Consider the following 115343-nt stretch of genomic DNA (forward strand, 5'->3'; position numbering starts at 1 on the left):
CGCCCCGTGGAACGCGTAGCCTTTTGCGGAAATCAACAGCGCCATTTAACATAGCCTTAGCTTAAAAACTTATTTTTAGTTTTCCGAGATAAAGGAACAATCCAATTAGCGATTTTTTTACAAGCTTATAACAACAATATTTAAGAAAAGAGTCTTCCTTAAATATTGCTGCTATAAGTTCTATCCAATCTAAGCCATAAACTGTGTTCGAGACTCATTACATCACTTTTTAAATCTCGATAATAATCGGGAGTATCATCGGCTTGCGTTTTGTTTTAGTGAAAAGATATTGACCTACAGATTTTTTGATGCTTTGTTTGAAAACACTCCATTGACGGACGTTTTCCTCCTGTAATTCTTGGACGGTGTTCTTGACGATGTTGTTAACTTCTCTAATCAAGTAATCGGAATCTTTAACAAAAACGAAACCTCGCGTAATGGTATCCGGTCCCGAAATAATTTTTTGTTCAGCTCTGCTGATTGTGATCACAATAACAAGCATCCCGTCTTCAGACAGCTGTTTTCGATCTCGTAGTACAACCGATCCAACATCTCCGACCCCCATTCCATCTACATAAATATTTCCTGATGGAATAGCTCTAGTTTGTCTCGCGACCGAGTTTTGGATATCCACAACTTCTCCGTTTTTAATAATAAAGCTGTTGCCAGGTTCAACACCTACTGATTCTGCGAGTAATCGATGATGGTGAAGCATTCGGTATTCTCCGTGAATCGGAATAAAGTAGGTGGGCTTCATCAGTGTTAGCATAAATTTTAAGTCTTCTTGATAACCATGTCCTGATACATGCATCCCTGTTGTACTTCCAGAACCATATATGACATGTGCACCGATTTGGTACAAGTTATCGATAATACGCGACACAGCTTTTTCGTTACCAGGGATGGGGGAAGCAGCAAAAATAACGGTATCCCCAGGATAGATGCTTACATTCCGAAAGTTTCCTGTAGAAAGCCGTGCAAGAGCGGCCATTACCTCTCCTTGACTACCTGTACAGAGAATCGCAACCTTTTCGGGTGGAAGCTGATCCACTTCATTCGCATCAATTAGCATACCATCAGGAATAGACAAATAACCCCGTTCCATTGCAATGGAAACGACATTCACCATACTTCGTCCAAGCAATGCTAACTTGCGGTTAGTCTTTATAGCCGAAGCAACTACCTGTTGTACACGACTGACATTTGAAGCAAAGGTAGAGACTAACACTTTACCATCAGCCTTCAAAAACGCTTCATCCATATGGTTGCCTACCATCTGTTCAGAAGGAGTTAATCCTTTTCGTTCAGCATTTGTGCTTTCTGAAATAAGTACGAGGACACCTTCTTCTCCTATTTTAGCCATTTTATGAATATCGGCAGTTTGGTTGTCCGCAGGAGTTAAATCAAATTTAAAATCTCCAGTATGAACTACATTCCCTTCCGGAGTATGGAAGACGATTCCGAGGCAATCTGGAATGCTGTGACTGACCTTAAAAAAAGAAACCTTCATCATTCCCAATTCGATGATAGATTTTGAATCAATGGTTATGATGTCTGTATCCCTTAAAAGCCGATGTTCCTCTAATTTTAATTCTACTAAACCAAGTGTAAAATGGGTGGCATAGATAGGGATATTTAATTTCTTCAGAAAATAAGGAATACCACCTATATGATCTTCGTGTCCATGTGTGAGGATAAGAGCTTTAATTTTATCCTTATTCTCTTCCAAGTAAGTTATATCAGGGATAATTAAGTCTATGCCCAATAAACTTTCATCTGGAAACTTTCCGCCACAGTCAATAACCACAATATCATCACCATATTGGACAACATACATGTTTTTCCCAATTTCATTTAAACCGCCTAACGCAAAAATGGATAAAGTATTATCAGTCACATTCACTTTATAATCCTCCTTAAATATGTTCAGGTTACTTTAGTGTGTCCTTCTGAAAAAAGGATTATTAAGTTTTCCTTAGAAGATATGGTCCTGACAGCAAGGAATAGTATGTGCAAAATACTGATTATTAATAATTTTAGAAAAACCAGTTTCTTTCACCTTGTTTTTTCGTTATACTGATAGTAACTTCATTCGATATACGAAATATATTGCAAGTAATTAAAAGGAGAGAGGGGAATACTTATGACAAAAGTTATGAAGAAAACAGTAAGTCGTTCGGAGGTTCCAGAAGAACAAACGTGGAATCTTAGTGATCTTTTCGAATCCGAAAAAGCTTGGGAGAAAGAGCTTGAAGCTATTCAACGGGATATTCCAACCGTGACACAGTATAAAGGGCGGCTAACAGAAAATGCAGAAACATTGCTTCAAGGTTTATTAGCAAAAGATGCGTTAAGTGAGAGAGTGGTCCGTGTGATGACATTTGCGAGCTTACGACAGTCAGAAGATGGCACAAATCCAGAAAATCAGGCTAATTCAGCGAGAGTAGCTTCCGTACTGGGAACTATTAGTGCAAGTTTATCTTTTATTCACTCGGAGATTCTTGAATTGGTTGAATCTACTGTTAAACAATACATACACAAAACACCGAAGCTTGAGTTGTTCAGTAAAACGCTCTATGACATCTTAGAAACAAAAGAATATAAGCTTTCCCCGGATGCAGAGGAAGTTTTAGCTGCATTTGGCGAAATCCATCAAGCACCCTATATGATCTACCAACGAAGCAAAACATCGGATATGCAATTCTCTTCTTTTAAAACAAAGGATGGAGAGGAATATCCATTAACCTTCAATTCTTTTCCTAAATATGAAGGATCCTCAGATACAGAACTACGCAGAAAAGCGTATGAGTCCTTTATTGACACCCTAAAACAATACAAAAACACCTATGCAGCAACTTATGCTACAGAAGTGAAAAAACAGGTTATTGAAGCGAAGTTACGCAATTATGACTCTGTTACTGATATGTTATTACACGAACAGCAAGTAACAAAGGAAATGTATCATAACCAATTAGATACGATCCAAACGGAGCTTGCACCACATATGCAGCGCTATGCGAAACTTAAAAAACGTGTGCTTGGCTTGGATTCTTTCCACTTTAGTGATTTAAAAGCACCTCTTGATCCAGACTATAACCCACAAATAAGCTACAAAGAGGCATCTAACCTAATGATGGAATCATTAAAAGTCATGGGTTCGGAATATATGGAGATTATGGAAGAAGGTTTGCAAAATCGTTGGGTGGATTTAGCGGATAATGTCGGTAAATCATCTGGTGCTTTTTGTTCAAGTCCGTATGGGGTACACCCGTATATCTTACTAACTTGGAATGATTCAATGAGAGATGCCTTTACACTAGCTCATGAACTGGGTCATGCGGGCCATTTTGCTTTGGCGGGTCGCTACCAGACCCTAAGTAATACCCGTCCATCGCGTTATTTTGTTGAAGCACCATCCACAATGAATGAGATGCTTTTGAGTCAGCATATTTTGGCAAAATCAAATGATGAGCGAATGCGTAGATGGGTAATTCTTCAGTCTCTTGGAACGTATTATCACAATTTCGTGACACATGTCCTAGAAGGAGAGCTGCAGCGTCGAGTTTACGAGCTTGCTGACAAAGGCACACCAGTAACTGCAAAACTTCTCTCTGAACAAAAAACAGGAGTTCTCTCTAACTTCTGGGGAGATGCAGTTGAAATGGATGAAGGAGCGGGTCTAACCTGGATGCGTCAGCCTCACTATTACATGGGTCTCTATTCTTATACGTACTCAGCTGGTTTAACAGCCTCCACTGCGGCGGCACAAATGATTCAAGAGGAAGGTCAGCCTGCAGTGGATCGCTGGTTATCCGCACTAAAAGCCGGTGGAACGCTCAAGCCGCTTGACTTGATGAAAACAGCGGGTGTTGATATGTCTACTCCAGAACAAATTCAAAAGGCAGTGGCTTATGTTGGCTATCTGGTGGATGAATTGGAGAAAAGCTTTGAATAACGAATAGTATCCTAGAAGACAAACAGTTCATGAGTTATTTTTGAACTGTTTGTTTTTTTATTAGATGCTATTCTCTTAAAAAACCTACCAGAGGATTTTTCAACTTGGTCTGATTTTTAATTAAGTTAACGAAACTCAAAAACACCGATATTGATGAAACAATTGTACGATTGCTTAAAAAATGTACCTGTAGATATTTTATATAAATCTTTTGAAGCAAATGTCAACTAACTTCTGTGCTAATATTTACCGCTACTCCCCTGGGACTCTCTCCATTAAAATGGGAGATAAGTATTTTACTAGGAGGACTTAATAGGGATATGCAACGCAGAGAAAAACATAACAACAAGAAAATATACAGTTTTGTCCTTTTTATCATAATATTTATCAGTATCTTAGCTATAAATCTCACAGGTAATAATAAGGAGGATATATCTACAGGGAAAAGCAGCAAAACTGTGAAAGAGTATGCATCCGTTGACCTGCCACCTGAGATTAGTAATCTATCCATCACACCATTTTCTGAAGATCGACAAACAGTATATGGGGAAGTGGTTTTGTCGGTAGAGGCAAAGGATGATAACAAGATCGCTAAAGTGGAATTTTACAGCAATAACGGAGACTATCTCATAAGCACTGTGACATCTGAACCCTATACGGTTAACTGGGCAACAGACCCATGGGTTCCAGATGGAGAGCAGCAGATAAAAGTTATTGCGTACGATGACTCGAATCAAACAGAAGAACTTTCCCAAAGAGTTATGATAGACAACTTGAGTAACAAGGCTCAACATAAATATAAGATGGTGGGCTATTATGCAGGTTGGGCTACCTATTCTGGGTATGAAGTAGCTGACATTGATGCCAGCAAGCTTACTCATCTCAATTATGCTTTTGCCAATATCTCGGAAACAGGAAAAATAGCGATAGGTGATGATTGGGCAGATCTGAATAAACCTTTTCCAGGAGATAAGGAAACTCAATCACATAAAGGAAATTTCAATAGATTAAATAAGCTGAAGGAACGACATCCCCATTTAAAAACCTTAATATCTGTAGGAGGGTGGACCTGGTCTGCCAGGTTTTCCGATGTGGCGTTGACTGAGGAATCGAGAACTATTTTTGCAGAGAGTGTATTACAGTTTATGTTAGAATATGGCTTTGATGGAGTCGACCTTGATTGGGAATATCCAGTCAGTGGTGGATTAGCCAGGAATAAGAACCGACTTGAAGATAAAAGGAATTATACACTACTATTAAAAAAGATAAGAGAAACCCTGGATTCACAAAGCGACAAGGATGGGAAGGAATATCTTTTGACAATAGCTACCGGAGCGAGTAAAAGTCATGCTGCCAACATGGAACTGGCGCTTTTGCACCCTTATGTAGACTACATCCAGCTTATGACCTATGATATCCATGGAGAATGGGATCCAATGACAGGGTTGAATGCTCCTTTGTATCAGGATAGTAAAAGCAGCTATGAGTGGGAGTGGAGTGTTCAGGACGGAGTGCAGACCTATTTAGACAGTGGTGTTCCTGCTGAAAAGCTAGTCATGGGTCTACCGTTTTATGGCCGGGTATTCGATGAAGTAAACAATGCAGGAAACGGCATGTACCAGCCCTTTGCAAACGGAAAATCGATCGGATATGCAAACATCGACGCAAATTATATAAATCAAAAAGGGTTTAAACGCATATGGATAGAGGACTCTAAAGTCCCTGTCCTATATAACGGATCCACATTAATCACCTATGATGACGTGGAATCCATTGGGTATAAGACCGAGTACATTCAGTCAATGGAACTAGGCGGTGCCATGATGTGGGAGCTTAGTCAAGATCCTGATGAAGTGTTATTGAGGAAGGTATATCGTGAGTTGAAGGAGTGGAAGAAAAATAGATAAGTTTGTACGCAATCCAATTTCTTGGATTGCGTTTTTATCTTTTTACTTTTCCTTATATAGGTAAGAAGGATTAAGGAAAATATCCCTAAAAATATTTAAAAATTTAAAATTAAAGGAAAATTCGAAAAAATGTCAAAATAATAAAAAGAAAGTATAAAAATGGGGAGTGTGTTATGTGAAGAGAAAAAAAGAAATGAAAAGACCGGTGTTTGCATCGCTATTATCCTTTTTACTGATCTTTAGTATGATGGTTGGAAATGTAGGTGCAAGAGAGAACACCGATGCTGAGATTTTCCTAAAGTCTAAGGATATTAATCAAGAAGTATCAGTAAGTGACGAAGTATACAAAGCGTTTAAAAAGGAGGAATATGTCGAATTATTGGTAGAGATGAGAGATCAAGTTGATACAACAGCAGTAGCACTTCAAGCAAGGGAACAGATAAACCCTTTACTACATGTTTCTCCCTTTCAGAAAAACCTCCAATCACGTTTTGCCGTTGTGGATGCATTAAAATCAACAGCAGAAAACACACAAAAAACACTACTCCAAATGTTAGAAAGCAGTAACCAAGTAAAAGATGTAAAAAGCTATTATATTATGAATGTCATTTATGTAAAAGCAAAAGAAGAGGTTGTAGAGCAAATAAAAAGTCACCCAGAAGTAGCGAATGTGCGGCTCGACGCTAAAATTGAAATGGATTGGCCAGAAATGTCTTCAAAACAAGTAGAAGTCAGCGTTCATAAGACTACGGAAGAAACTATCTTACAAGAGGGAGATAACAGTATTGAGTGGAATATTAATAAAATAGAAGCGCCAAGGGTTTGGAATGAATTTGGAATTGATGGCAGCGGGGTTGTTATAGGAATGATTGATACAGGCGCCCACTGGTCACACGAAGCATTAAAAGAAAAGTGGCGGGGGTTTAATCCGCTAGATCCTAATAATCCAAATCCCGTAGGAAACTGGTTTGATGCAGTCTCAGGAGAGAGTATGCCGTATGATCTTGCTAGCACTCCTCATGGAAGTCATGTTTTAGGAACCATCTTAGGACAGGATCCTGAGGGGAAAAATAAAATTGGAGTTGCACCAGGTTCCAAATGGATTGCTGCAAGAGCATTTACCGAGCAAGGTGGCCAAGACTCCTGGTTATTAGCTGCAGGACAGTTCATGTTGGCTCCTAATGGTGATCCAAACTTGGCACCCGATATTATAAATAATTCATGGGGTGGTGGTTCAGGAATTAATGAGTGGTTTCGCCCAATGGTGCAGGCATGGCGAGATGCAGGAATCCTTCCAGTATTTTCAGCAGGAAACGCCTACCCAAGTAAGGTAAGTGCCCCTGCAAACTATCCAGAAAGTTATGCAGTTGCAGCTACAGATAGTCAAAATATTAGAGGGAGCTTCTCGAGTGTCGGTGCTGGTCCATATGCTGATGACCTGAAGCCTGATATTGCTGCACCAGGTGTTAACATTAGGTCTTCTGTTCCCACAGGTTATGAAGGCGGATGGAATGGAACTTCCATGGCATCTCCTCATATAGCTGGTGTTGCCGCATTACTTCGTTCAGTTGATGCATCCTTAAGTCCAGATCAACTTGAGGAAATAATTAATGAAACAGCTTTACCATTAACAGACAGTCAATATTCTACCGCTCCAAACTATGGATATGGTAATGGATTGGTCAATGCTTATGATGCAGTGGCTTCTATTGCTTCCGGTATTGGTGGAATTTCAGGACAAGTATTAAAACAGGGAGTAGACGAAGAAGAACCAGTGATTAATCATCAGCCTTACCAATTTGGATATTCTGGTCTGGATTTCGTCCTTGATACACAAATTTCTGATAATGTCTCTGTGGTACAGGCTGATTTATATGTAAGACAAGATGAGCAATCAGATTGGGAGATTGTTAAACAGAAACGCTCGTCGGGAGACTTTCGGAACGGTAATTATCAAGTCGAGGTTCCATTAAAGTATGTAAAAGAACCAGGTTTTCAATATTTGATTAAAGCAATAGATTTTAGTGGCAATGAAGCGGTGACAGAAATATTCAATGTCGAAATAAGCTTCGGAATTAACCCGAGTGACTCCTTTGAATTTAATTTTGAAGACTATCTAGAAGGAATGCTGCTGTCAGGTGATTGGGAATGGGGGGTGCCGACAGTTGGAACTACACCAAGGAGCGGGGAGAAACTAGTAGCTACTAAATTGACAAGTAACTACTCAGATAACTCTAATAGTTTGCTACAGTTCCCACCCATAGATACAAGAAATGCAGATCATGCCTCTCTTTCATTCAAACATTGGTTTGATATTGAGTATACCCATGATCAAGCTAAGGTGCTCGTCACGAACGATATAGAGAGCAACGATTGGCACGAAGTAACTACGTTTACTGGAAGGGAAAGAGCGTGGGAAGAAATTACAGTGAATTTAGATCAATTTGCAGGCTCGGAAAATCAGGTGTTTGTTGCTCTATTATTTAATTCTGATGATAAAGTCAATCATGCAGGCTGGTATATAGACGACTTGACTATTAATAATACATCAGAAGCAACAACAGAGATTTCTGTTACAAAGTTATTGATAGAAAAGCCAGTATTCCATTCACATCCAAGGGAAGAAACGAAAAAACTGGTAGATTCTTATCAAAACGGCTTACCAGTTGAAGCTTTTGTAACAGTTATTGAGACAGGTAGAACGGTAAAAACAAGTCTGGAAGATGGATCCTATCATATTCTCCATAGACCTACTCCCGAAGGTGAAAATTATACCTTACGAGTAGAATCTTATGGTTATTACCCACAACAAGAAGAGTTCAATTTGCAAAATGAGGAAGTAATAGATAAGAATTTTCTTTTAGCAGAAATTCCTACAGGGGAAATCTCAATCAATGTCATTAATAAAAAGACCCAAGAGCCTATCCAAGGTGTAGCTTTGAGGGTTTTAGAGGATGGAAGAATTCCTCTGGCAGAAACCGATTCCCAAGGTTTTCATGCTTTTGCTGATGTTTTAGAAGGGACCTATACAGTAAGCTTATCTATTCCAAACTACCAGCATGAAAGAATTACAGTGGATGTCACAGGAGGGGAAAGCTCCAGTTTGATTGTCGAACTTACACCATTCCCAGGTTCAGTTATTACTTATGATGATGGCACGGCGGAAAACGCGAAAGCCTACTATGATAGTGGCTATGGTTTTGCTACCAAAATGAGCCCTGATAAACTAGCACAATTAGCTGGAGTAAGTGTGTATCTATGGGAGTCCAATTGGCCGGTGCCTGGAGGAAATCAGTTCTCCGTTGCAGTCCACGAAAGTAACGAGAATGGAGAACCGGGAAAAAGAATTATTGCACCAAAAGTTGTTGAAGGACAAAGGGGCCAATGGAATTTTGTGGACTTAAGTGAGTTTGATTATAAAACCGATAAGGACTATTTTGTGGTCGTTCTTCAGACAGGAGCTTTTCCGAATGTACCAGGTATAGGAATCGATGAAAGCTCTCCTTTTGCAGATCGGTCCTATCAAATGGATAGTAGTGGTGTCTTTTCAAAGCTAGGATCTTCCAATGGTAACTTCATGATCCGGTCTCACTTGTACTATTTACTGAAAGCTCCTACTATAAACGATGCAACTGATACCGTTTATGTGAAGGAAAACATTTTCTCCATTTCGGGTCATGTAGAAGAAAATGGGACAGTGAATATTTACAACGATGATGTTTTAGTAGCGACAACAGAAGCTGTTAATCAAGAATTTGAGATAGATGTGGATCTAAATGAAGGAGAAAATAAGTTTACCGCAACAGTAACAAGTGGAGAGGTAGAATCTTCGCCATCTAATTCGTTAATAGTAGTCAAAGACGTAACTAAACCAATCATCTCTATTGTTTCACCACAAAATGGTATATCAACCAATGAGCAGGTAGTTACAGTAACTGGCACACTAACAGATAACTATCTATCCACTGCGGATATTAATGGGGAAGAGGTAGCTATAAAAGAAGAGGGTGTATTTAGCCACGAGGTGACACTAAATGAAGGCCTAAATGAAATTTTCATTAATGCAAGAGATTTAGCTGGGAATGAAGAGAGGGTATTAATCGAGGTTACCTTAGATACCGTCTCACCAGTAATTAGTTCCGTTAATCCGGATGTGGAAATTTACAGAAATCCTGGAGATTCCATTGTAGTGACCATAACAAGTGACACAAGAGGTGGAACCGCTAACTTATTAATTAAAGATGAGTCTGAAAAAGTGATAGAGGAGTTAGTAATGGAGGAAGTGGAGCCATTTATTTATGAAGCTACTTGGTCGATACCAATGGACGCCACTTTCTCTAATGCAACATTCAACATAGAGCATTTTGATTCTGCAGGTAATCAGGTAAAGGTAAAAGCAGCAGGTTCGCTCAATCTTATATTTGAAAGAGTGGAAAGACTGTTTGGAAACACTAGATACGAAACAGCTGTAAAAATTAGTGAAGAAGGCTGGGATTCTGCCGATGTTGTTGTATTAGCAAGAGGCGATGTCTTTGCTGACGCACTAGCAGGAATCCCTTTGGCTCATAAACTCTCTGCCCCTATGCTATTAACAAGATCCAAAAACTTAGATTCAGCTGCAAAAGCAGAAATCGAGCGTTTAGGGGCAAAAGAAGTAATAATCTTAGGCGGAATAGAGGCAATTGAGGACGAGGTAGCGGAGGAATTAACTTTATTAGATGTTAAAGTGAGCAGAATTGCAGGTGCAAGCAGATATCATACGGCTGCTTTAATTGCAGGGCGCCTTGGATCTACAAATAAAAAAGCAGTGGTGGTAAGCGGTTCAAACTTCCCGGATGCTTTATCAGCGGCTTCATTTGCAGCGCAAGAAGGTACACCTATTTTGTTAACCCGAACGAATAGATTACCGGAGGAGACAAGAAGTATCCTTGAGAATAATAACATAATGGATACCTTAGTTATTGGTGGAACAGATGTTATAACAGCTGAAGTGGAAAAACTATTGCCGGAAGTGACTAGAGTAAGCGGCAGTAATCGCTTTGCAACCAATATTGAAGTGTTAAAGTATTTTAACTCTGAAAAAGACCATTTATATGTAGCTACAGGTAGACAATTTGCCGATGCACTGACAGGTTCAGCTTTAGCTGCTAAAAATGGAACAGGGTTACTGCTTATGGACTACGAAATACCTGAATTAACAAAAGAATTTATTAAAGCGAAAACCATAAGCAATTTAACAATATTCGGAGGAGAGGAAGCCGTTTCAAATGTAGTGGAAGAGGAGCTGGAGAGGCTAGTTAAATAATCGGTGAAAAACATCGTAAGGAGTGCTTCATCTTTGAAGCACTCTTTTACTATTTTTAAACAAATTTTTTGTTATTAACAGAAAAATTTAAAAATTCTAAAATGTTTAATAGGATTTTCTATCTTGTTGTCGAATTATCAAAAGTGAGGGTAGAGAAGAGATAGTTTTGCTTTAAGCATGCATCTTGGTAGAGATTTTTCATTTAATAGGACCAGACCAACAGATTATAGAAAGTCACCATTCCTCTTCAAACAACTAGAGCTTAAAAGGCGAAAAACTAGTAAGGAAAAGCTGAGTGTTTGAAAGGAGGAACTAGGTAGAAAGTCTTGCTTGATGAAAAAATCTGGGGGTGCGAAAGGCTTGAAATTAAATTATTCTAAGCAAAAAAAGAAATGTTTCTCTCTTTTTATGATTTTTCTCATGATCTCTAGTTTATTATTGCCAGGTTTAGCGGGAGCGCAAACACAGACGGACGAATCTTCAACTTTAACGGTTGAAGAAGAGCAGAAGCTAGAAAAGGAACGAGAACAAAATAATGAAAATCATTCAAGTGATTCTAATAGTGAGATATCTGAAAGTGGCATTCCGTCTTTATTAGATGGGATTGATTTAAAAGAAGAGCCCGAATATGGTGAAGGTGATTTTGTATTAGGTGGGAAAGTAGAAACAGAGATTATAAATGAGCTGGACACTAACGGAATAGCTAAAATAATCATTCGTCTAGAGGATGCTGTTGATATGGGTGAGCTTTCTGCTACTGTTTCTGCTCTCGAAAATAGAACCGCAAGAGTGGAAACTGTTGTAGATCACCTCAAAGATGTAGCAAATGCATCTCAAAGTAAATTGATGAAGCAATTACAAGATTTCGAGAGTGAAAAGATGGTTAGTAATATTCAAACTTTTTGGGTAATAAATGGTATTTCTGCAACGATTAATAAAGAGGCTTTAGAACAAATCGCCCAAAGAGAAGATGTAAAAAGAATTACATTAGATCGAGAGTTTCAAGTGCCTGAAATTCTTGAGGAAGAATCTCCGCCACGTCTTCCGGAATGGGGTCTAGAGAAAATTTTCGCTCCTAGAGTATGGGGGGAATATGAATTACAAGGTGAAGGCATTGTCGTAGGAATCATGGATACTGGTGTACAAGGAGACCATGAGGCATTGTCTCATAACTACCGTGGACGGGACGGAGGCCATCAGTATTCTTGGGTTGATTTATCAGGACATGAATACTCTACGCCAAATGATGGACATGGACATGGAACCCATGTTGCAGGTTCTGCAGTAGGGGGAGGAGCAGGGGAACCTATTGGGGTAGCACCAGGCGCAGAGTGGATTGCTGCCAAAATCTTTAATGATTCAGGTGGAACAACAGCTAGCGCAATTCATGCAGCATTTGAATGGTTTTTAGCTCCAGGCGGTGATCCAAGTAAAGCGCCGCATGTAGTGAATAATTCTTGGGGAAGCGCTGATACGTACCGAACTGAATTTTTAGAAGGAGTTCGTGCGTGGGTTGCAGCAGGTATTTTCCCATTATTTGCAGCAGGTAATGATGGTCCTGGAGCGCAAACGATCGGATCACCAGGGAGCTTTCCTGAAGCATTTGCAATTGGAGCATCCGATGTAAATGACCGGATTGCATCATTTTCTAGTAGAGGTCCCGTTTCTTGGCCCAACGAAAATGGAGAACAAATCCGCTATGTTAAGCCGGAGGTCTCTGCTCCAGGTCATCAAATTTATTCTGCTTGGCCAAGCGGGGGCTATAACACAATCAGTGGAACTTCCATGGCGACACCGCATGTCGCTGGTGCTATAGCACTTCTTTTACAAAGTCAGCCAGATTTAACAATCGATGAAGTAGCTGACCTTCTTCAAAGTACTGCGAGAACTGAAAGCCATATGGGAGCTCTTCCGAATGATAATTACGGTTATGGTATTGTAAATATATATCAAGCGGTAACAGAGGCTGCTTATGCTGGAGAAGTTACAGGGTCTTTGAAAGATAAAGAGGGCAATCCTATTTCTGGAGAGATATTTTTACCAAAGGAAGACCTTCGTATTGAAGTAAGAGAAGATGGCCTTTTCAGCTTTAAAGTACGAGAAGCTAAGCATGAAGTGGAAATAGATGCATTTGGGTTTCATGCCATAAAGGATACACTGGAAGTAAAAAAGGGTGAGGTAATAAGTAGAGAATGGATATTGGAAAAAGCAGAAAGATTTAATATCCAAGGTACTGTTACAAACTCCGACGGAGACCCTTTACCTTATGCTTATGTGCGGGTATTAGATACCCCGCTCAAAACAGTAAGAACGAATTCGGCTGGGCAGTTTTTAATTGAAAGTGTTCCAGAGAATGAATATACATTAGTTGTAAATGGAAAAGGAATTAAGCAAGAAACTGAAACAATAACTGTTGATAAAAATACGACAGTTAATTTTGAGGTATCATCCACCGGCATCACTGCCCTTGATGGTTGGGCAACCTCTAAAAATAACTTTTCAAGAAATGCTGTGACAACAGCAGAAGTAGATGCAGAAAACCTGGAATCTTCTTGGTTTTATGAATCAAATGGACAAATATTGTTTAGCTCGCCAGTAATAGCGGATGGCAAAGTAGTATTTACCACTGACCGCGGATATGTGCAGGTTGTTGACCAAATTACAGGGGAAGAAGAATGGTCGATAAGAACAGGTAGTACTAACCGCTCTACCCCGACTGTTGTAAATGGTATAGTTTACGTTGCTGGTGGATCGGATAGTCAAATATATGCAATTGAATTGGAAACAGGCAGAACTATTTGGACAGCTAGCTTAGATTTCCCTGCTATTTATGAAGCACCAATTTATCATGAAGGTGTATTATACATCACTTCGTATATGGACCAAGATGCTAAAGCAGTTGCACTTAATGCAGAAACTGGCGCTAAGGTTTGGGAAAAGTCAACAGGTAATGGTTCTTTCTTTGGAGGGGCTATTGGCGAAGGATTATTATACGTCGGGACATATGATTCAAAGCAATTAACCGCGCTATCTCTTTCTGATGGCACAGAGCAATGGCAAGTTACGTTGGAAAACGAAGGTTTTGCTGCTAGTCCAGTTTACGTAGATGGTGTCGTATATGCTGTTAGTTCTGATTTCACACGAGAAACTGGAACATTAAACGCTTATGAAGCAAGTACTGGTAATAAACTGTGGAGTGCAGCAAATATTGGTGACACCCAAGCAGGAACACCAATCTTGTTTGATGACCTTGTTATTATTGGGTCTGCAACACATCCAGACATTAAAGCGTTTAACAAAAATACTGGAAAGCTAGTATGGCAAACAGATAATGGCAGTTCGATGGTTAATAGTGGAGCCGTATCTGGCAATGGATATCTATTTGTTACGGACCTCTCCTCCAACCTGCAAGTATATGATGTTTTTACAGGGGAGAAGCTGCATACTTATGGCTTGAAAAACTTAAGTACTACAGGTGTGGCAATTACGGAAGGGCAGGTAATTGTAGGTGACCACTCCGGGGTTTCAAGCTTTAATGCACCAGGTAGGTTGTCAGGTTCCATTAGCGGTGAGGATGGACAACCAATACAAGCAAAATTGACTATAGCTGAAAATGGTGTATCTGCAGTTGCAGATGAAGAGGGTAATTATTCTCTAAATGCACCTCCTGGAACGTATACGGTTAAAGTTGCTTCTTACGGTTTCAAGCAAATTGAAGAAGAAGTTACATTTGTAACTGGTTATGAAGTTACAAAAAACTTTGAGCTTGTTCCAGGCTCAAATGGTTCTGTTTCTGGAAATGTAAAAGATAAAAGATCAGGACTTTCTTTAGCAGGTGTATCCGTATCAGTAGAGGATACCCCATTAGAATGGACAACAGGTACAGATGGAAATTTCAGTTTTCCAGATGTTCATGAAGGTACTTATGAAGTACTATTTTCTTTAGCAGGTTACGTTGATCAAGTTATATCTGTAACTGTTAAGGCAGGGGAAAATACAGAAGTGCCATTTGATATGACACCAGTTGATGTCGTTGTACTGGATGATTATGAAGGGGAAATTGTACGTTTCCTAAATAATAATAATATACCAGCCGAAGAACGTGGTTGGGATGTAATTGATGAAATTGGTAGCTATCAAGTTCTCTACATGAATGGAGCATACACTTCTTCTGGGTTAAGACCTACTGAAGAAAAATTTAATAATTTAGTTTCTGCAGCAGAAGAAAATGGAGTTAGTGTGGTTTTCGCTGACACTTGGGGAATTAGTTATGGTAGTTTAAGACATCTTTGGGAGTTTAGAAATGACCCTGCACAATATAACTCCGATTATTATGATGCAACTGTTCGATTACAAGTGGATGAAGAGCATCCTATACTAGAAGGGCTAGAGAAAGGTGGCAACTACGACCTTCATCATAACGGAGATTTTGTTTGGTTCAATCAATATTCCGGGCGTAACCTAGCAACTGTTGGAAGCACAAGAGTAGGGTATGTCGGTTCAGGAGTATCGTATAAAGGGGTTAATGAAGATAGCGCCCATTTACTACTTTCAACACACACTGCCTCTCCATGGATTTCGCCTTTCAATGGATGGTTGCCAACACAACAGCAGATTTTATTGAACGGAATTGATTTCTTATTGGATGCTGAATTTGGTGAAGTCTCCGGGTCAGTTGTTGACACAGATGGTAACCCTATGGAGGTTACAGTGGAGGTTGTCGAAACAGGAGTAACCACTAATTCAAGTGGTGGATCCTACGGTTTATTCCATGATGAAGGTACGTATAAGGTAGCTTTCCGTAAGGCAGGGTATGCTATGCAGGAAGCTACGGTGGAATTTGCAAAAGGTCAACCAGTTATAAAAGATGTAACAATGGAAGTTTCCAATAGCGGAACAATTTCCGGTCAAGTTACAAATAAAATAACTGGCCAAGCAGTTCCATACGTAGAGATTAAGTTATACGATGAAGAAGACAACCTGGTGACAGAAGAAGTGAGCTCCATAAACGGTGGATATGAAATAACAGGTTTAGATGAAGCCTTATATACTTTGAAAATAGTATTGAGAGATCATGTAACCTATACACAACAAATAAATGTTGCAGGGGATCCGATACAATTGGATATCGAGTTATATCCTTCTCCTAAAGTTGGGATTATAGGTGATACCTCATCTAATTCCTTAAGAGAATTGCTAGACGAAAACGGGATAGAAGCAACAAACTATTCAGCTATAAGTAATATTTTATCTGAGTTGTCCAACTTGGATGTCATATTTTTTAATGATCAATCTATAAATACCGTTACACTACCTGTATTGGAAGAATTTTTAGCAGAAGCAGACAAACATGAGGTTAGTGTGATTTTTGGTGACACCTATTGGACAGGTTCAGGGTTAAATCATCTTGTAAACCGATTCCAAGATCCTGAATCCCGTACTACTCATAGGGATTACAGCAGCTCTGCTGGCTATGAAGTGATAGTAGAAAATCCGATATTCGGTAACTTGAAATCCGGGGATTTTGTAGATATTCTTCTACCAAACCGTAGTGATGTTGCTTCCTTTGATGGATACTCCGGTTATCCGTTAGCTTATGTTAAGCACGAATCAAATGAAGATGTTCATGGATTGGGAATGGCATATAAACCTAGAACAGGTTCTAGTATGGAACTTCTAATGGGTGGACATGGAATGTCTTTTACTCATAACATGAGCCACTACACCGAGAGTGGAAAGGATATATTCTTAAATGCAATACTTTGGGCTGCTTATATTGAGTACAATGTTATTGAAGGATATGTCACAGATAAAGAAGGAAACCCTCTTTATGCAAATGTCAAAGTAAAAGATCAGGGATTAAGCACTTGGACAGACCCTGAAACAGGTTTCTTCAGTATTGCTGCGTTGGATGGTGAATATGAATTAGAAATAGATTCTTTCGCTTATCAAACTAATACTAGATCGGTGACAGTTGACGAAAATTCAGAACAGTTTACAGTGGAGCTGGAACTTCAAGAAAATATTGGAACATTAGAAGGTAAATTCTTTGATGAAAACACACTAGAAGGGATAGAGGGTGTACACATTGAGGTCGTAGATTTCCCTCGTGAAGGCAATACAGCTATAAGTGGGAACTTTACCATTGAGAACCTTGAACCAGGTAATTACTCTCTGGTGGTTTCAAAAGAAGGATATGTACTCCAAGAGCTTGATGTAATAATTAAAGCAAATGAAACAACTATATTAGAACGTAAAATGAAGCCGTCTCCGACCATTGGAGTAATTGTAGATGGTCAGTCATCTTCTGCGGTGAAACTAAAAGACTACTTAACACCTAGAGGATATAGTGTAGAGGACCTCTACTATTCTGACTTAGATAAAGTCGGTGATTATGATTTGATTTTTGCGAACTCGGATTATAACAACAGTCTTAATCCTGAAAAAGAAGTATTCCTTGATTTTGTAAAAGAATTGGATCGAACAGAGACACCTGTAATTTGGACTGGAAGTGGGGGACCAAGAGGTAGTATCCGATTCTTGGTTGATTATTTAGGAGATCCGTCAATTGAGCATATGGGCAGTACCCCGTCTTCGCAGAGAATGCTAACTGCAACTATTCTAGAAGAACACCCGCTTATTGAAGGTGTGAAAACAGACGAAAATGGCCAATTTACTTTTGATAGCCGTTACTATCACGGCTTTGAAGGGTACACTGGAACAACAATTGCAGAGGTTTCTCATGAAGGGCAAGGTGAACTTGGAAGCTTTGTTGCTTATGGTGGTCGTACATTAAACAGTGTGGAAGTATTATTATCAAACATGACATTTGGGTATGGTTTTACAGAAAGTGCATATTTTGATGAAAATCGTGAACGTATCGTAAATAACGCTCTTACATGGGCACTTGACAATACTGAACCGTTAGTCGGAGAAGTACATGGTCAAGTTAATAATAACTTTGACAGAGGTGTTTACTCTACCGTTACAGTAGAGGAAACAGGTTATACGTTCCAGACAGAACAGGATGGAACCTTCTTCCTGGCACTTGACACAGGTACCTATACTTTAAATATAGAAGCATTCGGTCATGAAGCCGAAAGCTTTGAAGTGCAAGTGGAACGTGGTCAAAGCAAAGATCAGACTTTCACTATGACATCTGAAAATTCTGGTCTTATAAAAGGGCAAATAAAAGCAGATGACACAAATAACGGCATTGAAGGCGCTAGAATTCAGTTAGAAGGTACACCGTTACAAACAATAACTGATGCCCAAGGAAACTATGAACTTCAAGCTCCGACTGGTAATTATCAGGTTCGCGTTACGGCAAATGGCTATTCCCCACAAGTTGAGTCTGTTGAAGTAAAACATAATGAAGAAGTTACGTTAAACTTTACTTTAGGAATATCTGAAAAGATTGCTGTAGTTGGAACAAGCCTTAATGTAAATAGACTTGTAAACGTGTTAGAACAACAAGGCTATGAAGCTATTCCTTGGATTAACTCCGATACTGATCAATTAATGGAAGAATTAAGTGAATATGCATTAGTCATTTTTAATGATCGAAATACGTCGGCAATGCCTGAGGCTAAGTTTAAAGAGTTTGTAGAGTTAGCTGACAGCTACGCGATAAGTATGATTTTTACAAGCCAATTCTCAGGTGGAACAATCCGTGATTTAAGTAGCTTCTATGGTGATCCAGTTTCAGTTACTCAAGGCTTTTCACCAGGACATGTAAATTACACGGTTGTTGAAGAACATCCGATCTTTGCAGGTTATAAGGTTGGTGATGTTATAAAGATTCTAGATAATGGTACATCGAATCAACAATGGTCTTATTTCGCCGATTACAGTGGAACAACCATCGCTGATTTAACAAATGATACAGATGGAAAGCTAGGCGAAGGCTTGGCATATAAATTCCGTACCGCGAACAACGTTCATATTTTGTTAGGAAGCTTACATTCCGGATCGTATGGAAATCCAGAGCAGAGATGGGCAGCTGACACAACACAAATCTTTACAAACACGGTCGACTGGGCTATATCAGCTAGCCTTGGTGAAATAACTGGTACAGTTAAAGATACGGAAGGGGAGCCTATTTCAGGCGCTACTGTATCGATAGAAAGCGAAGAGTTGACTACAAAGGCAAATAGCCAAGGGCAATATCGCCTCGGTGTAGGTGCTGGAAGTTATGAAGTCAAAGTTCAAGCTCCTGGTTACACAACGCAAACTGAAGAAGTAGAGGTTGAGGAACTTGGGCAAGCGGTGGAATTGAACTTTACGATGGTAAAAACAGACCGCATGACCGTTTCCGGTAATGTAACCGATTTAAATGATGAAGGTCTAGAAGGTGCGAAAATTACTTTAACAGAAAAAACTGGACTTTTTGAAGGAGTAGAAGAGACCAATGAAGCTGGAGCTTATCAATTTGATGAACTTCTTGCTGGGGAATATGAAATAAAAGTGGAGGTAAATGGGTATCAAACTATCACGCAAGATATCCTAATAGAGGAAGGGGAAAATGTTGAATTAAGCTTCAAATTGAGTGATTTCAACATTGCTGTTTTAGGTGATAGTTCAACTAGCTTAACTGATTTCTTTAATGAAAATGATTTTGCTGCACAAAAACGAGATTGGGATATTGTAGATGATGTTTACAATTATAAAGTAATCATTGTAAACACAGGTAAAGGTACTAAAGAGCAAATCACTAAGCTTATTGAAGAAAGTAATAAGTATGAAACAAGTTTAGTATTTGTAGATACATGGGGAGTGGATGGTTCCATTCAATTATTAGAAGAAGCAATTGGAAACCCAACCCGTGCAGAACACGGATATAACGAAGGGGCAGTGTATGTTGATGTAGTAAAAGCTAATGAAATTTTCTCAGATCTAGGTGATGAGAATATTAAGATTCATAGCGAAAAGAGCCCATATGCTACCTTCGAAAACTATGAAGGGATTACACTTGCGAATCTAGTTGTTGACGGAAAAGACAAAGGAGCAACTGTTGCTTACGACTTCCAAAGTAAGAATCATATGCACCTGTTACTTTCCACTTTTGCTGTAAACAATATGATTAGTCCAGATCAAGGATGGACAGATCAAGGGAAGCAGTTGTATTTACAAGCAATTGAATGGGCACGAGATGGAGTTCAAGAATTACCAGCAACACCAGAGGCAAATGAAGAAGAAATGATTTCAACTGATGGTAATGTCACAATTACAGGGACAGCGGAATATAGAAGTACTGTTACAATCCTTGATGGTGAAGAAGTTCTCGCAAGCATCTCACCAGAAAGAGATGGTTCCTTTACCGCAGACCTTAAAGATCTAGAGGATGGAGTGTATCAATTAATTCTTCAAGCAAGTAACTTTGCTGGAAATGTGACAAGTGATCATACAGTTAGGGTAATTGTTGACACTCAAGTACCACAATTGGAAGTCGCATCACCTGTTGATAATATGGTTACCGACAAAGAAGTAATTGATGTAAACGGAAATGCATCCGATGCCAATCTAGAGAAAGTTTTAGTAAATGGTGAGGAAGTTGTAACGGATGATAATGGAGTGTTTTCTACTAGAATCATACTGGCAGAAGGAACACATACTGTTGAAATAGAAGCAGTTGATTTAGTTGGAAATGTGATAAAAGTAGAACGAACAGTAACCGTTGATTTAAGTGCTCCTCAAATTACTGATTTAACACCAAAGGAAGATCTTTATGTAAAACCTGGTGATAGCATAGAAGTATCCTTTAGAAGTGAATCAGAAGGAGGAACGGCTAGCTTCTCTATTAAACTGCCTGCCCAACTTTCTGCTCAGTCTTCTTCGGATAACGAAATGAATGAAATAGAACCGGGAGTTTACAAAGGAACGTGGAATGTTCCAACGAATGTAAATCTGCAAGGTGCCATCATTGAAGTAGTATTCACTGATGATGCTGGAAATAGGGTAGTCCAAGAAACGCCTGGTAAGCTATTTATCAGTAAAGAACAAATTGAACGTATTTATGGTGAATCGAGATATCATACTGCAGTAGAAACTAGCAAAAATGGCTGGACTTCGTCGGATACGGTTATCCTAGCTCGTGGCGACAACTATGCAGATGCATTAGCTGGGGTGCCATTAGCATATAAACTAGGAGCACCAATTCTATTGACAAGAGTAGATCGATTGCCAGAAGAAACGATGCAAGAAATCCAGCGATTAGGGGCAAGCAAGTTGGTAATTCTAGGTGGTCCTGAGGCTATTAACGATACCATCGTTTCAAGGCTAGAGGCTGAAGGGTTAGAAATAACTCGTATTGCTGGAACTAACCGTTATCATACTGCAGCATTAATTGCTGAGCAATTAGCACCAGATGGAGTAGATAAAGTGGTTGTAGCAAGCGGTCAGAATTTCCCTGATGCCTTATCTGTTGCTACTTTTGCAGCAAGAGAAGGAATGCCGATCTTGTTGACACCTGCTAAAGGTTTACCAGAATACACCTCAGATGCAATCCATGCGCTTGGAGCAACTAAGAGTATTGTAGTGGGTGGTTCGGATGTGATACCTGAAGAGGTTGCAGAACAACTACCTGAATTTGAACGCTTAAGTGGAGCTAATCGTTTTGAAACAAATGTTGAAGTAGCGAGAGCATTTGGTGTAGATAATAAACATATGTATGTAGCCACTGGAAGAGAGTTTGCAGATGCATTAACTGGATCAGTTCTTGCTGCTAACAATAACAGTGCTATACTACTGGTTGATGAAGAAGAAGTAAGACAAATTGTTTCAGAATATTTAATAGAGCAAGGAGTTAAACAGCTAACTATATTTGGTGGAGAATATGCTGTTACTCCATCTGTAGTTGCAGCATTAGAGAAAATAATAGAATAAACTAGCTTGCCTAAATTAAGAACCCATCTTCTTTTAATGAAGATGGGTTCTTTTTTAATTTCAAATTCAATTATAGGACTAAAAGGTGTGCAACATTGAATATTACTCTATGACCTTATTTATTTGTAAGCTTCTAAAATTTAATAAACCTTGTCACCATTAAATATAGAATTTTTTACAACGACATAATCCACTGTACGAATTGCTTCAAGCTTTGTTCCGCCTGCGTAGGAAATGGAGGATTGTAGGTCTTGTTCCATTTCTATCAAGGTATCTTTTAAAGACCCTTTATGCTCCACATACATTTTCTTACCTTCTACATTTTTCTTTTCACCTTTTTGAAATTCTGAAGCGGATCCAAAGTATTCTTTGAATAGCTTGCCATCTTTTTCAAATGTTTCACCAGGTGATTCTTCATGCCCTGCAAACAAAGAACCAATCATAACCATAGTTGCTCCGAATCTGATAGATTTAGCAACATCTCCATGGGTACGAATTCCTCCATCAGCAATAATAGGCTTTGTTGCAGCCTTGGCGCACCAACGAAGCGCTGCAAGTTGCCAGCCTCCAGTACCAAAGCCTGTTTTAATTTTTGTAATGCATACTTTACCCGGTCCAATGCCCACTTTAGTAGCGTCAGCACCAGCATGTTCTAATTCTCTAACCGCTTCAGGTGTCCCCACATTTCCAGCAATAATAAAGCAGTCAGGTAAATGCTTCTTTATATGTTTAATCATCTCAATAACAGCATTTGAGTGACCATGGGCAATATCTATCGTAATGAAGTTCGGTATCAACGCTTCCGCTGCTAACTGTTCGATGAATCCATACTCATCCTCTTTTACTCCAACACTTATAGAGGAGATTAATCCGCGTTCTTTCATATCTTTTATAAAATGTTGACGCTTTTCTGGTTCAAATCGATGCATAATGTAGAAGTAACCATTTTCAGCCAAGTAAATTGCTATACTCTCATCTATAATAGTCTGCATGTTTGCAGGTACGACAGGCAATTTAAAAGTATGACCACCTAAAGTTACAGTTGTATCACATTCAGATCGACTGTTCACCACACATTTAGCCGGAATTAATTGAATATCTTCATAATCAAATACATTTTCCATAGTAACACCCCTAAATACGAATAATTACGTAGATTTAAATTAAAATTGTTCGTCCGTAGGCTAATTTACATTATTTCCGCAATATTGTCAATCCAAAATAAAGCAAAAGGTACGATGATAGAAAAAGTAGTGGCCTTATTTCTAGTACTACAAGGGCCGATGGATTTTATTAGAAGAAAAAGGATGTTGAACATTTCAGGTGGAATTTGTAAGCTGTTAGATGGAAATTTAGAAGTTGTTAGATGGAACATGAAAGTGGTTAGATGAAATATTAAAGCTGATAGATGAAACAAGAGACTGTTAGATGAAACATGAGAGTTGTTAGAAGAAATTTCAAAACTGTTAGATGAAATCCCAAAGTTGTTAGATAAAACAAGAAAGCTGTTAGATGAAAATCAAAAAGTGTTAGATGAAACCAGAAAATTTGTCAGATTAATAAAATAAATTATCCCACAGCTTAATATTAAACCACTAATAACCCTCTAAATAGAATGATATGCGCTAAAATGAACTTCGGGAAGGATTTTTTGACCTTAAGAAGTGCAAAATTGAACAAATATGCTCATTTTTAAAATAATTTGCTCTGTTAAAGATGAATGTTGGTAATAGAGTGCTTCACCAGCGAAGGTTGGAGAAAAAGGCGGAGACTCCAACGGGGCGCGATAGCGGAATACTTGCGAGGCCCCACACTCGCAGCCGAGGAGGATCTCGCACCGCCCCGTGGAACGCGTAGCCTTTAGCGGAAGTCAACAGCGGCGTTTAACAGAGTAAAAAATAAGCATAGAGTGCCAAAATCGCAGAAATTGCAACGAACTTAAGTTGTAGCTGTCGAACTATATTTCTACCTTAATATCGCCTTGTAAAAAAAAAAAACAAGTACTTTCCTCATATATTTTAATTTTTCGGAATAGTAAAAACAATAGAACTTTATTCATTTTTATAAATTATATTGCATAATTATGTACCTGTGTTAAAATACATTTATTCGAATAAACATACATATGGGATATTACTTGAAATAAAGTCGAGTTTGTTTCATAATGTTATTAAATTTTAATTTTCAGAAAATTAAGAGGGGGAAAATTATTGTGAAAAAGTGGTTATTGTTATTAATGAGTATTTTAGTAGTGGGATTATTGGCAGCATGTGGAACAAATGGTAATGATGAAGAAGGTACTGGAAGTGGAGACCAAACAGAAGATAAACAAGTTCTTCGCATGGGTACATCTGCTGACTATCCTCCATTTGAATATATTGATACGGAGGTAGGAGAAGAAATTATCGGTTTTGATATTGACCTTGCAAAAGCAATTACTGAAGAACTAGGCTATGAGCTTGAAGTGCAAGATATCGATTTTGGTAGTTTGATAACAGCGATGGACGCAGGGAACATCGATTTGATACTAGCAGGTATGACTCCAACGGAAGAACGTTTAGAGCAAGTGGACTTTACAGATATTTATTATGCTGCAAACCATATGCTTGTTTCACTGAAAGATAGTAATATTTCAAGTATTGAAGAATTAGAAGGTAAAACTGTTGGTGTACAACTTGGCTCTATTCAAGTAGACCAGGCGGAGGCAATTGCCGAAGAAGTTAATATTACTATCGAAAACCGTGATCGTATCCCACAATTGATTCAGGAATTAAAAGCAGGACGCATCGATGCAGCAATCATAGAAGATACAGTCATGAAGGGTTACCTTGAGAGCGATGAGGAATTAACAGGATTTACGCTTGACTCAGGTGAAGAAGGTTCTGCTATTGCTTTACCAAAAGACAGTGAGTTAACAGAAGAATTTAACCGCGTATTAGCCGAAATGAAAGAAAATGGTGAACTGGACGCATTGATTGTTAAGTGGTTTGGCGGCGAAGAAGAATAGTTTGTATAAAGTCAGAAGGGTAGAAACTTGCCCTTTTGATTTTGTTTTTTAACGTATTTTCGAGCGGAGAGGAATGGGAGCACTTGAATTTTGATTTTTTGGATTTTAGCGCGATAAGCGGGTCCACCACATTTATCCTTGAAGGGCTGAAAGTGACCTTGCAAGTGGTCTCTTTAGCAGGTATTTTAGGGTTTGTGATTGGAACCCTATTAGCACTATGTAAGATAGGAAGAATAAAAGTATTAACTATATTGGCTGATATTTATACATCTATCTTTCGTGGTACACCACTTGTACTTCAATTAATGATCATTTATTTTGGTCTTCCCCAGATGATCGGGATAAATTTTGAGCCTGTAACAGCTGCAGTTTTAGCATTCGGATTAAACTCCGGGGCTTATATCTCTGAAGTAATTCGAGCTGGTATCCTTGCTGTGGATAAAGGACAGAGGGAAGCAGCAATGGCATTGGGTGTTCCTTATCGTCAAATGATGAAGGATATTATTCTTCCGCAGGCACTAAAAAATATTTTACCAGCACTAATGAATGAATATATTACTCTAACAAAAGAATCTGCCATTGTAACAGTTATCGGTGTTATGGACGTGATGAGAAGATCCTATATGGTTGGTTCTAATACGTACGCTTATTTAGAGGCCTTTATATTTGCAGGGCTTGTCTATTATATACTGGTAATGATTCTTACACTCCTTGGCAAATTGCTTGAAAGGAGAATGAGACGCAGTGATTAAAATTGAGAATTTGCACAAATCGTTTGGTAAACTAGAGGTATTAAAAGATATCTCTACTCAAATAAAAGAAGGTGAAGTTGTGGCTATCATTGGTCCATCCGGATCAGGGAAATCCACTCTCCTTCGTTGCATGAATCTTCTCGAAGAACCTTCATCCGGACATATTTGGATCAAGGGGGAAGATGTGACAAATAAGAAGACGAACATCAACAAAGTGAGACAGAACTTAGGAATGGTATTTCAGCATTTTTATCTTTTTCCACATAAAACGGTTATGGAGAATTTAACCTATGCTCCCGTATCAGTAAAAGGGATGAATAAAAAAGATGCAGAAACGAAAGCAATGGACCTTCTTGAAAAAGTCGGTCTATTAGAAAAGGCGAAAGAATATCCAAATCGTCTTTCAGGTGGACAGAAGCAGCGAGTGGCCATCGCTCGAGCACTTGCTATGGACCCGGGAGTTATGCTATTTGATGAACCGACCTCAGCCCTTGATCCGGAAATGGTGAAAGAGGTGCTAGAGGTAATGAAAGCCTTAGCACATACAGGAATGACAATGGCGATTGTTACACATGAAATGGGCTTTGCCCGTGAAGTGGCGGACCGGGTATTATTCTTGGATGACGGTAAATTGGTAGAAGATGCCCCACCTGAAGAATTTTTTACGTCTCCGAAATCAGAACGTGCAAAGCTATTCTTAGAGAAGATGTTTTAGAATTAATGATACATAGCAGTGCTGTCGATGTAAAAATGACTGCATTGCTTTTTTGTACATTCAGAAGGTTATTCTTCGCTTTTCACATAATCCCCACTACAGTGACCCTTTCGTGAAATTAGTGGTAGCGTAAGTATCATAAAAGTAATAGTGGATACCTTTTTTTGTGGATAAAAACCAGGTTCCATATTGGAAATTACAACAAGAGAAATGTATAATTAGGACGCTATTTTGGAGCTATTCTAATTAAAGACGTGCTGGAAATATTGAGCTATGTTTGTTACGATGAAAACAGAAAAAGAAAAGGTGGTAACTACCAAATGACTCTGATGTTAAAACTATCTGACCACTTAATTCAAAATGCGGAAGCTTTGGCGTTAGAAGTAGTAGATAATGTATTGCAGCGTATGAATCTACATATTCCTAGGGAAGAAAAAGATCAGGCTGTCGCGATGTATGTTGAATTTTTGAAATATCTGGGAGATGAAATTGTAAATGAGGAAGAAAACATTCCGGATTTTCTAATTGAATGGAGCAAAAAAAACGCATTAAGACAAGTTTCTCCAACAGGTAAGATATCTGATATCGTTCTTCGTTACGGTCCTACTAGAATAGTTTTTATAGATATTATGACAAGAATCAGCATAGAATTTGGATTATCCATAAAGGACCATGCATTTATCCTCAAAAGAATTAATGCAATGTTGGATTCCAGTTTAAATGCAACTGTTCTTGGATTTGAACGTCTTTCTGAAGAATTTAAAGAAAAAACCAACAAAGAATTGGCCATATTGTCAGCGCCGATTGTACCGGTTAAAAGTGGTGTTGTTATTCTTCCTTTTATCGGTGAAATTGATCATAGCAGGGCAACCTATATTAAGGAGCATGTTATTCCTAAAATCGCCATGCAAGATGTTAACTGGGTGATTGCTGATTTTTCAGGCATTAATACGATTGATCGAGAAAATGCCTTACATCTCCATGAAATCGGAAATATGCTACGGTTAATGGGGATAAAAATAATTACTACAGGGATGCATCCCGAAACAGCGAGGGCAGCAGTACAAGCAGGCGTTAATCTTTCTAGCGTTAAGTCTTTTGTCAACGTTAAGACGGCATTAGAAAGTATATAAGGACGACTGTATTGTACAAATTTAGATTTTATTAAAAACCAAATTACTAAGTGATTTGGTTTTTAAAATGGGATTTTTTGTAATACTTGTTTCTTTAAATCCGTAGTTATAGTTAGGAGGGAAAGTAATGGAAAGAGTACAACCATTGCAAGTGGCAACCGCAACGTTTGGCATGGGTTGATTCTGGGGAACAGACGCCCGGTTCGGGTGGTTACCTGGAGTGATTAGGACAAGAGTAGGATATGCTGGTGGAACGAGCATATCCCCAACATATAAACAAATGGAGGACCATACCGAATGTCTGGAAATCGATTTTGACCAAACAATTATTAGCTTTGAAAAAATTGTTCGGCATTTCTGGGACTCGCATAACCCTAATAGGGGTACCTATAAAGGTCGCCAATACCTGTCTATTTTCTTGTACCGTAACGAAGAACAAAAGCAGGCACTATTGGATGTGAAGAAAACCTTAGAATATACTTCTAACAAAATGATTGAAACGGAAATCGTTCCTTTCAAAGTATTTACAATAGCCGAAGATCGGCACCAGAAATACTATCTTAAGCGTTACCATCATGCGATGGAACAGTTATATTCATACTTTACCACCCATGATACATTCAATGATTCAACTTTGGCAGCAAGGCTAAATAGTTTTGTAAAAGGATATGGCTCACTTTCTGGTTTGACAATTGAAATGAAAGATTGGGAATTAGACAAGGTTCAAAGAGAAAGATTATCAGAACTAATCAGAAAGATTCGATGGTAAATAAAAAGATGAGGCTAGCTTTTATAAGCAGCCTCATCTTTCTAAATTTACTGTTCATTTAGATTGCTCAAAAATTGATAATAATTATATTCTACTATTTGACTGGAGTAGTAGAATTTTTGGTTAACTTTAGCAATGATAGAATCAAGATATTCTTTTTCTACTTTCATCCCATCCTTACCTATAAACTCCTTCGTCTCAGCATTATATTTCCCTTTTTCTGTAATGAAGCTTTTATTCCTAAACAGAACGAGTGATTCGGCATCTGAAAAAACATCTACACCCATCAGCAACCTGGAATCATATTCCAAGCCGAGTAAATTGGAAACAGTAGGTAGGATATCAAGGCTTGAGACAGGCTTATCGATGACTGTTTTATCCATCCCTGTGGCATAAATTATTAAATCACTTTTATACAAGTCAAAATTCCGTTCTACGTCTTTTCCTTCAAATTCGTTAATCGTTTCAAAATCAAGTCCATAGGGATAATGGTCGGCACTGAGTACAATTAGGGTCTTTTCCATGATACCTGCTTTTTCTAACTCTTCTAAAAGATACGCCATTGCTTTGTCCAATTCAATTTGAGTTGCCAAGTATGCTTTTGCTTGATCAGTTAGCTTTAAGTGGCTTACAAATTCTTTATTTTTGGCTGCCATTTGATTTCCAGCGAAATTATATTCCAAGTGTCCGCTCATTGTCATGTAGTAGGCATGAAATGATTCTTCTGATATATACTCCTTTATTGATTGTTCCATCATCTCTAGATCAGAAGCTGGCCAGGTCTTTTTAATATTTAATCCATTTCCTATTCCCTTATAAACATATCCCATATTTGGATGCGATACGTGTCTGTCATAGTAGTCATACGTATGATTATGATAAGCAACTGTTTTGTAGCCAAGTTTTTTTAATTGGTTTCCTAAAACAAAAGGCACGTGATTTTCACCAGATTTCGAAAAACTCCATATTCCCGATTTTGGAATAAGTCCATTTAATGCAACATATTCCCCATCAGATGTGCTCACATCCCATAAAGGAACGTAGAAGTTTGAGAATTGATAACCCTCATGGACGAGTTTATGTAAAGTAGGGGTGATTTCTTCATTTACTGCATAAGGAGAAAAACCTTCTGCCGTAAGTAAAATCAAATTGTATCCATTGAATTTCCCGGTATACTCATTCTTTTTAGTAGGAGGTATTTTCGTAAAATATTGATGCATTCTTACTAAGGTCTCATTCTGCTCTTTGTCTATCAGCTTTTCAAAATCAATAGCCATCACATTGTATTCCTCTTTAGTAACTTCCAAACTGTCCTCTGATGAAGAATTCTGTTTAACGCGAGGCACCGAAACTACTAAAGGCTCTTCTAATACCAGGGACCAACCGGTTAGTGCTCTCTTAAAATCAATTCTCATACTAGTAAGCAAACCCAGCTTTTCTACCGATAAAATAGGCGAGCTATTGTTGAAATATAAGTCATAGGCGGAATTTTGCTCTCGTTCCCCATTTGCTACAATAAGCAAACTTAGAGAATGAAACATGATTGCCCCTAGTAACATGTATAAAATTAATCTGAAATTTGCTTTGCGAAAGCTGAATACCTTTCTTCCGTATACCAGAAGGAAAACAAAGGGAAGAAAGAATGGGAATATCCATAGCAGGTTAGCCCATACTGCTGCTACAATCTCCTTCCAGAAATCGAGCACTTGGACAGCATTCCCTGCCGAATAAAAGCTATAAAAAGTGCGAAAAAAATCATGGTATACCAATTGACTAGAATATAGAAATCCTAATAAAAACAAGATAATACCACTTATGATAAAACTAATGTCATCCTTGAAAACACTCCCTAGGACCGAAAATATAAACACAAGCGGTAAGGAAAACACGATGGAAAGAAACAGGCCAAATCCTGTTGTAATATTATGGGCATCCGTGGCTATTCTGAAAAACAACTCCAAAAAGAATAACGAAAAAATATAATAGCAAAGTAAATATAGTTTTCTTTTATCTTTCATTCTTTTAACCTCCAAACTAAAAAAATAACCATACTGTTTTTATAATTTTCTAACTATTTAAATTATACATCTTTCATCATAGACATATAACACTATTTATTGAATAGGTATTCTTTTTCTGAAAGTTTGCATAGAAAAACCTGGAAAACAAATAATAATGGTTATCTGAGTAAAGTGGAGGATCTTTATGAAATATATTAGCAAATCAATTCTCATCATCGTTTCCCTGTTATTATTTTTGCCAACAGGCGCATATGCAGAAAGACAAACTTACTCAACTAGAGAAGAGATTCCGGCAGCCTATAAATGGAAGCTTGAAGGCTTGTATTCATCCCAACAACAGTGGAAAAAAGATGTGAATAAAACAAAGAAAATGGCAGATAGGTTTTTTGAAAAAAAGAAGCCGATTGAAAATGACGAACAGATAAAATCACTTTTGGAAGATTATTTTGAACTCTATCGAGCTGTTGAAAATATCTATGTATACGCAAGGTTGAATCAGGATGTGGATATCAGTAATACAAAATCTCAAGAGCTGTCAGATGAAGCCCAAACAATGATGATGTATGTGGTGGAACGAACGGCTTGGTTGTCCAATGAGCTGCAAGCAGTGGATAAGAAAAAGTGGAATCGGTTACTGAAGAGTGAAAATCTGAAACCTTACCACTACTTTTTACAACAAACCTACAAGGAAAAAGATCATGCTTTACCAAATGAAATAGAACAGCTTTTAATCAAAACGATGCCGATTGTGAATGCACCAAGTGAGTTGTTTACTATGATGTCAAAGGACCTCGTTCTGCCATCATTTACGGTCAAGGATAAGGAATATTCGTTGAGTGCTCCACTTTATAGTGTTTATATGTCCAGCTCAGACCGGGAATTGAGAAAGGCTGCTTTTGAAACGTATTACCGTACTTTAGAAAATTACCAGGATACGTTTGCTTCCATGCTTGCCAACATCGTGAAGGCGAATAACTTTTTTGCTTCCACACGTAATTATTCGAATGCTTTAGAAGCACATGTCGTTGGAAGTGAGGTCGATCCAAAGGTTTATACACAGCTAATTGACACGGTGAGCGAGTATTTACCGCTGCTTCATAAGTATTTACAATTGAAAAAAGAATATATTGAGCTGGATTCATTACATATGTATGATCTATCAGCTCCTTCACCCTTTACAGCAGAAAAAGAAATCTCCTATGAAAAGGCAAAGAATATTGTGGTAAAAGGGCTAACTCCTTTAGGGGAGGCTTATCTAAAGACATTGTCTAAAGGCTTAGAAGAAAATTGGGTTGATGTGTACAGTACAAGAGGAAAGGCAACGGGTGCATACCAGATTGGTTCTTATGATGCACATCCGTTTGTCTTACTCAACTATCAAGGATTGCCAAGTGATGTTTTAACATTGGCACATGAGATGGGTCATGCCATGCATTCTCATTTATCAAATCAAGCACAGCCGTACCACGATGCAAGATATGTAACCTTCACGGCAGAGGTTTCTTCGACCTTACAAGAACATCTGCTGCATAAACAGTTGATGAGGGAAGCAAAGACAAGGGAGGAAAAATTGCATGCTCTCTATCAATATCTAGAGGATTTCCGGGTAACATTATTTCGCCAGACCCAGTTTGCGGAATTTGAGAAAATTATTCACGAAATGGCACAGAATGAACAGGTACTTCATGCAGATGCCTTGAAGAATGTCTATTATGACTTGAATAAAAAGTATTACGGAAATGGAATTGAGGTGGACAAGGGGATTGCGATGGAGTGGGCGAGGGTGCCACACTTTTTCCATTCCAGCTTCTATACCTATCAGTATGCAACCAGTTTTGCAGCTTCTGCTGCCTTAGCGCAACAACTAGAGGACGATGAGGAAGATACTCAAGAACGGGTTCTAAATGAACTATTCTCTTCAGGAGGTAGCCGACCACCACTTGAAATTCTAAAGCGGGCCGGTGTGGATATGAGCAAAAAAGCACCCCTTGAAGAAACAATGGTGCGTTATGAAAAGTTGATTGAACAATTCGAAGAGCTCTTAAATGAAGAATAACGAGAAAAGGGCATGGTAGATAATTGCCATTGCCCTGTTTTTTGATTTGAAAAACGTAGAAATAGTATAGCACCAAATTCTGAAAACACTGGAGATTATTTTAGTAGAAAAAGATAAAATTCGATCATACTGTCCCTCCTTGCTGTATTTTCCTTTCCGTTATGTATAAAATTAAGGAATAGATTAAGTAAGGAACAAAAGAAAGTCGGGAGAGCATCATAATGGGAAAATTCAAAATCGGCTATCGAACAGCCAAAACAGCACTTGGCACAGGGATTGCAATCAGTATTGCCCAACTGCTAGGATTAGATTTTTATGCCTCAGCAGGTATAATTGCGATACTCTGTATACAAAACACGAAAAGAAAATCGTTGCAGGTAGCTTCAGCCAGGTTTTTGGCTTGTGCATTAAGCCTGGTATTTGCCTACGTATTCTTTGAAGTGATCGGCTATCACCCAGTTGCAATCGGACTTTTATTACTCTTTTTTATTCCTGTAACAGTGATGCTGAAAATCACCGAAGGAATAGCTACGAGCTCTGTTATACTGCTCCATGTGTATTCTGTGGAAGAATACTCTCTTAGTCTTGTTGCTAATGAACTGAGCATCGTATCAATCGGAATAGGTGTAGCGCTAATTATGAATATTTATATGCCAAGTGTAGAGAGCGAGCTAAAACGGTTTCAGGAAGAAATCGAAGAAAAATTCACAAAGGTCTTCACTGAACTTGCCTTCTATTTAAGACACGGTGACAATGGCTGGGATGGCAAGGAAATTCCTCAAGCTGCCCAAGTGCTACGTGAAGCAAAAAGTCTCTCCTTTCGCGATGTCGAAAATCACTTTAAGCGCGAAGAAAATCATTATTATTTTTATTTTAAAATGAGAGAAAAGCAGTTAGATGTGATGGAGAGAATGCTGCCAATTGTTTCCTCCATTGAACAGCATGTGGAGCAGACGGAAATGATCGCTTTATTCATCGATGACTTGGCTGATTCGATTCATGCAGGGAATACTGCTTACCGATTTTTACAGCGTTTGCGTGAAATGAACGAATTGTTTCAGGAAATGCCATTACCAGAAACAAGGGAGGAATTCGAATCCAGAGCGTCTCTGCGACATCTCCTGAAAGAATTTGAGCAATATTTGATCCTTAAAAGTGAGTTTGCCGGATTAAAATCTGCCGCATGAATGAAAAAGGCATCTTTCAACCACACTACTCATAAAAGGTAGGTGGATGAAAGGTGTTTATTTTTGCTCTCATTTTTGCACTAGTGACTTCTCCTATTTGGCCGCTGGGACCAAATCCGTTGCCAGGAGATCCTTATATCATTGTTAACAAAAAGTCTAATGAATTAGCGTATTTTCATGAAGAACAGTTAAAAGAGGTTCACCCTGTCGCAACTGGAAAATCTATTGAATTGACACCGGAAGGCGAATTTAACATCATTGTGAAAGCAAAGAACCCATACTATCGTAAAAAAGACATTCGCGGGGGTGATCCGAAAAACCCTCTAGGTACACGGTGGATTGGATTTGATGCAGAAGACACAGACGGTCGTACCTACGGAGTTCACGGAACGAACTATCCCGAATCCATCGGTAGCTACGTTACCCAAGGCTGCATCCGCATGTTAAACGAAAAAGTGGAAGCACTGTTTGATCAAGTTCCTATCGGGACAAAGGTGTTGATAGTTAATAGCGATAAGTCTTTTGAGGTGTTGGGGAAGGAGAAAGGTGTTTATAGGGAATAAACCTAAAGCGTGGGTACTATCACGCTTTTTTTGTTGTTTGGAATATTATAAAGATTAGTTAAACCTTTTGTATGTTACGACTTATCCCGCCAAGTTACTTAAAGCAATATAGTGTGCCCACATTGGAAATATCTAAAATTCCTTTTTCCATTTAAATTCAAATGCAATATAATAGGTAATATATACCACGAAAGTAGTAGAAAAACAGAAAAGGAGTCTTGGATATAGCAGGATGGAAACAATTCTTCTTTATGGAATAGGAATTTATTTTGTGCTATTTACAAAAGAAGTAACAGAAAGAGGAATAAAGGAAATATCGAGGGCTTTATATAGAATATGATTGGGGGCAAGGTCATGAAAGTCATCAAAATTCTTCGTATAGGGATTCTTTTTTTATGTATAAGCTGGATAGGGAATCTCATCTACTTTTATAGTCAACAGTTGGCAGAACCAATTATTCTTAAACATTATTATGAATTGCCAATGAGTCCGCATTATCATTTTGAGCTATTTTATATAACAAATAAAAATGAGAAATCCGACATAACTTTTGTGGAATTTCCACAATTAGAATCACAAGAACTACAATATGTTATTACCAAACCTTTTGAAAATGAGGTAGAGCAATCCTTTAGTCACCATAAAATAAAAACACTTAACTTTCAGATGAGCGATGAGGAAACGCTCAAGGAGATCAAAGAAGATATCGTTATAAATGAAATTAGAGCATATTTTTCTAATGGAGAGGTTAGAAACTATTCTATTGGAGAAATCATTCTTTATAGAGATAGAGGACGATCTGCATTTGAGGGACACTTTGCCGGCAGTTCTAATTCGAATGAAGGCTTTGATTCAATTGTCGCCAAAGAAGATCTCATCGTAAATGACCTCCAATTCTCTTTTTTAGATAAGCTATCTAAAGGTATTAAATTAAGCTTGAATAAGGAAGAGGTAACTATAGACAAGGAAACATTACAACTAAACTCATTTCTTCCAAAAGAGTTTAAAAAAGGAGAAGAGCTTGAGCTTCACTATCAATTTCAATTTGGGGAAGATGACCTCAACCGCCACCATTTTTATGAAATAATCCCCAGATACATAGGTGAAACAGTGAATGGGGAACCGTTCAGTGATCGAATACATCTTCATTATCGTCCCTATATTTCAAAGAAGGAATTGCGGGAAATAATAGATACTACAAAGGATGATGGGGAATGAAAGGGATAAATAAAATAATATGGGGTTTAGTATTCGCTTTATTTAACATCAATTTTGGATTTATTAATCTTCTTCCAGACGTAATTGGATATGCGATGATTGCTTATGGGGCATCAGAATTAGGTTTTGAAAAGGCAAAAAAATGGGCGGTCTGGCTGGCTCTACTGTCCTTTCCATCTATTATTAATCTGAATGGCAATCTTTTAGAAGGAATTCAGATGACACCAATGTACTTTGCATCCACTATTTATCATGCCATAATCGTCCTTTTTCATATCGTTCTTATTTATGAGATCTTGAAAGCACTAATCAAACTGGCTGAGCAAAAAGGATTAGAGACCATTGTAGGAAAAGCAAAAAAGAGAATAAATCAGTACACAATCATTACCATTATTTATCTAGTTGGAATGTCCTTTGTTATAAATATGGATGAATTGATTAGCTTAACCTTTCTTGTCTTAATCAGTGTTCTTATCTTCATTATGGAGATTATCATCATCTTCTTAATCAGGGAGTTTAGTAGATTATTAGTTGAATAGAAAAACCGAGCCGTAAAAAAGCGGCTCGGTTTATCGTATATTAGAAAAACATGGATGCTCCAGCAAGTAGGGTAGTTATTAGCATAACGCCAATCATAAGATAGACGATTACTTTTTGCATTTTGCGGTTCATTGAGTTTAGTCACTCCTCATTCTATGTGCTTCTCCTATTGTACATGGAATCTTGTCCTTTCTCAAGTTGAATCTCTAGATAATAAAGGAAGGATTTTTGCAGAATTAGTCGAAATAATATAGAGTCATAGATAGGACAGACAACAAGGGGGATGAACATGATTAAAAATGTGAATCATATCGGGATTGCGGTCAAATCAATTGAGACAGCGCTTCCATTTTATACAGAAACATTAGGTCTTAGCTTTGAATCTGTTGAGCATGTGGCAAGTCAGCGTGTCCGAGTTGCTTTTATTGATGCAGGAAATTGTAAGTTTGAATTGCTTGAGGCGACCTCACCGGAAAGTCCTATAGCAAAATTTATTGAAAAAAGAGGGGAAGGCATTCACCACGTTGCTTTAAGTGTGGAGAATATTGAAGAACGTATTCAGGAAATGATAGACAAAGGAATTCCAATGATCGATTCTACTTCGCGAATCGGAGCAGGCGGCGCCAATATTGCTTTTATGCATCCAAGAGCAAGTAACGGTATGCTGATGGAATTTTGTGAAAAGGCGGCGACGAACAATGACAATTGATATTTACGATAAAATTAATGAACTATACGACAAGCGCCGCGAAGTGGAACTTGGCGGGGGCGACGACCGAATTGATAAGCAGCATGAAAAAGGAAAGCTAACAGCAAGGGAACGTATTGAACTTCTTGTCGATGAAGGATCCTTTGTTGAGCTCAATCCTTTTATTGAACACCGATGCAACGATTTTGGTCTGCAAGGAAAAAAGGGTCCTGGAGATGGCGTGGTAACGGGTTACGGGAAGGTAAACGGAAAACCTATTTACCTATTTTCACAGGATTTCACCGTGTTTGGCGGAGCTTTAGGGGAAATGCATGCGAAAAAGATTGCAAACGTCATGGACATGGCTGCGAAGAATGGGGCTCCGATTGTCGGCTTGAATGATTCCGGCGGTGCACGTATTCAAGAGGGCGTCCTTTCCTTGGACGGCTATGGCCATATTTTTTATCGGAACTCCATTTACTCTGGCGTGATTCCTCAAATTTCTGTCATTATGGGACCATGTGCAGGCGGGGCAGTTTATTCTCCCGCTATTACCGATTTTGTGTTTATGGTGGAGAAAACAAGTCAAATGTTTATTACCGGACCAAAGGTAATTGAAACAGTTACGGGGGAGAAAATCAGTTCAGAAGGACTAGGGGGAGCAAAGGTACATAACTCCATTAGCGGAAACGCACATTTTTCTCATTCATCTGAAGAGGAAGTACTGGCACAGGTAAGGAAATTGCTTAGCTATCTTCCACAAAATAACGAAGAAAAAGCAGATAGAATCTCATGTGAAGAAGGAAATGATTATCGCCCAAATCTAACCGATGCCATTCCTTTTGATGCAATCCGCCCATATGATGTGAGAGTTGTCATCAATCAAGTAGTGGATGAAGGATCTTTCATGGAAGTTCACAAAGATTTCGCCAAGAATATTGTTGTTGGTCTTGCAAGACTAAAAGGCGAAGTGGTAGGGCTTGTATGTAATCAGCCCAAAGTGATGGCTGGGGGTCTCGATATTGATTCTTCGGACAAGGCGGCAAGGTTTATTCGCTTTTGTGATTCGTTCAATATTCCGATTATCACCTTTGAAGATGTAACAGGTTTCTTTCCAGGCATAAAACAAGAACATGGAGGAATTATTCGCCATGGAGCTAAAATCTTGTATGCTTATTCAGAAGCAACCGTTCCTAAGCTTACCGTCATACTACGAAAAGCATACGGCGGTGCGTATGTAGCACTGAACAGCAAATCGATCGGTGCCGACCTTGTATTTGCATGGCCTAATGCTGAAATAGCTGTAATGGGTCCACAAGGAGCAGCAAATATAATCTTTGCTCGTGAAATTAATGAAAGTGAAAACCCGGAAGAAACAAGAGCGCAAAAAATCGAAGAATACCGCGAAAAGTTTGCTAATCCTTATGTTGCAGCAAGCCAGGGAATGGTTGATGATGTGATTGACCCTAGAGAAACAAGAATTAAACTAATTCAATCTCTCGAAATGCTGCGTAATAAGAAAGAATCCAGACCGTTTAAAAAGCATGGTAATATCCCGTTGTAATTGATGAAGATAGCAGGGCTGGCTGCTATCTTCTTTTAAGAGAAAGGAAGAAGCGTGATGGTTCATTTAGTAAAGGTAAAACAGGAAGAAGAAGAGAGTCTTCAGCACTTGATTCAATTTTATATTTACGAGTTTACCAGATTTTTAGAAGAAATAACGCTAGAGAACAATGGAACCTACAAACCATTTGACTTGAAAAAGTACTGGGAGGAACCTCAGTATCATGCTTTTTTCATTAAAATTGAAGAAGAATTGGCAGGCTTTGCTTTAATTGAAGAAGGTACAGCTGAAAGTCCTCATAGTATTGAAGAGTTTTTTGTCATCCGTAAATACCACGGCAGAGGACTTGGAAGAATAGCCGCCCAAAAATTATTTTCAATGTTTGAAGGAAAATGGAAGGTGGTTCAAATTCAAAATAACTACCCTGCCCAGGCGTTTTGGAGAAAAACAATTCAGGAATTCACTAATAACTGCTATAAAGAGCATTATGATGAATATAGACGCTCCGTTCAGGAGTTTGATACATTCACTTTAAATGAGGAAGATGCCTCAAAAGGAAAAAATCTTTCAAATAGGTTATAATAGAATAGGAATCAAAATGCAGTAGGAGGTACATACATATGATAAACAAAGATAGACTGATTGAAGAGTTTTTAGAATTAGTTCAGGTGGATTCAGAAACAAAGTTTGAAGCAGAAATCTGCAAAGTTTTAAAAGAGAAGTTCACTGCACTAGGAGTCAAGGTAGTGGAAGATGACACAATGGGTCAAACTGGCCACGGTGCAGGTAATCTTATCTGTACATTGGAAGGAACAAAAGAAGGTGTAGATACCATCTACTTCACGTCGCACATGGATACGGTTGTTCCCGGAAAAGGAATTAAGCCCTCCATACAGGACGGATACATTGTAACAGATGGAACGACAATCCTTGGAGCAGATGATAAGGCTGGACTAGCAGCAATGTTAGAAGCAGTCAAAGTGTTAAAGGAAAACAACATTGAGCATGGAACAATCGAATTTATCATTACAGCAGGTGAAGAATCTGGCCTAGTGGGGGCAAAAGCACTTGACCCAGCAATGGTTACTGCAAAATACGGTTTCGCGTTGGATAGTGACGGTACAGTAGGAAATATTATCGTAGCAGCTCCAACTCAAGCGAAAGTAAAAGCAACAATTCTTGGTAAAACAGCCCATGCTGGAGTTGCGCCGGAAAAGGGAGTTTCAGCAATTACGATTGCAGCAAAATCGATTGCGAAAATGCCACTTGGCCGTATTGATGAAGAAACGACAGCGAACATAGGTCGTTTTGAAGGCGGAGGCCCAACAAATATCGTTTGTGATCGCGTGGATATATTGGCGGAGGCACGCTCTTTAGTTCCTGAAAAAATGGAAGCACAAGTTGCAAAAATGAAGGAAGCATTTGAAACTTGTGCTGCTGACATGGGTGGTCGAGCAGAAGTTCAAATTGACGTAATGTACCCAGGCTTCAAATTTGCTGACGGTGACCATGTAGTAGAGGTTGCAAAGCGTGCAGTTTCTTCAATCGGTCGAACACCTGAATTGAAAACAAGTGGCGGTGGAAGTGATGCGAACGTGATTGCAGGCTTTGGAGTGCCAACTGTCAACTTAGCTGTTGGGTATGAAGAAATCCATACAACAAACGAAAGAATGCCAATTGAGGAACTCGTTAAAACAACCGAGCTGGTTGTAAGCATAATGAAGGAAGTAGCAAAGTAAAAAAGGAAGCTTGGTGAGAATGCCAAGCTTTTTTGTCATCCTTCCTTTATAATAATGGCAGTGATCGAATTGATTGTTGCTTTTACGTAAGCGGGTACAACCCGTTACAATCGTTACAATCGTTACAATCGTTGCTGTCGTGCTCTTTTGCTGATAAATTAAAAAATCTCTCTTAATTTTGATTGAATAGGACAGTAGAAAATTCAAATACCGATTTTTTACGGGCTTGTAGCAACAATCTGTACGAAAAGAGCCTTAATAATAGAAAAGAATGGATAGGGGATTATAAGTCATGGAATCGAACAAACTAGTAATTTTCCAGGTTAATGAAGAAGAGTATGGGATACCAGTAGAGCAAGTGATTTCCATTGAAAAGTTACAAGACATTACTCCAATTCCAGAAATGCCTGTATATATTAATGGCCTTATGAAAGTTAGAAATGAATTAATTCCAGTTCTGGATACAAATCAGTTACTATTTTCATCTGATATTCAGAAGAGCGATAAAACTAGATTAATAGTAGTGCAAACAACAGATCTATTAGTTGGCTTCTTAGTGGAAGATGCGAAGGAAATTCTTGATGTCAAACTGGAAAACATTCAGCCGCTTAGTATTATAGCAACTGCGAAATCCTCCTATATTAGTGGGATGGTAAACCTGGAAAAAAGGCTAATTGCGATTATTGATCCTGGCAAATTGGTAAAAAGTCTGGCGGAACTGGATGAGATTAAAGAGGAAGTAGAAAATCAATTGGCAGTTAAAGAATAGAAACACTATATAGACAGGAGACTTTCGAAAATAGTTGAAGGTCTCTTTCTTTGTTTATGGACAAACTTTTCATATAATAGTATTAACGAAAAAATAGGATGGATATTATGAATTTTCAAGAAAAAAAAAGCGGTCGAATTATCTTTCATGTAGATATGAACAGTTTCTATGCATCAGTTGAGATGGCATACGATCCCACACTTCGCGGAAAGCCGCTTGCGATTGCCGGAAATGTGGAGGAGAGAAAAGGTATAGTTGTAACGTGCAGCTATGAAGCTAGAGCAGTTGGAGTGAAGACAACGATGCCGCTCTGGGAGGCAAGACAAAAATGCCCAGATTTGATTGTAAGAAAGCCGAATTTTGAACGGTATCGTAAAAGCTCACAGGCGATGTTTGAGATTTTGAGAAACTATACCGACTTAGTAGAACCAGTGTCAATTGATGAGGGATATATGGACGTTACAGAATGTCATCTCTCTTTGCCGCCTTTGAAGATTGCGGAAGAGATTCAAAAACGCCTCTATAAAGAACTATTATTACCTTGCAGCATAGGGGTTGCCCCCAATAAGTTTCTTGCAAAAATGGCGTCTGATATGAAAAAGCCAATGGGAATAACAGTACTTAGAAAAAGAGAGCTTTTTAGAAATCTATGGCCGATGGATGTCGGGGAGATGCATGGGGTAGGCTCCAAAACTGCGGAAAAGCTCAAGGCTATAAACATAACCACGATTGGAGAGCTGGCCAAAGGGAATGACTATCAACTTAAACATGTCCTTGGAATAAATGGCGAACGCTTGAAGAAAAGAGCAAACGGGGAGGATAACCGACCAGTAGATCCTGATTCGGTTTTTGAATTTAAGAGTATAGGCAATTCTACCACATTACCGAAGGATACGGACGATGAATTTCAAATCGAAAAAGTGTTAGAGAAATTAGCCGTTTCAGTTAGTGCTCGGATGAAAAGAAAATCAGTACTAAGTCACAATATCCAATTAGTCATCCGGTATGGCATTCATCATACGATTACAAGAAGCAGGAAACTGAAAAATCCCATTGAGTCAGTAGAACAAATTAAAGAGGCAGCTGTATTTTTACTTAAAAAACATTGGAATGGAGAGCCTCTCCGCCTTTTAGGGATAACTGCCCAAGACCTTATCGAGAAGGACCATTCAGTAAAACAGCTTGACCTTTTCACTTTTCATGAAGATGCCAAACAAGAACCTCTCCAAAAAACTTTACAAGACTTAGAAGATAAATTTGGTAAAGGAATTATAAGAAAAGGAATAAAAAATAAAAATACTGTAAATTCAGAGTCCACTGCGAAGCTTACAACAAGTTTTCAAAAGGATTTTTTGGAATAGAGTAGGTCCTTAAACTATAAAAGTTTAAAGGGCCATTTTTTTGTGTTTTTAGTTTGAAAATGTCTACTAATTTGTCCCAACCAGCTATATATATAAGGAGAAGGGGGATTCAAAACGATGAAAAGAATGCGACGGACTTCACTCTTGAAACGAGGACCTTTACCTTTAAAATATGTGTTTTTAATATCTTTTATCTTCTTTAACATATTTACAGTATTCAGCTTGGTTATTATTAATAGGGAATTAGAACCAAGTTTAAAAGGGATAGCGGAAACGAAGGCTAGACAGATAGCTTCCCAGGCAATAAATGATGCTATTTCTAAGAAAATTACGGAAGGCATTGATATGAATCAATTAATAATAGTCCACGAATATTCTGATGGACAATTAACTTTTAGTAATAATCCTCAAATCTATAATAGAGTAATCTCAGAGGCTACAATGAGAGTCCAAAGATACCTTGATTTTGTTGAAGAAGGTAACCTCGATCAGCTGGAATCATTTAAGAATGATATCAACATCAATTATGAAGAGTCGAAAAAACAACGAGGTATTGTTTATGAGGTTCCACTGGGAATGGCTACAGGGGCCACACTATTTTCAAATCTAGGACCTAAAATTCCCGTTCGCTTTGAAATCTTAGGGGATGTTATTTCAGATGTAGAAACAAAAATAATGGAAACTGGCATCAATAATACGTATTTGGAAATATACGTTACAGTGAATGTGAAGATGAACGTTATTATTCCATTAATAGATGAGCCAATTGAAATAACCAATGCGGTTAAAATTGGTGACCTGTTTGTTACTGGAAAGGTCCCAACGTATTATCATGGTGGTGGAAACGGGTCAGGAAGTGGTGGACTATCACCGGTATTCATTCCAACAGAAGAGGAAGAAGAAACAAACAATTAAATATAAAGAATTTACCTGCCATATCTTTTGCGCAGGTATTTTTTTGACCTTTTGCTGCGATAAGAGGACACATGGTTCTCCTATCTGAAAGTAGTTACTAGGAACAATTAGGTTTGGCTTTCTTTAAATAGGACACAACATCTTCTTTACATATGTTTACTACAGAGCAAATGACGTCCAAATCATTTGTTACATTTTGGTCTACTAGCCTTTTGGCAATTTCAAGTGAAATAGCATATGTTAGAGGTTCTTGCTTGTTAAGAACCATGATGAGATTCCTCAGAACTATTTAAAACATTCTTCATTCCTGGGATAGCGATTAGAGCGACAGAAGTGAGCAGGCTCAACATTAACATTGGAGCATTGCTTGTCTTATCTGAAATTACAAAGTAGAAAAGAATTCCAAAGCCTGCAACAGCTATAAGTTTAAGGAACAAGTAGAAAGAATTTTGAATTGTTTTCATGGGATATATCACCTCTTAAATTATTAGAACGTTTGTTCTATTTTTATTATAAGGAACATTTGTTCTTATTTCAACCCTTTTTTTAAAAAATAAAATTATACGCTTTTTATACTATTGCTCTTCCGTGCTGGTAAGAAAAATTTATACTTTGTTTACTAGATTTTTTAGGCAACAAAAAAACACTCAATACAATGGTGAAAACCAATTGCCTTAAGTGCTTTAATTCCTATTTTCTTATTAAGAGGCTTTCTAGCTGAACCACTAGTTCGCTTAGATTTTGTACGGTATAGTCCGCCACACTATTTTCCTGAGTATTGTAAGGGTCAATACAAATGGTGGTGCAGCCTAATATGGAAGCAGGTAAGATCTCATTTATATAGTTGTCTCCAACACTTAGCATCTCGCTAAAAGGTATGTTCCATTTTTCGGAGATGCAGGTTAACTTCGCTTCCGTATGTATCGGCTTGTTTGCTTCGAAGATCTTATCATGAAAATAAGAAGTGAAACCTAGTTTTTTTAAGATTATATCGCTATCGGTCTGTGGACTGTTTGTCATAAGGACAAGTGTATAGCTTTTATGAAGTTCTTCGAGTATATCTGTGAATTCTTTTAATGGCCGAAGCTCAAAGTCATCCGTCATCATATGTTCCCTCGTCTGCAAAAAAGCTTCATAGGCATCGGAGCTTGAGAGTCCATAGTGCTTTGCAATCGAAACGGGAACCCACCAAAGGTCTCCAATGCTGAGCATTTCCTGTAAATCAAATTGCAATGGTGCCGGATATAATTCGTTTATTTCATGAGAAGGCACGATTTCCCCATCCCATTTCCAGCCTTGGGTCACCTCACCATGGTGATGGGAGAGAATGAGGTCTTTTTTAGCATCGTAGACTCTACCGATTTTTAGAGAGTGCTTGCCCTTGCTTACGTCGGCATAGTCATCTTCAAAGCGCTCCTGTACGTCAAGTGGAAGTTTATTTCTGAGAAGGTCTGCATAGTAACGAAAGTGATGTGTATCTTCATATAATGTTCCATCTAAATCAAATACAATAGTTGTAATGTTTTTCATTTAGCTCGCTCCTTTATTGTTTCTAAATTCCATTGTACTATAACAATCCTCTTCATCCCTACCCTTATGCTTTTACTTAAAATTGAGTATAATGAAAAATGGAAGGAGAGGGTGAAAATGAAAATAACCTTTTTAGGTACAGGCTCCGGTATTCCGGCCAAGCACCGCAATGTTTCCTCTATGGCTTTGCATCTTGATGATAAAGAAAGTTCGATCTGGTTGTTTGACTGCGGGGAAGCAACACAGCACCAAATATTACATACATCATTAAAGCCAAGGAAGGTTTCTAAGATATTTATTACACATCTGCATGGAGACCATTTGTTTGGGCTGCCGGGAGTGTTAAGCAGCCGATCTTTCCAAGGAGGAGAAACACCACTTACTGTTTATGGACCTAAAGGGATTAGAGAATATATTGAAATCTCCTTAAAGATTAGTATGACTCACGTCAAATATCCATTACATATAGAAGAGTTTGAAGAGGATGGTTTTTTTCTCGAAGATGCGAATTATAGAATAGTGGGAAAGAAACTTGTCCACGGTATACTCTCCTATGGATTTCGGATAGAGCAAAAAGATTTACCTGGTGCTTTACTCATAGATCAGATTAAAGCCCAAGGGATCCCGGCAGGCTCTCATTATCAGCAGTTAAAAGAAGGCAAAACCGTGGAGCTTGCCGATGGCCGAACTTTTCACGGTATCGATTTTATCGGTCCTCCCAAAAAAGGGAAGATCATTACGATTCTTGGAGATACCCGGTATAACCATGTATCTGTGGAGTTAGCAAATAAGGCAGATGTGCTTGTGCATGAGGCAACATTTTCCGCAAAAGATGAGCTTCTCGCACATGAATATTTTCATTCCACGACAGTGCAGGCGGCGAACGTTGCGCTTAAGGCAGACGTCAAACAACTTTTGCTTACACATATAAGCGCAAGGTATCAGAAGGAAGATATCGCAATGCTAGAAAAAGAGGCAAGGGAGGTCTTTGGAAAAACGAGTGTTGCAGCTGATTTTGCTCAGTTTGAGATAAAGTAATTAGGTAACGGGTTGGGTGTTCTGAGCCACAAAAAAGGGACTGACCACAATGGTCAATCCCAATCTTTACTAGCCTTACCAGCTTCGATCATACTGCTTCGGCGGTTCAATTTCGACTCCTAATTCCTTCGCTGCTGTTCTTGGAAAGTACGGATCACGCAGTAATTCCCTTGCTAAAAATATTAAATCTGCACGGTTGTTACGCAAAATCTCTTCTGCTTGTATTCCTGTTGTAATAAGACCAACAGCACCTGTGTCGATTCCTGCGCCGTGTTTAATCTTCTCCGCGAATCCTACCTGATAGCCTGGATATGCTTCAATCTGTGCTGGTACAACAGCACCGGAGCTAACATCAATCAAGTCTACCCCTTGTTCCTTCATCCAGCTTGCATATGTTACATAGTCTTCAGCAGTTAAGCCTTCGGTATGATAGTCGTTTGCTGAAACTCTCACAAATAATGGTCCATCCCAAACGTTATGCACAGCCTCAATAATTTCACGTAAGAACTGATAGCGGTTTTCTGTGCTTCCACCATATTGATCTTGCCGTTTATTGGTTAACGGGGATAAAAATTCATTAATTAAATAGCCATGTGCGCCATGAAGCTCGATGATATCAAAGCCAGCTTCTTTCGCACGTCTTGCTCCAGATGCAAATGCTTCAATTGTTTCTTTAATGTCTTCTTGAGACATCTCTATCGGAGTCTTCATTTTTTCATTAAATGCCAGGGGACTTGGTGCATAAATATCTCCATCTACCATCGCTTTCCGTCCTGCATGGGCAATTTGAATAGCTGTTTTGGAGCCATATGCTTTGATTTGTCTGTTCAGTTCCTGAAAGCCAGCTATATGCTCATCACTCCAGATTCCAAGGTCTTGCGGGGAGATACGTCCTTGTGGCAAGACAGCAGTAGCTTCCACCATGATTAAGCCTACTTGACCTACTGCACGGGATACATAGTGAGTTATATGCCAATCTTCAACTTTTCCATCTTCATTATGACTTGAATACATACACATAGGAGACATCACAATTCGGTTCTTTAACGTGACACCTTTCACTGTATAGGGTGAAAAAAGAGCATTTTTCATTGGGCATTCCTCCAGTATATTTCGAGTACCTAAATTATTATAACAAAAGATTTTTCCGCATCCAAAGGATAGGTGTTCATTTTCAGAAAATAGTAGTATGATAGGAGCAAAACAGTACTATTTCGACAAAGGAGGATAAAAGATGCGCTGGCAAACGAAAGAGCAGCTAACCGATCTAATGGTATCTCTTGTCCATCATGGAAGTGTTACACTTTCTGGAGAGGAAAAAAGGCTTGCTTCTTTTATTTATTACAAGTTGAACCATCTGGATTATTTCCAAAACAACCCTAGCAATCTGGAACTTCACCGTATGGAAGATGGACGGTCTTATGTGACAGCCTTATTAAAACAATCGACTAAAAAAGAAACGATAGTCTTGTTGAGCCATTTTGACGTAGTAGGGGTAGAGGACTATGGTGTCTTAAAAGATTTGGCATTTCAGCCTTTTGAATTAACAAGAGAACTGGAAAATTGTGTGGATGCACTTCCAAGTGAGGCAAAAGAACATCTATTATCAGGTGATTGGCTTTTTGGAAGAGGCGTAATGGATATGAAAGCAGGACTTGCCTTGCAAATGTCTTTGCTGGAGAGAGCTATTGATGAAGCATGGGATGTGAACTTACTTTTATTAGCAGTCCCGGATGAAGAAGTAAATTCTCAAGGAATGTTGCAAGCGTTACCAGCTTTAAGGCAAATGGCTGATAAACATGAAATCAGTTACAAAGCGTGTGTAAATTCTGAACCGATGTTTCAGCAGCATCCGGGGGATGATAATCTTTATTTATACTCCGGCTCTATTGGGAAGCTTCTGCCTGGATTTTTCTGCTATGGAAAAGAAACACATGTAGGGGAACCGCTTGCTGGTTTGAATGCTAATCTGATGGTTTCAGAAATTAATAAGTTGATGGAGTGGAATACAGATTTATGTGAACAAGTGGGAACCGAGGTTACGCCTGTGCCGACAAATCTGCTACAAAAAGACTTGAAAGAAGAGTACTCTGTTCAAATTCCTCATACCGCTGTGACTTTATATAACCTGTTGTTTATGGAAAAAAACCTGCAACAATGGGAATCCGCTCTTTTAGGTATTGCGAAAGAAGCAGCAAATAAGGTGGAAGAGTTCAGTCGAGAAAAAGTGAAACAGTATCAGCAGTTTACTTCATTTAAAGAGATGCCTATTCACGTATCCGTTTTTTCCTATGAACAACTTTTACAAAAAGCAAAGGAAAAGCACGGTGATCAGGAAGTAGACATGAGAATTTTCTCTGTTATAGCCGCTAACTCCCATTTAGATGAAAGACAACAATCCATCAAAGTAGTAGAAGAGGTAGCATCTTTATGTAAAGAAGAAGGTCCTATGATTATTCTGTTTTTTGCTCCTCCTTATTACCCTGCCGCCGTGACGGAGGAAGATCATAAGCTGATGGACGTGGCAAAGGATTTTATCCGAAAATGGAAGCAGGACGAAAAAATTGAATTTGTTGAACAACGCTACTTTTCAGGATTATGTGATTTAAGTTTTATCGGAAAAGGGGATTTTACTGCGAAGGAACGGTTGAAGGACAACATACCGGTGTATGGGACGACATACAGCCTGCCGTTCGCTGAAATGGAGTCGATCCAGATGCCTGTTTTTAATCTTGGGCCCGTAGGAAAAGACCCGCATCAATGGACGGAACGATTGAATGTATCCTTTTCTTTTGGCGTGTTTCCTTCCATAATCGGGGATTTTATAAAAATGCTCTATGAGAAATAATCTGCTAAGCTTGCTCTTGTTGCAAGCTTAGTTTATTTTTTCCTTCATCCTTTTTGCCATTTCCTCTCCCATTTCGCGTGATCGTTTTGTTGCGCTTGCTATGCATGCCTTCATTGCTTCTGATACCTTTTGCTCATTTAAAATCGAAATTCCGCATTGAGTCGTACCACCTGGACTAGTCACTTCTGCCCGAAGAATACTTGCGTCTTTCTCAGTTTCCTGAAGCATATGAGCCGCTCCAATCAAGGTTTGGAATACAAGCTGTTTCGCCACTTCTGCCTTTAACCCTTGGGCAAGCGCCGCATTTTCCATTGCCTCCGCTATATAATAGATATAAGCAGGTCCACTACCGGAAACCCCTGTGACAGCATGAAGCTGCTCTTCTTCTACAATGGTACATAACCCAATAGCGGAAAAGAGAGAGTGGACCAATGTTAGGTCTTCAACGGTTGCATACTGCCCCTTAGAAATGGCAGTTGCTGATAAACCAATAGCGGCTGATGTATTTGGCATTGAACGGATGACTCTTATATCTTTTTGGAAAATATTTTCTAGAGATTCACAGGAAATGCCTGCTAGAACAGAGACGATTAAAGGGTTGCCGGTGATATAGGGACGAATTGCAAGAATCCCGTCTTTGGCATCCTTTGGCTTCATCGCAAGAAAAATCACATCTGCACCTTTTACCGCGACGTTTTTATCTTCTGTCGTTCTAACTCCATAGACGGAAGCTAGCTGCTTTAATCTTTGCTTATCCTGCTTGTTGGTTACGATAATAGAGGAACAGTTACTAATCTTTTGTTTAATTAACCCTCCAATAATCGCTTCTGCCATTGATCCTGCACCGATAAATGAGATTTTCATTTTCCCCACACTCCCTATAAAATTGTTACTATGAATATAAGAATATCTCGTTAAAATCTGCTAGGCCCTACCGAAAGCGTTGCCTCACGCAGAAGTTCTCGCGTTTGTCGACAATCAATAACGGTGTTTATCCATAGCCCCTAGGTTAAAAAAAGACCTATCTGTCCTCTATATAAGGACGGATAGATCTTATCCGCAGTACCATCTTGATTTGTAGGTTAAACGTTTGAGTTGAAATGTATAATTTTAAATATTATGCAACGGTAGGGTTATAAAGTCAATAATTTTTTTAACAGAAAATTAAAATAATTATACTTGCTATTTTTAAATAATGAACTAGAGAAAAATATTAGTTATGTAAGAATAACTCTTCCTTTTTACTGAGAAATAGTGCATGCTTAAAATGAATGCACATTCATATTAGTGGAAGCTCTATTATTTTGTTATAATTTTAATTAGTCATTACACTTTTATAATATGTTAAAAAGGGGATCGTCATGAAACAGCTTTCATGTAGTAAGCAAGAAATAAAACAAATCACGATACCTACTCCTTTTGCGGTAGGCGATGTACATACATATCTTATTCTTACTGATAAAGTCACACTGGTTGACGCTGGTGTGAAAACCATAGAGGCTTTTGATATTTTTAAAAGTCAACTCAAGCAATATGGTCTCAAACTAATGGACATTGACCAAGTGCTTGTCACACACCATCATCCAGATCATGTCGGCTTACTAGACTATCTTCCTGATAATATTCCTGTATATGGACATAAGCGGGCACACCCTTGGATGACACAGGATATGCATTATTTCTCTAGTCATGATTCCTTTTATCGGGAGCTTTTTACTGAAATGGGAGTAGAGGAGCGTTTTTATCCCGTCTTAAACACTGTCGACAAGCCACTTCGATTTTCATGCAAGAGAGGACTGACTGCATTTGTTAAAGAAGGAGATCGTTTAGAGGGGTTGGAAAACTGGAGAATTATTGAAACCCCAGGCCATGCAAGCAGTCACCTTGTACTGTTTGACGAAAAGAGTGGCACGTTGCTTGGCGGAGATCTTATTTTAGCTCATATCTCCCCAAACCCCCTTATTGAACCTCCTTTTGTTGGAGAAACAGAGCGGAGGAAGTCGATGATTGATTACGTCGCTTCTATTGAAAAAATGAGAGCATTGCCTATTACTACCGTGCGTCCTGGTCATGGAGAAGAAGTTGGGAATGTCGGTAAACTGTTAACGGAGCGAATCGAACAACAGGAAAAACGTGCTCGGAAAGTGCAAACCTTTGTTAACGGAAAAGCTGTAACTGCATTTGAAATATGTCAGCATTTATTTCCAAAGGTTTATGAAAAACAATTGCTGCTAACGTTATCGGAAACGTTGGGACAAATTGATTACCTTCTTGAAAAAGAACGGATAGAAGTGGACGCGTCAACCGTACCATATCGTTATAAATCGAAAGAGGGTCTGTAAGTATGGCAAGTGTTCAAGGAAAATATGTAGTGATTACAGGTGCCTCTGGAGGGATTGGAAAAGCACTTGCATTAGAAGTAGCCAAAAGGGGAGCTATTCCGATTTTGATGGCCAGATCAATCGATAAGTTGGAGCAGCTTTCCATCGAGATTAAGGAGAGGTATGGAATTAAAGCACCTTTTTTTCAATTGGATGTCAGAAATAGAGCAGATATTGAAGCGACGTTTCAATTACTTTTGAAAGAAATTCCTGCTGTAGATGTACTCGTTAACAATGCAGGTTTTGGCATTTTTGATGATGTGCAAGATTTGTCTTTGGATGATATGAGTAATATGTTTGAAGTGAATGTATTTGGCTTAATTGCTTGTACAAAAATGGTATTACCTCTCATGCTCGAACAGAATAGCGGCCATATTATCAATATTGCTTCACAGGCTGGAAAACTGGCAACACCGAAATCAAGTGTTTATTCTGCGACGAAACATGCCGTATTGGGCTTTACAAATAGCATGAGAATGGAGCTTCATGATACAGGGATTTTTGTGACAGCCGTAAATCCAGGCCCAATAAGAACGAACTTCTTTGAGGTTGCCGATGCGAGTGGGCAATATAAGCAAAAGGTGGAAAAATGGATGCTTGATCCTGGTAGTGTGGCGAAAGAAATTGCTGATGCGGTTTATACCAATAAACGCGAAATTAATCTCCCAGGATGGATGAGTTTTGGAAGCAAGGTGTATCAGTTGTTTCCAGGATTAATGGAGAAATTTGCAGGAAAGGCGTTTAGACAAAAATAAAGTTCTCTTGTAACCTTTTTTCCGGTGGCATCGACCAATAGGAAAAGAGGTGAGGAGATGAAAAGGATGAAATTCATTGTAGTGGTCTTTTGTTTTCTTCTATTATGTGGTTGCAGTACAGGCAATAACAAAAGTGAAAACGATGGAGCTGCTTCGGATCTGCCAATTGATACAAGTGAAGCAGAGGCAAAGGAAGACCTTACAGGCTATATAATTTCCCTTTCAGTGGATAATAATATCCGGATGCTAGTGACTGGGTCGCACGCAAATAATGATGGGGTTTCCGCTACAGTGTATACGCTAGACGAGAAAACAACGGTAAAAGGTACAAGTGAAGATCCTTTAGCTGCGAGTGATCTTTTAGTGGGAATGAAGGTGACAGTTTTTAATTCGGGGATAGTTGCGGAATCTTTTCCAGCCCAATCGGGTGCCATTAAAGTGGTGGTGGATTCCACCCAGGATGAACTGGAGCGGAATGCCATTGAAAAAGCTTTAAAACAAGTGGAAGCCGGCTTTCCATGGCATGTCGAAGCAATAGAGGAGTCAGGTTTTAGTCAGTATACCGTCACATTAAAAAACCTCTTAGATAATCGTGTACCTGTGAAAGTAGTAGAAGTAAGATTATAAACAACTGTCTGCATTTTTAGAAATGCGGACAGTTTTAATTTATAGTGCTTTTCTTTTCCAGAGGCTCGTTTCGGAAGGGAAACAACCTTTCCCAAATAGTTTGAAAAGCGTAGACTAAAAGTGCTTTGAAAAGAAATATGAGATATAGTTGGATCCTTTGTAGTTTAACCAAGGAAAAGATGCCCATTCCCTTTAGCCAGTTATAGACCGGGAACACAAAAAGGCCATCCGAGATCATATTTAAAAGACAAAAGTTCCAGAATCTTCCATAGGTCAAACGTAAGGTCCACAAGGTAGCAGCAAAAAATGGCCCAGCGATAAACGCAAATTCATTAATAAAATAGGGTGGGATTTTTTTATAAATTGCCCACCATTTCCTTTTTTCAGCAAGAAAGCCTTCCAACGTAATGAAAACAGATATGAAGATAGCAGAGGGTGCAAAACGCTTGAAATGCTTCCAGCCAAGAAAAGGAAGTGTAAGTAACGAAAAAATCATCATCATCCACAAAAATTGAGTTGGATATTTTTTCAATTGATTACCTCCTTTTCTTATTACCTCCTTTATCATGCGCATTAAATCTTAGGATTATTTATGTGAATTACACTAGCACTAACGGAATATAGTATAAAAAGGTGTAAAGAGTACTTTAGGGAATCTTAGCTAAATAGAGGCAGAACAGGTCAGTGTTAGCAGAAAGTACTAGGCAAGTATGTTCATTTGCAGAGATTTGTAATAACCGTCTATTCTTCCTCACTCCGATAGTACTGGCTGGTAAAAACCAATTCATATATATATTGAAAGGCATACATTAAAATGGATTTCACTAAAAAGATCAGCGACAGTTGAAATTTATTGAATCTGACTAGTGTTACATATCCTATTTTTTTAAACCAGTCTAGAACAAAGAACGTGAAAAGGGAATCAACCACAATATTCAGTAAAGAATAGATAGTGAATTTTCCGTAGGTATATTTTAATATCCAAAGGGAACCAACGAAAAATGGACCTAATATTAAGGGCATCTCTCCAAGCACATTTGGTTTTCCTGTGAATGGAAACCACCACCATTTTCTTTTTTCGGCTAGGTAACCTTCTGCTGTAACATAGATGCACATAAAGATGGCACCAGGCAGAAATCTTTTTATTGCTTTAGATCCTATAAAAGGAGCGGTCAACCAAGGTAAGATAGCCATTAAAATAATTAGTATTTTTGTGTTCTTCAATAGTAAAACACCCTTTACTTGATTCATGTTAGTAGATTTTCCTATTTTTTATAAGTTATGTGCCTTGATTTTAAAAAAGTAAATCAGATTGTAATGAGTTGCACATACAACACGCAGAAGCAACATAAAGGAGGGAGAACGAATGAACAATAATATAATCCCGCTTTGGGATGAGCATTTATTCTGGCTGGAAATATTGCAAGATCATGCTTACTTTGTCAGAGACAATCTTTCACCAGTAGAAGTGGAGTTTGTGAATACGGCGCAACACTATATCAATTGGTTTGGGGAGCTCATTACGATGCTGGAAAATATTCCGCGTTCATCGAATGCTGCAGAGGAGTCAATGATTAATTTTTCTCAGCGTGTTTGGCCGGTAGCAAAAGGATATTATGACTTTGAAGGCAAATTGCAAACGCTCAGAATTGATAACAAAGTGAATTTGGACTTGTCCCCGACTTATCTCAATGGAACGCTGGGAGAAAATCAAGAATATTTAAGGATTTTAAGTTATCTTGTTCAGGGGAAAGAGCCTGTACCTTTATCTTTAACTGATTTGATGGATCTCTGGTTAGAGGATCAACTCGGGCATGCCGCTCTTTTTGATGATCTATTGGATCCCATCGAAGTGATAGCAAGCAGGCAAACCGAAGCCTATATGAGCAGATTCCAGATCTTTATTGTTCAGAACCGGCATATGAAGGGGTATTTGCGGTTTAAGGAACCTGGTTTTGCACGGCAAAGAGAGTTTGCAGAAGATGTAGGAAGAACCACCTTGGAGATGTGCGAATTTATTTACAGCATGGTAATAAAATATAAAGAGAATAAACTTCTAAATAAGTCCACTCTCCGGTTTTTAGAGCACCATTTCCCGGAAACCTGTTATTTTATTAAGAAGCTAAGTTATTATTCACCCAGTTTGCAAGAAGCAGCTAGTAAGTGTTCGTTGAAGCGGCCTTCTTATTTGTAGTCAGGAAATGCGCATTCTATATGGATGCGTTTTTTTCTGCTGGGTTAATAAATAGATTTTTCAGAAAATAGTTGTAATTTTTATGCAAGTGCCTATATACTATAAGAGTAACATACCGACCGGTTAGTTAGTTGTGAGGGAGGGCACTTAACAATGAATTTTTCTTATTCATCAAAGGTTCAGGAGCTGGAAAAAAAGCTTATAAATTTTATGGAACTTTATGTTTATCCAAATGAAACATTATACGAAAAACAGTTAACTGAGCATAACGATCGCTGGAAAGTGATTCCGCCGATTATGGAAGACCTGAAGAATAAAGCAAAAGAAGCGGGATTATGGAATTTGTTTTTGCCAGAGAGTGAGTTTGGAGCAGGTCTTACTAATCTTGAGTATGCCCCGCTATGTGAAATTATGGGACGATCCATGATTGCTCCTGAAGTATTTAACTGCAATGCACCTGACACTGGGAATATGGAAGTGCTGGTTCGATATGGAACAGAAGGTCAGAAGGAAAGATGGCTAAAGCCCTTGCTCTCGGGAGAAATACGTTCCTGTTTTTCGATGACAGAGCCTGATGTAGCTTCATCTGATGCGACAAATATTGAAGCGAGCATTATAAGGGACGGTGAGGAATATGTGGTAAATGGCCGGAAATGGTGGTCCTCAGGTGCGGGCGACTCAAGATGTAAAATTGCAATCGTAATGGGAAAGACAGACACATCTGCCAGTCGCCATGAACAGCAATCGATGATTTTGGTTCCGCTTGACGCTCCAGGAGTCAAAATTGAACGAATGCTTCCGGTGTTTGGCTATGATCATGCCCCACATGGTCACGCGGAAATTACATATACCAATGTCAGAGTATCTGCAGATCAGATTATTCTAGGGGAAGGAAAAGGGTTTGCTATAGCTCAAGGAAGGCTAGGTCCTGGACGGATTCATCACTGCATGAGGCTGATTGGTGCGGCTGAACGTGCACTAGAGGAATTATGTAAGCGTGTGCAAGGTCGGGAAGCGTTTGGCAAACCGCTTTCAAGTCAGGGGGTCATACGCGAATGGATTGCTGATTCGCGTATCGAGATCGAACAAGCACGCCTCTTAACTTTAAAAGCGGCCTACATGATGGACACGGTTGGCAACAAGGTTGCTAAATCCGAAATCGCCATGATTAAAGTGGTAGCTCCTTCGATGGCATTAAAAGTGTTGGACCGGGCAATCCAGGCATTTGGTGCGGCAGGCGTATCTGACGATGTTCCACTTGCAGCGCTTTGGGCAAACGCTAGGACCCTGAGGCTTGCCGACGGGCCTGATGAAGTTCATCGCGCCCAGGTAGCGAAACTGGAATTGAAAAAGTATCAATAGCACTGATTGTAAGTTAAGCAGACTCAAAGTTTCCTGTTTTAATAAAATCATGGCTCTGTTAATGTTGCGTGTTAATAATAACGCTATTCCAGCGATGATTGGAGCAAAAGGCGGAGACTCCAACGGGAAGATAGCGGTAGTTGGAGACCCCACAGGCGCAGCCGAGGAGGCTCCAGCAGCGCCCCTTGGAACGCGTAGCCTTTTGCGGAAATCAACAGCGGCGTTTAACAGAGCCAAAATCATAAAAAGAGAGTGGGGAAAAACAAGTGAATGTTCTTGAACTTTTTGATCTAACTGGAAAAACGGCGCTGGTCACAGGCGGAGGGCGAGGTCTTGGTGAACAGATTGCAGAGAGCTTTGCAGAAGCAGGAGCAAATATTGTGTTGTGTTCGAGAAAAGTTGAGGCGTGCCAAGAGGTAGCAGATCGCTTATCCAAGCTTGGTGTAAAAACATTGGCATTAAAATGTGATATTACAAATCCAGAAGATGTTCAATATGTGGTGGATGAAACGAAAAGGGCTTTTGGAACGATAGATATTCTTGTAAATAACAGTGGTGCGACTTGGGGAGCTAAAGCGGAGGAGATGCCTCTTGCAGCTTGGCAAAAGGTAATGGATGTGAATGTAACTGGCACCTTTTTAATGAGTCAGGCTGTCGGGAAAGTGATGATTGAACAGAAATCCGGTAAAATTATTAACATCGCATCGGTGGCCGGTCTTGGAGGCACCAATCCTAGGGTCATGGATACGATTGGCTATAACACTAGCAAGGGCGCTGTTATTACATTTACAAAAGATTTAGCCGTCAAATGGGGTCAACACAATATTAATGTTAATGCAATTGCTCCAGGATTTTTCCCTACAAAGATGTCCCAAGGTATTATCGAACACGGCAAGGATTCGATACTCAGAGCTACACCGTTGAAAAGGTTTGGATCGGACGATGACTTAAAAGGAGCTGCATTATTCTTGGCATCAAGAGCGTCCGGGTATGTGACAGGAGATGTGCTGGTTGTTGATGGAGGTATCCACGCAATGTAGGTTTTAAACAAAGAGCACATTCTAGGGGTAGGAATTACTCGTCAAAACAAGCTGGGTGTCGGAAGACAAGGGAACCGGAGGACCTATGATATAATTCAATCATTATTTACTAACAGAGAAGTGAGGACTTACATTGAAGGAAAAAATTACAGAGCAAAGCATTCAGCTGTTTGAGAAAAAAGGGTTTAGTGAAACCTCGGTTCAGGATATTGTAGATTCCATTGGGGTGACAAAAGGAACGTTCTATTACTATTTTTCCAGTAAGGAAGAGTTATTAATGGACATCCATCTTAGTTATATAGATGATATGTTGATGACTCAGGAGAAAATAGTTAATGATCATTCCCGAAACTGTAAAAACAAATTATTTGAAATCATCTACATTCTGATAAGTAAAATTAAGACTCAAGGACCGAGTGCAAGGGTGTTCTTTAGAGAAATGAGAAACTTGAATGAAGAAAGACTGTCGCTGATTATTCCGAAGCGGGACCAATTCAGGGAGAATATTGAAAAGGTGCTTCAGGAAGGAAAAGAGAAAGGTGAATTAAAATCGGAGTTAAACATTCCGATCGTAACTTTTGCAATTTTAGGCGTCACAAACTGGAGTTATCAATGGTTCAACCCAGAGGGAGCAGTTACCGACCATGAAGTGGCTGAAATATTCACCAATATGATTTTGCAGGGAATTGAAAACTGAACGGGGTAAAGAGGAAACTCTTTTCCTTCCACTATAAAATAAACATACCAACTGGTTGGTATTTAAGGGGGAGAAATGATGCAATCGAATGATGTGAAAAGAATTACTGTTATTGGTTCCGGTCAGATGGGTCATCAGATTGCCATGCTGTCTGCTCTTGGCGGTTATGAAACCATTATTCAGGATGTAAGAGAGTCCGCTCTAAAAGATGCTGCATCCAAACTCGAAGACATTATGTCAAAGTGGGTGACAAAAGGGAAAATTTCCGACAGTCAAAAGGCTGCTGCTTTCGCCCGTCTTCAGTTTTATTTAGATTTAGAGGATGCAGTGAAAGATGCGGATTTAATTATTGAAGCTGTGACCGAAAAGCTGGACGTAAAAAAAGAGGTCTTTGCAAAGCTGGAGCAGTTTGCACCGCGGCATACGATTTTTGCCACCAACAGCTCTACCATTGTCAACAGTCTGCTAGCTCATGTCACAAGCCGCCCGGATAAAGTAGTGAATATGCATTTCTTTTTCCCCCCGCTTGTCATGGATTGTGTCGAAGTAGTGAGAAGTGAATATACGTCAGAAGAAACGACCCAGATTGCAATGGATGTTTGTCAGAAGATGAATCGTACGGCTATTAGACTTGAAAAAGAAATATCAGGGTTTGTCGCAAATCGTATTTTAGGAGCATTGCAAAAGGAAGCGGTATACCTATACGAGCAAGGAATTGCAGACTATAAAGATATTGATATTATTTGCCGAAAAGCTTTAGCACATCCCATCGGCCCCTTTGAACTCATGGACTTGTCTGGTCTCGATGTTGCCAAGTTTGTGATGGAGCAGCGTTATCAGGAGACAGGGAATCCCGAGGACAAACCATTTGATTGCGTTGTTGAAAAAGTGAAAAAAGGGGAACTTGGCAGAAAGACAGGAAAAGGCTGGTATGAATATAGCCCCGAAAAAGTGAAGAATAACTGACCACTCAAAATTACTTTTAAAGGAGGAGTAAGATGCCACGTCAATTGAGTAAAGATACCATCCCTGTTCGAAAGGGGGAGCACTTGAATGTTTCTGTTCTTGAAGATTTTCTTCACCACCATATGGGAAATCTTCCTGAGACCCCTTTGGAAATCTCGCAATTTTCCGCAGGTCATTCTAATCTCACTTACCTTTTAAAAAAGGGAGAGTGGGAGGCTGTCCTGAGAAAGCCGCCACTTGGACCGGTTGCTCCGAAAGCTCATGATATGGAAAGAGAATTTAATATCCTATCAGAAATTCATATGCTGTTTCCTCCAGCGCCAAAACCGCTTCTATTTTCTGCAAACGAGGATATAGTTGGAAGTCCTTTTTTTATCATGGAAAGAAAACATGGAGTGGTGCTTGATACTTCCTTTCCAGAAGAAACGGAGGTAACGGAGGCCTTGTGCCGTAATATTTCCCATACGATGGTGGATAGATTAGTAGATTTGCATGCAATCGACTATAAAAAAACTGGTCTTTCTAAAAAAAGCAATCCGGATGGTTTTATGGAAAGACAGGTTCACGGCTGGATTGGCAGGTATGAACGTGCCCGGACTGATGAGATAAAGGAAGCAGAAATGCTGAAAAAGTGGCTGGTCGAGCACATCCCCACAAGCGGTAAGCCGTCCATTATTCATTATGACTATAAACTGAACAATGCAATGTTCAGTGAAGATTTAACAACGATGGTTGGACTGTTTGATTGGGAAATGACGACGGTCGGCGATCCGCTTGCCGATTTTGGGGCAGCAATGAGCTATTGGACACAGGAGGATGATCCTGACTTGTTGAAAAATGGACTTGGTAAGCCATCGGTTACAGTCCATAAAGGGTTTCTGACTAGACAGCAGTTTATGGAGGAGTATGCCAGTAAAAGTGGACGCGATATTTCGAAGATGAATTTCTATTTAACTTTTGCTTACTTTAAACTTGCCGTTATTTGTCAGCAAATCTATTATCGCTATAAACAAGGCCAAACAGATGATGCTCGCTTTTCTCAATTTAACCATTTTGTCAAAATCCTGCTTACCCACGGCAGCACTGTGGCCCGTGACGGAAAAGTTTAAGGAGCCAAGAATGACTAAAGTGCACGTGCTTTTAAAAAAGGAAGATATTAAAACGGCCGAAATGGAGGAAGGCAATAAAATAGCGGTGGTGCTCGATGTTCTATTAGCCACCACCACCATCACCGCCGCTCTCATGGACGGAGCGAAGGAAGTCATTCCGGTGGAGAGCTTGGAAGAAGGAGTGAGAGTTGCTTCCGAATTTGATGTGGATCATTTTATCCTCGCCGGAGAACTTCATGCTAAGCCTGTGGAGGGATTTGTTTATCCACTTCCGAGCTATATCAGGAAGGTTGTAAAAGGAAAAGCACTGATTTTGTCTACCACCAATGGAACCGTTGCTCTTAGAAAGGCGAGTCTTGCAAAGAAGGTTTTCATTGCTTGTCTATTGAACAATCCATCGGTTGCAGATGCTGTTTTAAAATCTGGAAAAGACCAAACAGTACTAGTTGTATGTTCCGGTAATTCTGGAGAACTCAGCCTGGAAGACTTTTATGGTGCTGGACATTTTGTCGACTGTCTCGTTAAGGGGCGGGAAACCGATGTCGAGTTATCCGATTCTGCAAAAGCAGCATGGCATTTTTACAAAGGAGCCTCCAAGAATCCATTGAAAATTCTCGCCGCCTCCAAGGTTGGTCAGCTTTTTTACCAATTTCATTTTGAGGATGAACTGGAATTTGCCTCAAGGGTCGGTTCTATCTCCTTGGTTCCCGTGCTTAAAGATGGGAAGATTGTGCTTCATCAACCTGCAATTAACAAGTGAATTTTTTTGCAACAAGCATTACAAAAGCAGCCTAAGTAAAGGAGGAACACTTCTATGGAACAAGCAAAAATGAGCCATAAAGGAGCGAGCTTTTTATTTTCAAGGCTAGATCCAACCACACTGTTTACACCAGAGGACTTTAGCGAAGAGCATGTGATGATTGGGCGGTCTGCGAAGCAATTTATTGAAAAAGATGTGATTCCCCAGAAAGAAAGAATCGAAAACCAGGAATTTGAAGTGGTGACAGGTTTGCTCAGGAAAGCTGGGGACCTAGGACTGCTTGCACACAGTATCCCTGAAAAATATGGCGGCCTTGGTCTTGATAAAATCAGTAAGGGCATCGTAGGAGAGATGGTCGGTCCTTCAAGCGGTTATGGAGTGGCGCATGCCAACCACACATGTATTGCCACCTTGCCCATCACCTATTTTGGAACATCAGAACAAAAGGCGAAATTACTGCCAAAGATGGCTTCAGGGAAATTTATCGGAGCCTACTGTTTAACAGAGCCGAATGCTGGATCAGATGCGCTTGCTTCTCAAACGACAGCGGTTTTGAACAGCGAAGGCACACATTATGTTTTAAATGGTACGAAAATCTATATCACCAATGCCATCTTTTCCGATACGTTTATCGTTTATGCAAAGGTGGATGGAGTTCATTTTTCTACCTTCATTGTAGAAAGAAATACACCTGGCTTATCGCTTGGACCGGAAGAAAATAAAATGGGTATTAAGGGGTCCTCTACACGGTCCGTCATTTTGGAAGATTGTGCGGTACCAGTGGAAAATCTTATCGGAGAGGTGGGGAAAGGTCATGTGATTGCCTTGAATGTGCTGAATCTGGGTCGCTTTAACTTAGGCTCTGCTTGTATGGGAGCCTCCAAGTATGGATTGAAAAAGACCTTGCAATTCACAAAAGAAAGAAAGCAGTTTGGAAAAGAAATTGCCGAATTCCCTGCCACGAAAGAAAAAGTAGCGCACATGGCATCACGCATCTATGCTGCTGAGTCTGTGCAATACCGAACAGCAAGCTTGCTTGAAGAAGCACTGGGAGATTTATATGATTCGACGGATGCCAAGCTAGTTGGCAAAAGGATGAGCGAATATGCTACCGAATGCGCCATCTGTAAAGTTTTCGGATCCGAAACGCTAGATTATGTGGCAGATGAAACCCTGCAGCTTCATGGAGGGGCAGGTTTTATAAAGGAATATGGTATTGAGCAAATGTACCGGGATTCCAGAATCAACAGGATCTTTGAAGGAACAAATGAGATTAATAGATTACTAATCCCGACACATCTTTTTAGAAAAGCGGTAAAAGGGGAAGTGGATCTGGCTGCTCGTGTGGAAGAGGCCGTATTCCAACTCAGTCAATCTTCTATGCATGGAGAAGAAGTGTTCGCTTATGAGAAGGCAGCGGTTGATACGATTCGAAATTTATTTCTACTAAATGCGGGTCTTGCCTATGAAGCATTCGGTAGCAATCTCATACAGGAGCAGGAAACGCTCATGAAGCTTGCGGACCTGGCAATCGCACTCTTTGCGGCTGAATCCGTTGTGTACCGGACAGAAAAAGCCATTACTAAAAATGGTGAGGAAAAGGCAAGCTTGAAAATCAATCTAACGCACACCTTTCTAGTAAGTGCCATGTGGGAAACGGAGCGTCTCTCCAGAACCCTTATTGCAGAATTAGCAACGGGAGAAAAGAGAGGGAAACTGATTGGCCTTGCGATTCGTGAGTGCAGCCAGTATCAATTCTTTGGAAAAACGGTAGAGCGGAACCGTAGTATTGCCGATGCCTTGTACGAGAGCAGGCAATTTGTTTGCTGAGGCAGCTTGGCAGGGAATCTATGAAAGAAATATATTTGAAAGTAGGAGGGAATTTAAATGAAAGCTGTTCAACTTAAAGAATATGGCGGTCCAGAAGTCCTAAAAGTGGTAGAGCTGGACAAACCGGAACCACAGGGCCATGAGGTGCTGATTGAGGTTCATGCTGTCGGAGTTAACTATGCCGATACTGCAAGAAGACAGGGACAATATGTCGTCCCTACACCGCTTCCATTTGTACCAGGTGCTGAAGTGGCTGGTGTTGTTGTCCAAGCAGGAGAAAAAGCGAGCATAAAACCTGGTACACGAGTAGTCACCCTTATAGAATCTGGCGGGTATGCGGAGTTTGCGATAGCAGACGGACGCGGAGTTATTCCTCTTCCTGAAGGGCTGGACTTTCAAGTTGCTGTTGCCCTGCCCCTTCAAGGCTTAAGTGCCTACCATATTTTAAAAACGATGGGAAGACTTGAAAAAGGGGAAACTGTCCTTGTTCATGCGGCAGCTGGTGGCGTGGGAACCATCGCCGTTCAGCTGGCAAAACTGTTTGGAGCAGGAAAAGTAATTGCCACTGCAAGTACAGAGGAAAAGCTTGAGCTTGCCAAGGAAATGGGGGCAGATGTACTCGTAAACTACACAAAAGAAGGCTGGGAAAAGGAAGTTTTAGATGCAACCGGCGGAAAAGGGGTCAATGTGGCCTTGGAAATGGCTGGTGGTAAAGTCTTTTACAACACATTAAAATGTCTTGCAACCTTTGGACGTCTAGTTATTTATGGAGTTGCCAGCGGAGAACAAAGTAATTTCCACCCATCCTCTCTCATGGCAAGAAATCAATCCGTCATCGGCTTCTTCCTACCGCAAATTATGAGAAAGCCGGAGCTGCTCCAGCCTAGCATGAAAGAACTGTTAACCTATGTTGCAGAAGGAAAGCTTAAGCTTACCATCGGAGAAGTGCAAAAATTAGAAAACGCTGCTGAGATTCACACTCTTATGCAGTCCCGAAAAACAAAAGGGAAGCTAATTCTAGAACCGAATAGAGCGTAAAAGATAGGCCTGTCTTCCTTGCTGATACATTGCAGGAGGGAGGCTTTTTATTATATAGCTATGATTAAAGGTTGAACTTTCGTGTATATCCACTCCGATTCTGTAGATTGAAGACGTCGAAGGCAAAGCAGGACCACTGAAAACATATGATATTAAATAATATATTGCCAAAATCTTAAAAGAGATCGATGAATCTTGGTGTACCTAGCTGTTGATTGGTTTACTATCTTGGTTGGAATGAAGTGTATCAAGGGATATTAGATAAAGTTTTGGATGAAAAATGTAACAGGTAATAATCTTTTTCCTCAGGTAATTAGCTTGGGGTATTTCTTTATGCGAAAAAAATCAATATATAGGTCTAAAGATAGATTGTATTCCCTTTTTTTATAAATTAGAATAAATCGAAAACTTATTCGCTTATGGAAAATTCAAAAAAAAGGTGAAGAAATGAACGAAATAAAACTTAGAAGTATGCTGAAACGTCTCAAGAGTGAAGATCCCGATAAACGTTATGAAGCCTTAGGTATGTTGTATGAATGTAAAGAAGAAGAGGATTTAGAAATCAGAGTGGATCTTTTAAAGGAAATGGTTGAACTTGCAACCGGTGTCTTTCCTGACCCTGTTGATGATTGGGATAATCCTTCTTATTAATTAATTGACTTTGTGTGTGATTATCCGATGCCAGAAGTAGTAGCACCTTTAATAGAGTCCTTTGATCTGTTGCCTTCTGATGCAAAGGTCCGTGCGCTGGAACTATTTTTAGCAACCGAAGATGAAGAGATTTTCCATGATATTGAGGATAAATTGGTAACCTTAATCAAGGAGGAGGAGGTCCTACTTCCTGTAGAGCAACTTACCAACTATCCTGTATTTCTGCGTGGCGTAGTGGATAAGACGATTGAAAAATTAGAATCAATACATTATAAATACATGATGTATGAATTTATATATGCTATACATGAGTCAGACTTAGATTGGGAGTACAAGAAACAGACGGTGCTTCCCATTCTTCTTGCCGATTATAAAGAGTTAAGAGATGAATATCTTTCATATGATAAAGATTATCATGCTAAATTTGTTTATACATCCTGGAAAGAAAGCTATTTTACCCTTCGTTATCATATGAATTTATTAATTCAATTAATGAACTATTACTACTCGATGGAATCAGTTGTATTGCTAAAAGAAGCCCTTCATTTCCATGACCCTGTTATTCGCGAAAAAGCGTGTCATGTTTGTATTGAAAAGAACATAAAGGTGGAAGAACAAGTTCTTATGGAACTATCGGAAAATCTGGAAAGTGCAGAAGCTTTCTATTGGGATTTGAAATCGAGGAACAGGGAGCATTTATATCCTATTAAAGAGAAAAAGCAGCCTTTGATCGCCCAATCGAAATTATTCACTCACCTAGTTTATTTGAGAGATGATGAAGGGAAGTTACTAGATAAATTCCCGGAACACATTCAAGTAATGGATTCTATTGAAACGGTAAACCAATACAACCAACCAATCCGTTATTATTTAATGAGTTTCAAAGAATTAAATACGGAATATGTTGCATGGGTTGGCGGGTTTTCTTTGGAGGATGGAGATGATACGGCTCATGTATGGGAAGGGACGTATACCGACTTTGTTGAATCAAATTTGAAATCCATTGAGGACCATAAGCAAGACTTCTTTTCAAGACGTGAAGGGATGAGCCAGAAATACCATGAAGAAATTCATTATGAAAGCTCACCTAAACTATCGAAAGGGTTATGGTTTTTTTACGCTCTTCTCATCACTCATTGGGTGAGAGTCCTTCTAAACGGAATAGATGAAGAAGTATATATTTCGATTGGGTTTACCTTACTGGGTCTTTTTTTAACAGCCTATGAATGGTGGAAAGTAAACCGCAGCAAAGTATCTATTGTCGGCCATGATGTAGTGATAAACAAAGGCAAGAATACTAAGGTCATCCAAATCCAAGATATTAAAAAAGTGAAATATAATAAGAAACAAATCCAAATCTTTAATAAAGAAAATAATCTTCAACTTCAAATTCCTTTAAAGTGGGTCCGATATGATGAGTTTTCTTATGTACTAAGGGAATTAACCCATCATTTACGGGAACGTCCTTTTATTGAGGAATAAGATGAAAATCATGGCAGAATACTTGCCATCTGCATTCTCTTTATAAAATATCGTCGGAGGTGGTTATATTTCAGATATCATTTTTCAACAAGCAGAGAACTTTATTGAAAGAGTCAAAGAGTTAGGCAATGAATATTTGGGAAGAACTGCGACAGAAGAAGAGATTCTTTTATTAAAGGACAAGTTCGGTGCAAAAATCCCAGACTGGTACCTTAATCTGATTTCTGAACTCCCCCTAATTCATATGGAAATAGGATGGCAGGCACATGAACCGGAAGAAGATTATGATGGGATAGAATATGTGGAAATTTATGAACCTCAACATATGATAGATGAATCGTTTGAAGCTTATCCTGGAATCCCTATTTTAGAAAAAGGATATGTTTGTATTGGAGGAGATCCAACTGGTTCCGGTGACCCTTATTTTGTTGATTTCAATTTCAATAACCCACCCATCTTTCAAATTTTTCATGATTCAGGAGATCAGGCTGATGAGATTCTCGAGCAGGGCAAAGTAAAAGTAGCGGATTCTTTCACAGACTTCTTTATGAAGGGGATAATCTTTTAATTTTAGGATATATAATTAATATAACGATTTTGGGAGGGGAAGTTTTTTGGTACAAGCGTCAAATATTTGCGAGTCCTGCTGCAAGAGGGCTATAGAAATTAAAGTAGAATCTGACGAACCAGCTCAGCCTTATCAGCTGTGTCATTCATGCCACACCCACCTTGTAAGTCTGTCTCTAAGACCGCTGGAGTGGTATAACTTGGCTGTCATCCATTCTCCGAATAAATATTATCTTCATGACGATTTTTATGATGAGGACGGATCAGCATGTCAACCGGAGGAAGAGTTTGAAGATTCCTTTTACGAACCAGCTCCAAACTTGGACGATGTTTCTCATCATTTGGAGGAATTATTAGATTATTCGATGACTAGGTGGTTTATCGAGGAGGAATTAATAAGGGCTTTTCAATCATTCAATAAGGCTGATATCTTGGATTCTCTAAAAATACGTTTTTCTAATACAGTTAACCAGGAAATTAAAATAAGATTAATAGAGATTGCTACAGAAGTGCTAAAGATTGCAGCACAAGATTGGATTAAGGAACTGTGGGATAGCTATGAAACGGAAGAGGGCTACTTGACTGTCTTGTCGTCTGCCATGGCAAGCTGTTTACCACAACATGAAGCATTTCCTTTGGTTTTAACACAATTAGCTAAGGTGCCAGAGAAGAAGTTGCCTATATATGCCTTTTCGTGTCTCTACCGGTTCAGATCCCCATTAGTCCTGGACTGGATGGAACAACAGGTCCAAGGTTTCCACGATAGCTGGGGAAGGCTGGCAGCTGCTTCTAATCCAACATGGAGTAAGATGGTAATTTGGTTAGAAACGGGTCGTCCGTTAAGTTTGATTGCACTATGCGCAATGACTGATTGTGATGGTTCCCCAAATGACTTTGTACTTCGGGATATAAAGCCAAAAATTCTGGAAACACCAATATTAGAAGTGGATGAAGTGTTAAAGGAATACGAAACCAAAGATAATGTTCCCCGGGTGAAAAGAGATGTAAAATATATAATGGAAAACAAAGAATCTATTTTTATTTAACTGGACATCAAATCTCATCATAGTCTTTAACAAACCAAGAATTTAGCTTTTTTTATAGAGGCAATTGCTGAACAGGTGTAAAATTATGTTAAAATAAGTGAGTGTGTAATATTGCAATATTTGGAGGTTGAGGGGGCCGTTTTTATAAAATACTTACGTTTTAATCTGGTGCTTTTACCTTTATATCTATTTTTTTGCATGGCTCTTATTTTAGGAATTGTTTTGGCGGCAGAGAAGGAAACATACTTTAAAGACATGTTCCTATTTGTACTGCCCCAATATTGGGTGCTGCTTGCAATTCCAAACTTTATCTATCTCTTTTTGAAGCGAAAAGAAGAAGGAAATACTCTGGGTTTTCTTAAATTGTTCATCCTCATTCCTATTCCTTTTATCTTTATCACGGTTCTAATGAGAATCATTTATGTGTAGTTCCGTAGAGGTGTAAGGTGAGTCAAAAGAGAAACCGTATGCTACCGTCATTGCAGATAAGGAAATTCATAATATGTATTAATAAGGCAAACGTTAGGGGAAGTATAAATGCTCCTTCCTCCTTTCTTCATGCCTTACTCTCTCAAATACTCATATACCACATCATTCACCACTTCAAAAACTTCCGTCGTGGGATCTTGCTTTATGATCTCTTCCACTTCGGCCGCGAGTTTTTCGTAGTCTTCTTCGTTAAGCGGTATAAACTCCAAGTCATGCTCATATTGTAAGAAGCAATTCCTGATCATTTTTTTTAATAATATTTTTTCCACGTTTTCACCTCATTATTCCTTTATTATAAAGGATTTCTCTCTACCCTAGGAAAGATGTCGAAAATAATACGATAATTACCATTGAAACAGAACGTATATTCGCTTATTATTGGGTATATACTATTTATACGAACATACTTTCGGTTTTGAGGGGTGCTCCTCGTGGAGATGGATTACAGCAAGATGCCAAACAACAAGATATTATGCGTAGATATGAAGAGCTTTTATGCCAGCTGCTCGGCTGTCATGATGGGACTCGACCCGCTCACATGCTATTTGGCGGTGGTTGGAGATACAGAGAGACAGGGAAGTGTGGTGCTTGCCGCTTCCCCTCAGCTAAAAAAAGAATTCGGAATTAGAACAGGCTCCCGCCGATTCGAAATTCCGAACGACCCGCGCATTCATGTCGTAAATCCCCAGATGCAAACCTATCTAAGAATTTCAACAGAAATAACCCGGCTTTTTAACCGGTATGCTCCAAAGAATGCAATTCACACGTATAGCGTAGATGAGAGCTTTATCCAAGTGGATGGTGTAGAAGGCATTTGGGGGGGTGCGACCATTATTGCGCAAAAGATAAGAGAGGATATGGTGCGGGAATTTCAGCTGCCATGCGCCATTGGAATCGGACCCAATATGCTCCTGTCCAAGCTCTGTCTGGATTTAGATGCGAAAAAAAAGGGCATCGCCGAGTGGACCTACGAGGATGTCAAAACAAAACTATGGTCTGTATCACCATTACGGGAAATGTGGGGAATCGGTTCAAGAGTGGAAAAGACACTCAATCGAATGGGAATCTTCAATGTCGGACAGCTTGCAAAATATCCGCTTGAGCTTCTTGAGAAAAAGTTCGGTGTGATGGGCAATCAGCTCTATCACCATGCTTGGGGCATCGATCTATCTGAGCTTGGCGCGCCGATTATTCAGGGGCAGGTCAGCTTCGGTAAGAGCCAGATTCTCATGCGGGATTATACCGACCCAAAAGAGGTTCAGCATGTGCTTTTGGAGATTTGTGAAGAGGTGGCAAGACGAACCCGGCATCACCGGAAAGCAGGACGAACGATAAGCCTTGGAATTGGCTACAGCCGAGATGAATTGGGTGGAGGCTTTTATCGTTCAAGAACGATGGAACGACCGACTAATATTACAATGGATTTGTATCATACCTGCTTGGAATTGTTTGCAGAAAACTACGAGAAGAAAACGGTACGAAAAATAGCTGTGTCTCTTTCCAATATTGTAGACGATAGCGAGATGCAGCTTAGCTTATTTGAACTCGAACGGCCAAAGAAAAGGCAGCTTGGCTATGTGATGGATCGAATACGCGGAAAGCATGGATCAAATGCGCTGCTGCGGGCCGTATCCTATACCAATGCAGGAACAGCCAAGCATCGAAGCAGACTGGTTGGCGGACATAAAGCATAAAGGAGGTGCAGCAATGGCGATACGGGACCGAGGAACCATCAAATGGACATCCATGATGCTGCCAGAGCATGTAAAAATGCTACGGGATTGGACAAAGGAAGACCTATACGAAACAAAGCCTGAGTTGGACGAACAGCAGCTCGAAGAAATGAATGAACAGTTTTGCGAGGCCATGGAAACGGGTAAGGAAGTAACCATCACCTACTACGAGAAAAGAAGATACCATCTTTTTGTAGGGGAAGTTCATCATTTGGATGCTTATCAACGACGTCTGCATGTGGTGGATAAGTTTGGAGAGGCGAGTTATCTGGATGTAGATGATATCCTGGATATTTCATAAAGCTGTTTTCGTAGACGAAAACAGCTTTATGAAAAAACCATCCTTCCACATAGGGAAAGGATGGTAAGCAGAGAAATTTTAATTCAAATTGACCTCTTTTGTTATTTTTTTTCGAAGTAACCTAGCTCAAGAATAGCTGCAAAGACTTCTTCGCCTTCATCAGAAGTAACTTCTACCTCTTGACCTGGTTGAAGTGCAAGCGCCAGCACACCAAGAAGGCTTTTCGCGTCCACTACCCAATGTCCTTTTTTGAATAATACAGTTCCAGGGTAAGAACTGGTTGTATTAACTAGGCTGCTCGCAGATTCTGCAAAAATTGGTTTTAATACTTTAAGTTCCATAAGATCGACTCCTTTATCTAGTTATACTTTTAGTATAGAGAAAAATTTGGAAACAACAAGTGGAAATTAACAATAAAAAAGAGAGGAACAGCAAATGAAGATAGAAGTAATGGAAAAAACACCTCAAAAAATATTAACACCTGCAAGTGGCTTTCTAGAAGGATACACCCATTCGCTGAATCCCTATATTGGTTGCGCCTTTGGATGTTCTTATTGTTATGTAAGGCAGAGCCCTGTTGGCTTGTTCCGAAAACAAGAATGGGGAACATGGGTGGATATAAAAAGGGGAGTAAAAGAGAAGCTGGAGAAAGAGCTGCTTTTGTTGAGAAAAAAAGGGAAGCCGATAACGATTTTTATGTCATCTAGTACAGATCCGTACCAGCCTGTGGAACATAAGGAACAGGTAACTCGAGCAGTGTTGGAAGTAATGGCCGACGTCAAACCGGATTTTCTTTTTGTGCAAACAAGAAGTCCCTTAGTGACAAGAGATATTGATCTGCTTGCAAGGCTGGGAGATAAGGTGATGGTAAGCATGACGATAGAAACAGATCTGGATGAGGTGCGAAAGCGTTTTTCCCCAGCAGCACCTCCCATTCCCGCAAGGCTAAAAGCAGTAGGACAGTTGCGAGAACAGGGCATTCCAGTACAGGTGGCCATCGCACCAGCACTGCCTTTTTCCGATGCATTCCCGAGCAAGCTTGCCCAGCTGGTGGACCGGATATGCGTGGATGATTTTACAGGAGACGGAAGCGGAGGCAAAAGAACAAATCGCTTAAAAATAGGAGAGCGCTATGAAGGGCCTGAGAAAGAACAATGGTATGCAGGAAATGTACAAGAGCGAGTATGGATGAAATTAAGAGAAGTATTTCCTGAAGATCAGCTAATATTAAGCCCAGAAGGATTCATGCCACCAAATAAAGAGCATTGAGTGTTCTCCTAGAGAACACTCAATGCTCTTTATCGGTTTTCAACTTCCAGGATACCAACTCTAAAACTTCGCAAAGCAAGAAAAGGAAAATTACTAGGTGGTGTAGAAAATACAATAAAGAAAGGGGGAAGGCTAACCGGAACAATGATTTTCCATATGTAGGATATCTGTGTTCAGGTCCAATGAGTTGCTCTTTATAGAGAAACACTTAAGGGGACATTTCTGATAGTAAGATTGCAGAATTAGGGGGAAAGAGTTTGTTGAATTTTTATAGTAAGTTATCGTCAGAAGTATATGATATCGACAAGCCGATCGGTCATTCTTTTGGAGATGTGGAGTACTACATAGAAAGACTCGCTGGATGTGATGGCCTTATTTTGGAACCGGCAACAGGTACAGGCCGTATACTTATTCCGCTTTTGCAAAAAGGGTTCGATGTAGTAGGGTTTGATATTTCAGAGGATATGCTGGAGCTATGCCGTGCCAACTGCGAAAAAAGAAATCTGCAGCCGAATATCTTTCTAGGAGAAATGGAGAATTTCTCTATCGATCAGAAATTTGAGGCAATTATCGTCCCAACTGGAACATTCCTTTTACTGTATAACAGAGAGAAATCCATCCAGGCACTTAAAAATTTTTACCACCATCTTGAGGATGGAGGTCGTTTGATAGTAGATATTTTTCTGGAATCAGGATTCAAGGTTGGAGAAGTTTCTACAAGAACGTGGACCTGTGAGAACGGAGATACCATCACTTTACAAAGTAGCAATGTCGAAATCGATCATGTTAATCAGCACACCAGATCTCATGGACGATATGAAAAATGGCGTAATGGTGCACTCATTCAGACTGAATTAGAACCATTTACATTACGATGGTATGGTGTGGAGGAGTTTAAAATGGTGTTAGAGCAGACTGGATTTGAAGATATAGTAATTTCAGCCGATTATAAATTTGGTGAGTATCCAACAACGGCAAATCAGGTTATTACATTTGAAGCGGTTGCTGCTAAAAGCAAGAAAGATAGATAAAGAGGGTATAAGGAGTTTGGAAAAAACCCATTAAAATATATGGGTTTGGCTAGCACTGTGGATCTCCCGCTGGAGTAGCACAATTATTAACACTATCTATAACATAGCCTTTATGAAAATGATTTCTAAGCCCTTATAACTAATATTTTTAGGCGAAAAGGGGGAAGGTTTGCCCTTTTACTAAACAAATAGGTGGAAATACAGCTATTTAAGTACCAAACTGGGGACAGTATGAATTATTAATGGAGATTTTAGGTGTTCATCTAACACCATCTGGAGTTTATCTAACAACTTTCGTGATTCATCTAACACCAACTGGATTTTATCCGATTTTTATGGAATTAATACACAATCCTTAAGTAAGAGCTTCAAAAAAGAACCATCCTTTCTCTGTGCTGAGGAAGGATGGTAGGGTGGATAGACTAGTGAGATTAGTATCGTGCATCGTGCGTACACTTCGATTTTCGCAAAAAGCGCAGCGACACGCCGGGCGGGGGTGGATCCTGTTCTTCAGAGGGGTTCCAGCCTGCCACTTACACTAAGTCGGAGTCTACGCCTCCGCCTTTTGCTCCAATATCAGCGGGAAAAGCATCATTATCCTTTAGCAGAGCCTTTACACTAAAACCTTACAAGGTGGCTGCTAAAGGATATAACGAGGCTACACAACCCTAATCGTTCAGTACTTGTGTAGCGCGAACACAGGATTCAAAATTTCCTTTATGTGATGCATCGCAAAAAGGCAGCTTTTGGGAAAGCCCGCAGCGGCATAAAGAAAACGCCTGCTTGGTTTCAAATTTGTTGCCATCTACATCAATTAGTTCTACATCTCCTGTAACGCGAAAAGCACCATTATCCATAACCTTAATTTGAACTTTTGACATTGGTAAATCCCTCCTTCACATTCATCTATTAGTATCGTATCTATTAATACCCAACTTTACAACTACTTTCGACTTCAGAAGCTGTCCTGATGTCATCTAGTTATATAATAAAAGAAAATATGATACAATCAGGCTAACTATTATACAGGTGGAGGCGTGAAGCGTGAAAGTAACGTTTACAGAGAGAGCGGCACAAAGAGTACAAGCAAAGCTTCAAAACCAAGAAGGAAAATGGTTGAAGCTAAAATATGATACAGAAGGTTGCGGATGTGTGGTGAGCGGCGTATCTGCATTATGGATTACACCGGACAAAGAGCAGGATGATGTGACACTCGAAACGAATGTCGGACCATTGCTGATGGAAAAATCCAAGCTGCTTTTTTTTGATGAAGACATGACGGTGGATTTCGTAGAGAGTGCAAATACCTACATGTTGAAATGTCCAAGCCAAATTTTAAACCCTCGTATGTCCTTGCTAGTGGTGGAGGGAACAAAATGAGTAGCAACAAGATAAATATTTTAAGAAATATGGCACAATCCAAAACCTGGGCGTCGTTTCTAAACAATAACCATCCATACAGCCTACTTCACTGGTCCATCGGTGGTATCAATCATGAGGATAAGGATGTTTGGCTACTGCAGGATGAAGTTACCTTTGAAGTACAGGAGTTTGAAGATCTGGATACCGCAGTCATATGGATTACGGAAAACATGAATGAAATTACAGATGTGCTAGGTTAATGAGGGTCTTTTACAGTTAAGTCGGAGAATTTATTCTTCGGCTTTTTTGTTTGGTTTTAGAGGAAGTCAGATGGGGGACGAGAGGTATCCCAATTACCCAACAGCCAACAAAAAACGTACTCAATCGCGTCGAATAAAATCATCCCGTCGTGAAAAAGCATCTCTTTAGAATTAAGCAAAACCAATTATTTACATTATCTTCAAACTTGTCTATAATGAATTAGTATAATTTTCTGAAAAGGAGCTAAGGGATGAACAAAATAATAGAAGTGACGGATTTATGCCGAACCTATAAAATGAAAGGTTCCACAAAAATAGCGTTGGAGCGGGTTTCTTTTGACGTATATGAAGGGGAGGTCTTCGGTCTACTTGGACCAAATGGGGCAGGGAAGACTACAACCATCAAAATCCTTACGACTTTGCTGTTGCCGACATCAGGCAAAGCAGCAGTGCTCGGTTATGATGTGGTGAAAGAAAGCGCAAAGATAAGAGACAAAATTAATTTTGTATATGGAGGGGAACGTGGGGTCTACGGAAGGCTGACCGCATGCGAATATATGCATTATTTTTGCACACTTTATAAAATCCCAAATAAAAACCAAAAAGACCTGATCCAACAGCTTCTCTCATTAGTCGGCTTGAAGGATGCAAAAAACCAAAAAATACATACATATTCGAAAGGGATGGTGCAGCGACTGCATATTGCAAGATGTCTGATTAATGAACCGAAAATTATCTTTCTAGACGAACCAACAATTGGTTTGGATCCCATTGGGGCGAGGTTGCTTCGCGACATTGTCAAGGAATTAGCGCAAAAGGGAATAACAGTCATCCTCACAACTCATTACATGCAAGAAGCGGACGAGCTCTGCGATCGGATCGCCTTTATCAAGAATGGAGCAATTAGTTTAATCGGTGAACCGGCCGACATTAAAGAAAGTTGCAGTCACCTAAAGTTATTTGAAGCAACGATGCAAGTCTATGACATTAGCAAATTGGAGCAAGAAGAATTCCTTCAGCAAGTTAATGTGCAGGAAATTAAGGCGCCTTACTATTCTGTAAGCTTCCAAGTTGAAGAAGATGCAGCAAATCAGGAGAAGCTTACAACCTATCTAAATGGCTACGGCGAGGTAATTAAAATTGAAAAGAGAGATATTTCTCTTGAAGAAGCCTATGTTCATCACATGAAGGATGTAGGGTGAGTGGGATGAGTTTTGTAAGTCTACTAGTTAGGGAAATTCGTTATTTTACTAACTTCACTAATAAAATGTATCAGTTTCTTCTTTTCTTTCAGCCACTGATGTTCTTGGCAATTGTGTACTTTTTAAAGCAAATGCGGGACGATGTGAATGTCGAGAAATTTGTGGTCGCATCCGCATTAATCAGTATGTGGAGCTATGTTCTTTATTCGTCAGGATCGGCATTGATTTCACAAAAATGGAGCGATACGCTGAAACTGCTGATTGCAGCCCCGACCTCATTGTTCCAGATTATTTTAACAAAAGTAATTAGCAATGCCTTTATTGCACTCATATCAATGATACTTAGCTTTACCTATGCTCGGTTCATCTTTCAACTGCCTATTGGAATTGACAATTTCGGGTTATTCTTTCTATCTGTTCTTGTACTGCTGGTTTCTTTAAGTGTTGTGGGGATGATACTTGCAATTGTGTTTGTCGCTTTTCAGAATGTCTTTGATTATCAGAATCTGATACTGACGCCGGCTCTCCTCCTATGCGGAGTCTTTATTCCGGTCGACACCATGCCACTGTTTTTAAAAGGTCTGGCCTACTTAGTACCCATGACATGGGGAATTAAATCAGTCTATGAAACACTAACTCTCTCACCTCAGATGTATTCTTCGATGATCATATCACTAGGAGTCAGTACGATTTACTTTATCCTTTCCGTATTAATCATTAAAAAAATCGAAATGGTGTTACGGAAACACGGAAGCTTGGGGGCGATATAATTGCTGCTTATAAATAAGTTCGGATTTACCTACTTGTCCTACAAAGCCCTGTATTCATTCCAAACCCTGAAGTTATTCCTTTTATTCCGCATAGTAGACCCGTTTATGCATTATCTCTTTTTCGCAACTTTAGCTAGTGCCATAGCGGGACCAGAGTATTTGTCCTATGTAGTGCTTGGAAATATTGTGTACTATACAGGACAAACGATGATGATTAATTTCATGACGATGTTCCGCTTGGAACGGCGATTTGGGACACTGGAGTTAAATATTGCATCACCCACATCCACATTTGCCATCATCACAAGAAAGGCAATGGTTCCATTTTTAGATGGACTATTTGTATTCGTGGCAGGATTAACGATTGCCAGATTTCTATTCCAGATTGCCATCCCATTGGAACAAGTAGGAAGTCTTTTTATACTACTTGTAGTTACGTTGTTTTCTTTGCTGAGCTTTTCTTTACTATTTGCTTGCATCAGTTTACTGTTCTCTAACGTTAACTTATTCTTGAACCTCGTAATGGCAATTTTCCAAGTGTTGTGCGGAGTGAACTTTTCGGTGGCATTACTACCTGGTCCGCTTGAATCCATCGCAAGAATTTTGCCACTAACGCATAGTATCGAAGCAATACGGTCGATCTATCAATTAGAACCATATGCCATTCTACCATTGCTTGGAAGAGAGTTGTTACTTGGAGCAAGCTATTTTGTCCTGGCACTATTTTTAGTCACCATGATGGAGAGACTAGCAAGAAAACAAGGAGCATTATTTAAAAATGTGTAAAAGCAGGACTACTATGAAAGGGGGAAGAGAATGGGTCTTTTTATTCGTTTCAGTCCCTTGATATATGCATTCTTAGCGGGAGTTATAACGGTATTCTTAGACGCTCCGGGCTACCTTGTAGTTACAAATGTGTTGTTAGGTATGATTGCAGGTAGACTTATGGATGAAAGTCTTGAATAAGGATAATAGTGTAAAATGTAGCATCTGTGGAGTGATAGTAGAATGAAGATTGTAAACCCAGTTCCTTTAGGATCTGGGTTTTTGAACGTAGCAAACAGAAAGAAAATGTTAACTATAATAATCATTGTTAGGATAGTGCACGCTAAATTTCCATTCCTGAAAAAGAGGTCGTTAATTAGCAGGGGAAGTGTGTTATTAATCTATTGACAACTATATCGGGTGTTGATACAATCAGCTTACGTTATATCGTGAGGCGATATACTATAACCTGATCGTTATGGCTTTAGGAGGAATTTTTATGCCACAAAAGAACGAAAGCAACGAACACATACCGTTAACGGAAGCAATCTATTATATTTTGCTTGCGCTTCATCAATCCATGCACGGTTATGCAATCATCCAGTATGTAAAAGAAATAAGCAGAGATAGAGTTCAGCTGGGACCGGGAACGCTCTATGGGGCCATAAAATCAATGGTGGAAAAGGGTTGGATAGAGCCAATTGAAAATGACTCGGATAGCCGGCGAAAGGAATATAAAATCACGGAGCTCGGGAAAACAGTGGTCCGCAGCGAACTGGGAAGGCTGGAAGAGCTTGTTATAAATGGACAAAAAATAATCCGAGGTGACAGTAATGATAATTAAAAAAAGAAAGCTTTTCTTTGATTATGAAAAAGAAGAAAAGTGGCTCAATGAAATGGCAGCAGAAGGCTTTAATTTTGTAAAGTATACATTTGGAACCTATCATTTTGAAGAGGGGAAAAAAGGAGAATACTACTATAGAATCCAGCTTTTAGATCAAGTTGCAGACCATCAGGAAAGTAAAGAGTATATAAATTTCATGGAAGACAATGGAGTGGAATGTGTATACACCTTTTTACGCTGGGGTTACTTTCGTAAAAGAAAGGAAGAGGGTACATTTGAAATTTACTCCGACTATGAATCGCGCATCAAGCATTATAAAAATATAGCAACCCTGATAGGAACAGTTGGGGCAATGAATATTATTGTTGGCGCGTTCAACATGACCTTAAGTACGATTAATTTGTATCTGTCATCAGTTAGTTGGTTGACAGCGCTTATACTGACTCCCGTATTTTTAACATATCTCAACAAAGTAAAGAAACTGAAAAAAGAGCAAGAGCTATATCACAAATAAATGTTTCCTAATATAGGAGTTGAAAATTGATTGACTAACTTATTCTTAATTAGACATGCCCACTCTAACTATACACCCGATGAACTAGGAAGACCATTATCTGAAAGAGGTTTTGCTGATGCAAAAAAGGTGGCTGGGTTATTGAAATCAGAGAAAATTGATAGGGTTGTTTCAAGTCCATATAAAAGAGCGGTTCAAACTGTTGAAGAGATTGCTGTATATAATGATAAAGAGGTTGAAATAATAGATGGATTTAAAGAACGCACTTTAACTTCCACCCCAGCTGAAGATTTTTCGCATGCCATTATGAAAGTTTGGGAGGACTATAACTTCTCATGGAATGGCGGAGAGTCCAATCTGGTTGCTCAAAAAAGAGGGATAGACTCCATCTATAAGCTATTAGATAGTTATAAAGGTGAAAGCATTGTAATTGGTACACATGGCAATATAATGGTGCTAATAATGAATTATTTTGATAAACAATATGATTTCTCCTTTTGGAAAAATCTTGATATGCCAGATATCTATAAATTAATTTTTGACGGTAAAGAGTTAAGAAGTGTAAAAAGAATATGGGAAAGAGATTAATATTTTTTAAGAGTGCTGTTAACCTCTTAGGTAGAAATAGGGATTACTATATGCCACCAATAAGTACTTACTGCACAAAAAGGGCAACTGGGGTATAATTTTCAGGTAAGAGAAAATAACATGGTAAAAAGGATTGATAAGAACATGTTGGATGAATACATGGCTAAAGTAAGAGCAGATTGCCTGGAATATAGATTAGATCCTAATGTTATCCCTGTCTTTACAAAGATAGCACCGGAGGAACTTACTAGAATTCAAGAGGAATATGCAGATACATTAGCGATTATCAGGTCTTTTATGGATAAATTTCTAGGTAAAAGCAAAGGGATTCCCTTATTGGTTGCTGTGACCGATCATAAGGCGAATTTTATTGAATATATAGGTGATGCTAGTCTTCAAGAGACAGTTGTTAATAAGATTGGATTAGAAAAAGGTGTACAGTTTTCAGGGATAAAAGTCGGTGTGAATTCCATACTAGCTGCGTTAGAACTCCAACGGCCGGTGCAGACGATAGGAACCGATCATTATTTTCATTTTCTTCATCAAACCGCTTGTTACAGTGTACCGTTGTATCTTCAAGATAAAATCATAGGAACCATATCCATTATGACATTCCTGGATTATGCCCATCCAATGATTATGGCTTCATTGGAAACAGTAGTGGATTCCATTGAAAGAGAATTGAATTTACTGGAAAGAAACCGTTATCTAAACGAAATGAATCAAATGATCCTCGAGAAATCGAACACTGGGTACGTGGTAATTGAAAAGTGCGGGAAGATTGTCAAAATAAATCCAAAAGCTCAATCACTATTAGAGGAAGTAAAGCTGGATCACTATATTCAGGAAACGGTACCGTTTACCGCCATTCATGAGAAGTTTAAAAAAGGTGAAAGTATACGAGATTGGAAGGTAGGCTTATCTAACTCGAAGGGTCCTATCATTTGTCTGGTAGATTACTTTCCCTTTCTTGAGGGGAGCCTCATCCAGCTTCGGGATATCACAGAATATAAAAAGACGGAATCTTATATTCAAAATGCAGAAAAACTTTCGGTAGTAGGGGAATTAGCTGCAGGAGTAGCGCATGAAATTAAGAATCCGCTCACAATATTGAAAGGTTTTATTCAACTCATCCAAGCGAATCGTTTCAATGAAACATACCTTGCCATTATGCTTAAGGAGATTGAACGGATAGATCAGATAACAAACGAATTTTTAGTCCTATCAAGGCCAACAGTACAAGAAAAATCCTTGTATAACATACAGAAATTATTTGTAGAAATTGAAGTATTACTATCAAGCTTCGCGATCGTAAAAAATATCGAAATCGTTCATCACTATCAGGACACACCAGCTATTTATTGTGATGGAAATCAGTTAAAACAAGTGTTCATAAATATTGTGAAAAACAGCGTAGAAGCTGTCGATTACAATGGGAAAATTAATATCGTTATAGAGCCATATAATAAAAAAAACATTCTAATCCGTATTATGGATAACGGGAATGGATTTCCAGAGCATATTCTTAGTAAAGTAGGACAGCCCTTCTTAACAACAAAGGAAAACGGAAACGGATTAGGAATTATTATCTGTAAACGAATTGTTGAGAACATTCATAAAGGGGAGTTGAATATATATAATGAGGAAAATGGTGGAGCTGTAGTAGATATTATCTTACCTCAACACACCGAAATACACATTGATGAATAAAAAGGTGCTGCTCAAGCTTTAAAGGGCAACACCTTTTACAGTATATATCTAGTTCTCTTCACAAGAAACGCTGCTAAGAGAAAATAACCCTTCATTCTTTACTACCACGGTATTTCCATTATCCATACATTCTTCCATTTTGACCATATTGGCGCGGTGGTTAATTTCCATCTGAACAATCCTAAGGGCACCCAAGAAAAGCACAGCAACCGTTACGATTATTAAAGCAAGCTTGAATTTTTTACTTAGGGACGAATCATATTTTGCCCTTTGATGAGAGGGGATTTCCTCATTAAAACGATAATTTCCAGAAATGTAGGACCGAATCTCACTATAGTACATTGCATTCTTTATGATTAAGAAAAGGATTAGAATGAAAATGAAAATGTAACGATGAAATGGTATAAGCATTACGAAAATAAGCAATAGAAGGGCAAGGGAGTATAAAACATACACCTTTTTTGTAGCATTGCTTGTTACATGACGGATCATCTCATCATCTTCAAGAAATTCGACCGGTCGTAAAAGATTAAAGGGGTATAATTTATTTGTTGGGTTCTCTTTATTATAGCGCTTTAGTTTAGTGTAATAAGCTATTAAGATCAAAACGAATAAACCAAGCCCACCAAAGAAAGACCAGAGTGGCAGCATCTCCCATTTAATTTCAGTCTGACCTTCCCAATAATAATAAAATACACCTTCAAAATCATTAAATGCCATATCCATAAAGCGAACTGCACTAAACATAAAAATCATCAAACTGGTATAAGCAGCAATATTCCAGAGTGGTAATTGTACTCGCAGGTCCTTGTTATTCATTGATATCCTCCTCTTCTAGCCAAAATAATTCCTCTACCGATACTTTCAGATGTTTTGCCAATCTTAGCGACAAGGTAATAGAAGGTGAAAACTCTCCTTTTTCAATGAAAGAGATTGTTTGTCTTGTAACTCCTACACGATTCCCGAGCTCAGACTGAGAAAATCCATATCTGGCACGCAGTTCCTTAACCCGATTCTGAAGCATAATAGCCTCCTTTTGTTATGTAATATATACATAATGTAATGTATTATTAACATTATGTCAATAATAATTACCAATAAGCTATTGGGAAATCATTGAATTTAATGACAGAATAGAATAGAATATTTTCTATAGAGAAGTAGAAGTAGCTTAGAGAAAAATAAAGTGTTTAACTACGGGGGATAACATGCGAGAGATTAATAATAAGACTTTTTTAACTTTGACAGTTTTTTTTCTATTTTATCTTTATATCAAAAATATTTATCTCTTAGATTTTTTATATTTCCATGACATGACAATGGTGTTTATTTTCTTAGTAGGAATCGTGGCAGCCATCTGGGTTACAGGTAGATTAGATAAATGGCTGGCAACCAAGCGCTGGAAAAATCAGATTATGTTGATTTCCAGCGCCCTGCTTATCCTGTTCTTTAGCTATCAGATGTTTACACCGTATTTTTACACCGATAACCAGTTAAGAGAAATTGGAGTGGGAAAAGTGGAAGACTATCTACAGCTATATTCTGATGAAAATATGGCAGAGATGGAGCGTTCCAAACTTGCAAAAGCTACATTAGTAGAAGGGTTGGTCTTTGCAAACTCGATAGCAGACCAATACCCAAAAGTGGAAGTGATAGAGAATGTGAAAATTATAGATTTTATTCGTTCTTTTCATCAATTTGAACTGGTAGTTAACGGGGAACTTGCTGACGCAGTCAATAATCAAGAAAGGCGAACCTATCGTTTTACATTGGAAAAAGAAGGGCTAGGTTATAAAATAAGTGGGTTCACTCACTATTAAAAAGTGATACTAAAAAAGTCCCTAAAATTCACAACGAATCTTAGGGACTTTTTGTTAAGAGGAAGTTTGACCTTTGCTCTGCATTTGCTTATTTTTCTTGTTTTTCCGCATAGCCTTTGTAATATATCCGCCCTTGAAATTACGAGGTTCATAGGAAACGATAAAGGCGCTAGGTTCATAGCTACTAACAATCTTAATAAATTCCGTTTCCCGATCACGCCTAGCGGTACAATCAAGTCGGTATCGACGGGCTTCATTCATTCCTTCTACTTCAGAGGTGGAAACACTAAAACCTTCGTTTCGAAGTTTACTAGTTAATTCTTCATTTTTGTTCATTATATTCACTTCAATAGATACGAAACCAATTGCAAGCTTCTGTTCAATAATTTGACCGATATATAAACCTACACCGAAACCAAGCGCATAGGAAGCCATATTCAAATAGTTGGAGAGATCACTAAAAACAATTCCAAGTGCGATAACGTAGATAATTCCTTCGAGCATACCGAGAGCTGCGGCTTTTTCTTTCATTCCCTTGACCATCGTAATTGTTCTCAGTGTAAGGACAGGAACAAATAAAAGTTGGGCAATGAAAATGATGAGTGCTTGAAGCATTTTCTCACCTTCTTCCTAAAATTTTCAACTAATGTAGTGTAACAGGTATTTGTAGTCGAGGCTAGTCATTTGATGTAGAAATTTCAATTATATTGATAGTGGTAGGTAGGTGGAAAGCTTATCAACCTATGCAGAATATGCAAGGATAGAAGGATATAAAAGTCATTTTTGAATTACCAACTACCTATTAAAGATCTTAAAGTAAAAGGTAGCTCTTCTGTATTGAAAATAGAAACGAAGGTGAAAAGCATTCGTCTTGTGGAAGGCGATCATAATATTGATTGCAGGATAGACGGTTTCGGAGCAATGAAATTAAAATCCGAATTTGTGAAGAAGGCATAATGTTGTGGTGAAAATAAACGCCCTTTTTTCATGGAAGTGAAAAATAGCATATAAAAGAAAGATGATACACATAGCAATTATCGGAATTTATTAAACCGCTTATTCAAAACCTAACTTCTCTAAAACAAATAGGCTGCTACATGGGTCGTCTAAAAACCCTTGTAGCAGCCTTGAACTTTATCTTATTCTTCTACCTATTCGTGTTGCTTTTTACTTAGCTTCACCATTTTTTACAGAGTCTGCCGTTTTACTTACGGCTTGGGCAGTTTCGTCCACTGCTTTCATTGCAATATTTTCCGTTGCTTGAAGAGTATTTTGCGCTGCATCAAAAACTACATCAGCACCGTTTTTGATTGTGTTAGCTACATTTTGTGATGTGCTTTGTTGATTGTGATTTGCCATTTTTCCTCACCTCCTGCTATAGCTAGGCTTTGTATTTTTTTGTAAAAATATACAATACATAAGATTAAGGCCAAAGAAAGTACAATATCTATGTAGTTCGAATTCAGAATATTGTGTTATGATTATGGGAATTCGACATAATAAATGCAGAATATTACAACTGAAACAGGAGGGCTTATGATGCAAATAAGGAAAATGAACGAGAATGACCTAGAACTTGCTGCGAATTTCATTTCTCAGCTAAATCAAGCAGCAGAGAGTCATATAGGATACTGTGGAATGGAAGGGAAGGAAATCGCTAGCTCCCTTAAGGACGATGTAACGGATGTTCCTTATTGGGAAAGTTTTATACTCGCATATGCGGAAGATGAATTGATAGGTGTTCTTGGTTTTGATGGTGATTTGGAGAATAAGAGCGGAGAAGTATGGGGGCCTTTCCTTAAGCTAGAAAAATGGGGTTTTGCACCAGAAATGTGGGAGGCAATGAAAGGCTTATTACCAGAAAAGATAGACGAACTTTACATGTTTCCTAATAAAAAAAATCATGCATGCATTGATCTTGCAAGAAACATGGGATTTAACCACCATAGTGACCAAACGATATTAAAGGTAAAGAAAGAAAATTTTAGCCTGGTCCAAAGTACAGTATTTCAAGAAATATCTGCTTCATACTATGCTGAATTTGAACTTCTTCATGACACAACCTTTCCGTCTACCTATTATAGTGGGAAGCAGATTATAGAAAGATTAAACAATCATCATAAACTTTTTATAACAGAAGAGCAGAACGAGTTGTCAGGTTATATTTATGTGGAGGTTGAGCCAGAGTTTGGTGAAGCAAGTATTGAATTTTTTGCAGTAAATGAGCTCCACAGAGGAAATGGAATTGGAGCTCAATTGTTGACTATCGCCTTACAGTGGATATTTACTTTTAATAAAATTTATTCTGTCACACTTTGTGTTAACTCTACTAATCAGAAAGCGATAAACTTATACAGGAAAATGGGCTTTGACCAGGTTCATGATTTATGTTTTTTTCGCAAGAAGTTGGGGTGAATAGTTGTAGCAAGAACTTCTTTATCAGAAATCGTATGCTTCAATTATTTTTTCAGTAAGTAAGTCATAGCCTTTTTTATTGGGATGAAGTGCATCACTAAAGTAATCGCTCGACTTTTTATGAAAAAGATCGTTGGTTGGTATGAACTTACTATTCTCGTAATTAGCTATAATTGTTTTGCTACGCTCGTTCCATTCTAAAATTATTTCTTCGATTTTCTGTGAATTAGGATAAGGATTATACAGGCCCAAAAACAGAAGAGGAGCATCATTGTTCTCTGCCCGAATGATAGTTAAAATTTCATTTAAGTTCTCTTCAAAATCATCCTGTCCGTCTGCTAATTTCGCGTAATCAAGTTCGGTTAGATCGCCGCCGTTACTTTCGATCAAATCATTCGTACCAATAAAAATAATAAAATAATCAACATTTTCCAAACTGCCTACTATATTGAGTTGTTTTACTTGCTTTAATAACCCGTTCGTCTTTTGACCAGGAATACCATAATTTTCAACGAGAATGTTTGTTTTCTTCTTTTCTTTTAAATGCTGTTCTAAATTTTCTACATATCCATTTCCCGATTGATCACCAATTCCGTAGGTTAAAGAATCTCCCAACGCAATTATTCTTTCCGTTTGAACAGAGGAAATCTTATTGCTTTGAACCCAATTTACTGAGTACAATCCTATAACAACTAATACTGTCGAGGCTATTACAGAGATGATAATTTTCTTCATGTTGGAAACCTCCCTGATAAGAGGGGTTCCCTGTATTTAAGAAAATAAAACAGTTTACAATGATACTATCTAATATATTTATAGAGGATGATTCTCGAAAAAATACAACAGGCCACTAATGATGCAATGTACAAGGGTAGAAGCACTTAGGATTAAGAGAAGTGGCTCAAGAGGGTATTGCCTATAACAAAAGGAGAAGCGGAATGAAATTTAATTATTAACTCAATTAAAGGTTAGTCCAATAAAAATATACTAGGAGGTTCACTGATGGATTACATTGAACATCTACGATCAATGGTCGGAAAAGAAAAAGTAATAATGGTAGTGGCAGGTGCCTTTGTCTTTGATTCTAACAACCGATTGCTTTTACAACTTCGCTCCGATAACGAAACTTGGGGGTTGCCTGGTGGCTTTATGGAGTTAGGAGAGTCTGTACAGGAAACGGCTAGAAGAGAAGTGTTGGAAGAAACAGGTTTGCAGCTTGGGGAACTAGGTTTATTTGGGATTTATTCAGGCGCCGATTATGACAAAACTTTTTCAAATGGAGACCAAGTAGCGATGCTACAAGTAATCTTTACTTGTAAGGACTTTAAAGGCGAATTAATCCAAACAAATGAAGAATCGTTGAAAAATGAGTTCTATTTCATTGACGCATTACCAGATAAATTATTTACCGACCATAAAATCTTTTTCGATGACTTTTTATCAGATAAAGAAAAACCTATTATTGCGTAACAACAAGCGACAATCAGTACTCGTAGAAAATAAGAGGTGAATACGTTGAAAAAATTAGAACCACTGAAGGCGGCGAGTCAGTTTGTGCAAAAGCGATATCCGTCTTGCCAAGGTGCTCTGTTGGCGGGAAGTGTGGTTAGGGGGGAAGCAACAGAAAACTCCGACTTGGATATTGTCATTTTCGATAAGGAATTTGTTGTCTCCTATAGAGAGTCTTTGGTTGATCTGGGCTGGAATATAGAAGTGTTTGTACATAACTTAGTTTCCTATAAGGAATTTTTCGAAAATGATGTTCAGAGGGCTAGACCTTCCATGCCGAGAATGGTTTCAGAAGGCATTGTTTTGAAAGATGAAGGGATAATACAATCTATAAAAATAGAAGCAGAAGCATTATTGGAAAAAGGTCCAGAAAAATGGTCAGAAGAAACGATAAAAATTAAACGATACTTTCTTACGGATGCCTTGGATGATTTTATCGGATGTAAGAATAGAGCGGAAGAAATATTCATTGCAAATACACTTGGTGATCTTCTGAGTGAATTTGTACTCAGAACAAATAATAGATGGATTGGTACTTCCAAATGGCTTGTCCGTTCACTGAACCACTATGATGAGGAGTTTACGAAAGAATTCGTGAAAGCATTTGATCATTTTTATCGAAATGGTGAGAAGACCAAAATAATTATACTAGTTGATCAAAAATTGAAACCGTATGGAGGAAGGTTATTTAATGGGTTTTCGTTAGGGAAGCGATGTGAAGTTGGAGGCAAGGAAAGTCAAGAATCTGACTAGAAAGGAGGCTTTCCTGATGTTTCGTCTAAACGTTTAACCAACCTCATACCCAATTGGCTAGGGAAGCGGTGCAACTTCAAAATTCGAGAAAGACATGAAAAATGAGAGAGGAAGCCCTTATTTACCAGTCGCTTCCTTCATCAAACCGCCGCTTTTCACACGAGTTTTTATCTCTTCTACATTGAACCCAGCTTCAGCTAACTTTTGCTGAGCATGGTGTTCTATAGCATTTTTTAACTCTAGAAAGAACGTGTCAAAAGAGACATGCTTATCCATCAAAAAGCACATATCCTGTTCGATTTCAATCCATGTAGTTATGTCCGCTTCGTTATGCTGGATCTGAGCCTCTAGCTTATCCAGCGCATTGGCTACCTTCGCTTCAAAGGTCTGCTTTTCCTCAAATTCGAAGAAAAGCTGATATATTTCTTCACCAACTGTGCCACCAATAAGTGTCTTTAAGTTCTCAATTGCTGCCTTTTCTTTTTGAAGCTTTAGTGCCCGGATTTCTTCTTTATTCAAAGCGTCAAAAGCAGGGACATCTCCAGCTTCCGCTTCTATTAAATCGTGAATTATAATCATTTTTAGAAGCTTTTCCATGTTAACGGATTTCATTTTAAGATAAGGGCTTATTAAAATAGCCATCAACGAAACGCGCCATGTATGTTCTGCTACGCTTTCCTGCCGGCCATTGGAAAGCCAGCTATGACGAAGCTCGTATTTCAATTTTTCAGCAAGCTTTAGTACATCGAGGATTCTCGTTATATCCAAATCAAAGTGGCCTGCATCTGTATCGAATTCTTCCGAAAAATAACGAATTCGCAGTCCTTTTTTCTTAGCATAAGCAATTTCCTTTGAAGTGCTTTCCCCGATATAGCCATTCACATTAATGACAAATATCTCATCCGACATATCAATTTTCTTAAAATGCAACTTTCCAAGCTGCTCCGTCTCCTCAACGGTAATCTCCTCATAATCGCTTTTTTCGAAAAATCCTACGCTTAAAATAATATTGCCTTGCTTTGTTAAGAACCTGTCCGCTTGTTCAAATTGCTTTTTGAATCTAGTAGAACCGCATAGGGTAATTATTTTCAATTTACTCACCACCCTCTATATATTTTAAGGCTATGTGAAACGCCGCTGTTGATTTCCGCAAAAGGCTCCGCGTTCCACGGGGCGGTGCTAGAGCCTCCTCGGCTGCGCCTGCGGGGTCTCCAGTCTACCGCTATCTCCCGTTGGAGTCTCCGCCTTTTGCTCCAATCTTCGCTAGAATAGCGTTATTATCAATATACAACTTTAACAGAGCCTAGAAAAGACTCAAAGTTTTCTAGCTATAAGTTTAAACAAGTCCGAAGAGTGAAAAAGGAAAATAAGAGGATTATAGAAGGGGGCAAATAGTATGGTTATAAAAAGCTTAATGGTCCTGCCTCTAGCGGTAATGTTTATGGCAGGATGTTCTATGGATGACACATCAAATGAAACCCAAGGAAATCAGAATCAAGAAACTAATGAGGTCGTAAACGATCAAGCAGCCAAGCAAAACGACGTGGACGAAGTGGAAAATAATGAAACCGATTCTAGTGTAGTGGGAGATAAAGACTCGAAGAAAAAAGAAGAAGTTCCACCCATTGAAAACAATCATTCAAAAGAAGAGGAAGAAAATGAGGATAACCAGAGAACTTTAACAAAAGAAGAAGCGCAAACAGTGTTAGAGGATTATAAAAATACTTTCCAAGTAGAGAAAACTGCAGAGGGAATAGTGGAAAATTATGATTCAAAGGAAGAACTTTTAGCTCATTATAAAACGAGAATGGCAGAGGAGTTGGCGGAAAGTTATCTCGATTATTTTTATCGAGTAGAAAATGGGAACTTGAGAATTATAGCCACTGAGCCACCTGTATGGCTTGATCCGGATCAAGAATTTGAATTGAGGATATTAGAGGATTCTACCTATCAAATTGTACAATCGCGTGAAAGTCAACTTAGGGGAAATAGAGAGTACTCTTTTGTGATAACGTACAACGCAGAAGTAGATAACTGGGTGGTAAGCGAAGTGAAAAGCAGGGAGGTCGGTTAGGGGGAACAGTGTACATGTACTGTTCCCAATTTTGTTTATTATTTTATTTTTTGGTTCTCTTACGGCTATATAAATAAAGCCCCATGCTCAAATAGGTGCTTAGGAGAAGTATAAAAAAGATAGGAGTAGATAGAGTATCCACATTATCACCTGCTATTTTAAATCCTGTAGAGATGGATGAAACAAGAACAAGAGAATCGCGATAATTGGAAGGGAAACCAAAATTCCAAGTAAAGCATTTTTATAATGAAGTCGAATGATAATAAACGTGATAACATTAAATAAGGTGGACCACCCTAAATGCCAATCATTTTCATAAACGAATAATCCTTTTTTTTCAAAGATAAACTCTAGAAACGTGAAATATCCTACCCAAAGCCAAAAATAAAAAAATATCTTTGTTTGACTCTTTGGGAAATACTGCAAGTAGAGCATTAAAACAACTGGAACAATAAAAAATGTGAAGGCAAGGTCAATAAAAGTGTGGTTAAGCCAAGAAATCGTGACAGCTTTATACCTCCATAAAGTATGTTGATAGAATAGGAAATTATAGAGTAAATTAAAAATAATATAATATTGTACAGTGGGATAAAACTCTTTCCATCTGTTCCAATCAATAAATATCTTGGCAAAGATTATATAAACCACTATAACTACGATTAAATACATCATTAATCCTCATTTGTTTTTATGTTATTGTTTCCATAATAAGCGTGTTTTAGACAAATTCCTGATAGGTCCGAAGAATCATTATTTTAGACTCGTTTTATTTTAATTGCTGCAAGGTTGGATGAAAGAAGAATAAAAGAATAGTAATTATAGGAATGGATAGCAGGATAGCGACTAACTGATTCCTGTGATGAAGACGAAGGATACAAAACGAAATCAGATTAAACAGGGTAGACCACCATAAATTCCAACCATTTTCATGCACGAATAATCCCTTTTTTTCAAAAAAGAACTCTAACAAAATGTAATATAATACCCAAGCAGCGATATATAAAAATTTCATGCTTCTTTGATTCGGGAAGTATTGTAAAAAGAGCATGATAACTACCGGGTAGATTCCAAATGTGAAGGTAAGGTCGATTATTGTATGCTTTAGCCAAGGGAATGTAATGGAATGATATTTCCATAATGAGTGATGATAGAAAATGAAATTATAAAGCAAATTGCAAATTATATAAAATTGAACTGTAGGATAGAATTCCTTCCATCTACTCCAATCGATGAAAAGTTTAGCGATTATAAAATAAAGCACTACTACAGAAATTAAGTACATGAAGGTATGTCCTCTACTAGTTATTAATGGTTATTATTGTCATGAAAGTACTATTTTATTATGCAGTGCCAAAGAAAAAAAGCTAGGGACTTGCAGGTAACACTGCAAGGCTACTAGCTTTTTTCTATCAGTACCTCTTTCCATCCTTATCTATATAAACCGATTTTACAATGGTCCGTTCAAAGTCGTTGCCGTTTTTCGTTTTACCTTTTACATCCATTGTAATGGTGTAGACGCCTTCTTCCTTAAAGTTCACAGAAACCTTACCTTTCTTTGCAACTTTCATGCCGAAAGTAGCCTGTGCTTTTCCATCTTTATTGATTTTAACATCGACATTAAAATCTTTGACCTTGTTTCCTTTGTTCTTTAGTTCGTAGGTTGCTTCTTCTAGTACAATTTCGTCGTTTAAATCTGTATTGAAAGCAACCGTCATAAGGTACGCTGCACTGTCTTTCTTCGCTTTTACAGTCCAGTTGCCATATTCAGGGTTAGGGATCTGGAAGGTATGATGATGTCCTCCTTTAAAGATTTCCTTGTCCACTGCATGCTGAAAGTTATTATAAACAACGCCGGAAGGGCTTATCACTTCAATATCTTTCGTGTGTTTATCGCTTAACCAATCAAGCTCGAGCTTTTGGACATTTTCTTCAACAGAGAAAACTTCTTTTGCCTGTACTTTATACTCTCCACCACGGTGAAGCGCGGTAATATTGGTTGGTTCGTCTTCTATTGGCTCCATAGTGGCACTAACTTCGCTTAGGGCAAAGCCTTGGGTTTGGCTGGTGGTTAAAAATGGTCGAAAATATTGGAATGTACGACCTTCCCGAACAGTGGTGTGATTCCAGTTACTTACACGTACCTCAGTACTGTATGGGAGTCGGGAATTTGCAACAGTTACTGCCCCGTCATTAGTTCCATATGATCTGAGATAGAGCCCTCCCCAATAGAGTGAGGATCCAAAGCTTCCCCAGCTAGTGCCTGCCAATGTATAAACAGGGTTGCGGGAACGGTTAATGTTTTGGTCAGTTTGAGTACGATAACTATTCATGTATCCTGTTTGAAGCGAGTAGGTTGCATCATTTTTGCTGCCAAGAATACCGGAAAGCCAGCTTGCCCAACCACTATAGGCGAGATCGGCTAACTGTGAGCCGTAATGAGGGGTGGATAATGTAATGAGGTTTGAGACATAAGGATGGGCACCATAATGTACAAGGGCATTTTGTGAATCGATGCCACCTTTACTGTGACTAACAATAACCAGTTTCTTTTGACCAAAATGGTTGTAAATTTCGCGGATTTTGGTGTTAATTATAGATCCGTTATCCCACATGTTTTTATCTGGGTGCACATCGATGAAGGCGGTTTGAAAGCCATTATTTAAGGCTGTCTGATACATGTCGTTATTTTCCCACCACGTCTTGGAGGAACTGTTGATTCCATGAACAAAAACAATCGGAGGCAGATTGGGGTCAATAAAACTAGGAGCATCCCCGACATACCATTGACCAGGAACACCACCTGGATTATCCTTCCCGCCAATAGAACCTGCATTAACCGAAACCGGGACAACAAGCAGCATAATAAGCAAGACTAACACCAACCTTTTCATCACAACACTCCATTCCTTAGAATAGGAGATCTTCTCCCCATCTATCCTATAGTAAAGCGGTGCCATTTAAGAAGTGTTTTTTGAAAAATGAGAAAATGGTAGGAGGAATGAAGAAATAGGATTGGGAGAAAAGTTGTGGTATTAGCTCTATACCTACCTTAACCGTTTAGTTAAAGGCTTTATCTCATTGATGGTTGCTTCTTACATAAGTTAGTACAACCCGTTACAATCGTTGCTGTCGTGATCTTTTCCTGTTTAATTAAGAAAATTACTCTTAAATTTGTGAAGATGGGACAGTAAAAAATCCAAATGCCGATTATTTACGGACTCGCAGCAACAATATTTAAGAAAAGAGCCTAATTAAACCACAAGGAGGAAACTTCATCGCAAGCCTAATTCTTCCATTTATCTCAAAGGCAAACATTTTGACATCAAGATATATGTATGATTAAAATAGTAGATGTGAAAAATCAACTAGAAGAAGGAGAGATTCTCCATGGCAATAACTAATCAAAAGTCAGCAATTGATGTAATGGAAGAACGTCATTCTGTACGGAAATATAAGCAATACGAAATGCCGCAAGCAGACTTGGATGCTATACTACAAGCAACTATAACGGCTCCATCTTCTTGGAATCTTCAACATTGGAAGTTTCTTGTAGTTCAATCGGAAACGCAAAAACAAAAGCTGCTACCTATCGGATATAATCAACAACAAATTGTCGATAGCTCTGTTACCATTGCAATCCTTGGTGATTTGGAAGCGAACTTAAATGCGGAAAAAGTATATGGGGAAGTTGTAAATAAAGGCTTTATGCCTCCCGCGGTGAAAGATACCCTAATCGGCCAGATAAATGCAGCTTACACAAGCAATCAGTTAGCTCGCGACGAAGCGGTTATGAACAGCTCTTTAGCAGCGATGCAATTAATGCTGGCGGCAAAAGATAAAGACTACGATTCTGTTCCAATGGGCGGATTCGATCGTTCTGCGTTTATAAAGGAATTTAATGTTCCCAAACGTTATATACCTGTTATGCTAATTTCTATCGGGAAAGCTGCTGTAGAAGCACACGGTACCCTCCGTCTTCCGCTTGATGAAGTGGTAACGTACGAAACTTTTTAAAAGATAGGCTGTTTAACGCCGCTGTTGATTTCCGCAAAAGACTACGCGTTCCACGGGGCGGTGCTGGAGCCTCCTCGGTTGCGCCTGCGGGGTCTCCAACTACCGCTATCTCCCCGTTGGAGTCTCCGCCTTTTGCTCCAATCATCGCTAGGATAGCGTCAGTAGTACCATACAACTTTAACAGAGCCAAAAGATAAACTCACTCTGTGGTGGTCTAGAGTGAGTTTTTTATATTGTAGATGCTTATTTTAATGGTAAAATAAGTATACCAATAATGGAGGAGTTGTAGAGTTGACCTATAAAGCAAAGTCCCAAAGCCAGTACTTGATGTTTTTACTAGCATGGATAGTATTGTCTTTATCCACGCCAGTTACCTCTTATGTTATCTTTAGCATCAAGATCTTGTTTTTGATTTTTATCTTCCTAGCAATATTAATGCATTATAAACTTAGAATAGAAGATGGTCAGATAACGTATCAGATTATGCTATTCAGCATCCCGGTTTTTACTAAAGTAATCCCTTTCAATGAAATAGTACAGATAAAGTTTAAGCGTGAAGGTTGGCTCAGAACAGGGGCTCAAATTAAAGTGGCAAAAGGATTTAACATTCGTCTGATCCAGTTTGAACCGGAAACAATTTTAATAGACTTACTTGGCCTTGCCCGAAAATACAAGATTCCTATATTGCGGACAGAAGGCTTTAATGCATTACATAGAAATAAGACTGATAGTAAGAATATAGCTCCTGAATCGGGCGCATCAGAGGGAAATAAATTCTGATTCTTGAGAGCATAGAGGATATATCTATAATTGTCTGCCTTAACAGAACGGAGAGAAGCAATTGAAAAAATTCATTAAGTTAACAATCGGTTTCGTTGTACTAGCAGTGATATTATTGGCGGTAGCTGGGGATTATTTTTATGGAGAAGCCGTGAAGCGAGGCACAGAAGTAGAGCTTCATCGGGAGGAAGTGGCAATTCCGGTTAGTTCAAATGAAGTGAACGGTCAAATAATTGAAGGGGCGTCGGATTGGTACGATCAACAAACATTTGCTACAGTCACGATAGATTCCTATGACGACCTTTTACTAGAAGCGGACTTTCTGAAAAATGAAGAGTCAAGTGGTAAAGCTGTCATTCTTGCACATGGATTTCGAAGTCAACGCGAAGATATGAAGAATTTTATTCAGTTCTACTATGAACAGGGGTTTGATATATTAATTCCCGATTCTCGCGGCCATGGAGAAAGCCAAGGAGATTATATCGGCTTTGGATGGCATGACAGGCTGGACTTTCAGGATTGGATACAGAAGCTAATGGAAGAAGGGAGCAGCGATATATTTCTTCACGGAATTTCCATGGGCGCGGCTACTGTACTGATGGCAAGTGGGGAAGAACTGCCTCCACAGGTAAAAGGAATTATTGCTGACAGTGGCTATACATCTGCTGATGATATTTTATCCTACCAGTTGCAGCATTTATACAATCTGCCATCCTTTCCGATTATCCAGGTTACGAGCGGGATTACCAAGATAAGATCCGGCTTTACTTTCGGTGAGGCGTCTGCGATAGAACAAGCCGCAAAAAATAGTCGTCCTTTATTTATTGTGCACGGAGAAGCGGACGAGCTAGTTCCAACCTCGATGGCTTATGAAATTGCCGAAGCTGCAGGTGGGGAGGTAACATTGTGGACTTTGCCAGGTGCTGGACATGTTAAATCCTACACAGTGGCTACAGCGGAATATCAAGATCGTTTGAAGGAATTTATCGATAAAAGTATAGAAAATTAAAGCGAAGGTGCCTGTTAGAATGCTTCTATTCTTCTTGACAGGCACCTTTTTTGATTATTTTTTATCCACCCCATATAAGAACCAAGGAGATGGTAAGTCGAATTTATGGCTAGATGGTAAAGATTTAACGGCCTCCTTTGTCAAATCCATCCATATGTAAGTGTCGTCTTCACCCGTTTGCTTTTTCAAGGTTTTGTAATCGTGCGAGATGGTTTCCCATAATCCTTTTTGTGAAAAGAGGTCGTTCCAAGGGTAGACAGCATGTAAGTAATGGTGTCCCTTTTGGTCGTGTTTAGTGATTAGGAATCGTGATTGTTCTTCATTTTCATAAAAGGACCATTTCTCTAATTCCTGTTCGTGAAATAAATCATCTGACGCTGGAAAGGAATAATAGCATTCATATGGAAAAACCAATGATGGTTTCACATAAACTTCTTTGATCCACTCTTTCTTTCGTTCAGGAGAGTGTATCCGCTGCCATGGTTTTGAACCGGATTCAAGAGCAGAAGTATCATTTGTTATCGCACCATAAGAAACAAGTGCAAGAGATAATCCAAGTTTTTCAAGGACCTTACGGGCAGGTAAGTTATCCTCCTGGGTGTTGGATCCAACCCATTGGACTCCGCTAACTTTAAAAGCTTCCTTCATTATATGCTCAGTTAATATTGTGGAAAAATTATTCCCTCTGAATCGGCGGTCTGTCCTTAACCTGCCTAGCATGGCATAACGCTTGGCAAATAGTGAATACCCTCCAATACTAACTAATCTATTATCTACAAATAGCCCAAATAAGCGGTGATCCCCAGTTGTAAGTCTTTCAAAAATCCGGCTTACATAATCATCTTCTACTCCCGTGTCCATGTCTTCAAAGTAACGAGAATCCTCTCTACTCAACAGTCTAATTAATTTATTCATCTTAGTACCTCCATCAATCATAGGCTACTATGCTAGTATCACTACTTATTATAAATGATTATTACGATAAAAAAGGAATATATTAAAAGATTGATAGGTAGAAAGAAGAATGCTTATGATAATGAAGTGGACAAAAAATGCTCTTAAATGGAGTAAGTGGATTCCATTTAAGAGCATCAAAACAGGTATTCCTCCAATTCTGCAAGTATCTTCGTAGGGTTACTACTACAGCAAAAAATATTTAAAAAAGGATTGAATGTTTATAGAGTTGAAAGCTCACCTTTATTTATTTTCCTGATCACTGCGATAATGGATCGGCACAATAAAAGCTTAACCAATAAACTAATCGCGGTGTGATACCAAGTCCAACCCTTCCTCCATGTAATTAAGTCAGTCTTTTTAGCTGCATAGGTTTCAAAAATTACTTGAGGTACGATGAATGGAAATGCTTTTAACAGGATAACAAACGGTTTGCTGTTTAGGGTCCATTGATTGTAGTAAAGTAATAACAAGGGATAGTGAATATAATCAAAAGGCAAGTGAATGGTGAATTTCTTTGGGAATGGTCTGATGTTGTATTTTAAATATCCTTTAGAGACTAAAAACCTATCAGCTAGAGAGTTACCGATAATACTTACAAGATACACGATGATCCAATCTTTAAAAGATCGCTTTACAATAGCGAACGGTAATAAGATTAGTGCTATTAATGTAATTAAGGATAGGAAGGTTACCTGAGATTTTTTAGCCATTTGCTTTACACCTCCATTTAATAAGGGATAGCCGGTTGGTATTCCACCTATTTATTTGCCGACAAATTCATTCGATCATCTGCTAAAGGTGGTTGTTCCATCCATCCCTTGCTTATCATCAATTGTGCACCATCTTCAGCATATAATCCTATTTCTGCCATCAAACGAGCATATTCTATTGCAATGTCTCTTCTCTGAGAAATCGCTAGACCAGCAGCCAAGAATCCGACAGCAGCAGAAATTAATGTGACAATATGGAAAAGTATTAGTTTGTCCGAAAAAGGTGAAACAGTGGAATCGGTTACTTCTGATGACCATGAAGTAGGGGAGGACAAATCATTTTCCGATAAAATGGTACTGAGAATTTTAAACTGGTGCTTACAAAGTTTTTTTCCTCTAAGTAAATATTTTTGTAATTCTTTGGATTGACAAACTTGACTAAACCCAAGTTCCAAGACAATTTTTACTACTGTTTTTTGCATATTATAGGATATCCCGCTGATTTCCATTGCGTTAAGAGGCCTCTTTTTGCCAAACCAGCCGGTTAGATAGTATTGTTCATTAACCATATCAATTTGACTAGCCGGACTAATGCGAGGGGGCTTGCTATAGATCCCTTTATGAAGCATAACCTGTACTATTTGCTTATACAATTCCATGGATTCTTTATTACACTCGATATAATAGTCGATGATGTCTTCTCGTACGGAAGTGCCGACGGCTCCGGCGTAGCCTGTCATTCCATGCAATGCCATAACATGCATGTAGACAATGAGGAAGGTGTCTGTAAATAAGGGCGGCGCATCCAGGTTAACATCCTCTTTAGTGAATCCCATAGGAATAGGGTGTTTTTCTTGTTGGAAAATATTCTTTATTTTTTCAATATGGCTCTCGGCGATTTGTAGAGCAAATTCCAGAACCCTTTTTATATCTTTATCCGTTACCTTAGCAAGGGAATACTTTATTATGCAAATGGACATCGTATCGTTCATATATTGAGTCCAAAGGTTAGCGATTTCTCCTGTAGTAAGTTTAACTTCGTGACTGATTTCTTCCACGGTTGTTCCTCCAATCATGTAGGTATGTATTGAAAGAGGTAAGCATATTACTATGCTCACCTTCTTGTTATCGTAAAGAGACTTAAGCATTACCTTGAACTATTCTGAAAGATGGCATTCTAACCAAATATTTTAGCCAAAAGGTTCTAATCCTTATTAAGTAGACCGCTCTAATACTTAATCGAATTAATTGTGACAAAAAGCTAAAGAGAATATTCAAAGTAAATCCCTCCACAATAAAAGTTAGTGTCAAATGAAACACTAAGATTATTATTAGGTGAAGGCTTAAATTTATACATTGGGTCATGGGGACTGGTCCCTTGACCCATTTTTCATGTGAGCAAAGCCGCATGGTGCTTCTGGTTTTTCTCTTCTTACTACCAGAATAAAGCGCATGGAAATTAATGTAATATTAATGAAACTTTACCCAATTTGAATCGTATATCTATTATAAAGACGTGATTTTTCAATTAGACTGGATCTATTTTGGTGTTTCTGGGTAAATTGCCCAAACCATTAAAGAGCTTAGAGAAAGAAGGGATGTTATGACAAATAATCAGAAGCGAGCAGTATGTTATATAAGTTATGTGTTCTTATTCCTGCTGTTAATTTTCATTGGATTAAGGTTTCAAGCATTTCTGTTGACGTATGGTCAAAACAATTATGAAATATTACCTTATTTTTTATTCAAATCTGTGTTTTCGGTTGTGATCGGAATATATATTGGGCTACCTTTTATTTATAGAAATTTCTCCAGTGAAGGGGCTTGGAAGGTGAATTGGATGAAGTTGGCTATAATCGGATTACCGTTTATCTATTTGGCGGTACTTCCGGTATTTTATATTTCAGGAATTTTTCCTGCTATACTGCCTTTCACGAACTATGTTTTAGGAGGATATTTTGGAGAAGGTGCAAGTGATACTTTTGAAACGATAAACGGGGTTGTCGCAGGTTATATTGTTATAACAAGTATAGGTAAGGTTAGACAAACCTAGAGTGGTTACTGTTTGAAATAAGATGAGAAAAGGAGTAGTTATGGTTCAGGAATCGTTAGAAAGCTACGAGGAATTAGATGAAACATTGGAAGCAAGCATAGTAAATAAATTGATGAATCGTTGGGCAACCCTTGTACTTGTTGTCATGGTAATTCCTTATTGGGTAATATGGGGCATAGGAGAAAGCAGTCTTGCTTTTGTACTAAAGATCATTGGAGGGTACATGCTTTTTATCCTACTACATGAATTGCTTCATGTGTTCGGCTATATCGTAATTGGGAGAGCGAAGATAGGGGAGGTTAAATTAGGACTATTATGGAAACACCTTATGCCTTATGCTCATTGTAAAGTTGCTTTGAAGATAAATCATTACCGTATAGCACTTGTTTTACCCTTAATATTGGGGGTTTTTCCTTCCCTTTATGCTTATTTATTTGGTAGCGGATATTGGATGATTATAGGCATCTTTATGACAGCAGGGGCTCTCGGTGACCTGCTGATACTCTGGACCTTAAGGGAATAGCCCAGTAATGTGTACGTTAAAGACCACTCAAACAAAATCGGCTGCTTGGTTTATCGTCCCAAAACTTGAAAAAAGGGAACGGTACTTGCAACTGGGTCACTGTACCTGTCCCCTTGTCCCTTTCTAGACCAAAGTTAACTATAGCCGATTTCTTCTAAGAATTCGTCGATGGCTTTTTCGTATTCTTCGCGATTATCGGAGTAGCTCATGGCGTGACTGCCGTTTTTGGCAACGTAGAGTTGTTTTTTGCCTTTCTTTTTCTCAAAAAGCTGTTGAGTCATCATGATTGGGATAAAGTCATCTGGCTCGCTGTGAATGAAAAGGACAGGATTGTCGATGTTTTCTATAACATTAATGGGCGAAACATCACGAATCGAGTATTTATCACGAAGTCGTAAAAAAGTACTGGCTATTGGCATGACGAGCTGTTTTGGTATTTTAAAGTCTGCCTTTAATCGGTATGCCAACTGCTCCTCTAAATCAGAAAACGGACAATCGGCGATATAAAAGTCCGCCCCGTCCTCGAGTCCTCCTGCATACATAAGCAAGGTAGCGGCACCCATCGATTCCCCGTGGACACCTATAATAGCTTCGTCGTCTGCCGCCTGATCCCGGACCCAATCGACTACTGCTTTTAAATCATGCTTTTCATAAAAGCCATAGCTTGTTGTCGTGCCCCCTGATTTACCGTGACGACGATGGTCATACAGCACCACATTCCAGCCTTTTCTCATGAAAATATTCATATACTTAATTGAGTTCAGCGTGTTCTGTGTTACACCATGGCTGAAAATCATATAGCGGTTCGAATCTGGTAGATCAAATAGTTCGCCATAGATATTATAGCCAAGAGGCGAAGGTATCGTAAGCTCCTTCTTTGCAAGCTTCCGATAGGCCTCTTCTTTATAGTGGCCAAGCTTCATTTCTCGATCTAATATCTCCTCATTTGTTTTCTTGCGAATGTACATGACCTTATTTGTAAAGTAAATTCCTACAAAAAGAACATAGGTAAGAATAAGCCCAAGTATAATAAGTAAATTCTTTAGTTGTTTCACCGTGAAAACCTCCAAAAGGTTAGATATCTTATTATTTATCGCACACTGTTGCTCTTTAGTCCTATCATTTACATTCATTGCTTCACTCAATAGTTAAATTAATGCAATCATTAACATCCAAAGAAGTTTATATCTTAATTTTACCATTTAGAATATTGGGAGGGAAATGAAGAAAAGTTTTTTTATCCAAAATGCTTTCTATAATGTGTTGCTTCCCCACTAAAAGACTAAGAGAAAGTGATATATGTTATTGCTCAAATGTCAGAAAAGTGGTAATTTTAAATTATTAGGGTACAAGTAAAGTGTATTTTTGAGAAGGCTATTTTCGAAGTTAATGGTTGCGTTAATTGTTACAATCGTTACAGAAAGTGAGGATTCCGAGTGAATTAAAGAAATTAAGATAGTGAAAAGTGTTTCAAAAAATATACGAGCAGGGGAGCAATGGTATGCCCACTATACATAAAAATGTACTTATAATAATATTTTGTTTACTCTTTCTTGCTACGCCTAAAACTTACAGTGCCTTATATGAACCATTAACATTTGAAGAAATGGTTGAAAGAGCAGATTTAATTATTATTGGTAAAAATAATGGAGCAGTTCAAGAAAGAATAGAAAAAGTGGTAGATACGGACATAGGGGATTATGATTTAGGGTTTACAGAATGGGAAATAGAGGTTACTTCTTACTTAAAAGGAGAACATCAAGGAGAATTCATTTTGATATCCACACCAGGACCTGGTACGAAAGCAGACGATGATAACACTACCTTTAAGATGCGTTCAAATGAATATCGCTTAGATGAATGGATTGAGGGTATAGAAAAGGAACTGTTAACAAAAGTGGAGGACATCCTCTTTTTTTTGGAAAAAAGAGATGGATATTATCATCCTATTAATCCAAGTGCAATCGTTCCTTTGAATGTAATCGATTGGGAAGAGAACATAGATCCAGAGGTTGTTCACTTAAACGATGTGGACCCAGAATTTTTAGAGGAAATCAATTACTTACGTTCCTATTTAAAAGATACCCCACATTACTCGCCGGAAGGACAATTACAAGATTCTGACCAAGTGAAATGGTATTTTCTTATTGTTGGGGTTGTACCTTTTGGGTTTCTTATTTGGTATTTGAAACGGAATAGCAAAAAGGATAAATAGCTTGGAAGCGGCATTTTATGAAAAAGAAGGGCATATAAGATTTACCGAACTTCTATACAATCTAGTACTTTATAGGGATAGGCGACTGATAAATAGAAGCAGTCGTTTTTTTGTGTATAAATATATTTACCTTTTGTGCTTTTTAGTGTAAAATTACACTATATAGAACATTGTGGTAATTAAGGGAAAAAAGGGGGAGAATTCATGAGGGTTCTTGGTTCTATTATTTTGTCGGGTATTATTTTGTTTTTGGGGTTTTATTTAACAGTCATTACGTTACTGTGGTCAGGAAAGGAACTATATGGTCTAGTGTCAGCTGGTTTTGTGTTTACACTTTTAATCTTTGCCAATTTATTTGTTTGGGGACTGTTTTCGAAAAAAAGTATCAAGATAGCTTTTATTAGTTTATTAAGCTGTTTTATTTTGTTTGTAGTTGTTGAGCGTGTGAAAGTTTGGCATCTTCAATCCTTGCAAGTGATGAGCACTCAGGATGTTGATCTTTCTGTTTATGAACCTTTTTCGGAGGATTCTTTAGTAGCTAAATTAGCTAAACCTTCTTCTTTACAATTAGATGAGCCTTTACTAAAGCTTGACGGTTCAACTGCTTTGTATCCAGTGTATTCGGCCTTTGCAAATGCAGCATATCCAGAAAGTACATATCACTTCGCGAATAGTGAAGTGCAATCAACTCAAACATCTGGGGCCTGGGCGAATTTATTGAAAGAAAGTGCAGATGTTATTTTTGTACCAGAGCCACCTAGTTCAATACAGAACCAGGCAGAATCCAAAGGAGTGGAATTAGTATTAAACCCAATAGGAAAAGAGGCTTTTGTCTTTTTTGTCCATAAAGATAATCAAGTTAGCGATGTATCCTTAGAACAAATACAGCAGATTTATGCTGGTGAAATATCAAATTGGAAAGAACTAGGCGGAAAAGATGAACCAATTCTAGCATTTCAACGGCCTGAAGATAGTGGAAGCCAACAAATGCTTAGAAAAGTGATGGGGACCAAGCGTTTAATGGATGCACCCAAAGACCAACGTGTAACCGGCATGGGAGGGATTATTGAAGAAACTCTTGACTATGAAAATAGGAAAAATGCAATCGGATTCTCCTTCCGCTTTTTCTCAGAATCGATGGTGCAAAACAACAAAATTAAACACTTAAAGATCAATGGTATGTCTCCCTCTATTGAATCTATTCAGCAGGATAGCTATCCTTTTGTGAGTCCCTTTTATGCAGTTCATCTATCAAGTACCAAGAATCCTAATCTTGACCATTTTCTAGAATGGATAAAGTCCGAAGAGGGGCAATCTTTAGTAGAAAAATCAGGTTATGTACCATACTATGAATAAAGGTTGTTTTCTCTTACTAGAGACTTGCGGGATGTAAAAACAATATCTTTGATTTTATTCTTATTTAAGGCCGTTTTCGCTCCCACATAGGTGGGGGGTGCAGGTTCTAGCATCCTACTTAAAATACTAAGTAAGCGAAAACAGCCTAGAAAAAAATAACCTTATTTACGAGGCTATTTTTTATTAACTTGTCTACCGCTTTTTTTGCTGCTTTGTGACTTTGAATTTCCCACTTGGTAATCCGAGCCAAACTCTACGTCATTTTTATTATCCTGTTTCTCGATTTGTTCTCTTGACTGGTTTCTCTTTTGCATTCCGTCTTTTGACATTCCCTACTCAGCTCTCTTTCGATTGTAAGATGGATTCGTTATTAATATGCTCAAGTTTAAAGGGAATATTTAAATGACTTATGTGATGAAGGTAATTATTTGATTAGGATTTGTTATAGGCAGGTGACAAAGTGGTGGAGTGACAAGTCTCCTTTGGATTACCCATCCTATTGGTACTGTGTCCGCTCCAGGTTCCCACTCTCAGACCATTGATGTTTTATGAACATAGGGGAGGTTTTGGATTTTTTCGATAACCTCAGGATTTTGGTCGGTTTTTTTAAGGTTTACGAGGAAGTTGTATTTTACTCGCTTGATATTATTGGCAGGTTTATATTCTTCCATATCGATTTTTACAATTTCTATATCATGTTCTCTTAAGATGGATTTCATTTCAGAAAGAATTCCATCCTGTTTTTCTGTTACTACGGTCAAAACGATGGATTCATCCTTACTTTCTAGTACATTAATCCCATGTAATGTGAATAATACAATCGCTGTGGTTAGAATGCCTTCAAAAAACATACCTGCACCAATAACAAGACCTAATGCTGCAGTCATCCATACGGAAGCAGCTGTAGTTAAGCCTCTAACTGAAACTCCTCCATGAACCATGATCGTTCCAGCACCTAAAAATCCAATCCCACTGATAACATAAGATGGTATCCTAGCAGGGTCCATTTTAATAATTCCATCGTTATTGCGCGAAATATAATCTTCAAAACCATATAAGGAAAGAAGCATAAGCAAACAAGAACCTAAACCAACTAGAATATGAGTACGTAATCCTGCCGGCCGATTTTTTGTCTCTCTTTCAAAACCAACAATCCCACTAAGAAGAACTACCATACATATTCTTTGTAAGGTAATTATCGTGTCTTCATTAAAAAAGTCTAAAATCCTGATTCCCTCCCTTTTTTATGTATATCCCCTTTTATTTTATGTAGCCTGTTAAAAGGTAGATAAAACATAAAAATAAGACGATGGACCTGTCCCCATTGTCCCACATGATGCTTTTCATGCCATTAGCGCTGATGTTTCTATTTTCAGATAGTGTGCGTTATTCTATCTATCAGAATGTTGATCTATTAATGTCTGCCGTTGCAATATCTATTACAAGGGATGACGCTTGACCCCTTTACCTCCAATCTGATGGAGACACTCAGACCATTTCCACCTTTAAGAGAACAGAAAATTGGAGGAGCAATATTGTTAGCAAGTCAAGCTGTTTGGTTTGTTTGTTCCATTCATGGTTAAACAAAAACCTCTTTATAGATAAGTTACTAAGCGAGCCCAAACCTGAAGGAGCAAATCCAATACTAAAGTCAGTTCCTCCAAACCTTCATAATACATTGAAAATTTTAAAAAACCTTTTTAAATATCGGCAATGTTTGAACGAGCAACCTAAACTAAACTATTGAATGAAAACATTATAAAAACGCTTGGACTAAAGAAAATCCAAGCGTTTATATAATGTTAAAGGTTAGCTGGTTGAAAACCGAGCTTATTGCTCCGAATTTTGACGCTTTCTTGGCTGGATCGCTCGTGCTACTTCTTCCGCTGATTCAATTTCCTTAATATTGTTTGCAATTGGTTTCCCTTTTTGACTAGGACCATCATGCTTATTGTGCTTTGACATGGTAGGTGATCCCCCTTTTCTTATTTTCATTTGTTAATGTTAGTCAGATGCGGGGGATTTATGCATGTTTGCGAAAAGGGAAAAACATTGGCTTTTCGCACAGTTAAACCTGGGACAATGGACCTGTCCCCTTGACCCATTTATAGTACTGGCTTTCATATGGCTTATCAAGGTGGGGTAGTAAATTTTCCAGAGCTTTCGTAATGCGGTTGAGGTTGATGCCTGTTGAAATTCCCATTTGTTCAAGCATATAAACGACATCCTCTGTAGCTACATTGCCGGAAGCTCCTGGTGCAAAGGGGCATCCCCCAAGGCCACCGGCTGATGTGTCGAAGCGGTCAATTCCTGCCTGTAATGCGGCGAAGATATTAGCGAGTGCCATTCCTCTCGTATTATGAAAATGTGCGGTGATCATGATGTTTGGCAACGCTTTCTTTAGTGCAGAAAATAATTCTAATGATTCCTTTGGATTGGCCATTCCGATAGTATCAGCGACACTCAGTTCGTCCACCCCGAAGCTTGCAAATCTTTGACATAATACCAGTACATCCGCAACTTCTACTTTTCCTTCATATGGGCAGTAGAAGGAGGTGGAAATACATGCGCGGACGAAGAAGTTTTTTTCTTTAAGATCTCGTATTATTGGCTCAAGTTCCTGCAGACTTTCTTCGGTTGTCTTGTTAATATTTTTCTTATTGAAGGAATCGCTGACTCCGACAAAAACAGCGGCGTTTTTACAAGCCGTACCTAGCAGACGATCGATACCTTTTCTATTTGGTACAAGGACGAAATTGCGAGTTTCCTCATCCAGGCATTCTTCGATAATTATAGGTGCGTCGGCCATCTGTGGAACCCATTTTGGGGAAACAAAGGAGGTGAGTTCAACCTCCTTGATACCGGCTTTTTTCAGTTGCTTAATAAAATCAATTTTCGTGAGGGTTGGAACAAAGGTTGCTAAATTTTGCAATCCATCCCGTGGACCAACCTCGATAATGGTTGCTTGTGTAGGTAAGTTCAATTGATTTCCCCCTATTTTTGTAACATGTTAGTTTAATTTTAGTAAGAAAAGAGACCAAAAAGCAAGAATTATAGAAATTTTATAAAAAAAGAAGGATTTTCGACAAGAACCAAGAATAAATGTAGCGAGAGGAGATGGAATGATGACTAACAAAGAAGTAGTGATTGTAAGCGCTGTCAGAACAGCGATTGGAAGCTTTGGTGGGGTATTTAAGGATGTTTCTGCTCCGCAACTAGGAGCAGTAGTGATAAAAGAGGCGCTCGCAAAAGTCGGGCTTGCACCAGATAGTGTAGATGAAGTAATTATGGGGAATGTGCTGCAGGCAGGACTTGGCCAGAACCCCGCAAGACAAGCTGCAATCGGAGCAGGACTTCCTAACGAAGTTTCCTCAATGACAATAAATAAAGTATGTGGCTCCGGATTAAAAGCCGTTCATCTTGCAACACAAGCCATTATCGCAGGAGATGCTGATATTGTGGTTGCGGGTGGAATGGAAAATATGTCACAGGCACCTTACCTATTAAAGGGCGCACGCGACGGATATCGTATGGGTGATCAAAAAGTGACAGATAGTATGGTAACAGACGGGTTGTGGTGCTCCTTCAATGATTATCATATGGGAGTAACCGCTGAAAACCTCTGCACAAAATATGAGCTATCACGAGAAGAACAGGATATCTTTGCGGCAAACAGTCAGCAAAAAGCAGCGAAAGCGATGGAAGAAGGTAAATTCAAGGACGAAATTGTTCCTGTGGAAGTAAAAAAGCGAAAAGAAATTCTGACAATCGATACAGACGAATATCCTAAAAAGGGAACAACAGTTGAAAAGCTTGGTGCCTTGCGTGCGGCATTTAAAAAAGATGGCTCTGTTACAGCTGGAAACGCATCTGGAATCAATGATGGAGCAGCAGTTGTAATTGTAATGAGCAAAGAAAAGGCAGACGAGCTGGGAATTAAACCATTAGTGAAAATTGTTGCCAATGCAAGCAGTGGAGTGGATCCTAGCATCATGGGAATCGGTCCTGTCACTGCCGTGAAAAAAGCATTAGAAAAAGGAAGCCAGATCTTGGAAGAGATAGACCTTGTGGAGGCCAATGAAGCGTTCGCCGCTCAATCTCTTGCAGTCGGAAAAGAACTTCAGTTTGACCCAGAAAAGCTAAACGTTAACGGCGGTGCAATTGCTCTTGGTCACCCAATAGGGGCAAGCGGTACACGCATCCTCGTCACCCTCATTCACGAAATGAAAAGACGTGACGTGAAAAAAGGTCTTGCCACCCTTTGTATTGGTGGAGGACAAGGTGTAGCAACAATTGTAGAGAATATCTAATTTCCTAGAGAGAGGTGCAACAATGAAACCAATTTACACGTCCTTTACAGAAGCTGTAAAAGATATTCAGGATGGTGCCACAATCATGGTAGGTGGGTTCGGACTATGTGGAATCCCAGAAAACCTGATCCTAGCACTTGTTGAAACAGGAGTCAAAGACCTGACTGTCATCTCCAATAACTGCGGAGTTGATGAGTGGGGCTTAGGGTTGCTATTGAAAAATAAACAAATTAGGAAAATGATTGGCTCCTATGTTGGAGAAAACAAGGAATTTGAACGCCAAGTGCTATCCGGCGAGTTGGAAGTAGAACTAACGCCACAAGGGACACTGGCAGAAAAAATCCGTGCAGGCGGAGCGGGGATTCCGGCATTTTACACACCAGCTGGAGTAGGAACACCTATTGCTGAAGGCAAGGAAGTGCGTGTGTTTAATGGAAAAGAATATCTTTTAGAAGAAGCCTATCAAGCGGACTTCAGTCTAGTGAGAGCAGATAAGGCTGATAAAATGGGGAACCTAATCTATAACAAGACAGCTCGTAACTTTAATCCGATGATTGCTGCAGCTGGAACTGTCACAATCGCGGAAGTAGAAGAGCTAGTGGAAATTGGGGATCTTGATCCAAATCAGATTCAAACACCAAGCATCTATGTCCAACGCCTGATCGTCGGCAAACAGGAAAAGAAAATCGAACGCATTACTACTAGAGACTAGGGAGGAGGGGTAAACCATGGCAAACGAAAAGTTTAATACTCGAGAAAGAATAGCCAAACGAGCAGAAAGAGAAATCGAAAACGGCTTTTATGTTAACCTTGGAATTGGAATGCCAACACTTGTAGCTAATTACCTTTCCGACAATAAACAGGTTGTTTTGCAATCAGAAAACGGGCTATTAGGTATCGGACCATATCCAACAAAAGAAAATGTTGACGCAGACTTGATTAATGCTGGAAAAGAGACCGTAACCGCCATCCCAGGTGCCGCCTATTTTGACAGCGCCGAATCCTTCGCAATGATCCGCGGCGGGCACGTAAACATTGCCATACTTGGCGGAATGGAAGTAAGTGAAAGTGGTGACCTGGCCAACTGGATGATCCCTGGCAAAATGATCAAAGGAATGGGCGGTGCGATGGACCTTGTTCATGGTGCCGAACGTATTATCGTAATAATGGACCATGTGAATAAAGCAGGAGAAGCGAAGATATTGAAGGAATGTACACTACCTTTAACAGGTAAGGGTGTGGTAGACCGCATTATTACAGACCGGGCTGTAATGGATGTAACCGAGCAAGGATTAAAGCTTGTTGAGGTTGCAGATGGATATTCGGTAGAGGATATCCAAAATAGTACAGAGCCTACTTTAATTGTGGATGAGTTTGTAAAGTTAGGCGCTTTTTAATCTTATTCCAAGGCAGACTGGTTACATTAAATGTAATCGGTCTTTTTTCATAATATTTATAGATTAAGAGAGTTAACAATGGACTTTTAATAGAGTAAAATTATGTTGAACTGCAATAATGTCCCCTTGATTCTTATGAAATTGGAGGAAAATAGTATGGAGATGAAAAAAGATATTACTGTTGGTGGAATAGAATTAAATTGGGATCTAGAATCAGGAGAAGTTCTCTTTGAAGGGGGAGATGTTGTCTTCTTTTGGGTTTCAGCTATGAAGACATTTTTTGATACAATCAAAGAGGTTTCAGGCGAAGAAGCTACTAATCTCGTTCTTGAAATTACTGGTTTTCGCCAGGGATTAATTGTTGGTAATGGATTTAGAGAGATGAAGAACATAGATATTTCCAATGTGGTGGAGTGGTTGTCAAACACCTACGCAGCAGCTGGGTGGGGGAAAGTTGAAATAAAAGACATCAATGTAGAAAATAACAGTTTTACCTTACTAATTAAAGATGATTGGGAATATAAAATGAATAGATTAGGGAAGAAGTGTACTGAAGGGATCTTTGTGCCTGCTCATTATGCAGGTGTGTTAACGGGTCTGTTTGGACAAAACTATTGGTATAAAATGATTCAACACCAAAATGAAGAGAATACATTTAGTATAGTTGAATATTTTCCAAAAGAAGTTGATATTGAACAAAATATACACGAGTTATCGAGAAGAGAAGAAGCCAAACAAATTCTGCAATTGGAATATATGGTGGATGAGAAAACAAAGATGCTGCAAGAACTCATAAAGGAACTTTCTTCCCCGCTGATCCCTGTTTTAGAAGGTATCCTGGTGGTCCCTTTAATTGGTAAATATGATGAAGAACGGGCAGAGGTTTTAATGACCAATACGCTAAATCAACTGCCCAAACATCAAGCAAACTATCTTTTGCTGGATGTAACCGGGCTTAACGACAATATATCAGAATATACAGCAGAAGTAATTGATAGATTAGGGTTGGCTGCTAAACTGCTTGGAACAGAAATGATATTAGTAGGTATTTCAGCAAAACTTGCACTTGTAATTACGCAATCCTTATCCAACCTAAAAAAATATGAATGTATGCAAACTCTTCAACATGGAATATACTATGCGCTTGGGAAAAGTGGGCGGAGAATCGTGTAGGATAAGGTCTTTAGTTAAAATCACGCTTAATAATGTAAAATATCAGCCAAAGCAGGGGGCTGAAGTCTACATAAAATAATATTGCAACCTAAAAAAGGTTTAATAGAAGGCCCCTGCCGAATCTATTAAACCTTTTTAACGCTGCAATTTTTATACTATGACGCGAAAATAGACCACTGATTTTGTTCTGCAATTTTTACCATGTCTTCTTTTGGGTTAACAAGAATAGGGTTGGAAACATAGTGCAGTAAAGGAATATCGCTTGCGCTGTCCGCATATGCCCAAATCTCTTTGGTTGAATTTACTGATATGTGCTGTTGAAGCATCCATTCTTGCAATTTTTTTACTTTTATATCACCATTGACAATTTGTCCAATTTCACCTGTGCAAAGGCCTTCTCGATTAAATAATAATTCAGTGCTTAACACGTGGACGTCTAATTGGAGGTCTTTTATAAAAGCCTTTAAAAATGGTTGAAGCGCACCTGACAATACAATCACTGTATCACCCTTATCTTGGTGTTCTCGGATCTTAAGAACGAGGTTTTGATGAACTTCTGCTTTTCCAAAATTGACAAGTTCCTGAAAAAAGAGGTCCAACTCTTCTGTGGTTTTCCCTTTAAATGTTTTCGCAAAGGCTCTGAAAAAATCATGTCTAAACTTATTTTTTCCTTTAAGTAAACCACCAGCTGACGCTTTTACTAGGCCTGCTGCAACAGTGGCCCATTGTTTTGTAGTAAACCTCTCTTTTCCGATCTGAAACATGGCTTTAAAAGAGTTTCCTTGATACAATGTTCCATCAAAATCTACCGTGACAATTGCCAAAACACAACACCTTCCTTTATTTAGTAAGTATAAGGATGTTGGTACGGTTTGTAAATAAATAGAAAGAATCATTTCTTTTTTAGAGTCTGCTTTGTAGTAGTTTTCTACAAGGCTGCCTGCTGGGTCGTATATCGGTTAGCAAGAAAAGGATATACGGCCATTAGAAAAATCATGAAACAGCTATGTTATTGCCGTTTCGTGATTTTTTACGTTGTTTACCAAAACGAGATTGGCTTCCTCCATTAAAAACATCCAATAATACGTTTGCTATTAATTAGCTATTAGCTTTCGAACTATTACTAATTATTCTATATAGGAAACATGCAGCTAGATTCAAATAGTTGCAAATTGAAAAAGTAAGGGGGAAAATGAGGAAAAAAGGACAGAGGGGCATTGCCTCTCGTCACAAGGAAGGTGTTAGAGATGAAGAAATACCGAATAGATCAAAGCAAAGGGTTAGAGTTTGGGATATATACCCTTGGGGACCACTTACCGAATCCTTCGAATGGTGAGAGAATGTCTGCTGGGGAAAGGATTCACGAAATTATTGAATATGCAAAGTTGGCTGAGCAGGCTGGTCTCGATTTTTTTAGTGTCGGAGAGAGTCATCAAGAATTTTTTACGACACAGGCACATACGGTTGTTTTGTCAGCAATTGCTCAGGCAACAAGCAAGATTAAAATTGCAAGCTCCTCGACAATTGTAAGTACCTCCGATCCAGTTCGGGTCTTTGAGGACTTTGCAACGATTGATTTAATTTCAAAGGGACGAGCAGAAATCGTTGCTGGCCGTGCATCAAGGATTGGACTTTTCGAATTATTAGGGTATGATGTGAACAATTATGAGGAATTGTATGAAGAAAAATTCGACTTGTTACGTCTTATTAATGAAAATGAAACGGTTAATTGGAGTGGTGAATTTCGTGCACCGTTAAGAAATGCACAGATTATCCCTCGTCCTCAAAACGGCTCTATGCCAATTTGGCGGGCAGTTGGGGGCTCGCCAGGTAGTGCGATAAAAGCGGGGGCTGCAGGTGTGCCAATGTTTCTCGCTCATTTAGGTGGACATGTATTGAGCTTTAAACGTACTATAGATGCATACAGGGAAGCAGCAAAACAAGAGGGCTATGATCCTGCAGAACTGCCGATTGCAACGGCAGGATTCTTCTATGCAGCCGAAACCTCTCAGCAGGCTATTGCAGATACCTATCCTCATATTAATGAAGGAATGAAGCGAACGAACGGGCGCGGTTTTCCAGCAGAAGCATATGCTCAAGGGATTGACCCTCAAAACGTAATGAATATTGGCAGCCCTCAACAAATCATTGAAAAAATACTCTATCAACATGAGGTATATGGCCATCAACGATATATTGCACAAATCGATTTCGGCGGCGTTCCATTTGACCGACTTCAAAAAAATCTTGAACTGATCGGGACCGAAATTCTCCCTGCAGTCAAAAAGTATACAGCAAAGTAAGGGACATAGGGACAGGTACATTGTCCCACCAATTTTTAGGAGGAATTAAACGAATGAATATGACCAATAATGATATTTTGATTAGGTTAAGGTATGCTCTGGATTTAAAGAATACAGAGATGGTGGAGATTTTCAAACTTGGAGGAGTAGATATAACGAAAGAGGACGTGTTAAAGCTACTTGTGAGACCTAACGAGGACTACCTTGAGGAAGCAGGAAATGAGGTAAATGACGAAGATATTATTTTATGATTAGAGTTATTCTTAAATGGTCTCATTATTTTCAAAAGAGGAAAACAGGATCCAAAACCTGGGCAGCCAGACAGACCTCCAATAACAATCTCGGGAAATCTCAGTGTAAATAATGTTGTGTTGAAGAAATTGAAAATAGCACTAGCATTAACAAGTGAGGATATGGTTGATATTTTAGAAGAGGCTGGTGTCACGATAACTAAAAGTGAATTAGGTGCCTTATTAAGAAAAGAAGGACATAAGAATTATAAGCCGTGTGGAGACAGATACGCTAGAAACTTTTTAAAAGGCTTGGCTTATAAATATAGAGAGTAGACGAGCTCGAAATAGACAGATGGATGCAAACTTAGGTTAAATACTTCCGGGTTGGAAAACATAAACTGAAGATACATAATGAGCAGAAAACAGTCTAGGATTAAAGAGGGGTGGGGGGATAATATGCTGCACTTTCAACGGAAAGGCAAGGGGGAACCACTCGTGTTGCTTCATGGTTTTCTAGGAACACACCATATCTACGACAGAGTGTTGGCTAAACTGGAACGATCATATGATGTAATCACCGTGGACTTGCCAGGTCATGGAGGGTCCCCTTTGGATCCAGACGTACATACCGTGTATCACTATGCGGAAAAAATCATTAGATTGCTACAATCTTTACATATTAATAAGTCTACGTGGGTTGGCCATTCTTTTGGAGGATATATTACCTATGCAGCCATGAAAAAATACCGGCAACATTTGCTTAGAGCCGCTGTTGTATATGCTTCACCCACTGGTGACGACCAGAAAAAGAAAGAAAATCGTGAAAAAAATGCCCTGGTCATTAAAGAAGAGGGAATTGATGCTTTTGCAGAGGCGAGAATTCCCACCTATTTTTCAGAAGAAGGTCACCCTGATGATGTTTCTTTTGCCATTAAACATGCAAAAGAAACATCGGAGGAGGGTGCCATTAAAGCTTTGTATGCCATGCGTAATCGACCAGATGTTGTCCAACTACTGGATATTATCGACATACCGTTGCTTATTTTACGCGGTACCAAAGACCAATGGGATGGAGAATTCAAAACAAATTCACCTTCGTCCTTTGTTACATTTGCGGACACGGAAACCTCACATATGGGGATGTTGGACGATCCAGATCAATTTTTAGTAGCGCTAGAAAAGTGGTTAAAAGAGACTTCAGGGCAATCATGACAGCAAGTAAATGAAAATTAAAGTACATTCTCCATTCATGGGCATATGATGTTTTTATCAACCTGTGAAGGGAATGACAAAAAATGTATTATGATCCATCCCTCTATTCCTATCGAAATTACACAAATTCTAATACACCAGTGTACTACTCCGACCATGTGCAAAGAGGTCAAGAGAATCATCCTGAATTAATTGAAGCTATACTTGGAGGAGTCAAAAGAGAAGCTAGCGCCATTGAGCTTTATCGACAGTTAGCACATGTAGCGCCAAACGAAAAGCATAAAAAAGACATACTTCAAGCATTAGAAGGAAAGAACGTACTTTTTACCCAATTTAGTAATCTATATCGCGGCCTTACTGGCACTAAGCCTGTGTTCCAACTGGACAAAGTTCCATTTCATAGTTACAGCGATGGGTTAAGTAAGGCTTATCAAGGAGAAATAGAAGGGTATCAAGAATATCAAAAAGTTTTTTTACTTACACAACTTCCACAAGTTCGAAATCTCTTTTTATGGGCTTTAACGGGTGAACAAGAGAATGCTGCGCGATTTAGTTATTTAAATCAGGAAATATCCACCCACTTGACGGATTATGGACCCGAGCCGTTTGTTGTGAATATCGAAGAGCTTACGAAGCAAAACAATTTTTTTCGTACTGCATTATGGACAGGAAGCCATTTTCAACTGACTTTGATGAGCATCAACGTTGGAGAAGACATCGGTTTAGAAATTCATCCGACACTTGATCAATTTTTGAGGGTTGAACAAGGTCAAGGAGTAGTTCAAATGGGGGACAGCAAAGATAGATTAGATTTTCAAGAAAACGTTTATGATAATTATGCGATTATCATACCCGCGGGAAAATGGCACAACTTGACGAATACGGGAAATGAACCGCTTAAATTATACTCTATCTATGCCCCACCACAGCATCCATATGGTACGGTTCATGAAACCAAAGCAATAGCAATGGCTGCTGAAGAAGAGCACCACTAAGCATCAAAGAGGATGAGAAAAGAAACAAGTTCAATTTTCTCGTCCTTTCCTGTGATGGGTAAAATAAGCTTAATACTCTTTGAACAGAGAAATAAGAAGCATACATAAGAGGAGGAGAATGATATGTCTATAAAAGAGGGATACATCGAAGTTACTGGGGGAAATGTTTGGTACGAGTTGCATGGTGAGAGTACTAATCATACTCCGGTTATTGTGTTACACGGAGGGCCAGGGTCCTCGTTTTATTCCATGCAAGGAATTCGGATACTAGCGAAGGATCGTCCAGTTATTTTTTATGATCAGTTAGGATGCGGCAAGTCTGATCGTCCTACTGATCCTTCGTTATGGAAGCTAGATCGATTTGTCGAGGAACTGAGACAGATTCGAGATGCGCTCTCTCTTAAGGATTTCCATATTCTTGGCCACTCATGGGGAACAACGCTTGCGGCGGCCTATTATTTATCCCATCCCCAAGGCGTAAAGAGTGTTATCTTTTCCAGTCCTTGCCTAAGCGCTCCATTATGGGCAGAAGACCAGAAGGAAAATCGCTTACAGCTACCACTTGAAGTGCAAAAAAAGTTAAAAACCAATGAAGAGAATGGCACAACGAAGTCGGATGAATACAAAGAAGCTACGAAAATATTTAATAAGCATTTTGTCTGCAGATTGGATCCTTATCCTGAGTTCCTTAAAAAAGGAGCCCACTATAGAAATCCTGAAGTGTACAATATTATGTGGGGCCCATCTGAATTTCATGTGACTGGAAACTTAAGGGATTTTGATTGTACTTCCCGGCTAAAAGACTTTGAGGTTCCAACTTTGTATACATGTGGTCGATACGATGAAGCCACACCAAAATCAACAATGTTCTTCCGTTCATTAACACCGAATGGAAAATCTCATGTGTTTGAAAATAGTGCACATATGCCTTATTTAGAAGAGCCTGAAGAGTATATAAGAGTGATTGGGGAATTTTTAAGGGAAGTTGATTCTAATGATTAAAAAATAGATATACATAAAAAAACATAGAAACAATCTATGAAGGGGAATTCATACTTAAATGAGTTAAGTAAAAAATAAAAAAAAATGTTGTTAAGACAGTAAAAGCATTAAATTACTAGTGCGCTAAAGTATTTAGCAATAAAAGAAAAGGGTGATACTATGACCAATAGTGATGGAATAATAAACTCTGGATGGAACTTAGACCACAGTTATGCACGTTTGCCGAAAATTTTCTTTTCTACCCTTGAGCCAAATCCTGTTCGCTCACCTGCGATAGTTAAATTAAATTCTTCGTTGGCATTATCTTTAGGTTTAAACGGTAAAACGCTCCAAACAGAAGAAGGTGTAGAAATCCTCGCGGGAAACAAGGTTCCTGAAGAGGCGTTGCTACTAGCCCAAGCATATGCTGGTCACCAGTTCGGACACTTTAATAGGTTAGGGGACGGCCGCGCAATGCTGCTTGGTGAACAGCTTACCCCACAAGGCGAGCGAATGGACATCCAATATAAGGGTTCGGGAAGAACACCATATTCTCGTGGTGGTGATGGACGAGCAGGGCTTGGGCCGATGCTAAGAGAATACATCATAAGTGAAGCAATGCACTCACTAGGCATTCCTACTACACGAAGCTTGGCTGTGGTGACGACCGGGGAGACAATTATCAGGGAAGAGAATCAACCTGGCGCCATTTTGACGAGAGTTGCTTCTAGTCACTTGAGGGTA

The 115343-nt window shown here is 38.9% G+C and carries 106 protein-coding genes and 3 pseudogenes (1 of these 109 running past the window's edge); 78 read left to right on the forward strand and 31 right to left on the reverse strand.

The genetic code is table 11. The features are described from left to right. Positions 1 to 229: 229 nt before the first annotated feature. The gene (locus K9B36_RS11635; RefSeq protein ID WP_223702239.1) at positions 230 to 1903 is read right to left on the reverse strand and encodes a ribonuclease J; all 1674 of its coding nucleotides are present in this window, start codon (positions 1901 to 1903) and stop codon (positions 230 to 232) included. A gap of 240 nt (positions 1904 to 2143) precedes the next feature. Between K9B36_RS11635 and pepF (K9B36_RS11640) the strand changes: the two genes are divergently transcribed. From pepF (K9B36_RS11640) to K9B36_RS11655, 4 genes are all read left to right on the forward strand, one after another. Further along, positions 2144 to 3955: an oligoendopeptidase F gene (pepF, locus tag K9B36_RS11640; protein ID WP_223702240.1), complete on the forward strand. Its 1812-nt coding sequence runs from the start codon at positions 2144 to 2146 to the stop codon at positions 3953 to 3955. Between the two features lie 320 nt (positions 3956 to 4275). Continuing rightward, on the forward strand, positions 4276 to 5862 hold the full coding sequence (locus K9B36_RS11645; protein WP_223702242.1) for a glycosyl hydrolase family 18 protein: 1587 nt from the start codon (positions 4276 to 4278) through the stop codon (positions 5860 to 5862). A gap of 175 nt (positions 5863 to 6037) precedes the next feature. After that, positions 6038 to 11167, forward strand: coding sequence for a cell wall-binding repeat-containing protein (locus tag K9B36_RS11650; RefSeq protein ID WP_223702243.1), 5130 nt, complete (start codon positions 6038 to 6040; stop codon positions 11165 to 11167). A 360-nt stretch (positions 11168 to 11527) separates the two neighbouring features. Further along, positions 11528 to 22051: a carboxypeptidase regulatory-like domain-containing protein gene (locus K9B36_RS11655; RefSeq protein WP_223702245.1), complete on the forward strand. Its 10524-nt coding sequence runs from the start codon at positions 11528 to 11530 to the stop codon at positions 22049 to 22051. 140 nt (positions 22052 to 22191) lie between these two features. Here the strand turns inward: K9B36_RS11655 and guaC are convergent, their stop codons facing one another. Beyond that, entirely contained in the window at positions 22192 to 23175 is a 984-nt protein-coding gene (gene guaC, locus K9B36_RS11660; protein WP_223702247.1) for a GMP reductase, read from the reverse strand. Positions 23176 to 23289: 114 nt separating this feature from the next. On the opposite strand from guaC, the gene K9B36_RS11665 reads away from it, so the two are divergent. From K9B36_RS11665 to K9B36_RS11690, 6 genes and pseudogenes are all read left to right on the forward strand, one after another. Then, entirely contained in the window at positions 23290 to 23442 is a 153-nt protein-coding gene (locus K9B36_RS11665; protein WP_223702248.1) for a hypothetical protein, read from the forward strand. A gap of 845 nt (positions 23443 to 24287) precedes the next feature. Next, a complete protein-coding gene (locus K9B36_RS11670) occupies positions 24288 to 25058 on the forward strand; it encodes a transporter substrate-binding domain-containing protein (protein ID WP_263399350.1) in 771 nt (256 codons plus the stop codon). 83 nt (positions 25059 to 25141) lie between these two features. Then, entirely contained in the window at positions 25142 to 25810 is a 669-nt protein-coding gene (locus K9B36_RS11675; protein WP_317889874.1) for an amino acid ABC transporter permease, read from the forward strand. Next, positions 25803 to 26525 carry an amino acid ABC transporter ATP-binding protein gene (locus K9B36_RS11680; protein WP_223702252.1) on the forward strand — a complete coding sequence of 241 codons (723 nt, stop codon included), beginning with the start codon at positions 25803 to 25805 and terminating at the stop codon, positions 26523 to 26525. The genes K9B36_RS11675 and K9B36_RS11680 overlap by 8 nt, the downstream gene beginning before the upstream one ends. Before the next feature lie 320 nt (positions 26526 to 26845). After that, positions 26846 to 27658 (forward strand): STAS domain-containing protein, encoded by an 813-nt coding sequence (locus K9B36_RS11685; RefSeq protein ID WP_223702253.1) that lies wholly within the window; start codon positions 26846 to 26848, stop codon positions 27656 to 27658. Positions 27659 to 27851: 193 nt separating this feature from the next. Beyond that, positions 27852 to 28427, forward strand: a pseudogene (locus K9B36_RS11690) (peptide-methionine (S)-S-oxide reductase MsrA); the annotation flags it as partial. A 47-nt stretch (positions 28428 to 28474) separates the two neighbouring features. On the opposite strand, the gene K9B36_RS11695 reads toward K9B36_RS11690, so the two are convergent. Next, positions 28475 to 30445, reverse strand: coding sequence for an LTA synthase family protein (locus K9B36_RS11695; RefSeq protein WP_223702255.1), 1971 nt, complete (start codon positions 30443 to 30445; stop codon positions 28475 to 28477). A gap of 187 nt (positions 30446 to 30632) precedes the next feature. On the opposite strand from K9B36_RS11695, the gene pepF (K9B36_RS11700) reads away from it, so the two are divergent. From pepF (K9B36_RS11700) to K9B36_RS11720, 5 genes are all read left to right on the forward strand, one after another. Continuing rightward, a complete protein-coding gene (pepF, locus tag K9B36_RS11700) occupies positions 30633 to 32504 on the forward strand; it encodes an oligoendopeptidase F (protein WP_223702256.1) in 1872 nt (623 codons plus the stop codon). 221 nt (positions 32505 to 32725) lie between these two features. Continuing rightward, positions 32726 to 33691, forward strand: coding sequence for an aromatic acid exporter family protein (locus tag K9B36_RS11705; RefSeq protein WP_223702257.1), 966 nt, complete (start codon positions 32726 to 32728; stop codon positions 33689 to 33691). 53 nt (positions 33692 to 33744) lie between these two features. After that, positions 33745 to 34254, forward strand: a complete 510-nt coding sequence (locus K9B36_RS11710; RefSeq protein WP_223702258.1) for a L,D-transpeptidase — start codon at positions 33745 to 33747, stop codon at positions 34252 to 34254. A gap of 354 nt (positions 34255 to 34608) precedes the next feature. Then, positions 34609 to 35472, forward strand: a complete 864-nt coding sequence (locus K9B36_RS11715) for a hypothetical protein (RefSeq protein WP_223702259.1) — start codon at positions 34609 to 34611, stop codon at positions 35470 to 35472. Next, positions 35469 to 36011, forward strand: coding sequence for a hypothetical protein (locus tag K9B36_RS11720; protein ID WP_223702261.1), 543 nt, complete (start codon positions 35469 to 35471; stop codon positions 36009 to 36011). Before K9B36_RS11715 ends, K9B36_RS11720 begins: the two co-directional genes overlap by 4 nt. 40 nt (positions 36012 to 36051) lie before the next feature. Here the strand turns inward: K9B36_RS11720 and prli42 are convergent, their stop codons facing one another. Next, positions 36052 to 36144, reverse strand: coding sequence for a stressosome-associated protein Prli42 (gene prli42 / locus K9B36_RS11725; RefSeq protein ID WP_223702263.1), 93 nt, complete (start codon positions 36142 to 36144; stop codon positions 36052 to 36054). Positions 36145 to 36301: 157 nt separating this feature from the next. Between prli42 and mce the strand changes: the two genes are divergently transcribed. From mce to yunB, 7 genes are all read left to right on the forward strand, one after another. After that, a complete protein-coding gene (gene mce, locus K9B36_RS11730) occupies positions 36302 to 36721 on the forward strand; it encodes a methylmalonyl-CoA epimerase (RefSeq protein ID WP_223702265.1) in 420 nt (139 codons plus the stop codon). Next, positions 36717 to 38264 carry an acyl-CoA carboxylase subunit beta gene (locus K9B36_RS11735; RefSeq protein WP_399201856.1) on the forward strand — a complete coding sequence of 516 codons (1548 nt, stop codon included), beginning with the start codon at positions 36717 to 36719 and terminating at the stop codon, positions 38262 to 38264. Before mce ends, K9B36_RS11735 begins: the two co-directional genes overlap by 5 nt. Positions 38265 to 38321: 57 nt before the next feature. After that, a complete protein-coding gene (locus K9B36_RS11740; protein WP_223702269.1) occupies positions 38322 to 38846 on the forward strand; it encodes a GNAT family N-acetyltransferase in 525 nt (174 codons plus the stop codon). 38 nt (positions 38847 to 38884) lie between these two features. Then, positions 38885 to 40003, forward strand: coding sequence for a tripeptidase T (locus K9B36_RS11745; RefSeq protein WP_223702271.1), 1119 nt, complete (start codon positions 38885 to 38887; stop codon positions 40001 to 40003). Between the two features lie 292 nt (positions 40004 to 40295). Continuing rightward, complete coding sequence (locus K9B36_RS11750; protein ID WP_223702273.1) at positions 40296 to 40772, forward strand: chemotaxis protein CheW; 477 nt, start codon at positions 40296 to 40298, stop codon at positions 40770 to 40772. 107 nt (positions 40773 to 40879) lie between these two features. Beyond that, a complete protein-coding gene (locus tag K9B36_RS11755; protein ID WP_399201808.1) occupies positions 40880 to 42133 on the forward strand; it encodes a DNA polymerase IV in 1254 nt (417 codons plus the stop codon). A gap of 117 nt (positions 42134 to 42250) precedes the next feature. After that, positions 42251 to 43048, forward strand: a complete 798-nt coding sequence (gene yunB, locus K9B36_RS11760) for a sporulation protein YunB (RefSeq protein WP_223702276.1) — start codon at positions 42251 to 42253, stop codon at positions 43046 to 43048. Positions 43049 to 43305: 257 nt separating this feature from the next. On the opposite strand, the gene K9B36_RS11765 is transcribed toward yunB, so the two are convergent. Together K9B36_RS11765 and K9B36_RS11770 are read right to left on the reverse strand one after the other, a co-directional pair. After that, positions 43306 to 43512, reverse strand: coding sequence for a hypothetical protein (locus K9B36_RS11765; protein ID WP_223702277.1), 207 nt, complete (start codon positions 43510 to 43512; stop codon positions 43306 to 43308). Between the two features lie 226 nt (positions 43513 to 43738). Continuing rightward, entirely contained in the window at positions 43739 to 44578 is an 840-nt protein-coding gene (locus tag K9B36_RS11770; RefSeq protein WP_223702278.1) for an HAD family hydrolase, read from the reverse strand. A 117-nt stretch (positions 44579 to 44695) separates the two neighbouring features. Here K9B36_RS11770 and rnz point away from each other — a divergent pair, with 117 nt between their 5' ends. Beyond that, a complete protein-coding gene (gene rnz / locus K9B36_RS11775; RefSeq protein WP_223702279.1) occupies positions 44696 to 45616 on the forward strand; it encodes a ribonuclease Z in 921 nt (306 codons plus the stop codon). Between the two features lie 75 nt (positions 45617 to 45691). Here rnz and namA read toward each other — a convergent pair whose 3' ends face one another. Beyond that, positions 45692 to 46708 carry an NADPH dehydrogenase NamA gene (gene namA / locus K9B36_RS11780; RefSeq protein WP_223702280.1) on the reverse strand — a complete coding sequence of 339 codons (1017 nt, stop codon included), beginning with the start codon at positions 46706 to 46708 and terminating at the stop codon, positions 45692 to 45694. Positions 46709 to 46850: 142 nt separating this feature from the next. On the opposite strand from namA, the gene K9B36_RS11785 reads away from it, so the two are divergent. Then, positions 46851 to 48464, forward strand: a complete 1614-nt coding sequence (locus K9B36_RS11785) for a M20/M25/M40 family metallo-hydrolase (RefSeq protein ID WP_223702281.1) — start codon at positions 46851 to 46853, stop codon at positions 48462 to 48464. 27 nt (positions 48465 to 48491) lie between these two features. On the opposite strand, the gene proC is transcribed toward K9B36_RS11785, so the two are convergent. Then, positions 48492 to 49337 carry a pyrroline-5-carboxylate reductase gene (gene proC / locus K9B36_RS11790; protein WP_399201812.1) on the reverse strand — a complete coding sequence of 282 codons (846 nt, stop codon included), beginning with the start codon at positions 49335 to 49337 and terminating at the stop codon, positions 48492 to 48494. Between the two features lie 488 nt (positions 49338 to 49825). Here proC and K9B36_RS11795 point away from each other — a divergent pair, with 488 nt between their 5' ends. The 3 genes from K9B36_RS11795 (at position 49826) to K9B36_RS11805 (ending at position 52227) form a co-directional block, all read left to right on the forward strand. Next, entirely contained in the window at positions 49826 to 50806 is a 981-nt protein-coding gene (locus K9B36_RS11795; protein ID WP_223702284.1) for an MBL fold metallo-hydrolase, read from the forward strand. A 2-nt stretch (positions 50807 to 50808) separates the two neighbouring features. After that, positions 50809 to 51600 (forward strand): SDR family NAD(P)-dependent oxidoreductase, encoded by a 792-nt coding sequence (locus tag K9B36_RS11800; RefSeq protein WP_223702285.1) that lies wholly within the window; start codon positions 50809 to 50811, stop codon positions 51598 to 51600. A gap of 66 nt (positions 51601 to 51666) precedes the next feature. Beyond that, a complete protein-coding gene (locus K9B36_RS11805) occupies positions 51667 to 52227 on the forward strand; it encodes a YobA family protein (RefSeq protein ID WP_223702287.1) in 561 nt (186 codons plus the stop codon). A 34-nt stretch (positions 52228 to 52261) separates the two neighbouring features. On the opposite strand, the gene K9B36_RS11810 is transcribed toward K9B36_RS11805, so the two are convergent. Both K9B36_RS11810 and K9B36_RS11815 read right to left on the reverse strand, forming a co-directional pair. After that, a complete protein-coding gene (locus K9B36_RS11810) occupies positions 52262 to 52759 on the reverse strand; it encodes a hypothetical protein (protein ID WP_223702288.1) in 498 nt (165 codons plus the stop codon). Positions 52760 to 52968: 209 nt separating this feature from the next. Further along, positions 52969 to 53478, reverse strand: coding sequence for a hypothetical protein (locus K9B36_RS11815; RefSeq protein WP_223702290.1), 510 nt, complete (start codon positions 53476 to 53478; stop codon positions 52969 to 52971). Between the two features lie 115 nt (positions 53479 to 53593). On the opposite strand from K9B36_RS11815, the gene K9B36_RS11820 reads away from it, so the two are divergent. The 14 genes from K9B36_RS11820 to K9B36_RS11885 all read left to right on the forward strand — a co-directional run bounded on the left by K9B36_RS11820 (position 53594) and on the right by K9B36_RS11885 (position 67398). Then, positions 53594 to 54421 (forward strand): DUF2935 domain-containing protein, encoded by an 828-nt coding sequence (locus tag K9B36_RS11820; protein WP_223702291.1) that lies wholly within the window; start codon positions 53594 to 53596, stop codon positions 54419 to 54421. A gap of 153 nt (positions 54422 to 54574) precedes the next feature. Then, the gene (locus K9B36_RS11825) at positions 54575 to 55783 is read left to right on the forward strand and encodes an acyl-CoA dehydrogenase family protein (RefSeq protein ID WP_223702292.1); all 1209 of its coding nucleotides are present in this window, start codon (positions 54575 to 54577) and stop codon (positions 55781 to 55783) included. A 266-nt stretch (positions 55784 to 56049) separates the two neighbouring features. Beyond that, positions 56050 to 56823: an SDR family oxidoreductase gene (locus K9B36_RS11830; RefSeq protein WP_223702294.1), complete on the forward strand. Its 774-nt coding sequence runs from the start codon at positions 56050 to 56052 to the stop codon at positions 56821 to 56823. A gap of 133 nt (positions 56824 to 56956) precedes the next feature. Beyond that, positions 56957 to 57520 carry a TetR/AcrR family transcriptional regulator gene (locus tag K9B36_RS11835; protein WP_223702296.1) on the forward strand — a complete coding sequence of 188 codons (564 nt, stop codon included), beginning with the start codon at positions 56957 to 56959 and terminating at the stop codon, positions 57518 to 57520. 78 nt (positions 57521 to 57598) lie between these two features. After that, complete coding sequence (locus K9B36_RS11840; RefSeq protein WP_223702298.1) at positions 57599 to 58486, forward strand: 3-hydroxyacyl-CoA dehydrogenase family protein; 888 nt, start codon at positions 57599 to 57601, stop codon at positions 58484 to 58486. Between the two features lie 32 nt (positions 58487 to 58518). Next, positions 58519 to 59595 carry a phosphotransferase family protein gene (locus K9B36_RS11845; RefSeq protein ID WP_223702300.1) on the forward strand — a complete coding sequence of 359 codons (1077 nt, stop codon included), beginning with the start codon at positions 58519 to 58521 and terminating at the stop codon, positions 59593 to 59595. 10 nt (positions 59596 to 59605) lie between these two features. Further along, positions 59606 to 60355, forward strand: a complete 750-nt coding sequence (locus K9B36_RS11850; RefSeq protein WP_223702302.1) for a 2-phosphosulfolactate phosphatase — start codon at positions 59606 to 59608, stop codon at positions 60353 to 60355. Positions 60356 to 60409: 54 nt separating this feature from the next. After that, positions 60410 to 62185, forward strand: coding sequence for an acyl-CoA dehydrogenase family protein (locus tag K9B36_RS11855; RefSeq protein ID WP_223702305.1), 1776 nt, complete (start codon positions 60410 to 60412; stop codon positions 62183 to 62185). Positions 62186 to 62242: 57 nt separating this feature from the next. Further along, positions 62243 to 63223, forward strand: a complete 981-nt coding sequence (locus K9B36_RS11860; protein ID WP_223702307.1) for a quinone oxidoreductase family protein — start codon at positions 62243 to 62245, stop codon at positions 63221 to 63223. A 447-nt stretch (positions 63224 to 63670) separates the two neighbouring features. Next, entirely contained in the window at positions 63671 to 63874 is a 204-nt protein-coding gene (locus K9B36_RS11865; RefSeq protein WP_223702309.1) for a hypothetical protein, read from the forward strand. Positions 63875 to 63901: 27 nt separating this feature from the next. Further along, positions 63902 to 65356, forward strand: a complete 1455-nt coding sequence (locus tag K9B36_RS11870; RefSeq protein WP_223702311.1) for a hypothetical protein — start codon at positions 63902 to 63904, stop codon at positions 65354 to 65356. Between the two features lie 136 nt (positions 65357 to 65492). Beyond that, positions 65493 to 65924, forward strand: coding sequence for an SMI1/KNR4 family protein (locus K9B36_RS11875; RefSeq protein ID WP_223702312.1), 432 nt, complete (start codon positions 65493 to 65495; stop codon positions 65922 to 65924). Between the two features lie 46 nt (positions 65925 to 65970). Next, positions 65971 to 66969 (forward strand): hypothetical protein, encoded by a 999-nt coding sequence (locus K9B36_RS11880; RefSeq protein WP_223702313.1) that lies wholly within the window; start codon positions 65971 to 65973, stop codon positions 66967 to 66969. Positions 66970 to 67080: 111 nt separating this feature from the next. Continuing rightward, positions 67081 to 67398: a hypothetical protein gene (locus tag K9B36_RS11885; RefSeq protein WP_223702314.1), complete on the forward strand. Its 318-nt coding sequence runs from the start codon at positions 67081 to 67083 to the stop codon at positions 67396 to 67398. A 134-nt stretch (positions 67399 to 67532) separates the two neighbouring features. Here the strand turns inward: K9B36_RS11885 and K9B36_RS11890 are convergent, their stop codons facing one another. Then, complete coding sequence (locus K9B36_RS11890) at positions 67533 to 67727, reverse strand: YqzH family protein (RefSeq protein ID WP_223702315.1); 195 nt, start codon at positions 67725 to 67727, stop codon at positions 67533 to 67535. A 168-nt stretch (positions 67728 to 67895) separates the two neighbouring features. Between K9B36_RS11890 and K9B36_RS11895 the strand changes: the two genes are divergently transcribed. Both K9B36_RS11895 and K9B36_RS11900 read left to right on the forward strand, forming a co-directional pair. Beyond that, positions 67896 to 69152, forward strand: coding sequence for a Y-family DNA polymerase (locus tag K9B36_RS11895; RefSeq protein ID WP_223702316.1), 1257 nt, complete (start codon positions 67896 to 67898; stop codon positions 69150 to 69152). Positions 69153 to 69165: 13 nt separating this feature from the next. Continuing rightward, positions 69166 to 69492 (forward strand): YolD-like family protein, encoded by a 327-nt coding sequence (locus tag K9B36_RS11900; protein ID WP_223702317.1) that lies wholly within the window; start codon positions 69166 to 69168, stop codon positions 69490 to 69492. A gap of 101 nt (positions 69493 to 69593) precedes the next feature. Here the strand turns inward: K9B36_RS11900 and K9B36_RS11905 are convergent, their stop codons facing one another. Next, entirely contained in the window at positions 69594 to 69833 is a 240-nt protein-coding gene (locus K9B36_RS11905; protein WP_223702318.1) for an HPr family phosphocarrier protein, read from the reverse strand. Between the two features lie 94 nt (positions 69834 to 69927). Between K9B36_RS11905 and K9B36_RS11910 the strand changes: the two genes are divergently transcribed. Both K9B36_RS11910 and K9B36_RS11915 read left to right on the forward strand, forming a co-directional pair. Next, a complete protein-coding gene (locus K9B36_RS11910; RefSeq protein WP_223702319.1) occupies positions 69928 to 70761 on the forward strand; it encodes an SPL family radical SAM protein in 834 nt (277 codons plus the stop codon). 257 nt (positions 70762 to 71018) lie between these two features. Continuing rightward, positions 71019 to 71792 carry a class I SAM-dependent methyltransferase gene (locus K9B36_RS11915; RefSeq protein WP_223702321.1) on the forward strand — a complete coding sequence of 258 codons (774 nt, stop codon included), beginning with the start codon at positions 71019 to 71021 and terminating at the stop codon, positions 71790 to 71792. 668 nt (positions 71793 to 72460) lie between these two features. On the opposite strand, the gene K9B36_RS11920 is transcribed toward K9B36_RS11915, so the two are convergent. Further along, positions 72461 to 72673, reverse strand: a complete 213-nt coding sequence (locus K9B36_RS11920; RefSeq protein WP_223702323.1) for a CDGSH iron-sulfur domain-containing protein — start codon at positions 72671 to 72673, stop codon at positions 72461 to 72463. Positions 72674 to 72836: 163 nt separating this feature from the next. Between K9B36_RS11920 and K9B36_RS11925 the strand changes: the two genes are divergently transcribed. The 10 genes from K9B36_RS11925 (at position 72837) to K9B36_RS11970 (ending at position 79807) form a co-directional block, all read left to right on the forward strand. Continuing rightward, the gene (locus K9B36_RS11925) at positions 72837 to 73172 is read left to right on the forward strand and encodes an iron-sulfur cluster biosynthesis family protein (RefSeq protein ID WP_223702324.1); all 336 of its coding nucleotides are present in this window, start codon (positions 72837 to 72839) and stop codon (positions 73170 to 73172) included. Beyond that, the gene (locus tag K9B36_RS11930; protein WP_223702325.1) at positions 73169 to 73414 is read left to right on the forward strand and encodes a DUF2552 family protein; all 246 of its coding nucleotides are present in this window, start codon (positions 73169 to 73171) and stop codon (positions 73412 to 73414) included. Before K9B36_RS11925 ends, K9B36_RS11930 begins: the two co-directional genes overlap by 4 nt. A gap of 251 nt (positions 73415 to 73665) precedes the next feature. Then, complete coding sequence (locus tag K9B36_RS11935) at positions 73666 to 74616, forward strand: ABC transporter ATP-binding protein (RefSeq protein ID WP_223702326.1); 951 nt, start codon at positions 73666 to 73668, stop codon at positions 74614 to 74616. Positions 74617 to 74621: 5 nt separating this feature from the next. Beyond that, entirely contained in the window at positions 74622 to 75386 is a 765-nt protein-coding gene (locus K9B36_RS11940; RefSeq protein ID WP_223702327.1) for an ABC transporter permease, read from the forward strand. Next, the gene (locus K9B36_RS11945; RefSeq protein WP_223702328.1) at positions 75387 to 76172 is read left to right on the forward strand and encodes an ABC transporter permease; all 786 of its coding nucleotides are present in this window, start codon (positions 75387 to 75389) and stop codon (positions 76170 to 76172) included. A gap of 30 nt (positions 76173 to 76202) precedes the next feature. Further along, positions 76203 to 76352: a hypothetical protein gene (locus tag K9B36_RS11950; protein ID WP_223702329.1), complete on the forward strand. Its 150-nt coding sequence runs from the start codon at positions 76203 to 76205 to the stop codon at positions 76350 to 76352. A gap of 298 nt (positions 76353 to 76650) precedes the next feature. Beyond that, positions 76651 to 76995 carry a PadR family transcriptional regulator gene (locus tag K9B36_RS11955; RefSeq protein WP_223702330.1) on the forward strand — a complete coding sequence of 115 codons (345 nt, stop codon included), beginning with the start codon at positions 76651 to 76653 and terminating at the stop codon, positions 76993 to 76995. Beyond that, positions 76985 to 77509 (forward strand): DUF2812 domain-containing protein, encoded by a 525-nt coding sequence (locus tag K9B36_RS11960; RefSeq protein ID WP_223702332.1) that lies wholly within the window; start codon positions 76985 to 76987, stop codon positions 77507 to 77509. Before K9B36_RS11955 ends, K9B36_RS11960 begins: the two co-directional genes overlap by 11 nt. Positions 77510 to 77539: 30 nt before the next feature. Then, on the forward strand, positions 77540 to 78097 hold the full coding sequence (locus K9B36_RS11965) for a histidine phosphatase family protein (protein WP_223702334.1): 558 nt from the start codon (positions 77540 to 77542) through the stop codon (positions 78095 to 78097). Positions 78098 to 78217: 120 nt separating this feature from the next. Then, the gene (locus tag K9B36_RS11970; RefSeq protein WP_223702335.1) at positions 78218 to 79807 is read left to right on the forward strand and encodes an ATP-binding protein; all 1590 of its coding nucleotides are present in this window, start codon (positions 78218 to 78220) and stop codon (positions 79805 to 79807) included. Positions 79808 to 79855: 48 nt separating this feature from the next. On the opposite strand, the gene K9B36_RS11975 is transcribed toward K9B36_RS11970, so the two are convergent. Beyond that, the gene (locus tag K9B36_RS11975; RefSeq protein ID WP_223702336.1) at positions 79856 to 80626 is read right to left on the reverse strand and encodes a hypothetical protein; all 771 of its coding nucleotides are present in this window, start codon (positions 80624 to 80626) and stop codon (positions 79856 to 79858) included. After that, the gene (locus K9B36_RS11980) at positions 80619 to 80831 is read right to left on the reverse strand and encodes a helix-turn-helix transcriptional regulator (protein WP_223702338.1); all 213 of its coding nucleotides are present in this window, start codon (positions 80829 to 80831) and stop codon (positions 80619 to 80621) included. The genes K9B36_RS11975 and K9B36_RS11980 overlap by 8 nt, the downstream gene beginning before the upstream one ends. 184 nt (positions 80832 to 81015) lie before the next feature. Here K9B36_RS11980 and K9B36_RS11985 point away from each other — a divergent pair, with 184 nt between their 5' ends. Next, positions 81016 to 81627, forward strand: a complete 612-nt coding sequence (locus K9B36_RS11985; RefSeq protein WP_223702340.1) for a hypothetical protein — start codon at positions 81016 to 81018, stop codon at positions 81625 to 81627. Positions 81628 to 81681: 54 nt separating this feature from the next. Here the strand turns inward: K9B36_RS11985 and K9B36_RS11990 are convergent, their stop codons facing one another. Further along, entirely contained in the window at positions 81682 to 82242 is a 561-nt protein-coding gene (locus K9B36_RS11990) for a DUF2179 domain-containing protein (protein ID WP_223702342.1), read from the reverse strand. A 186-nt stretch (positions 82243 to 82428) separates the two neighbouring features. On the opposite strand from K9B36_RS11990, the pseudogene K9B36_RS11995 reads away from it, so the two are divergent. Next, positions 82429 to 82584 (forward strand): annotated as a pseudogene (locus K9B36_RS11995) (alkylphosphonate utilization protein); the annotation flags it as partial. A gap of 210 nt (positions 82585 to 82794) precedes the next feature. On the opposite strand, the gene K9B36_RS12000 reads toward K9B36_RS11995, so the two are convergent. Further along, positions 82795 to 82986 (reverse strand): hypothetical protein, encoded by a 192-nt coding sequence (locus K9B36_RS12000; RefSeq protein ID WP_223702343.1) that lies wholly within the window; start codon positions 82984 to 82986, stop codon positions 82795 to 82797. Positions 82987 to 83166: 180 nt separating this feature from the next. Between K9B36_RS12000 and K9B36_RS12005 the strand changes: the two genes are divergently transcribed. Then, positions 83167 to 84042, forward strand: coding sequence for a GNAT family N-acetyltransferase (locus tag K9B36_RS12005; protein ID WP_223702344.1), 876 nt, complete (start codon positions 83167 to 83169; stop codon positions 84040 to 84042). A gap of 24 nt (positions 84043 to 84066) precedes the next feature. On the opposite strand, the gene K9B36_RS12010 is transcribed toward K9B36_RS12005, so the two are convergent. Further along, positions 84067 to 84777: a DUF459 domain-containing protein gene (locus tag K9B36_RS12010; protein ID WP_223702345.1), complete on the reverse strand. Its 711-nt coding sequence runs from the start codon at positions 84775 to 84777 to the stop codon at positions 84067 to 84069. Positions 84778 to 85044: 267 nt separating this feature from the next. Here K9B36_RS12010 and K9B36_RS12015 point away from each other — a divergent pair, with 267 nt between their 5' ends. After that, a complete protein-coding gene (locus tag K9B36_RS12015) occupies positions 85045 to 85512 on the forward strand; it encodes an NUDIX hydrolase (RefSeq protein ID WP_223702346.1) in 468 nt (155 codons plus the stop codon). A 36-nt stretch (positions 85513 to 85548) separates the two neighbouring features. Continuing rightward, complete coding sequence (locus K9B36_RS12020; RefSeq protein ID WP_223702347.1) at positions 85549 to 86304, forward strand: nucleotidyltransferase domain-containing protein; 756 nt, start codon at positions 85549 to 85551, stop codon at positions 86302 to 86304. Positions 86305 to 86421: 117 nt separating this feature from the next. On the opposite strand, the gene K9B36_RS12025 is transcribed toward K9B36_RS12020, so the two are convergent. Beyond that, the gene (locus tag K9B36_RS12025) at positions 86422 to 87066 is read right to left on the reverse strand and encodes an HD domain-containing protein (protein ID WP_223702471.1); all 645 of its coding nucleotides are present in this window, start codon (positions 87064 to 87066) and stop codon (positions 86422 to 86424) included. Between the two features lie 634 nt (positions 87067 to 87700). On the opposite strand from K9B36_RS12025, the gene K9B36_RS12035 reads away from it, so the two are divergent. Further along, the gene (locus tag K9B36_RS12035; RefSeq protein ID WP_223702348.1) at positions 87701 to 88378 is read left to right on the forward strand and encodes a hypothetical protein; all 678 of its coding nucleotides are present in this window, start codon (positions 87701 to 87703) and stop codon (positions 88376 to 88378) included. A 153-nt stretch (positions 88379 to 88531) separates the two neighbouring features. On the opposite strand, the gene K9B36_RS12040 is transcribed toward K9B36_RS12035, so the two are convergent. The 3 genes from K9B36_RS12040 to K9B36_RS12050 form a co-directional block, all read right to left on the reverse strand. Further along, positions 88532 to 89047, reverse strand: a complete 516-nt coding sequence (locus tag K9B36_RS12040; RefSeq protein WP_223702350.1) for a CBO0543 family protein — start codon at positions 89045 to 89047, stop codon at positions 88532 to 88534. Positions 89048 to 89144: 97 nt separating this feature from the next. Beyond that, positions 89145 to 89660 (reverse strand): CBO0543 family protein, encoded by a 516-nt coding sequence (locus K9B36_RS12045; RefSeq protein ID WP_223702352.1) that lies wholly within the window; start codon positions 89658 to 89660, stop codon positions 89145 to 89147. 127 nt (positions 89661 to 89787) lie between these two features. Next, positions 89788 to 91269, reverse strand: coding sequence for a lipase family alpha/beta hydrolase (locus K9B36_RS12050; protein ID WP_223702354.1), 1482 nt, complete (start codon positions 91267 to 91269; stop codon positions 89788 to 89790). Between the two features lie 496 nt (positions 91270 to 91765). On the opposite strand from K9B36_RS12050, the gene K9B36_RS12055 reads away from it, so the two are divergent. The 3 genes from K9B36_RS12055 (at position 91766) to K9B36_RS12065 (ending at position 94181) form a co-directional block, all read left to right on the forward strand. After that, positions 91766 to 92392: a nitroreductase family protein gene (locus K9B36_RS12055; RefSeq protein ID WP_223702356.1), complete on the forward strand. Its 627-nt coding sequence runs from the start codon at positions 91766 to 91768 to the stop codon at positions 92390 to 92392. Between the two features lie 291 nt (positions 92393 to 92683). After that, entirely contained in the window at positions 92684 to 93172 is a 489-nt protein-coding gene (locus tag K9B36_RS12060) for a hypothetical protein (RefSeq protein ID WP_223702358.1), read from the forward strand. Between the two features lie 61 nt (positions 93173 to 93233). Then, positions 93234 to 94181, forward strand: a complete 948-nt coding sequence (locus tag K9B36_RS12065; RefSeq protein ID WP_223702359.1) for an alpha/beta hydrolase — start codon at positions 93234 to 93236, stop codon at positions 94179 to 94181. A gap of 54 nt (positions 94182 to 94235) precedes the next feature. Here K9B36_RS12065 and K9B36_RS12070 read toward each other — a convergent pair whose 3' ends face one another. The 3 genes from K9B36_RS12070 to K9B36_RS12080 all read right to left on the reverse strand — a co-directional run bounded on the left by K9B36_RS12070 (position 94236) and on the right by K9B36_RS12080 (position 96906). Next, positions 94236 to 95096 carry a GNAT family N-acetyltransferase gene (locus K9B36_RS12070; protein WP_223702361.1) on the reverse strand — a complete coding sequence of 287 codons (861 nt, stop codon included), beginning with the start codon at positions 95094 to 95096 and terminating at the stop codon, positions 94236 to 94238. Positions 95097 to 95356: 260 nt separating this feature from the next. Continuing rightward, positions 95357 to 95848, reverse strand: a complete 492-nt coding sequence (locus K9B36_RS12075) for a CBO0543 family protein (RefSeq protein ID WP_223702363.1) — start codon at positions 95846 to 95848, stop codon at positions 95357 to 95359. Positions 95849 to 95895: 47 nt separating this feature from the next. Next, positions 95896 to 96906 carry a DUF3231 family protein gene (locus K9B36_RS12080; RefSeq protein WP_223702365.1) on the reverse strand — a complete coding sequence of 337 codons (1011 nt, stop codon included), beginning with the start codon at positions 96904 to 96906 and terminating at the stop codon, positions 95896 to 95898. A 545-nt stretch (positions 96907 to 97451) separates the two neighbouring features. On the opposite strand from K9B36_RS12080, the gene K9B36_RS12085 reads away from it, so the two are divergent. Beyond that, positions 97452 to 97901, forward strand: a complete 450-nt coding sequence (locus K9B36_RS12085; RefSeq protein WP_223702366.1) for a hypothetical protein — start codon at positions 97452 to 97454, stop codon at positions 97899 to 97901. A gap of 40 nt (positions 97902 to 97941) precedes the next feature. Then, a complete protein-coding gene (locus tag K9B36_RS12090) occupies positions 97942 to 98424 on the forward strand; it encodes a DUF3267 domain-containing protein (RefSeq protein WP_223702368.1) in 483 nt (160 codons plus the stop codon). 134 nt (positions 98425 to 98558) lie between these two features. Here the strand turns inward: K9B36_RS12090 and K9B36_RS12095 are convergent, their stop codons facing one another. Further along, positions 98559 to 99479 (reverse strand): alpha/beta hydrolase, encoded by a 921-nt coding sequence (locus K9B36_RS12095; RefSeq protein WP_399201832.1) that lies wholly within the window; start codon positions 99477 to 99479, stop codon positions 98559 to 98561. A gap of 446 nt (positions 99480 to 99925) precedes the next feature. Here K9B36_RS12095 and K9B36_RS12100 point away from each other — a divergent pair, with 446 nt between their 5' ends. Both K9B36_RS12100 and K9B36_RS12105 read left to right on the forward strand, forming a co-directional pair. Further along, positions 99926 to 100639, forward strand: a complete 714-nt coding sequence (locus tag K9B36_RS12100) for a hypothetical protein (RefSeq protein ID WP_223702370.1) — start codon at positions 99926 to 99928, stop codon at positions 100637 to 100639. A 204-nt stretch (positions 100640 to 100843) separates the two neighbouring features. Continuing rightward, positions 100844 to 101995 carry a PstS family phosphate ABC transporter substrate-binding protein gene (locus K9B36_RS12105; protein ID WP_223702372.1) on the forward strand — a complete coding sequence of 384 codons (1152 nt, stop codon included), beginning with the start codon at positions 100844 to 100846 and terminating at the stop codon, positions 101993 to 101995. Positions 101996 to 102168: 173 nt separating this feature from the next. Here K9B36_RS12105 and K9B36_RS12110 read toward each other — a convergent pair whose 3' ends face one another. The 4 genes from K9B36_RS12110 to K9B36_RS12120 form a co-directional block, all read right to left on the reverse strand. Continuing rightward, positions 102169 to 102324: a hypothetical protein gene (locus tag K9B36_RS12110; RefSeq protein WP_223702373.1), complete on the reverse strand. Its 156-nt coding sequence runs from the start codon at positions 102322 to 102324 to the stop codon at positions 102169 to 102171. Positions 102325 to 102525: 201 nt separating this feature from the next. Further along, complete coding sequence (locus K9B36_RS12115; RefSeq protein ID WP_223702374.1) at positions 102526 to 103170, reverse strand: MgtC/SapB family protein; 645 nt, start codon at positions 103168 to 103170, stop codon at positions 102526 to 102528. A 655-nt stretch (positions 103171 to 103825) separates the two neighbouring features. Next, the gene (locus tag K9B36_RS16890) at positions 103826 to 103960 is read right to left on the reverse strand and encodes a hypothetical protein (RefSeq protein ID WP_263399344.1); all 135 of its coding nucleotides are present in this window, start codon (positions 103958 to 103960) and stop codon (positions 103826 to 103828) included. A gap of 103 nt (positions 103961 to 104063) precedes the next feature. Beyond that, positions 104064 to 104978 carry a hydroxymethylglutaryl-CoA lyase gene (locus K9B36_RS12120; RefSeq protein WP_223702375.1) on the reverse strand — a complete coding sequence of 305 codons (915 nt, stop codon included), beginning with the start codon at positions 104976 to 104978 and terminating at the stop codon, positions 104064 to 104066. 142 nt (positions 104979 to 105120) lie between these two features. Here K9B36_RS12120 and K9B36_RS12125 point away from each other — a divergent pair, with 142 nt between their 5' ends. The 4 genes from K9B36_RS12125 (at position 105121) to K9B36_RS12140 (ending at position 108875) form a co-directional block, all read left to right on the forward strand. Beyond that, positions 105121 to 106305 (forward strand): acetyl-CoA C-acetyltransferase, encoded by a 1185-nt coding sequence (locus K9B36_RS12125; protein ID WP_223702473.1) that lies wholly within the window; start codon positions 105121 to 105123, stop codon positions 106303 to 106305. Between the two features lie 22 nt (positions 106306 to 106327). Then, positions 106328 to 107017 carry a CoA transferase subunit A gene (locus K9B36_RS12130; protein ID WP_223702376.1) on the forward strand — a complete coding sequence of 230 codons (690 nt, stop codon included), beginning with the start codon at positions 106328 to 106330 and terminating at the stop codon, positions 107015 to 107017. 16 nt (positions 107018 to 107033) lie between these two features. After that, positions 107034 to 107702, forward strand: a complete 669-nt coding sequence (locus K9B36_RS12135) for a CoA transferase subunit B (RefSeq protein ID WP_223702377.1) — start codon at positions 107034 to 107036, stop codon at positions 107700 to 107702. A 156-nt stretch (positions 107703 to 107858) separates the two neighbouring features. Continuing rightward, on the forward strand, positions 107859 to 108875 hold the full coding sequence (locus K9B36_RS12140) for an STAS domain-containing protein (RefSeq protein ID WP_223702378.1): 1017 nt from the start codon (positions 107859 to 107861) through the stop codon (positions 108873 to 108875). Positions 108876 to 109030: 155 nt separating this feature from the next. On the opposite strand, the gene K9B36_RS12145 is transcribed toward K9B36_RS12140, so the two are convergent. Then, the gene (locus K9B36_RS12145; protein WP_223702379.1) at positions 109031 to 109699 is read right to left on the reverse strand and encodes an HAD family hydrolase; all 669 of its coding nucleotides are present in this window, start codon (positions 109697 to 109699) and stop codon (positions 109031 to 109033) included. 423 nt (positions 109700 to 110122) lie between these two features. Between K9B36_RS12145 and K9B36_RS12150 the strand changes: the two genes are divergently transcribed. The 6 genes and pseudogenes from K9B36_RS12150 to K9B36_RS12175 form a co-directional block, all read left to right on the forward strand. Next, entirely contained in the window at positions 110123 to 111178 is a 1056-nt protein-coding gene (locus K9B36_RS12150) for an LLM class flavin-dependent oxidoreductase (protein ID WP_223702381.1), read from the forward strand. Positions 111179 to 111231: 53 nt separating this feature from the next. Beyond that, positions 111232 to 111744, forward strand: a pseudogene (locus K9B36_RS12155) (DUF1456 family protein). A gap of 123 nt (positions 111745 to 111867) precedes the next feature. After that, complete coding sequence (locus K9B36_RS12160; RefSeq protein ID WP_223702382.1) at positions 111868 to 112623, forward strand: alpha/beta fold hydrolase; 756 nt, start codon at positions 111868 to 111870, stop codon at positions 112621 to 112623. A gap of 83 nt (positions 112624 to 112706) precedes the next feature. Next, entirely contained in the window at positions 112707 to 113618 is a 912-nt protein-coding gene (locus K9B36_RS12165) for a cupin domain-containing protein (protein WP_223702384.1), read from the forward strand. Positions 113619 to 113741: 123 nt separating this feature from the next. Continuing rightward, the gene (locus tag K9B36_RS12170) at positions 113742 to 114620 is read left to right on the forward strand and encodes a proline iminopeptidase-family hydrolase (protein WP_223702385.1); all 879 of its coding nucleotides are present in this window, start codon (positions 113742 to 113744) and stop codon (positions 114618 to 114620) included. Positions 114621 to 114779: 159 nt separating this feature from the next. After that, positions 114780 to 115343, forward strand: the start of a protein-coding gene (locus tag K9B36_RS12175) for a protein adenylyltransferase SelO (RefSeq protein ID WP_223702387.1). The gene runs 912 nt beyond the window's last position; 564 of the gene's 1476 nt are visible here — the first part of the coding sequence; it begins with the start codon at positions 114780 to 114782; the stop codon falls past the right edge of the window.

It is taken from the genome of Sutcliffiella deserti, from assembly GCF_020037475.1.
GTDB classification, from domain to species: Bacteria; Bacillota; Bacilli; order Bacillales; family Bacillaceae_I; genus Sutcliffiella_A; species Sutcliffiella_A deserti.

Coding starts and splice junctions, on each gene's coding strand:
- K9B36_RS11785 (WP_223702281.1), top strand. CDS start 46,851: ATGCGCTGGCAAACGAAAGAGCAGCTAACCGATCTAATGGTATCTCTT.
- K9B36_RS11825 (WP_223702292.1), top strand. CDS start 54,575: ATGAATTTTTCTTATTCATCAAAGGTTCAGGAGCTGGAAAAAAAGCTT.
- K9B36_RS11970 (WP_223702335.1), top strand. CDS start 78,218: ATGGTAAAAAGGATTGATAAGAACATGTTGGATGAATACATGGCTAAA.
- pepF (WP_223702256.1), top strand. CDS start 30,633: ATGAAATATATTAGCAAATCAATTCTCATCATCGTTTCCCTGTTATTA.
- prli42 (WP_223702263.1), bottom strand. CDS start 36,144: ATGAACCGCAAAATGCAAAAAGTAATCGTCTATCTTATGATTGGCGTT.
- K9B36_RS11770 (WP_223702278.1), bottom strand. CDS start 44,578: ATGAAAAACATTACAACTATTGTATTTGATTTAGATGGAACATTATAT.
- K9B36_RS11855 (WP_223702305.1), top strand. CDS start 60,410: ATGGAACAAGCAAAAATGAGCCATAAAGGAGCGAGCTTTTTATTTTCA.
- K9B36_RS12040 (WP_223702350.1), bottom strand. CDS start 89,047: ATGTATTTAATCGTAGTTATAGTGGTTTATATAATCTTTGCCAAGATA.
- K9B36_RS12090 (WP_223702368.1), top strand. CDS start 97,942: ATGGTTCAGGAATCGTTAGAAAGCTACGAGGAATTAGATGAAACATTG.
- K9B36_RS12005 (WP_223702344.1), top strand. CDS start 83,167: ATGCAAATAAGGAAAATGAACGAGAATGACCTAGAACTTGCTGCGAAT.
- K9B36_RS12075 (WP_223702363.1), bottom strand. CDS start 95,848: ATGGCTAAAAAATCTCAGGTAACCTTCCTATCCTTAATTACATTAATA.
- K9B36_RS11670 (WP_263399350.1), top strand. CDS start 24,288: ATGAGTATTTTAGTAGTGGGATTATTGGCAGCATGTGGAACAAATGGT.
- K9B36_RS12015 (WP_223702346.1), top strand. CDS start 85,045: ATGGATTACATTGAACATCTACGATCAATGGTCGGAAAAGAAAAAGTA.
- K9B36_RS11870 (WP_223702311.1), top strand. CDS start 63,902: ATGCCAGAAGTAGTAGCACCTTTAATAGAGTCCTTTGATCTGTTGCCT.
- K9B36_RS11910 (WP_223702319.1), top strand. CDS start 69,928: ATGAAGATAGAAGTAATGGAAAAAACACCTCAAAAAATATTAACACCT.
- K9B36_RS11950 (WP_223702329.1), top strand. CDS start 76,203: ATGGGTCTTTTTATTCGTTTCAGTCCCTTGATATATGCATTCTTAGCG.
- mce (WP_223702265.1), top strand. CDS start 36,302: ATGATTAAAAATGTGAATCATATCGGGATTGCGGTCAAATCAATTGAG.
- K9B36_RS12045 (WP_223702352.1), bottom strand. CDS start 89,660: ATGTACTTAATTTCTGTAGTAGTGCTTTATTTTATAATCGCTAAACTT.
- K9B36_RS11800 (WP_223702285.1), top strand. CDS start 50,809: ATGGCAAGTGTTCAAGGAAAATATGTAGTGATTACAGGTGCCTCTGGA.
- K9B36_RS11820 (WP_223702291.1), top strand. CDS start 53,594: ATGAACAATAATATAATCCCGCTTTGGGATGAGCATTTATTCTGGCTG.
- K9B36_RS11840 (WP_223702298.1), top strand. CDS start 57,599: ATGCAATCGAATGATGTGAAAAGAATTACTGTTATTGGTTCCGGTCAG.
- K9B36_RS11750 (WP_223702273.1), top strand. CDS start 40,296: ATGGAATCGAACAAACTAGTAATTTTCCAGGTTAATGAAGAAGAGTAT.
- K9B36_RS12035 (WP_223702348.1), top strand. CDS start 87,701: ATGGTTATAAAAAGCTTAATGGTCCTGCCTCTAGCGGTAATGTTTATG.
- K9B36_RS11740 (WP_223702269.1), top strand. CDS start 38,322: ATGGTTCATTTAGTAAAGGTAAAACAGGAAGAAGAAGAGAGTCTTCAG.
- K9B36_RS12105 (WP_223702372.1), top strand. CDS start 100,844: ATGAGGGTTCTTGGTTCTATTATTTTGTCGGGTATTATTTTGTTTTTG.
- K9B36_RS11905 (WP_223702318.1), bottom strand. CDS start 69,833: ATGGAACTTAAAGTATTAAAACCAATTTTTGCAGAATCTGCGAGCAGC.
- K9B36_RS11980 (WP_223702338.1), bottom strand. CDS start 80,831: ATGCTTCAGAATCGGGTTAAGGAACTGCGTGCCAGATATGGATTTTCT.
- K9B36_RS11975 (WP_223702336.1), bottom strand. CDS start 80,626: ATGAATAACAAGGACCTGCGAGTACAATTACCACTCTGGAATATTGCT.
- namA (WP_223702280.1), bottom strand. CDS start 46,708: ATGAAAAATGCTCTTTTTTCACCCTATACAGTGAAAGGTGTCACGTTA.
- K9B36_RS12115 (WP_223702374.1), bottom strand. CDS start 103,170: ATGGTAGTTCTTCTTAGTGGGATTGTTGGTTTTGAAAGAGAGACAAAA.
- K9B36_RS11920 (WP_223702323.1), bottom strand. CDS start 72,673: ATGTCAAAAGTTCAAATTAAGGTTATGGATAATGGTGCTTTTCGCGTT.
- K9B36_RS12055 (WP_223702356.1), top strand. CDS start 91,766: ATGGCAATAACTAATCAAAAGTCAGCAATTGATGTAATGGAAGAACGT.
- K9B36_RS12135 (WP_223702377.1), top strand. CDS start 107,034: ATGGCAAACGAAAAGTTTAATACTCGAGAAAGAATAGCCAAACGAGCA.
- K9B36_RS12125 (WP_223702473.1), top strand. CDS start 105,121: ATGACTAACAAAGAAGTAGTGATTGTAAGCGCTGTCAGAACAGCGATT.
- K9B36_RS11765 (WP_223702277.1), bottom strand. CDS start 43,512: ATGAAAACAATTCAAAATTCTTTCTACTTGTTCCTTAAACTTATAGCT.
- rnz (WP_223702279.1), top strand. CDS start 44,696: ATGAAAATAACCTTTTTAGGTACAGGCTCCGGTATTCCGGCCAAGCAC.
- K9B36_RS11695 (WP_223702255.1), bottom strand. CDS start 30,445: ATGAAAGATAAAAGAAAACTATATTTACTTTGCTATTATATTTTTTCG.
- K9B36_RS11705 (WP_223702257.1), top strand. CDS start 32,726: ATGGGAAAATTCAAAATCGGCTATCGAACAGCCAAAACAGCACTTGGC.
- K9B36_RS11955 (WP_223702330.1), top strand. CDS start 76,651: ATGCCACAAAAGAACGAAAGCAACGAACACATACCGTTAACGGAAGCA.
- K9B36_RS11845 (WP_223702300.1), top strand. CDS start 58,519: ATGCCACGTCAATTGAGTAAAGATACCATCCCTGTTCGAAAGGGGGAG.
- K9B36_RS11960 (WP_223702332.1), top strand. CDS start 76,985: ATGATAATTAAAAAAAGAAAGCTTTTCTTTGATTATGAAAAAGAAGAA.
- K9B36_RS12050 (WP_223702354.1), bottom strand. CDS start 91,269: ATGAAAAGGTTGGTGTTAGTCTTGCTTATTATGCTGCTTGTTGTCCCG.
- K9B36_RS11940 (WP_223702327.1), top strand. CDS start 74,622: ATGAGTTTTGTAAGTCTACTAGTTAGGGAAATTCGTTATTTTACTAAC.
- K9B36_RS12140 (WP_223702378.1), top strand. CDS start 107,859: ATGGAGATGAAAAAAGATATTACTGTTGGTGGAATAGAATTAAATTGG.
- K9B36_RS12085 (WP_223702366.1), top strand. CDS start 97,452: ATGACAAATAATCAGAAGCGAGCAGTATGTTATATAAGTTATGTGTTC.
- K9B36_RS12160 (WP_223702382.1), top strand. CDS start 111,868: ATGCTGCACTTTCAACGGAAAGGCAAGGGGGAACCACTCGTGTTGCTT.
- K9B36_RS11860 (WP_223702307.1), top strand. CDS start 62,243: ATGAAAGCTGTTCAACTTAAAGAATATGGCGGTCCAGAAGTCCTAAAA.
- K9B36_RS11930 (WP_223702325.1), top strand. CDS start 73,169: ATGAGTAGCAACAAGATAAATATTTTAAGAAATATGGCACAATCCAAA.
- K9B36_RS12110 (WP_223702373.1), bottom strand. CDS start 102,324: ATGTCAAAAGACGGAATGCAAAAGAGAAACCAGTCAAGAGAACAAATC.
- K9B36_RS12070 (WP_223702361.1), bottom strand. CDS start 95,096: ATGAATAAATTAATTAGACTGTTGAGTAGAGAGGATTCTCGTTACTTT.
- K9B36_RS11665 (WP_223702248.1), top strand. CDS start 23,290: ATGATAGAAAAAGTAGTGGCCTTATTTCTAGTACTACAAGGGCCGATG.
- K9B36_RS11805 (WP_223702287.1), top strand. CDS start 51,667: ATGAAATTCATTGTAGTGGTCTTTTGTTTTCTTCTATTATGTGGTTGC.
- K9B36_RS11935 (WP_223702326.1), top strand. CDS start 73,666: ATGAACAAAATAATAGAAGTGACGGATTTATGCCGAACCTATAAAATG.
- K9B36_RS11895 (WP_223702316.1), top strand. CDS start 67,896: ATGGATTACAGCAAGATGCCAAACAACAAGATATTATGCGTAGATATG.
- pepF (WP_223702240.1), top strand. CDS start 2,144: ATGACAAAAGTTATGAAGAAAACAGTAAGTCGTTCGGAGGTTCCAGAA.
- K9B36_RS11900 (WP_223702317.1), top strand. CDS start 69,166: ATGGCGATACGGGACCGAGGAACCATCAAATGGACATCCATGATGCTG.
- K9B36_RS11645 (WP_223702242.1), top strand. CDS start 4,276: ATGCAACGCAGAGAAAAACATAACAACAAGAAAATATACAGTTTTGTC.
- K9B36_RS11990 (WP_223702342.1), bottom strand. CDS start 82,242: ATGCTTCAAGCACTCATCATTTTCATTGCCCAACTTTTATTTGTTCCT.
- K9B36_RS11865 (WP_223702309.1), top strand. CDS start 63,671: ATGAACGAAATAAAACTTAGAAGTATGCTGAAACGTCTCAAGAGTGAA.
- K9B36_RS11815 (WP_223702290.1), bottom strand. CDS start 53,478: ATGAATCAAGTAAAGGGTGTTTTACTATTGAAGAACACAAAAATACTA.
- K9B36_RS12170 (WP_223702385.1), top strand. CDS start 113,742: ATGTCTATAAAAGAGGGATACATCGAAGTTACTGGGGGAAATGTTTGG.
- K9B36_RS11745 (WP_223702271.1), top strand. CDS start 38,885: ATGATAAACAAAGATAGACTGATTGAAGAGTTTTTAGAATTAGTTCAG.
- K9B36_RS12130 (WP_223702376.1), top strand. CDS start 106,328: ATGAAACCAATTTACACGTCCTTTACAGAAGCTGTAAAAGATATTCAG.
- K9B36_RS11685 (WP_223702253.1), top strand. CDS start 26,846: ATGACTCTGATGTTAAAACTATCTGACCACTTAATTCAAAATGCGGAA.
- K9B36_RS11755 (WP_399201808.1), top strand. CDS start 40,880: ATGAATTTTCAAGAAAAAAAAAGCGGTCGAATTATCTTTCATGTAGAT.
- K9B36_RS11850 (WP_223702302.1), top strand. CDS start 59,606: ATGACTAAAGTGCACGTGCTTTTAAAAAAGGAAGATATTAAAACGGCC.
- K9B36_RS12165 (WP_223702384.1), top strand. CDS start 112,707: ATGTATTATGATCCATCCCTCTATTCCTATCGAAATTACACAAATTCT.
- yunB (WP_223702276.1), top strand. CDS start 42,251: ATGAAAAGAATGCGACGGACTTCACTCTTGAAACGAGGACCTTTACCT.
- K9B36_RS12010 (WP_223702345.1), bottom strand. CDS start 84,777: ATGAAGAAAATTATCATCTCTGTAATAGCCTCGACAGTATTAGTTGTT.
- K9B36_RS16890 (WP_263399344.1), bottom strand. CDS start 103,960: ATGTCAAAGCACAATAAGCATGATGGTCCTAGTCAAAAAGGGAAACCA.
- K9B36_RS11720 (WP_223702261.1), top strand. CDS start 35,469: ATGAAAGGGATAAATAAAATAATATGGGGTTTAGTATTCGCTTTATTT.
- K9B36_RS12000 (WP_223702343.1), bottom strand. CDS start 82,986: ATGGCAAATCACAATCAACAAAGCACATCACAAAATGTAGCTAACACA.
- K9B36_RS12100 (WP_223702370.1), top strand. CDS start 99,926: ATGCCCACTATACATAAAAATGTACTTATAATAATATTTTGTTTACTC.
- K9B36_RS11795 (WP_223702284.1), top strand. CDS start 49,826: ATGAAACAGCTTTCATGTAGTAAGCAAGAAATAAAACAAATCACGATA.
- K9B36_RS11985 (WP_223702340.1), top strand. CDS start 81,016: ATGCGAGAGATTAATAATAAGACTTTTTTAACTTTGACAGTTTTTTTT.
- K9B36_RS12150 (WP_223702381.1), top strand. CDS start 110,123: ATGAAGAAATACCGAATAGATCAAAGCAAAGGGTTAGAGTTTGGGATA.
- guaC (WP_223702247.1), bottom strand. CDS start 23,175: ATGGAAAATGTATTTGATTATGAAGATATTCAATTAATTCCGGCTAAA.
- K9B36_RS11715 (WP_223702259.1), top strand. CDS start 34,609: ATGAAAGTCATCAAAATTCTTCGTATAGGGATTCTTTTTTTATGTATA.